We start from the raw sequence: 114,115 nt of genomic DNA, 5'->3' as shown, positions 1-114,115 counted from the left end.
CACGTGCAGCAGCCGCTGATCCAGAACATCGTCGATGTGCTCACCGGGCATGCCGAGTCGGCGATCAGCACCGGCGAGTCGGGAGCACGCACCGCCCGGGTGATCGACACGGTGCTGGCCGACCACCGCCGGCGCAACGGGATCCGCTTCGAGTGAGCGTCGTCAAGCACCGGCGCCCGGAGGCCCCGCACGCACTCCCGATGGAGGCGGCGGGGTTGGTCTGGCTGGCCGAGGCCGAATCATCCGGGGGCACCCGCATCGCCCGCGCTCGCATGGTCGGCGACGACCTGCACGTCGATCGCGTGATTGAGGCCCGACCCACACCGGAGCGGGCCGAGGCGTTGGGACGAAGCCTCGCCCACCTGCATGCCGCAGGCGCTGAGTGGCACTGCTGCCCACCGCCGGGTGCACCCGAGCCGTGGGAGGTGGGATCGTCCCGAACCCCGTTGTCAGGACAGGTTGTCGGTGACGGTGGTTGGGGTGAGGCGTGGGCGGCGACGGCGCTTCGTCCGGTGCTCGACCGCAGCCGCTCCCGATTCGGTGTTGACGACCAGCGGCTGCTCGACCATGTCATCGACCGGATGGCTGCAGGGGACTTCGACGTGCCGCAGCCTGCTCTCGTCCGTGGCCCGGTGGCTCGCCTGCACGGTGACCTGTGGGCGGGCAACGTGTTGTGGAGTGACGTCGACACCGGCGCGGTGCTGATCGACCCGCACGCCCAGGGTGGGCACGCCGAGACCGACCTGGCGATGCTCGACCTGTTCGGAGCGCCCCACCTGGAGCGGGTGTTCGCCGCCTACGACGAGGTCTCGCCGGTGGCCGAGGGGTGGCGCGAGCGGTTGCCGATGCAGCAACTGCAGCCGCTGCTCGTCCACACCCTGCTGTTCGGTGGTGGCTACGCCCGTCAGGCGGTCGCCGTGGCGCGCCGACTCGCCTGAGCCTCGGCGACCACCCAAAGCGCAGCACCCACCAGCAGCACCAGACCGTGGACGATGCGTCCGGTCGGGGGCAGGAAGAACTGGGGAAGGTAGCTGGCCAGACCCAGGCAGAACGGAACGGCGGCCCACCGCACAGACGACGAGCGCCAGTGGTCGAGCGCACTACCACCCCACCCGCGAGGCACTGCTCACGGCCCTGGCCTCGCTGGCCGAACTGGTCGGGGTGATCACGCTTGAACTGGGCGGCCACAGGACCGGCGTGGCCGACCCCGCCCTGCTCTACGACTACGTCGTCGACCGACAGGTCACCGCGCTGGGCCTGGACGAGCGCTGAGTCACCACAGCACAGCCAACAGGTAGGCGAGCAGGATCTTCACCACGGTCCCGACCGCGAACAGCGAGGTGTAGGACGACTCGATGCGCGGGTCGTCGCTCTTGCTCTGGGCGAAGGCGAGCACCGCGGGCTGGCCGATGATGCCGCTCATGATGCCAGCGGTGCGCGGCGCCGACAGTTGCAGCAGTCGTCCAGCCAGCCAGGTGAACAGACAAGCCGCCAAGGTGACAGTGCCACCCAGCGCCGCAGCCTGCAGGCCGGTGGTGGTGAGCACGGTGCGGGCGAACGCCGGACCCGAGGCCAGCCCGACGCAGGCCAGGAACAGGAACAACCCGAGTTGGCGCAGGGTGAGGTTGGCCGAGTTGGGCAGGCTCCACACCAGCGGGCCGGTGCGGACGAGTCGTCCCAGCAGCAACCCGACCAGCAGCGGACCGGCGGCCGCACCGAGGGTGAGGGTGACCACCCCGAGCGGGATCGGGACGATGCCGAGCAGCAGCCCGAGGGCCAGCCCGACGGCCAGTGTGAGGGCGTCGACCTCGCTGACCCGGCGCTCGGAGTCGCCGAAGATCGAGGCACCGACCTCGAGTCGTCCTTGCGGGAACACCGCCAGCACCCGGTCGCCGAGTTCGAGGACGAAGTCGTCGCGGGCCAGGAACTCGGTGTCGCCGCGGTAGACACGGGTGGCGCGTCCGCCGTGGCGACGGGGCAGGTCGAGGTCAGCGACGGTGCGTCCGGCCACGTCGTGGTTCGAGACGGTGAAACGGCGGTGGTCGAGGTCGGTGCGGTCGTCGGTCAACCGCTCGGACGACTCGAGTCCCAGGAACTGCAGGGCCTCACGCCCAGCCTGTTCGGCTCCGATCACCAGCACCCGGTCACCGGGCAGCAGCCGGTCGTCGTCGGTGACCACTCGCCCATGGCCGTCGCGCACCAGGTACGACATGGTCACCCGCTGCTCGCGCCAGCCGGGCACCTCGTCCACCCCGACCTCGCGCTCGACGTCAACACTCAGGGCCTGCAGCCCTCGTCCGCCCTCAGGGGCCGGGTCGCGATGGGCGGGCCAGCGGCGTGAGACCAACACGGCGAGCACGAAGATGCTCAGCGTCACCCCCACCGGGTAGCCGAGCGAGTAGCCGACCGCCGGGTCGCCCGACCCACCAGCCGCCTCGGTGGCGGCTGCGAGGGCAGCCGTTGCGGTCAGCGAGCCCGAGAAGGCACCGGCGGTCATCGGCGCGCTGAGTCCCAGCACCTGGCCACCACCGATCGCGACCCCGGCCGTGGCCACCAGCACCAGAAGGCCCGCCAGCATCGTCGGCAGTTGCCGGCGGAAGGTCGAGGCCAACTGGTAGCCGCCGGCCAGTCCGACGGTATAGACGAACAACGCCAGACCCAGGGTCTGCATCAGGCCAAGGCCTTGGCCGAGGCGTTCGTCCATCGCCCCGACCGCGAGTCCGACGAACAGGCCGCCTGCGGGGCCGAAACGGATCGGCCCGAACGGGATCGAGCCGACCAGGGTGCCCAGCGCCACCACCAGGAAGACGGTGAGCAACGGGGAGCCGGCGAGGATGTCGAGCACGGGCGTCAGGCTACGCCGTTGGCCACCTGCGGTGCTGGTCGGCGTGGTTGGATCGAGGCATGAGCAACCTCACCATCGCCCCCGACTTCCGCCTCAGCATCGCCGACGGGGGGGCCTGGCAGGAGTCCCGCGCCGAGAACGCCGTCGAAGTGGTCGTCGACGTTCCCGCGGGAACACGTTTCGAGGCGTCACTGGTGGCTCCGCTGGGCATGGGCGTGGGGTTGTGGCACCCCGACATGCGCGGCCATCGCACCCTGCCGCCGGACTGGGGCGGCCGCTTCGTCACCAGCCTGGTGCGCTCGGCACCGGTGATCGCCCTGTACGACGCCATCGGACAGGCGCTGTGGACGATCGGCTGCTCGCACCTGGTGGGTGAACTCGAGGTGCGTGGCGGGGTGAGCGAGGAACAGAAGGACGTCCGGCTGTCGCTGACCAGCCTGCCGCTGGCCGAGGCGACCACGATCACGCTGGTCGTCCACCCCGAGGCCGCTGCGCTGCCCGAGGCTGTCGAGCAGGTGATCACCCGGCTGGCCGCCAGCACCGGTGTCGAACCGCTGCCCCTGCCCGAGGCGGCGAGCGAGCCGGTGTTCTCGACCTGGTACACCTACACCCAGGACGTCAAGGACGAACTGGTCAGGCAGGACGCGCGGCTGTCGGCCGAGCTGGGGTGCCGCAGCCTGTTCATCGACGACGGTTGGCAGACCGGCGCCCACGGCCGTGGCTACGGCGGCACCGGCGACTGGGTGCCCGACACCGACAAGTTCCCCGACCTCAAGGCCACCATCGCCGCCGCGCGTGAGGCTGGGGTGGCCACGGTGCTGTGGATCGCGCCGCTGCTGCTGGGTCACTTCAGCCACGCCCACGAGCGCATGCGCCCCTACGCGCCATCGGAGCTCACCGGTCTCAACGCCCAGGTACTCGACCCGCGGCATGCCGAGGTGCGTGAGTTCGTGGCCGACACCTGCCGCCGGGTGGTGGCCGACCACGGTGCTGCCGGACTCAAGATCGACTTCCTCAACAACGCGATGGCCTACCAGGGCACCGAGTCGGCCGGCGACATCGCCGATGTCGGCGTGGCCATGCAGGCGATGCTCGCGCAGGTGCGTCAGGCCTTGTCAGAGGTGTTGGACGACGAGCCGATCATCGAGTTCCGCCAGCCGTACGTGTCGCCGGCGATCACCGCTGACGGCAACTGCCTGCGGGTGGGTGACTGCCCGGCCGACGCCTGGGTGAACCGGGTGGCCTCGATCGACCTGCGGCTGTTCGTCCGTGGTGCGGTCGTGCACTCCGACCCGCTGATGTGGGCGCCCGAGGCCGGTGCCGACGCGGTGGCGCAGCAGTTCCTGTCGACCTTCTTCTCGGTGCCGCAGGTCTCGATGCCGCTGCCGACCCTGTCGGACGAGCAGCGCGCCTCGGTCACCCACCACGTGGGGCTGTGGCGGGCATGGCGCCAGCCGGCGCTGTTCGGCGACATGAAGGTCGCCGGCGTCGAGATGGGCTACACCACCGCTTCGGCGACGCTCGACCGACGTGCCGTGGTCGCCGCGTTCCGTCCCGAGCCGCTGCTGTTGGACGACCTGGCCGCCGACGAGGTGCTGGTGCTCAATGCCCAGCCGGGTGACAGGGTGCTGCTGCGGGGCTCTGGCTGGTCGGTCGACCGGGCGCACACGCCGGACGGCTCGCCGCTCGACGTGGAGTTGCCCGGAGATGCGACCGGGCTGGTCGAGGTCGCGCTGCCGGCGTGGTCGACGATGGTGCTCCGCCGCGGCTGAGGGCGCCGCGACAATGGGCGTCAGACCCCGGCGTGTTCGCGCCGGCTGGGTTCGGGCGGTGGAACCGGCACCCACGATCGTCCGAACACGTTGCGCACCACCCGCAGGGCCCGGTCGTACACGGTGGCCTGCAGGTCGAGCCGCATCCTCACGGTGTCGTCCGACAGCGGCGGGGACGAATCCTCGACGGTGAAGCCGCACGCTTCGAGCAGGTCGCGACGGGGGGTGCGGCAGTCGTCCCCGCCGGTGGACGCCATGGCCTCGACGCAGCTGGCGTGGCCGACCACACGTGAGGCCAGCGCCTGCACCAGGTGGCGAGACAGGTCGGGGCGGTCGGGTTCGGGATGGTGCAGTCCGACGACCGCGACCGCGTCCGGGGTTCGGCTGCAACGCGACAACGGGTGCCCGGCGGGCAGCGCTCGGGCTGGGGCGACCAGCAGCCAGGCCTCGGGGTGTCCGCCCTCGCCAGTGGCAGGTCCACCGGCGGCCAACCCGCAGAATCCGAAGCACTGCTGGGCGACGCGCACCCATGGCGCAGTCGGATCGAGCGAGCAGTCGCAGACCCCTGCCAGACCCGCGACATCGGCCGGTGTCAGCAGGCGAATGCGGCGGCCGATCATGGGCACATGGTACTTCGCGGGCAATGTGCGGCAGAGTAGAAGGGTGAGTCTGCCCCAACCGCCCGCGCCCCGTCCGGAGCGGCACGACACCCGCCTCGACCGCTACGTCGAGCAGTACGCCGACCGCACCCACACCATGCAGGCCTCGGCCGTGCGTGCCCTGTTCGCAGTGGCGAACCGCCCCGAGGTGGTCTCGCTGGCCGGTGGCATGCCCAACATCACCGACCTGCCGCTCAACGTGGTCGCCGACTCACTGCAGAACCTGATCATGACCGAGGGCACCAAGGCGATGCAGTACGGCTCGGGGCAGGGCGAGCCGATGATCCGTGAGCAGATCTGCGAGGTGATGGGCCTCGAGGGCATCGTCGCCCACCCCGACGACGTGGTGGTGACCTGCGGGTCGCAGCAGGCGCTCGACCTGGTCACCCGAATCTTCTGCAATCCCGGCGACGTGGTGATCGCCGAGGCGCCCAGTTACGTCGGCGCGCTCACCACCTTCCGCAGCTACCAGGTCGAGGTCGTCCACGTCACGATGGACGACGACGGCATCCGCACCGATGCCCTCGCCCAGGCCGTCACCGCTTGTCGTGCGGCGGGGAAGAACCCGAAGTTCCTCTACACGATTCCCAACTTCTCCAACCCCTCGGGCATCAGCCAGACGGCCGATCGGCGCCGCGAGGTGCTGCAGACCTGCCTCGACCTCGACCTGCTGGTCGTCGAGGACAACCCCTACGGGCTGCTGTCGCTCGACGCCGAGCCGTTGCCCGCGCTGCGCTCGATGGAGGACGAGCAGGTGCTCTACCTGGGTTCGTTCTCGAAAACGTTCGCGCCTGGGTTCCGGATCGGCTGGGCGCTCGCCCCGCACGCGGTACGCGAGAAGCTGACCCTGGCGCAGGAGGCGGCAACGCTGTGTCCGCCGGTGTTCAGCCAGTACGCGGTCTCGTCCTACCTGCGCGACCACGACTGGCAGAACCAGATCGTCAGCTTCAAGGACATGTACCGGGCCCGGCGCGACGCCATGCTCGAGGCGCTCGAGGAGTACATGCCCGAGGGCACCACGTGGACGAACCCGGCTGGCGGCTTCTTCGTCTGGGTGACCATGCCCGAGGGTCTGGACTCGCAGTCGATGCTGCCGCGAGCGGTGACCGACCGGGTCGCCTACACCCCGGGCACCGCGTTCTACGCCGATGGGCTCGGCAGCCGCAACCTGCGCCTGTCGTTCTGCTACCCACCGCCGGACCGGATCCGCGAGGGCGTCCGGCGGTTGGCCGAGGTGATGAGGCGCGAGCTGGACCTGCACCACACCTTCGGCCTGGGCACCTCCCCTCGCCACGACGGGCTCACCAGTGGCCCGGGACCAGAAGTCAGCTGAGGAGACCACCATGTCGAGTTCTGCATCACTGCCCAAGGTGATCGTGCTGGCCGGTGGGTTGAGCCATGAGCGCGACGTGTCGCTGCGGTCGGGACGACGCGTCGCCCAGGCCCTGCGGGTGGTCGGCCACGAGGTGATCGAGAGCGACGTGTCCGCCGATGTGGTCGAGCTCTTGCGGTCGCACCCCGACGCGGTGGTCTTCCCGTTGCTGCACGGTGAGGTCGGTGAGGACGGAGCCCTGCGCGAGGTCTTCGAACTGCTCGAAGTGACGTTCGTCGGGTCGTCCGCGGCGGCCTCGCGGGTGACCTTCGACAAGTCGATCTGCACCAAGGTCGTTGCCCATGCTGGGGTCAAGACCCCTCGTCAGGTGGCACTTCCGCACGAGATCTTCCGCGAGTTGGGCGCGAAGGCGCTGGTCGAGGGCATGGGTGCGCGGCTGGGGTTCCCGATGATGGTGAAGCCGGCGCGCTCGGGCTCGGCGCTGGGGTGCACCAAGGTGGACGACTTGGCCGGGCTGCCCGCGGCGATGGTCGCGGCCTACGCCTACGGCTCGGTGGCCGTGGTCGAGGAGTTCATCGAGGGCACCGAGGTGGCCGTGGCCGTGCTCGACGTCGACGGCGAGCGCCAGGTGCTGCCTGCGGTCGAGATTCGTCCCGAGTCGGGCGTCTACGACTACGCCGCCCGCTACACCGCGGGAGCGACCCGCTTCGTGACCCCGGCCGAGTTGGACGACGAGGTGACCGCCGCCGCTGAGAGCCTGGCCGTGCAGGCGGTCGAGGCACTGGGCCTGTGCGGACTGAGCCGGGTCGACATGATCATCACCGCCGAGGGCGAGCCGGTGTTCCTCGAGGCCAACGTCGCACCGGGGATGACCGAGACCTCGTTGGTGCCGCTGGCGATGGACGCAGCTGGGCTCGACCTCGGCGAGGTGTGCTCGCGGCTGGTGCTGGAGGCCGCTGCCCGATGAGCGTGCGCTTCAAGCGTGTGGCGGTGGTCTCTGCCGGGACGATCGTCTGCCTGGCGATGATGGTGCTCGGGTTGTGGCAGATGGACGTGTTCCGCAACCAGGGAAGGCAGAGCGCCGAGGAGATCACCAAGCTTCCGCCGGTGCCCCTGGTCGAGCACCTCAACGACACTGATGCATCCACCGTCTTCGGACGACAGGTCACCCTCACCGGGTCGTTCATCCCGGACGAGCAGTTCCACGCCGGTGAGGCGTACCCCCTGCGGGTGGTGACCGCCTTCAAGCTCGACAGCGGACAGGTGGTGGCCGTCGTGCGTGGTCAGCGAGGGTTGTCGGACGAGGTGACGCCCGCGGCCTCGGGGCCGGTGACCGTGACCGGGGTACTGCTGCCGTCGGAGAACGATCGGGCCCGCGGAGGCATCCCAGCCCAGGACCTGCCAGGTGACACGATCGCGAAGATCCGCCTGGCGCACGTGGCGCAGTACTGGCCGGGACCCTTGGTGAACGGCTATGTCACCTTGTCAGAGGCTGATGCAAAGTCGCAAGGGCTACAGCCCGCCCCGGTGGTGCTGCCCGAGTTGGAGGGTCGCGCCCGCAACGGTGGGTACGCGTTGCAGTGGTGGGTGTTCGCCGCGGCGGCGCTGGCCTTCTCGATCGTGGTGGCCCGCTCGATCAAGGAGTAGTGGATTCGCCGCTTCCAGACCGTCGTCCTAGGCTGGCAGGGTGAGCCAAGACCAGATGACCATCGCCCAGGAGATCGAGCGGGACGAGGTGCCTGGCATCCGTTCTGCGCTCACCCGCTATCGGGTGATGGCCTACGTCGTGGGCGTGCTGCTGGTGGTGCTGGTCTGCGTCGGCGTGCCGATGAAGTACCTGGCCGACGACGATCGCGTGGTGACCTGGACCGGTGTGCCCCACGGTTGGCTCTACATGGCGCTGCTGATCACCGCTGTCGACCTGGGTCGGCGGGTGAAGTGGTCCTGGAAGCGGCTGTTCCTGATCGCCCTGGCGGGCACCGTGCCGTTCCTGTCGTTCGTTGCCGAGCGGTCGGCCACCAAGAACGTGCGGGCGCTACTGGGAGTCGTGGAGCGTGCTGTCGGCTCAGAGGTCGACACTCAGAACTGAGCGTTCAGCCTCACGCCAGCGGGGCATCGCCACGCCCGACACATGGCTGAGACTCTTTGTCGACTTACTTCTTTGGTAGTAGGTATATATACTTCTTAACAGTCTTACAGATGTGTCGCGTTGATGACTGCGAGGATGCGATCGAGGTCCTCGTCACCCGCGAACTCGATGGTGATCCGGCCGCGATTGCGTCCGATGGCCACCTTCACCCTGGTGTCGAAGTGGTCGCTGAGCTCGCCAGAGAGGGTCAGCGCACGCTCATTGGGCTGGCGAGGCTGCCTCGGCCTACGCACAGGCTGCTCGTCCTCACCCAGGGCCACCAGTTCCTCGGTGGAGCGCACTGAGAGACCCTCGGCAACGATGCGCTCAGCCAAGCGCTCCTGTGCCGCGGGATCCGCCACTGCGAGCAGCGCTCGTGCGTGGCCTGCCGAGAGCACGCCAGCCGCGACCCGGCGCTGCACCGCCGGTGGTAGGCGCAGCAAACGGATGGTGTTGGCGATCTGTGGCCTGGAGCGCTTGATCCGGCTCGCGAGCTGCTCCTGCGTACAGCCGAAGTCCTCGAGCAACTGCTGATACGCGGCCGCCTCTTCAAGCGGGTTCAGCTGGGCCCGATGGAGGTTCTCGAGCAGTGCGTCACGCAGCAGTACGTCGTCCCCAGTACCGCGGACGATCGCCGGAATCGTCGTCCAGCCAGCGGCCTGGGCCGCCCGCCAGCGCCGCTCGCCCATGACCAACTCGTAGCCAGAGCCCTGTTCGCGGACGACGATCGGCTGCAACAGGCCGACCTCTGCGAGCGAGTCGACAAGCTCTGACAGTGCATCCTCGTCGAAGACCTGTCGCGGTTGCTTGGGGTTGGGGACGATCTGGTCGACAGGCACCTCACGGAAGGTGGAGCCGTCCTCCAGCGCCGCACTGCCGATCGAGGCGTCGCCGCCCTCGGACGGCTCGGTGGGGCGGAACAGCTCCCCCAGACCCTTGCCGAGTCCGCTGTGCTTGGTCTTGGCGGCCATCGCTCCTCCTTGCTGTGGGGTTGTCTGGTGGCTCATCTGGCGAGGCGGCGGGCGAGTTCCTCGGCCGCTTGGCGATAGGCGAGGGCTCCGGCAGAACTCGGCTCGTAGCCCAGGACGGTGGTGCCGTAGCTCGGCGCCTCCGCGATCCGGACCGACCGGGGAATCATGGTCGGCAGGGTCTGCTCGGGGAAGTGGGTGCGTACCTCTTCGGCGACCTGTTGCGAGAGCTTCGTCCGACCGTCGTACATGGTGAGCAGCACGGTGCCCAGCTTCAGCTCGTCATTGAGACCACCCTTGACCAGGTTGATGGTGCGCATCAACTGGGTGACGCCTTCGAGGGCGTAGTACTCACACTGGATGGGGATCAGGATCTCGTCCGCCGCAACGAGCGCATTGAGCGTGAGTAGGCCCAGTGACGGTGGGCAGTCGAACAGGACGACGTCGACGTCATGCCTTGTCAAGTGCCTGTCGATGGCTCGCTTGAGCCTGTTCTCCCGTCCGGAGGCTGCGACCAGTTCGAGCTCGGCTGCAGCGAGGTCGATCGTGGCGGGCACCACCCACAGGCTCCCTGGTTCGGTCGAGGCGACCTCGACCTGGTCGATCGGGGTCTGCTCGAGCAGAACCTCATAGGTGCCTGGCGTGCCGAGTTCGTGCTCAGCACCCAGTGCTGTCGAGGCGTTGCCCTGCGGATCGCAGTCGATGACCAGGACACTCAGTCCGCCGCCTGCGAGCGCGGCAGCGAGGTTGACGACGGTGGTCGTCTTGCCGACGCCACCCTTCTGGTTCGCCACCACGATCCGCGTTGTCGCGCGCGGTGGGGGCAGTACTCTGGCCACCCTTGGCGATGTTTCACGTGAAACGTCGTCGTTGGGTTCGGGCGGGGTGTCAAACTCGTCCAGCTCATGCAGGACGCGTCGTGGGCCCTTCCTCGCGGGGATCGATGGAGAAGCCTGCGGAGATGTTTCACGTGAAACATCCTCTTGGTGGATCTGCCCACCGTCGCCAGGCACTCTCACGGCTTGCACTCCCTCGGGTTCGCTCCACACATCCCGCGCCACTCTATCGACTCCCCGTGACACAGTGGACGCATGCCTTGGCAGACCAACAGCTCGCATGTTGTGTACGAGAACGCCTGGATTCGTGTGCGTCACGACGAGGTGGCCCGGCCGGACGGATCGGACGGTGTCTACGGCGTGGTCGAGAGCCGGAACCCCGCCGTCTTCATCGTCGCCATAGACGAGGACGATCGCGTGCACCTGGTCAGGCTTGACCGCTACACCACTGGTGAGCAGTGGGAAGTGCCAGCCGGCGGCACGGACGGCGAGGACCCGCTGACGGCGGCGCAGCGTGAGTTGCGCGAGGAGACCGGCCACGTAGCCCGTGACTGGCAGCGACTGGGGGAGCTCTGGGCGTTGAACGGCGTGTGCCGTGCCAGGCACCACGTCTTCCTGGCAAGGGACCTGCATCCGGCTGAGGGGCATGAGGGGAACCAGCAGGACGAGGAGGGGATCAGCCAGACGCGTTGGGTGCCGTGGGCCGATGTGCTGCGGATGCTGCGTGAGGGAGAGATCCAGGACGGGGAGACGGTCTCGGCGCTGATGCTGGCGGCGCTGGCCCTGGACCGAGTGAGCTGACGCCTGTCAGGCCGGGCGAACCACCACGGCACTGGTGGGCTCGGCAGCGGGATGGGCACGCACCTGTCGCACCTGCGCCACCAGTCGCGCCTTCTTGAGCTCCTTGCCGGCCTTGGCGACCTCGTCCGGTGCTGACGCGCCCTTGAGCATCACCATCTGCCCTCGCGGCACGAACAGCGGCATGCACCACTCCAGCAGCTTGGTCAGGGGAGCGACAGCTCGTCCTGTCACGACGTCGAATCGATCCTTGAGTTCCTCGGCGCGGCCGCGGACCACGGTGACCCGATCGTCGAGACCGAGTTCGTCCACAGCCAGTTCCAGGAACTCCGCGCGGCGCTGCAGCGGCTCGAGCAGCACCATCTCCAGGTCGGGCCGCAGCACGGCCAGAGGGATTCCGGGCAGGCCGGCGCCTGAGCCGACGTCAACCGTCCGCGCACCGGTGGGGATCACGCTGGTCAGCGCCACCGAGTTGAGTACGTGCCTCTCCCACAGCCGACCGGCTTCGCGTGGGCCCAACAGCCCCCACTCAATTCCTCGACTCGCCAATATATCGACATAGCTCTCTATCGTCGAAGAGGCGGGGCCGAACACAGCGTCCACGACGACAGACGCCGGCGTCCCCGAGGTCAGTACCTCGGGGACGCCGGCGCTGTGCGATGTCTGGTCGTTCACTGCGGCAGGACGACGACGAACCGCTTGGGCTCGACACCCTCGGACTCGCTGGTCAATCCAGCGGCGGCCACCGCGTCGTGCACGATCTTGCGCTCGAACGGGTTCATCGGTGCCAGGCGCTCCGCCTGTCCCGACTCCTTGACCACGGTGATCGCCTGCTGGGCGAGCTCGGTGAGCTCCTTGCGGCGCTTCTCACGGTGTCCGGCGACGTCGAGCATCAGCCGGCTGCGGTGACCGGTCTCGGTCATCACGGCCAGGCGCGACAGCTCCTGCAGTGCGTCGAGCACCTCGCCGTTGCGACCGACCAGCTGGTCGGCATCGGTGACGATCGAGATGTGGGCTCGTCCGCCCTCGACGTAGGTGTCGATGTCACCGTCGAGGTCGGCGATGTCGAGCAGTTCCTCGAGGTAGTCCGCGGCGATGTCGCCCTCGGCCTCGAGGTCGTCGGCCGGACCGTCGTCGTCGACCTCGCTGGTCTCGACGTCCGCGGTCTCGACGGGGTTGTCCTCGACCGTGGCCTGCTCGGCCTGGGTCTCGTCGACGACGGGCGTGTTCTCGTCGCTCACGTGCTTCTCCTTGCGGTCAGGTCGGACGATCACGTCCGGGTGGTTCAGGGAACGGGGGGATTACTTCTTGCGTGCCGAGCGGGTCTGCCGGTTCGGCTGCTGGCGCTGGACGACCTGTCGTCCGCCGTCGCTGGTTCGGCGCACCGTCTGACGGGTGACGCCCTGGCGGGCCACCGTCGCACGCTCGACACCGTCGTCACCGATCACGGTCTTGGCCTCGGTGGGCTTGACCCGACCCAAGCGCTTCTCACGACGCTGCTGCTCGAGCTCGTCGGGATCGATGCCCTTGGCCCGCATCCGCTCCTGCCAGTCGACGTAGGCAGGGGTGTTGGGCGAGGGGTTGTTGTGGATCAGGATGTACTGCTGCACCATCGTCCACAGGTTCGAGGTGAGCCAGTAGATGAGCACACCGATCGGGATGTAGAGACCCGAGAACAGGTACATCGCCGGGAACAGGTACAGCATCATCTTCTGCTGCTGCGCCAGCGGCCCGGTCAGTGCCTCGGGCGGCATGTTCTTGCGCATCAGCTGCAACTGGGTGATGAACAGCACCACCGTCATCGCCACGGCCAGCACGATGCACAGGATCTGGGTGGCACCGAACGGATCCATCGGCAGGAACCTGGCGGCCAGCTTGGCCCCGAAGATGTCGGCGTTCTGCAGCGAGGTCATCAACTCGGGGTTGTTCTTGAAGAACGAACCGCGGGGAATGCCGCGGGAGGCACCCTCGAGCACGCGGAACAGCGCCAGGAAGATCGGCATCTGCAGCAGCAGCGGCAGGCACGAGGCGGTGGGGTTGACCCCCTCCTCCTTGTACAGCTTCATCATCTCCTGGCCGGCGCGTTCGCGGTCGTGGCCGTACTTCTCCTGGATGGCCTTGAGCTTGGGTTGCACCAACTGCATGTTGCGCGCGGAGTTGATCTGCTTGACGAACAGCGGGATCAGCGCGGTCCGGATCACCACCGTGAGGGTGATGATGGCCATCGTCCAGGCCCACCCCTCGTGGTTGAACACCGGCAGCCACAGCTTGTGGAACAGCACGACCAGGCCAGACACGACCCAGTACAGGGGCTGCATCATGGCGCTGATCAGGTCGCGCACGCTGTCCCACAGCCCCAACAGGAGCATGGTTTGGAAGACGGCTTGGCTCACAGGTCACCTCGGGAGGAGTGGGTGGTGGCCCCGATCCGCTCGCGGCGGGGTGGGGCAGTGGTGGTCTTGGTGTCGGCGGCCTGTTCGGCGGCCCAGGCCTCGGCCTCGGGGGTGCCGGGAACGGGATCGTACCCGCCCAGCGACCAGGGGTTGCAACGCACGATCCGGTGCACGGTCAGCCAGCCGCCCTTCAGGGCACCGTGGGTCTGCAGTGCCTTGAGCCCGTAGGCCGAGCAACTGGGGTGGTACTTGCAGACGTTGCCGTACAGCGGCGAGATCAGCAGCCGCCACAACCGGACGAAGCCGATCATCAGCCAGGTCACCGGGCGGAACTTCATCGCCGGGCCTCCAGTCGGGTGATTGCCCCGCGCCAGGCGCCGCGCAGGTCATCGTCCAGCCGGGACGAGCCGACGGCCGCCGGAAGGGCGCGCACCACGACGTCGTAGCCGGTGGGGTGAGCTTCCACCAGCGGACGAGCCAGGTGGCGCAGTTGGCGCTTGACTCGGTTGCGGACGACGGCTCCCCCCACGGCCTTGGACACGACAAAGCCCACCCGGGTCGGGTTGACCTCGTCGAGTGGGCTCTGGGTGGCACGCAGGTGCACGACCATGCTGGGACGAGCCACCCGCACGCCGTGGCGTGTGGTCTCGCGGAAGTCCGCAGAGGTCTTCAGCCGCGCCCTGGACGCCAGCACGGCAGTGCTCAGGCGGACAGCTCTTGGCGGCCCTTGCGGCGGCGGGCGCTCAGGATCGCGCGGCCGGCGCGGGTGCGCATGCGGGTGCGGAAGCCATGGGTACGGCTGCGACGCCGGTTGCTGGGCTGGAAGGTGCGCTTGCTCACGGTGCTCACTCCAAGGACTCTGTGCGGAATGGTGCCCACGATGGGCACACGGGGAAGTGGTCGCTCGACAGCGACTGGTCAACGATACGTGGCAGATCTGGGTGCGGGCAAACCCGGACGACCGCCCTGGCCGGTCGAGAGGACGAATCACAGCGCTGTAGTCCAGTCGACACGCCGACGACGGGCCCAGAAACGCCCACCCCACCTTGCAGGGCCACAGCGCCATTGACTACCTTGGCCCGAAGCTGTTCCCAGAATCGCCCCCAGTTCTCCACAGGTGTCGATACTGTGGACAACCCTGTGGACAACTGAGGTTCATCGGTTGACGTGACAAACCTCCTGTCGCCGATGACACCAGCGGGAAGTGGCCACGGTCAACGATAACGTCGTCGAGTGCGGGACCCCCAGCCCCGCGAAGGAGTGCACACCGTGGTCGACACACCGGTCTCGTCGTCTGGCGCTGGCGCCGGCGCGACGGTTGACCTCGACCAGGTGTGGGCAGCCATCAAGCGATCGGTCGACCAACCCACCAGGGCATGGCTCAGGAACACGAAACCCCTGACCATCCACGAGTCGACGGTCATGATCGCGGTGCCCAACGACTTCACCCGCGACCGGGTCGAGACCCGGCTGCGCGACCAACTCGAAGAGGCCCTCTCGGATCGGTTCTCGCGTCCGATGCGCCTGGCCATCACGGTCGAGCCCGACCTGGAGCTCGATCTGGAGCCCGACGAGGTCGACACCGGTGACGACGAGGTCGAGGTGACCCCCGGCATCGACACCGGCAATGGCAAGCCTGTGGACAGGGGTGTGGACAGCGCCGCATCTGCCGCAGTCAGCAGCCTGTCGGCCCTCAGCGACGAAGATCGGCTGAACCCCAAGTACACCTTCGACACCTTCGTGGTCGGCCCGTCCAACCGGTTCGCCCACGCGGCCGCCGTGGCCGTGGCCGAGATGCCGGGCAAGGCCTACAACCCGCTGCTGATCTACGGCGACTCGGGCCTGGGCAAGACCCACCTTCTGCACGCGCTGGGGCACTACGTGCGCAGCTACTACCCCCGGGTCAAGGTCAAGTACGTCAGCACCGAGCAGCTGACCAACGACTTCATCAACGCGATCTCCGACAACCGCACCCAGCAGTTCCGGCGCACCTACCGCGAGGTCGACGTGCTGTTGATCGACGACATCCAGTTCCTGGAGTCGAAGATCCAGACCCAGGAGGAGTTCTTCCACACCTTCAACACCCTGCACAACGCACAGAAGCAGATCGTGTTGACCTCCGATCGTCCGCCGAAGGCACTCGAGAACCTCGAGTCGCGTCTGCGCAGCCGCTTCGAGTGGGGCCTGCTGACCGACATCCAGCCGCCCGACCTCGAGACCCGGATCGCCATCCTCAAGAAGAAGGCGCACGCCGAGCGGTTCGAGGTTGGCGCCGAGGTGCTGGAGTTCATCGCCACCAAGATCCAGTCCAACATCCGCGAACTCGAGGGTGCGCTGGTGCGGGTGACCGCGTTCGCCAGCCTCAATCGCCAGGGCGTCGACCTCGACGTGGCCGAGTCCGTGCTCAAGGACCTGATTCCTGACGGCGGTGACGGCACGGTGACCAGCCAGCTGATCATCAACGAGACCGTGGCCTACTTCGGCATCACGGTGGACGAGTTGTGCGGCAGGTCTCGCAACCACGCCCTGGTCACCGCCCGCCAAATCGCGATGTACCTGTGCCGTGAGCTCACCGAGCTGTCGCTGCCCAAGATCGGCGAGGCCTTCGGCGGCAAGGACCACAGCACCGTGCTGCACGCGGTGCGCAAGATCCGCGAGCAATTGCCCGAGCGTCGCAGCATCTTCAACCAGGTGAGCGAGCTGACCAACCGGATCAAGCAGGCCGCCAACAGCTGAGGTCGAGTCCACGGTCCCCGTCCCAGCACAGGTTGGGTCACCGGGCGCAGGATCAAACGTGTGCTCAGTCAACAACCCTGTGCCGGGTGGTTGACAGGGAACCCGCCACCTGACCCTCGTTGTGGTGATCGTCCTCTGCGGACACGGCTGTGGACAGCTGTGGAACCTTCTCCACACCCAGCCCCCATCCCCAGACCGCGCTCGCTGTCCAAGGGTCGTCCACACCTCGTCCCCACCCGTTCTCGAACGGGATGACAAGGCTGAACGCTCGATCTCCACAGGTTCCACAGAAGTGATGACTGTGACTGGAGGACATACATCATCCAGGGGTAACAGTGGGTTCGTCCCCAGGTGTGCACGACCTCGCACACCACGCCCACCCGACCGGGCAGATGTCGGTCTGTGTCGATATGATCGAGTACCGCGCCGCGGCGCGACAGTGGTGTCGATGACCCTGGTCGAAGGGAAATCCGTGAAGATTCGCCTGGAACGTGACGTGATGGCCGAAGCGGTGGCTTGGGCTGCGCGCAGCTTGCCGACCCGGCCCTCGGCACCGATTCTCACCGGCCTGCTGATCCGTGCCGAAACCGACGGCGTCACCATGTCGAGCTTCGACTACGAGACGTCGGCCAAGATCGAGGTCAAGGCCCAGGTCTCCGAAGAGGGCGAGGCGCTGGTCTCCGGCCGCCTGCTTGCCGACATCGCGCGCTCGCTGCCCAACAAGCCCGTCGAGATCACCAGCGACGGCAACCACCTCGAGCTGGTCTGCGGGTCGGCGAGGTTCACCCTGCAGACCCTGCCGGTCGCCGAGTACCCCGCCCTGCCCGAGATGCCAGCAGCCACCGGAACGGTCGAGTCGTCCGACTTCGCCAAGGCGGTCGCCCAGGTCGTGGTGGCCGCCGGCCGAGACGAACTGCTGCCGGTCTTCACCGGTGTGCGCGTCGAACTCGAGGGCGAGACCCTGTCGCTGCTGGCCACCGACCGCTACCGGATGGCGCTCAAGGAACTGTCCTGGCGCCCCGCCGGCAGCTCAGAACAGGGCGCTGCACTCGTCCCCGCCAAGGTGCTCTCCGACACTGCCCGATCGATGACCTCCGGCGAGCACGTCACCATGAGCCTGTCGAACGCCTCGGTCGGCGACGGACTGATCGGCTTCGAGGGCGACGGCTCCGGCGGCACCCGCCAGACCACCACCCGCCTGCTCGACGGCGAGTTCCCCAAGGTGCGCCACCTGATGAACGTGCAGGCCGCGGTCAGCGTGCGCTGCGCCACCGCCGACGTGATCGCCTCGGTCAAGCGCGTCGCCCTGGTGGCCGAGCGCAACACCCCGCTGCGCATGCTGATCGGCGACGGACAGATCGCGCTCGAGGCCGCCACCGGTGACCAGGCCCAGGCCTCGGAGGCCATCGAGGCCGTGGTCGAGAACCACGCCGGCGGCGAGATGGCGATCACGGCCGCGGGCTTCAACCCGCACTACCTGTCGGATGCGTTGGGCGCCCTGGACACCCCGTTCGTCCACTTCGCGTTCACCGCGCCGGGCAAGCCCTGCCTGATCACCGGCCTGGACAGCGTCGACGGTGAACCGCTCACCGACTACCGCCACGTCATCATGCTCATGCGCCTGCCCGACACCGCCGGACGACGCTGACCCTGACGTTCCACCCCCACCCCACCCACGCCGCTACTAGGAGGCGCCATGGAACTCGGACTCGTCGGACTGGGCAAGATGGGCGGCGCCATGCGCGAGCGCCTGCGCGACCGTGACCACACCGTCGTCGGCTACGACCAGAACCAGGAGATCTCCGACGCCAAGGACCTGGCCGACATGGTCGCCCAGCTGACCGCCTCACCGAAGGTGGTGTGGGTGATGGTTCCCCAGCAGGCGGTGCAGTCGGTGATCGACGAACTCGTCCCCCTGATGGCCAGCGGCGACATCATCATCGACGGCGGCAACTCCAAGTGGACCCATGACAAGCGCCACGCCGAGCAGCTCGCCCCGCACGGTCTGGAGTTCCTCGACTGCGGCGTTTCTGGCGGCATTTGGGGTCGTGAGAACGGCTATGCCCTGATGGTGGGCGGCAAGGCCGAGGTGGTGGAGCACTGCATGCCGATCTTCACCGCGCTCAAGCCCGACGGTGAGTTCGGCTTCGTCCACGCCGGTGACCACGGCGCCGGCCACTTCGCCAAGATGGTCCACAACGGCATCGAGTACGGCATCATGCAGGCCTACGCCGAGGGTTGGGAACTGCTCGAGACCGCCGGTGAGGTGACCAACGTCCCAGAGGTCTTCCGCTCGTGGCGCGAAGGCACCGTGATCCGCTCGTGGCTGCTCGACCTGATGGTGGCCGCGCTCGACAAGGACCCGCACCTGGACGGCATCGAGGGCTACGCCGAGGACTCCGGCGAGGGGCGCTGGACGGTCAACGCCGCCGTCGACCTGGCCGTGCCGGTGCCCACCATCGCCGCATCGCTGTTCGCCCGGTTCGTCTCGCGCCAGGAAGACCAGACCGCGATGAAGATGATCGCGGCGATGCGCAACGAGTTCGGTGGCCACGGCGTGATCACCGACCCCAAGCCCTGACCGGCACGGCCGTGGCACGACCACGGGGGCGCTGATGCACGTCGAACACCTGCAGTTGCACGACTTTCGCAGCTACCCCAGTGCCGACATCGCACTGGCACCCGGCGTCAGCGTGTTCGTCGGCGCCAACGGGCAGGGCAAGACCAACCTGGTCGAGGCGGTGGAGTACCTGTCGACGTTGTCGTCGCACCGGGTCGCCCAGGACGCCCCACTCGTGCGAGCCGGCACCGAGCAGGCCATCGTCCGCGCCCGGGTCAGGGCCGGCCTGGACGACGAACGCACCCTGCTGCTGGAGTGCGAGATCAACCCCCAACGAGCCAACCGGGCCCGGATCAACCGCTCGCCACAAGCGCGGATGCGCGACCTGCTCGGGGTGCTGCGCACGGTTGTGTTCTCACCCGAAGACCTGGCGATCGTCAAGGGTGACCCCTCGGACCGGCGCCGGTTCCTCGACCAGGTGGTGGTCACCCGCTGGCCCCGGATGGCCGGGGTCAAGGCCGACTACGACCGACTGCTTCGCCAACGCAACACCCTGCTCAAGTCGTTGTCGGGCCGGCACGGTCGAGCTGTCGACCCCGACGCCGAGTCGACCCTCGACGTCTGGGACGACCAGCTCAGCCAGGTCGGCGGGGAACTGCTGCTGGCCAGGCTCGACACCCTGGCCGAGCTGATGCCACTGACCGCCACTGCCTACGCCGACATCGCGCCGCAGAACAACACCGTCACCGCCGAGTACCGCACCGCCCTCGACCTGTCGGGCGAGCTCAGCCGCGAAGAACTCACCACCCGACTGCTCGAGGGCATGCGGCACCGCCGCCGCGACGAGATCGTGCGCGGGGTGAGCTTGGTCGGCCCGCACCGCGACGAGGTGCTGCTGTCGATCGGCGACCTGCCCGCCAAGGGTTACGCCAGCCACGGCGAGTCCTGGAGCCTGGCGCTGTCGCTCAAGCTGGGGGCGTTCGGGCTGGTCAGGGCCGACGGCGTCGAGCCGGTACTGGTGCTCGACGACGTGTTCGCCGAACTCGACCAGACCCGCCGAGAACGCCTCGCCGGTGCGGTGCGTGACGCCGAGCAGGTGCTGGTGACGGCCGCCGTCGGCGCCGATGTGCCCGACCTGCTGGCCGGGCGCCGGTTCCGGGTGGTGCGCGGTGAGGTCACCGCCGAGGACGAGGACCAGCAGCCCGACCAGGGGGTGAACCAGTGAGCGACCCGGATCGTCCAGTCGACGCAGGCCCCGATGACCTCGACGCCGAGGACGCGCAGGCCCTGGCCGACCATGACCCGCAGGGCATCGACCTGGCCACCCAGATCGCCCACCAGACTGCGGCCGGCGGATCACCGAGCGGGGGAGTGAATCTGCCGCCGTCCAAGGGTGTTCGACCCCGGCGCAAGCGTCGTCCCAGTGACCCCACCACCCGCTCGGGCTCGGGTCCCGACGAACGCGACCCCCAGACCGTGGGCAGCGTGTTCGACAACCTCGTCCAGGATCGGGGCTGGACCAAGCAGCTGAGCGTGCGCACCCTGCTCGGACGCTGGGCCGACCTGGTCGGTGAGGACAACGCCAACCACACCACCCCCGAGGCCTACCAGGACGGGGTGCTCACCATTCGTGCCGACTCCACCACCTGGGCGACCTCGCTGCGCATGATCCAGACCCACCTGATCGCCAAGCTCAATGCCGAACTGGGCGACGGCACCGTCACCAAGGTGACGATCCTGGGCCCGAGCGCCCCGTCCTGGAAGCGCGGGCCCCGGTCGGTGCGCGATGGGCGAGGACCTCGCGACACCTATGGCTGAGCGGCCCCGGCTGCACTGCTCGGCCTGGCACCGCTCTGGTTAGGCTGACCCTTGATGAGCGAACTGGGGCTGTGGGCCAACCACGTGATCGCCCTGACCCGCGGCGCACTGCGGGTCTGGTGGCGGCTGTTGCCCCTGCTGCTGGGCACCTACGCGTTGGGGTGGCTGGGCTACCAGGCCTCGCTGATCGGGGCGGCGTTCATCTCCGGACGCTGGCCCTGGCTCGCCCTGGTGGTGCTGAGCCTGGGCTTCGTCAGCCTGCTCAGCGCAACGATCATCTGCCTGCGACTACTCGGGCTCGAACTGGGCATCCGCGACAACTTGCCCGAGGGGGCCGTCGAAGACGACCGTGACACCTCGATCCCGCGGCTGCTGGCGATCACCCTGCTGCCCTTCCTGGGCATGTATGCCGCCTTCGGTGAGGTGCAGAAGACCGCCAACGAGGTGATCGCCTACGAGGTGGTCACCCGGGGCATCTTCGAGACCAGCGTGATGGCCAAGCTCAGCCCGCGCACCGGACGCGAGATCGCGATCCTCGCCGGGGTGATCGTCGCGGTCTACCTGTTGCGGCGCGTGGTCGACGCCATCCACGACGCCACCGACTTCCGCCCCCTGGGCCTGCTCGCCGCCCTGATCGAGGGCTTCATGATGCTGCTGCTGATCTTTGGCGGCGTCGGGCTGCTGCGTCGTGGCTGGCTGTGGCTGATCGACCGGCGGGTGGCGCGCTGGTGGCAGACGGTGCAGGAGGGCTTCACCACGGCGGTGTCACGGATCTCGGAGATGATCCCCGACGCGCTGAGCTGGATGTGGCTTGGGCTGTGGCACAAGGTGTGGCCACTGTTCCTGTCGGCCTTGGCCGAGCCGGTGGTCTGGCTGGCGGTGGCCGCCCTGGTCTACGGCTCGCACGTGCTGAGCTTCGCCGAGATGTGGCGCAAGGGTGAGCCGCTGTCGGTGCACCTGGACGCCCAGCGCCACCTGCGCACCCGCCGCGCCGCTGCCCGCGAGCAGGCGTCGGGCAACCGCGGCCGCCAGGTCGTGCTGCGCATCCAGGAACTGTTCTTCGGTGACCTGGACGACAAGTACCTGCCCACCTTCCAGTCGCTGCGGCTGATCCTGCGCGGTGGGCTGGTCTTCCTGGGTGCCTACGTGCTGGTCTACACCGTGGTCTCGACCCTGGGACAGCTGGCCGCCAACGCGATCATGGGGCTGTTCCCGCCCCAGGACCAGGCCTTCTGGATCGCCTGGAAGCAGCTGGTCGACGTGATCTCCGAGCCGCTCGCCGAGACCCTGCGGCTGGCGGTGCTCGCGGTCGCCTTCGCCCGTGCCCTGCAGTTGTTCAAGGCCACCGCCGACCCGTCGGCGATCGGGGAGTCGAAGCTGGTCGGCACCGACATGGACTCCTACGCCCCGCTGCCGGCACCGACCGCCCCCGCGGCCGCGGCTGAGCCGGTCGCCCCAGCCGAGCAGGTGCGGCCATGAAGCGGGTGCATCCTCTGTCGGTCGCGGTGGGCGTCTTCTCACTCGTCCTCGCCGGGGCGATCGGGCAGTTCCGTGACAACGCCAGTGTCGACGACCAGATGACGTCGAGCATCGGCACGCCGGTCGAGGTCAACGAGGGCCAGCAGCTCAGCGTCGTCGGGGTTGACGGCGGCCGCTTCTACCGCGGCGACTACAACGCCCGCCGTGGCGCCACCCAGGGACGATTCGTCGCGGTCACCTTCACCGCGACCACCACCCATGACCGCGGCATCGGCCAGATGATCTGCCAGTTGCGCACCGCGACCGACAGCGAGTTGCACCCGGTCGACTTCGGACGAGTGACCTTCCCCTTCGCCGGGTTCCGCACCACCACCACCCTGCTGTGGGAGGTGCCGACCGACCAGCTCAGGGGCTTGTCGGTGCGGTGCACGGAGTCGTCGGTGCTCACCTACCGTGAGGTCGTGGTCACCACCGACCTCGGACTCACTGGCTCTGCACTGGACGAGTTCGTCACCCGTACCGCCTCGAACGAGTTGCGCTCTCGCGAGGACGAGATGACGGTGATCGAATGACCGCCGTCCCGCCGCCGGCTCGTCCCCAAGGACCCGGACCCACCCCGATGGCCGGCCCCCCGCCGGGCTGGGCGCAGGGGTCTGGGCCGGGAGGACCTGCCCAGCAAGGGCCTCTGCCTCCCGGGCCCCCACCCCGCGTGCCCGCCGAGCCCCCAGCCCCTCGCACTCCCGTCAAGCGGGTTCGTCCGTGGGTGTTCGGGGTGGTCTCGATGCTGGTGGCAGCCCTCGCAGCCGCGGCGTGGGGCACCTTCGTCACGCTGCGGATCTCGAACCGACCACCGCAGTGGCCGGTCGGCCAGGTCTGGACCAACCAGGAGCAGGGCACCACCTTCCGGGTGGTCAAGGTCGAGAACCTCGAGTCGGTCAAGGTGGGCGAGAGCACGATCGAGAAGCCACCGGCGGGCGCCGTCATTCAGCAGTGGCAGATCAAGGTGACCGGGATCGCCCAGGCCGACAAGGAACACGGCGGGGTGGTGTTCTGCAGCTTCCAGTTGATCGGCAAGGACAAGGCGTTGTGGACCAACGACGTCACCCTGGCCCCTGACGGCGCCAATCCGACCTGTGCGGCTGAGGACTATCCCGCCTCGGGCGAGGGGATCCTGATCCAGAGCTTCGTCGTGCCGAAGAACCGGCTGGACGACGTGCTGGGCATCCAACTCGACAGCTCGATGCGGATCAAGCAGCCCCCACTGCTGCGCGCGCCCTGACGGCTGAACACCGGTCGGGACGGGTCACTGACCGTCGGTGACCTCGACCGCCGGCACCTGGGTGCGCACGCCGGAGTCGCGACGCATCCAGCGCTGTCCGCCGCTCTGCACGTCGTCGGAGTCGTTCCAGACCAGGTCGTAGACGCCGACCACGGCGAGTGCCTGGGGCTTGAAGCCCTCGGGCATGTCGGCGAAGAAGGTGCACGGCAGGGCAGGCAGCCCCGGCGCGAGTTCTTCTCGGCGCAGGCCGCGATCGTCCCACTGCCCGACCTGCACGCGCTTCTCGGTGCCGACCTCGACGGTGCCGTTGTTGAACCCGCCGAGAACGACTGCGTCGGCCAGGTCGAGCAGCAGGTTGCGCCGAGAGGTGTCGTCGATGTTGCGACAGGTGCCGTAGAGCTTGATCCGGTAGCCACCGGCGCCCTTGTTGATCCAGTCGGTGTACTCCCACTCCGCGCTCTGGAAGGTCAGCTCGAACGGGCCGCTGGTGATGGTCGTGTTCCGGGGGATCGCGCGGAAGGTGACGCCGCCATCCTTGAGGCCTCCGGCGAGCCAGACCCCGAGGACGAGAGCCATCGCCACGGCCAGGGCGACCAGGAGCTTCGTGCGTCGGCTGATCGTGTCGGTCCAGTCGGGAGCGTTCCAGCTCGGGCTTGGACGACGGTCGTCCCACCAGACCTGCTGGTTGGCGGCCACCGGGGCGGGCTCGGCACGCAGCACCAACGGCTCAGCCGGCACCCGCACGGGGGTCGGCTGGGACGAGGGCGACACCTGGTTCACGTGGCCGATTCTATGGGTGGCAGGACCGCCTGTGAGCCTCTGAGCGGCCCGGAGCCAATGGGGGACCTCGCCGGAGCCGTCGCAGAGTCTCCACGAGGCCTCCCAAGGCCCACGAATGGCGATCAAGCAGAAGTTGTCCACAGGCCAGTACGCGCGCGTACGCGTGTCGCGCGCGTACTGAGGTAGACTTGGCTCGGTCCACAGCCGCCGGCCGGGGTCGCCCGCCGGCGGTCACTGTGTGGAGGACCGACGACCAAGGAGCACCAGATCCGTGAGTGAGTCCGCAGCCCACAACGACGACCTCGACCTCGACGTGGTCGACGACGACAGCGGCGACACCGAGCGCCTCGAAGGCCTGTCAGACTCCAGCGACCACTCCGTCTCGGGCGAGTACGACGCGTCGTCCATCCAGGTGCTCGAGGGTCTCGAGGCGGTGCGCAAGCGCCCGGGCATGTACATCGGGTCGACCGGTGAGCGCGGCCTGCACCACCTGGTGCGCGAGATCGTCGACAACTCCGTCGACGAGGCAATGGCCGGCTACGGCGACCGGATCGTGGTCACCCTGCTGCCCGACGGTGGTGTCTCGGTCGAGGACTTCGGACGAGGCTTCCCGGTCAAGATCCACCCCACCGAGGGCCTGCCCGCGGTCACCGTCGCCCTCACCGTGCTGCACGCCGGTGGCAAGTTCGGCTCGGGTGGATACAAGGTCTCCGGCGGCCTGCACGGTGTGGGCTCGTCGGTGGTGAACGCGCTCTCGTCCAAGCTGGTCGTCGACGTCAAACGCGACGGCTACCACTGGCAGCAGTCGTTCAGCCTGGGCGTGCCCGACCACGACCTCAAGCAACTCGAGGCCACCGACGAGACCGGCACCAAGGTCACCTTCTGGGCCTCGCCCGACATCTTCGAGACCACCGACTACAACTACGAGACGCTGGTCGCCCGCTTCCGCGAGATGGCCTTCCTCAACAAGGGTCTGGGCATCGAGATCACCGACCTGCGTCCCGGACACGTCGATGACAAGGGCGAAGCGCTGCACGACGTGTTTCGTGCCGAGCGCGGCCTGATCGACTACGTCACCTACCTCAACGGCTCGCGCGACCCGATCTCGCCGGTCATCGACCTCGAGGCCCACGCCCCCGAGCACGGCATCGGCGTCGAGGTGGCCATGCAGTGGAACAGCTCGTTCCAGAACTCGGTGCACACCTTCGCCAACGCCGTGAACACCCTTGAGGGCGGCACCCACGAAGAGGGCTTCCGGGCTGCGCTGACCAACACGGTCAACAAGTGGGGCGAGGCCTGGGGCATGATCAAGAAGCGCGAAGACCGGGTCAGCGGTGACGACATCCGTGAGGGCCTGACCGCGATCGTCTCGGTCAAGCTGACCAGCCCCCAGTTCGAGGGCCAGACCAAGACCAAGCTCGGCAACACCGAGGCCCGCTCGTTCGTCCAGCGCGTCGTCAACGACCGCCTGGGTGACTGGTTCGAGCGCAACCCGGCCGAGGGCAAGGACATCGTCCGCAAGTCACAGGCGGCCGCCCAGGCCCGGATCGCCGCCCGCAAGGCGCGCGACATGGCCCGCAACCGCAAGGGCCTGCTCGGTGGTGGCGGTCTGCCCGGCAAGCTGGCCGACTGCTCGTCCAACAACCCCGCCGAGTGCGAGGTGTTCATCGTCGAGGGTGACTCCGCCGGTGGCTCGGCCAAGGGTGGGCGCGACCCGCGCACCCAGGCGATCCTGCCGATCCGCGGCAAGATCCTCAACGTCGAGAAGGCCAGGCTCGACAAGATCCTGCAGAACAGGGAGGTCGAGGCGATCATCAACGCCCTCGGTACCGGTGTGCAGGAGGACTTCGACCTCGACAAGCTGCGCTACCACAAGATCGTGCTGATGGCCGACGCCGACGTCGACGGCTCCCACATCCGCACCCTGCTGCTGACCCTGCTGTTCCGGTTCATGCGGCCGCTGATCGAGGCCGGCCACGTCTACCTCGCCCAGCCGCCGCTGTTCCGGCTGCGCTGGTCGAACGCGCCGCACGAGTTGGCCTACAACGACCATGAGCGCGACGTGCTGCGCGCCGACGGCCTCGAGAAGGGCAAGAAGCTGCCCCAGGTCAACCCGATCCAGCGCTACAAGGGCCTGGGCGAGATGGACGCCAAGGACCTGTGGGAGACCACGATGGATCCCGAGGGACGAATCCTGCTGCAGGTCACCCTCGAGGACGCCGCGCAGGCCGACGAGATGTTCTCGATCCTGATGGGCGAGGACGTCGAGCAGCGCCGTTCGTTCATCCAGCGCAATGCCAAGGACGTCCGGTTCCTCGACATCTGAGGCCCGACCCACCCATCCAAGAACCCGTAGGCGACAAGGGAAGAACCGCCCATGACTGACACCCCTCAGGGCCCCGGAGACGTGTTCGACGAGCCCGGTCTCGACGAGCAGGCCGAGGTGGCCACCGAGAGCGTCAACGACGAGATCCAGGCACCCACCCACTGGCGGGTCGACCCGATCGACCTCAACGTCGAGATCTCGCGCAGCTACCTCGACTACGCGATGAGCGTCATCGTCGGACGAGCGCTGCCCGACGTGCGCGACGGACTCAAGCCGGTGCACCGCCGTGTGCTGTACGCGATGTACGACGGCGGGTACCGTCCCGACCGCGGCTGGAACAAGTGCGCCCGCGTCGTCGGTGAGGTGATGGGCACCTACCACCCGCACGGTGACTCCGCGATCTACGACACCCTCGTCCGGCTCGCACAGCCCTGGGTGATGCGCGCCCCGCTGGTCAACGGGCAGGGCAACTTCGGTTCGCCCGGCAACGACCCGGCCGCGGCCATGCGCTACACCGAGTGCAAGATGGCGCCGCTGGCGATGGAGATGGTGCGTGACATCGACCAGAACACGGTCGACTTCAAGCCCAACTACGACAACCGCAACATGGAGCCGGTCGTGCTGCCGGCCCGCTTCCCGAACCTGCTGGTCAACGGGTCGACCGGTATCGCGGTCGGCATGGCCACCAACATCCCCACGCACAACCTTCGCGAGGTCGCCGAGGCCGTGCAGTGGTCACTGGAGAACCCCCAGGCCAGCGAGGAGGAACTGCTCGAGGCCGCGATGGAGCGGGTGAAGGGCCCCGACTTCCCCAACGGCGCGCTGATCGTGGGCCGCCAGGGCATAGAGGACGCCTACCGCACCGGTCGCGGCTCGGTGACCATGCGCGCGGTGGTCAACATCGAGCAGGACGGGAACGGACGACAGAACCTGGTCGTCACCGAACTGCCCTACATGTGCAACCCCGACAACCTGGCGATGAAGATCGCCGACCTGGTGAACTCGGGCAAGCTCGGCGGCATCGCCGACATCCGCGACGACACCTCCAGCCGCACCGGGCAGCGACTGGTGATCGTCCTCAAGCGCGACGCCCAGCCGCGCGTGGTGCTCAACAACCTCTACAAGCACACCCAGCTGCAGGACACCTTCGGGTGCAACATGCTGGCCCTGGTCGACGACGTGCCCCGCACGCTGCGGCTCGACCAGTTCATCAGCCACTGGATCACCCACCAGCTCGAAGTGGTGCGTCGCCGGGCCGAGTTCCAGCTGAACAAGGCCGAGGAGGACGCCCACATCTACCGGGCCTACGTCAAGGCCCTCGACATGCTCGACGAGGTGATCGCCCTGATCCGTTCGTCGCGCACCCAGGAGATCGCCAACACCGGCCTGCAGGAACTGCTCGGCATCGACCAGGTGCAGGCCCGGGCCATTCTCGAGCTGCAGCTGCGCCGCTTGGCCGCGATGGAGCGCGAACGCATCATCGCCCACCTCGAGGAGCTCGAGGTGCTGATCGCCGACCTCAAGGAGATCATCGCCAGCGAGGAGCGCCAGCGCACGATCATCTCGACCGAGCTCGCCGAGATCGTCGACAAGTACGGCGACGAACGCCGCACCCAGATCGTGGCCGCCGACGGGGACATGTCCGAAGAGGACTTCATCCCCGACTTCGACATGGTGGTCACCATCACCCACGGCGGCTACGCCAAGCGCACCCGCGCCGACCAGTACCGTCTGCAACGCCGCGGTGGCAAGGGTGTTCGCGGTGCGAACCTGCGTGCCGACGACGAGGTTCAGCACCTGTTCGCCACCACCAACCACCACTGGATCCTGTTCTTCACCAACATGGGCCGGGTCTACCGCTCGAAGGTGTGGCAACTGCCCGAGGCCGGTCGTGACGCCAAGGGCGCGCACGTGGCAGGGCTGCTGACCTTCCTGCCGGACGAGAAGATCACCCAGGTGCTCGACATCCGGAGCTACGACGACGCCGAGTACCTGTTGCTGGCGACCCGCCGCGGTCTGGTCAAGAAGACCGCGCTGACCGCCTACGACTCCCCGCGCCAGGCCGGCGTCATCGCGATCAACTTCCGTGACGAGGACGACGAATTGGTCGGTGCCGAACTGTGCCGGGCCAGCGACGACGTGCTGCTGATCTCGACCAAGGGCCAGGCGATCAGGTTCGGCGCCGACGACGCCCAGCTTCGTCCGATGGGACGAGCCACCTCGGGTGTGACCGGCATGAAGTTCCGCCGGGGAGACTCGCTGCTGAGCATGTCGATCATCGCCGAGGGTGCTGCCGAGGACGACCTGTTCGTCTTCACCGTCACCGACGGTGGCTTCGCCAAGCGGACCGCGGTCAGCGAGTACCGCCAGCAGGGCCGTGGCGGTCTGGGCATCAAGGCGATGAAGCTCAACGAAGACCGCGGCTCGCTGGTCGGCGGGCTGGTCGTGGCCGAGGGCGACGAGGTGATCGCGATGAAGGCATCGGGCCAGATCACCCGCTCGGCCGTGTCTGAGGTGGCGGTCAAGGGCCGCGACACCATGGGTGTGAAGTTCGTCGGCGTCCGCGGCGACGACTCGGTGATCACCATCGCGCGCTACCCCGAGGCCGACGGTGACGGCGAACAGGCCAATGGGGACGAGGCCACTGAGGTCAACCCGGACGCCACGATCGGCGACGACAATGCGGTGACTGAGGCCGATGCGGGTACCGTTGGCGAGGACGAGTCCGTCGACGAGCAGGAGGACGCTGGTGAGTGACGACTACTGGCGCAAGCCAGCGACCACCTCGGGTGAAGCCGAGAAGCCGTCGTCGTTCGGTCGTCCCGCCCGTGGCGTGGTCGCCCATGACGACGCACCGGTCACGTCACCGAGCCGGGCCGCTGGGCCTGGTGACGACGACACCGCCACTCGTCCTGCTGTGGGCAGTGTGGCCAGCAAGGCCAAGGACGTCTTCGGTGCCGCCCGTGAGAAGGCCACCGCTGCCGCTTCGGCGGTGGGTGCGGCTGCCGCATCGGCCACCGGTGCCAACGCCGAACGCCCCAACGCCGAACGCCCCAACGCCGAACGCCACAGCACTGCGGCCACCACGCGGTCGGCGGCGACCAGCACCACGACCACCCGCACGCAGGCAGCGACCCGTCGCACCCGCAAGGCCAGGCTGCGGCTGACCCGGATCGACCCGTGGTCGGTGATGAAGACCTCGTTCCTGTTCGGCATCGCCGGCGGCATCATCCTGTTCATCTCGGTCTGGGTGCTGTGGGGCGTGATCGGTGCCTCGGGTGTGTTCGAGAGCGTCAACAAGGCCGTCAACGACCTGGTGGCCAGCCCCGGCGGTGAGCAGCGGTTCCGCCTCGAGGACTACCTGAACACCAACAAGATCCTTGGCTTCACCGCCATGATCGCCGCCGCCGACGTGGTGATCTTCACCGCCCTGGCCACGCTGTTCAGCTTCCTCTACAACCTCTCGGCCACCGTGCTCGGCGGCCTCGAGGTCACCCTCGCCGAGGACTGAGCCCAGGAGGAGTCGCCGTGCAACCATCGGTCTTCGGGTCGCCCGAAGCCATGGGGGAGGCTGCGGCAGAACTCGTCCTCGACCGCTGGACCACCGGGGCTGCTGGACGCTTCGTCCTCGGTTGCCCAGGTGGACGAAGCGCGGTGCCGGTCTATCGGGCCCTGGCCTCTCGGGCAGCCCTTGACCGACTCGACCTGAGCGGCTGGGTGATCGTGATGATGGACGAGTACGTCACCCTCGACTCCGACGGCACCCCTGGCGTCGTCGACGAACACCTGCCGCACTCGTGCCGAGGCTTCGCGCTGCGCGACATCGTCGCGGTGCTCAACGCCGACTTGCCCGACGAGCACTGCATCCGTGTCGACAACGTGGTGCTGCCCTCACCGGACGACCCGTCGGCCTACGACCGGCTGCTCACCGACCTGGGCGGGATCGACGTGTTCCTGCTGGCCAGCGGCGCCTCCGACGGCCATGTCGCGTTCAACGTGCCGGGGACGCCGCGAGACCGCCGCACCCACCTCGTCCAGTTGCCCGAGTCAACCCGCCGCGACAACCTGTCCACCTTCCCCAGCTTCGGCGGAGACCTGTCGGCGGTGCCGACGCACGGCATCACCGTCGGTGTGGCCACCATCGCCGAGCAGTCACGAGCGGCAGTGATGGTCGCCCACGGTGCCGACAAGCAGCTGGCCGTGCAACGAATCACTGCCGCCGACCACTACGACTCCGACTGGCCCGCCACCATCGTCACCGAGTGCCGCGACCCCCACTTCCTGGTCGACCAGGCCTCGTCCTCACCCCTCTGATCCCGGAAGGCATTCATGGCACGCATCAAGTTGGCCTACATCGGCGGCGGCTCGTCTCGCGCCGCAGGCACGATGCACTCCTTCATTGACCACGGTGAGGAGTTCGACGGCTCCGAGGTGGTGTTGATCGACCACCGCCCCGAGCACCTCGAACTGGTGCGCACCATCGCCCAGAAGCTGGCCGACCACGCCGGGCTCGACCTGACCATCACCACCACCACCGACCAGCGGGCCGGCCTGACCGACGTCGATGCGGTGCTGTCGAGCTTCCGCCCGGGCAACTTCGAGATGCGCCAGGCCGACGAGCAGATCCCGATGAGGCACGGGGTGATCGGCCAGGAGACCCAGGGCCCGGGAGGGTTCATGATGGCGCTGCGCTCGCTGCACGCCTTCCAGTCGATCCTGGCTGACCTCGAGGCCGTCGCCCCGAAGGCCCGAATCTTCAACTACACCAACCCGGTCAACCTCGTCTCGCAGGCGATCAGCCAATACACCGACTGGCCGATCTGGAGCATGTGCGAGGGGCCGATCACCTTCTGGCCGCCGATTCTCGAGACCGCAGGGCTCGACCCGGCCAAGGCCAAGGTGATGATGGCCGGGGTCAACCACAACTGCTGGTCGACCGAGCACACCTACGACGGACAGGATCTGATGCCGCTGCTGGCCGAGGCGGACGAGCGGCTCAAGGACGATCCCACCGTGCCGGTCTGGCAGAAGCGCATGCTGCACCTCGCCGTGGCGATGGACTCAATTCCCTCGGACTACTTCCGCTACTACTACTTCGGCGAGGAGTGGTTCCGCGAAGCCCAGGCCCAGCGCCGCACGCGCGCCGGGGTGCTGCTCGACGCGCTGCCCGGCTACTGGCAGCACTACGAAGACCAGGCCAAGGTCGAGGTGCCCGCGCTGGATCCCGACAAGTCGCGCGGCGGCATCCACGAACTCGAACTCGCGATCGACGTGATGAGCGCCTTCTACAACGACGAGCCCGCCGAACTTCCGGTGAACCTGCCCAACGTCGGTGGGGAGCTGCCCGGCTTCGACGACGACACCGTGGTCGAGGTCTGGTGCACCGTCGACGGTTCGGGTTGCACGCCGCTGCCGCAGAGAGAACTGCCGCACCAGGTGCGAGGCATCACCCAGACGTTGGCCGAGTACCAGCGGCTGGCAGCGAGCGCGGCATGGGAGGGTACCCGTCACGATGCCGTGCAGGCGTTGGCGGCACATCCATTCGTCCGCAACCTCAACGTCGCCGAGGAACTCTACGACGACCTCGCCTGGGCCAACCGTGAGTTCCTGCCGGAGCGTCTGCTGAAGTGAGCGGGGTGGTCCTGGCCGTCGACGGCGGCAACACCAAGACCGTCGCCGCCGTCGTCGATGCCGACGGACGAGTGCTGGGGCAGGGCTTCGGCGGCACCGGCGACATCTACGGACCCGATGGCGAGCAGTCCGCGGTCGTGGTGGTCAGCGACGTCATCGACCAGGCACTGACTGCGGCCGGCGTGCAGCCGGACGACCTCGATCACGCCGCATTCCACCTTGCCGGACTGGACTGGGACAGCGACCGGGAGCTCTGGGAAGCAGCCATCGGACGACGCTGGCCCGGCCTGCCCCACACCCTGCGCAACGACGGCTGCACGCTGTTGCGGGTCGCTTCGCTCGACGGGCAGGGGCTCTCGGTGGTGCTCGGCACCGGCGGGGCTCTCGCTGCGGCCGGACCTGCCGGGGAGCACGCCCTCTCGTTCTGGATCCAGCACGCCCTCGGGGCAGCCGGCCTGGTTGACGGTGTGTTCAGGGCAGCGGTGCTGGCCGAGATGGGCATGGGTCCAGCCACGGCAGCGAGCGACGTGCTGGTGAGGGTCATGGGGTACAGCAGTGTCGAGGAGGCGCTCGAGGCCAGGACCCGGCGCGGTGGCCCTTGGACGTTCAGCCGCCTGGCGGCGCTGGCCCCTCACGTGATCGCGCTGTGCGGGTCGGACGAGGTGGTCGACGGCCTGGTCGAGACGATGGCGTCGGTGGTGGCCCAGTACGCGACCCACCTGGTCGAGCGATGTGGGTTGGGCACCGGCGTGCCGGTCGCAGTGGGTGGTGGCCTGTTGAGCACCCCCAACCCCGTGCACCGCGCCGTGGTCGATCACCTGCGGGCCACGACCTGGCAGCCCACGGTGGTCACCCACCACCGACCAGCCCTGATCGGGGTGGCGCTGGACGCGCTCGCCCTGGCCGGGGTGGCGCTCGATGACGGCATAGCCGCCCGGGTAGGGGAGCAGTTGGATCGTCCCGCAGCACCGAGCGTGGAAGTCGGCCGAACGTCCGAAGGGATTTGAGCGCGGTTCCCGGCGTCCGCTACAGTTCGTTGTTGGGCCACCTGTGTGGTCGCGGGCCTATAGCTCAGACGGTTAGAGCGCTGCCCTGATAAGGCAGAGGTCACTGGTTCAAGTCCAGTTAGGCCCACTCTCTGAGGAACCCGGTTGACGACGGTCAGCCGGGTTTTCTTCGTCCCTGGTAGTGATGCCTTGAGGCTCTCGGCCACGCGACCCAGACCGACGCACGATGATGGTCCCCATGAGCGACTTCAGCCTGTTCGAGTCCCGCCAGCTGCCCGAGTGGTTCCGCCGGTCGAAGCTGGGCATCTTCATCCACTGGGGCGCCTACAGCGTGCCGGCGTGGGCCGAGCCGATCGGACCGCTGGGCGCGTTCGACCCCGAGCACTGGTTCCGGCACAACCCGTACGCCGAGTGGTACGCCAACACCATCCGGATCGAGGGATCGCCGGCCCAGGAGCACCACCGCCGAGTCTGGGGAGGGGCCCCCTACGACGAGTTGCTCGACGCCTGGGATCCGGTCGACTTCGACCCGGACGACTGGTGCGCCCTGTTCGCCGCGGCCGGCGCGTCCCACGTGGTGCCGACCACCAAGCACCACGACGGCATCCCGCTGTGGGACGCCCCCGGGACCGACACCCGCAACACCGTGCAGCGCGGACCCCGACGTGACCTGGTCGGCGACATCACCCGCGCGACCCGGGCTGCGGGTATGCGCGTGGGCCTGTACTACTCCGGTGGCCTCGACTGGCACGTCGCCGACATGGGACCACTGGAGACCGACGAGCAGGTCCACGACTCCCGCAGGCCCAAGGATGCCGCCTACCATGAGTACGCGATGGCCCACGTACGCGACCTGATGGATCGCTACGACCCCGATGTGCTGTGGAACGACATCAACTGGCCCGACGCCGGCAAGAACTTCGAACCCAACGGCCTGGGCCGGCTGTTCACCGACTTCTACGCAGCCCACCCCGACGGCCTGGTCAACGACCGCTGGGGCGACACCCACCGCGACTACTTCACCACCGAGTACGAGCAGGGCCGCGACCTCGAGAACCGGGGCACCTTCGAGCACTGCCGCGGGATCGGCTACTCGTTCGGCTACAACACCGAGGAGGACGAGTCGGTGAGCATGTCCGGCCCCGAGGTGGCCCGGCTGCTGGTCGATGTGGTCTCGCGCGGTGGACGACTGCTGCTCAACGTCGGTCCGACCGGGTCGGGCAGCATCCCCGACATCCAGCGCCGCACCCTCACCGACCTGGCCGCGTGGCAGGACGAGTTCGGCAACGTGCTCGCCGACGCCGGCCGGAGTCGGCTCGAGGTCTCGGGCGAGGGGGCGGCCTTCGTCAAGGCACTCGCCACCGCCGAGGGTGACCTGCTCGCAGTCGACACCACCGACGGCAGCGACCAGGCAGTGATCGAGGTCGACGGCACGCGCCGCACCGTGTCGTTGCCAGCCGATCGTCCCGGCCCGGTGATCATCGACGCCCGGTGATTGCCGCTCAGGCGGTCGCCAACTGACGCAGCTTGGCCTCGGACTCCTCGTCCCCTGCGGTGTAGATGAACAGCGTCTGGGTGTTGTCGTCGGTGACCGAGAAGGCCTCCCAGTCGATGGTCAGCGACCCCAGCACGGGGTGGCGGAAGTGCTTCACGCCAGCAGTGCGTCCTTGGGGCCGGGGTTGTGACCACAGGCTGCGGAACTCCGGACTGGCCGCCACCAGTTCCTGCACGAGCGCGGCGATGTCGGGGTCGCGAGGACGAGCGCTCGCCTCGAGTTGCAGCACACCGACCAGGTCGGAGGCGATCTGGCCCCACTCCACGTACAACTCCCGCGCCGCCGGCTCGGTGAGCACCCAACGCAGCAGGTTGCGGTCGTCCGCCTCGCGGGCGGGGAAGTCGGTGAGCAGTCCCCACATCGCCGGATTGCCGGTCAACACCTCCATCCGGGGACCGAGGACGAACGCCGCCTGCCCGTCGAGGTGTTCGATCATCCGCACGATCCCAGGACGCACCTGGGGTGGCTCGCTGGGAGTGTGACGCGCTGGCCGGGCCAGGTTGACCAGGTAGTCGCGCTCGGCCACGTCCAGTCGCAGCACGCGTGCGATCGCGTCCAACACGTCCTCGGACGGTGCGAGGATGATCGCGAGGAGGTGGCCCGGTGGAACTGGCGACGTTGTTGGGCTGGATCGCAGCCGTGCTGGGCTCGGTCGTCGGCATCCCGCAGGCCATCCGGATCATCCGCACCCGAGCCGTCGAGGGCATCTCGCTGCTGGCCTGGCAGAGCCTGCTGGTGACCAACATCGCCTGGGGCACCCACGGTGCCCTGATCGGCGAGGTCAACATGCTGGTGGTCAACGTCCTCGCCTTCTTCTGCACCATCACCGTGCTGTTCCTGATGGCCAGGGCCAGGGGCAAGTCGCTGGTCGCGGTCTTCGCTCCCGGGGTGCTGCTCGGCCTGGCCATGGTGGCCATCGACGTGTGGGCGGGCAGCGCAGTCTTCGGGACGATCGCCGCGATCCCCGGGGTCGGCGGGTTGCTCGGCCAGAGTGTCGCGCTGATCCGGGCGCGCAGCGTCAAGGGTGTCTCGATGCCCTTCCTCGGCCTCACCTTCGCCAACTTCGTCAGCTGGGCGGCCTGGGGGTACTTGGTGGACGACGCCGGCACCCTGATCACCAACGTGCTCACCGCTGCGGTCTCGGGATTCAACCTGCTGTGGCTGGTGGTCCGCAGGTTGCGCCGGTCGTAGCTACGCCGACTCGACCGACGTCCCGGGCTCCAGTCGTCCTCCTGCCGGGACGACCGCACCTCGTCCGACTCGGCTGTCGGCGCCGACCAGGGTGATCGCATCGTCGCTCAGCCTCGTCCCTTTGAGGGCCTCACCGACGACGGCGTTGCGGCCGACGACCGTGCCACGGTCGACGATCGCGGTGCGCACCTGCGCCCCCGACTCGACCACCACGTCGTCCAGCAACACGCTGTCGCTCACCACCGCCCCGGGCTGCACCTGCACGCCAGGACCCAGCACCGAGCGCTCGACCCGGCCCCGCACCCGTGCGCCCGGGCCGGCCATCGCGTCGACCAACGCGCCCTCGGTGCCCACCCAGGCGGGCGGGCCGGGGTGCGCCGCCCCACGCACCGGGCGGTCGGGGTGGTCGAACACGTCGATCCGGCCGGCCAGCAGGTCGCGGTGGGCCTGCAGGTAGGCGTGCGGACGACCGACGTCGCGCCAGTAGCCCTCGATCGGGTCGGCGTGGGTGCGTCCACGCTTGATCAGCGCGGGGACGAGGTGCTCGCCGAAGTCGCCCAAGCCGGTGTCGTCGGTGTCGTCGGGCTCACCCTCGGCCAGCACTGTCGCACGCAAGCGCTCGAGTTCAGAGATCAGCACCTCGGGTTGGTAGAGGAAGATCTCGGTGGCGACCACACCCGAGGTGGGCTTCTCGGGCTTGTCGTCGACACCGGTGACCAGTGAGCCCTTGCCGGTGTGCACGACCATCTTCTGGCGCGCGTCCTGCACCCCGACCTCGGCGGTGACCAGCGTGCACTCCGCCTCGCGCTCGAGGTGGCGGGCGATCACTGACGCGAGGTCGATCGAGAAGATGTGGTCGGCCGAGAGCACCACCACCACGTCGACGGCGGCGTCGCGGATGTCGTCGCGAACCCGGAACAGCGCATCGGCGTTGCCGTGGCTGAAACCCTCGTCATGGGCGGCCCCGGTGCCCTCCTCGGGCACGATCCGGCGGAAGCCGTCGACAGTGCGGTCGAGGTCCCACGGTCGTCCACCCGACAGCAGCGGGTCGAGCGAGCGCGACAGGTACTGCACGCTCACCCAGACCTGGGTCACCGGCGCTGCGGCCAGGCAGCTCATCGGGAAGTCGATCAGCGCGTGGGTGCTGGCGAACGGCAGAGCTGGTTTGGCCCGCTCACGGGTCAGCACGTCCATCCGGCTGCCCTGCCCGCCGGCCTGGACGATTGCGAGAACTCTCAGAGCCACCGGCAGCGTCAGCATTGCGCCAGCGTAGTGCTCAGCTGGTCGGGCCCACCCTTTGGCGTACGTCGCGGATTCGTTCCATCGTCCGCAGCGTGGCCAGCGTGCGCTGCTGGTCGACGCTGGCGTCGGCTCGTCCACGCACGCAGTCGACGAAGTGGGCGATGGCGTAGGTCATGGTGTCGTCGCACTTGGTGACCTCGACCGTGGTCGAGGAGTCGTCGAGCAGGGTGAGGGTGATCCGCAGGGGATCGGAGATCCGGTCGACGGTCAGGCTGCCGAGTTCGCCCTGCACCTCGCTGGGACGATCGGTGCGCGTGATCTTGGAGTGGCTGAGGTCGGCGACGAAGCCGGGATACAGGGCGAGCGCCACCCCGAGTCCCTCAGCACCAGTGGTCAGCTCGTACTCGGCGGCCGCCACCACCTGGTCGGGTTCTCCGAACAACTGCACCAGTTGCGAGACCGCATAGACGCCCAGGTCGTTGAACGAGCCGCCGGCGAGCGCGGGATCGAAGATCGCCACCTTCTCACCGGCCAGCACCTGGTCGTAGCGCGACGAGCGTTGGGTGTAGTCGAAACTCACCCGGCGCACGGGTCCAAGCTGGGGCAGCAGGCGGGCGACCTCGGCGGTGCCGGGATCATGGGCAGGACGCATCTCCTCGAGCACCACGACGCCCTGTCCGGCGGCCTGCTCGACCAGGCGCTGCCACTCGTCCGAGGTGGGGGTGGCGGGCTTCTCGACCAGCACGTGCTTGCCGGCCGCGATCACCTGTTCGGACTGTTCGACGTGCACGAGGTTGGGGCTGGCGATGTAGACGGCGTCGATCTCGGGGTCGGCCAGCAGGCCCTGCCAGTCGCTCGTGCTACGCGGGATGGCCTGCTCGCGGGCGAAGGACCTGGCTCGGTCAGTGTCGCGGGAGTAGGCGCAGACGACCTCGATGTCATCCACCTCGCGGGCGGCGGCGACGAAGCGTTCGACGATCAGGCTGGTGCCCACGGTCGCGATGCGGACGGGGACGAGGTCTGCGGGCGTGCTCGGTGTCGACATGGTCACCACTGTGTCACTGGGTCAGGCCTGCGCGCAGACCAACTCCGAGCTGGTCGGCTGCACGTCGGCGAGCCGGTAGCCCAGCCCCGGGATGGTGGCCACGACCTGCGGGCCACCGGCCCGGGCGATCTTGGCCCGAAGCCGGCTGATGTGCACCTCGACCAAGTGGTCCTCCCCGAACCAGGCTCCCCAGACGGCGGTCAGGATCTCAGGTTTGGCGAAAGGTACTCCCTGTCCGGCACGCTCACGGTGACCAACCCCAACGACTGGCAGTCGGTGCAGCTCACCTCGGCATCGGCCAGCCTGTCCGCGTCGTTGGGCGGTGAGTGCACGATCGCCACCAGCCCGCTGCCGTCGGTTCCTGCCAGCGGCTCGGTCGACGTCGCCTACACCTGCAGCTTCGACGAGGCCCCGGCACTGACCGGGACGAGCAGCGGCTCGGTGGGCTGGAACGCCACGGCGGCCAGCACCCCGACCGGATCCGCCTCCGATGATGCGGCGGTGAGCTCCACGATGACCGAGCACAACCGGACCATCACCGTGACCGACACCCCCCGAGGGCGGTGCCACGGCCACGCTCGGCACTGTCACCGTGGGTCAGACGCCGAAGACCTTCGGCTACGACGTCACCCGCAAGGCCCCCAACGGCACCTGCACGACCTACGACAACGTCGCCAGAATCGTCCAGTCCGGGCAGAGCGACGACGCGTCCATCACGATCTGCGGGGCAGCCGACCTGGCCATCAGCAAGACGGTCGAGGCCAGCTACACCCGCACCTACGAGTGGACGATCGACCGCGTGCCGCGGTCGAGCGGTGCCGACGACTGGACCACGACCCGACCCTGTCACCCGACCTGATGGCCCTGGCCGCCGACCTGGTCGAGGTGAACGCTGCCGTCTTCGACGTCGCCCACGACTTCGCCGGATGCGTGCCCCGGGGTCAACGAAGTGCTCCGTCAGCAGGGACGAGCGGCAACGTCACGCTGCCTGGACAAGAGCGAGGTGCTGTCACCGGGGCAGGCTGAGTTGATCGCTGCCGCCCGGGAGCGTTTCGGCTGGTTGTTGGACGAAGACCGCCCCTGAGGGTTGGGCTCGTGTTCGATGGTGACGTGAGCGACGACATCATCTGCCAGATCGTCCGCGGCGAGCTCGAGGCGCATGTGGTGGCCCGCACCGAGCGCGCCATCGCCTTCCTCGACCACCGTCCACTGTTCAAGGGGCACGTGCTGGTGGCGCCGATCGAGCACGCCGACACCCTGGTTGACCTGCCCGTGGGTTCGTTGGAGCCGGTGTTCGGGCTGGCCCAGCGGGTGGCGGCGGTGATGCCCGAGGCCCTCGGTGCCCAGGGCACCTTCGTGGCTGTCAACACCGTGGTGTCTCAGTCGGTGCCCCACCTGCACGTGCACGTCGTCCCCCGGACGAAGGGCGACGGTCTGCGCGGCTTCTTCTGGCCGCGGGTGCGCTACGGCGAGGGTGAGGCGGCCCAGTTCGCTGGGCTGCTGCGCGTGGCGCTGGGCTGAGCCCTAGTCTCACTGGCGTGAGCACTCCCACCTACCCCGCGCCCGGTTCTGGTCGGCTGGCGCAACGCCATCGTCACCGCGTTCGCCCTCGGTGGCGTCTCGATGGCGGCCTTCGGCTCGCGCTTGCCGAGCATTCAGGCCCACCTCGACATCACTAAGGGCACCATCGGCACGATCCTGATCGGCATGACGGTCGGGTCGCTGCTCGGCCTGGGCGCAGGTCAACTCCCCCAAGAGCGCGCCCTCGCCGATCAGCCCCAAGTCGCCGATCAGCCCGGCCTCACCGTACAGCCCGCCCTCGCCGGTGAGCGCTGACTCCCCCGCCAGCGCCAACTCGGCCCCCTCGGCCGACTCCGGCGACTGATCACCGCAACTGATCGCCCCCCTCTGACCGCTTCGGCCCTCAGCCCAGGGTCGAGGCGTAGGGGTCGAAGTCCTCGGGCAGCACCGGCACCGGATCGGTGGCGCTGGTCAGTTCGACCGTCCGGTGCTCGCGGATGGCGTCATCGATCGAAGCCATGATGTCGAGCACGTGGTAGGCGAGTCGCCCTGAGGCCAATGGCTGCCCACCGGCGCGGATGGCGCGGGCCATGTCGAGCGCGCCGACACCTCGTCCGACATCGACGCCCTGGGGCGCGATCTCGTCCCAGACCGGTTGGTCGCGCAACTTGGACGAGGCGGTGACCGCCTGGCTGATCAGCACGTTGTCGGTGAACAGGTTGTGGTCACCCAGTTGCAGGCTGGCGGTGGTGCCGTGCACCTCGAAGATGCCCTGACGCGAGACCGGGGTCTCGAAGCTGAGCAGGGTCTGGCTGACGGCGCCGCTGGCGAACTCCAACAGGGCGCTGACGTGGGTGGGGACGCCCACCGGGAAGGTCTCACCGGCCCGGTCGCCGACCAGGATGGTCCGCTGTGGGCGGGCTGGTGGGGCGACGGCCGAGACGCGGACCACCGGGCCGAAGAGCAGCACGAGTTCGGTGAGGATGTAGGGGCCGACGTCGAAGACCGGTCCACCGCCGGGGGCGAACAGGAACTCCGGCGAGGGGTGGAACAGGTCGGGCCCGGCGTACTGCAGCACAGTCTGGGCGGCCATCAGGTCACCGATCGCCCCGGACTCGATCACCCGGCGGGCGGTCTGGAAGGCCGGGCCGAGCACGGTGTCGGGGGCCACGCCGAGCAACAGGCCGGCGGCGTCTGCCTGCTCGATCAGCGCCTTGGCGCTCTCGCGCTCGATGCCGATCGGCTTCTCGGACCAGACGTGCTTGCCGGCGGTCAGAGCGGCGGACGAGACCGCGGCGTGAGCAGCGGGGATGGTGAGGTTGACCACGAGTTCGACCTCGGGCTCGGCGAGCACGTCGTCGGGGGTGCCGAACCGGGGCACGCCGTGCTGCTCGGCGCGCTGCCGGGCCCGCTCGGGGTCGAGGTCGCCGACGTGGACGACCCGGACGTCGGGGAAGCGAGTGAGGTTGTCGAGGTAGGTGTCGCTGATCATCCCGGCGCCGATGACGCCGATGCCGACAGGGCCATGGGAGAGCGGAGCAGTGGTCATGTGAAACACGCTACGAGGACGGTTTTATGTCCTTCAACGTCCTATTTGGGTCGGTTGAAGGTTTAAATGGGCAGGATTCAGACGCCTCAGCGGGGGAGGCCCGCGAGCAGTTCGTCCATGGCCTGCTGGAAGGTGACGCGCGGCTGCCAGCCCCAGGTGCGTGCCCGCTCGGCGAGCAGCTTCTGCGTGAATCCGCCTCGCTGCTCCCAGACCGGCTCGACACCGAGTGCCTCGGCGATCGGTTCGAGGTAGTCACGGATCCTGACATTGCCCGAGACGGCGTTGGCGATCGTGAGTTCGCCTTCGACCGGGCCGCGGCCAGGGTCGTCGGCCAGGGCGATCCGGCCGGTGGCCAGGTCGGCGAGCAGGGCGGCCAGGTCGTCCACGTGCACCCAGCCGAAGGTTCGGGTGGGGTCGTCGGTGCGTCCGGCGACGTCGTCGCCGCCGATCTGGGCGGGACGAAGCGTGTTCCACACCGAGGTCTCGCCAGCGCCCAGGATCGCGGTCGGGCGCACGATCACCCGGGTGAGGCCGTCGACCTCGGCCAGGGCGGCATCGGTGTCGCGCTTGGTGACGGCATAGGCATTGGCGTCGTCGTCGACCAGGGGGGAGTCCTCGTCGACGTCGCCGGTGTCGGACTCGCGGCGGTACACCCCGGTGGTCGAGGTGTGGACGAACCGCTCGACCCCGGCATCGCGGGCGGCGCTGGCCAGGGTTGCGGCCCAGCCGACAGCGGTGGCCTGCAGGTGCTCCTGGTCGTCCGACATCGGGTGCACGGTGTTCACCACCGCGGTGGCGCCCTCGCAGGCCCGGGCGGCGATGTCCGGGTCGTGGAAGTCACCGACCACCTCATCGGTGCCTCCGGGTGCCGTGCCGGGGCGGCGGACGATCGCCCGCACCCGTGCTCCGCGCTCGGTCAGGGCCGCGCAGACCCGGGAACCGACCAGGCCATTGGCACCGGTGACGACAACGAGGGGTGAGTTCATGGCTACACCCTGCCTCAGCGGACGAGCCGCGTCTCTGCGACACAGCGTCCCGTGCGACAGAGTGGAACCATGACCCCCTCGACCGTGGCTCATCCGAACATCGTCGTGCTGCTCACCGATGACCAGGGTCCGTGGTCGGTGCCCTGGCTGATGCCCGAACTGCAGATGCCCGAGTTGCAGCGCCTGCGTGACGAGGGACTCGAACTCAGCCAGGTGCACTGCGCCTCGCCGGTGTGCTCGCCAGCGCGGGCCTCGCTGATGACCGGCATGGTGCCCTCGGCCCATGGCATCCACGACTGGATCAGCCCGGACGGTCAGCAGCACCAGTTCCTCGCCGGCATCCCCACCACCGGCGAGGTGCTGGCAGGTGCCGGCTACCAGTGCATGATGAGCGGCAAGTGGCACGTCGGGTGGGCCCAGCACCCCGCGCCCGGCTTCGAGGACTGGTACGCACACCGCTTCGGCGGCAGTGAGTACGTCAACGCCCCGATCTGGCGCGATGGCGAACCTGCGGACGAGCCGCGCTACTTCACCCGCGCGGTCGCCGACGAGGCGGTCGACTTCCTCAAGGCCCGCGACCGGGAGCGTCCCTTCTACCTTTACGTCGCCACCACCGCACCGCACACGCCGTGGCTGCGGGGCCACCCTGACGACCTGACCAGCCGCTACGCCGACTGCGACTTCGAGTCGGTGCCTCGTGAACCCAGGCATGAGTGGGCCAGGCGGAGCGACTTCGACGAGTCGTTCGCCGACCCGATCCCATCGCTCGTAGGCTACGCCGCGGCCCTCACCGGGGTGGACGAGTGCCTCGGCGCCCTGCGCGCCGAACTCAAGGCGCAGGGAGTCTGGGACGACACGATCGTGGTCTTCCTCGGCGACAACGGCTTCTCCTGCGGCCACCACGGCATCTGGGGCAAGGGCAACGGCACGGTGCCGCTGAACCTGTGGGACAACTCGGTGCGCGTGCCGTGTGTGGTGCGCATGCCCGGCGGTGCCACCGGACGATCCCAGGCGCTGCTGTCGTCGGCGTCGCTGCACGCCACCCTGTGCGAGTTGGCCGGGGTCGACCTGCCCGCCACTGACCAGGTCGAGGGCTCGTTCGCCGACGTCGTGCGTGGTCAGGCTGCCGACGGTGACGAGGTGGTCGTGGTCGCCAGCGAGTACGGCGGTGCCCGGATGATCACCGACGGACGCCACGCCCTCACGCTGCGCCATGACGGTCCCGACGAGTTCTACGACCGTGCTGACGACCCCGACGAGCGCCACAACCTGATCGACGACCCTGGGAGGGCCGGCGTGCGCGACGACCTCACCGCGGCGCTGCGCGACTGGTACGCAGCCCGTGCCGACCCCGAACGTGACGCCTGGGCTCGTCCGGTCGCCGGTTACGGGCAGAACCATCCGGTCTGGGACGAGCGGGCCGCGCACGAGGGCTACGTGCAGGGGCGCTGAGACTGGGGCGCTGAGACTGGGGCGCTGAGCCCGTCGCTGGGAGCGAGGGGTGCGCGAGCGGGGAGGCGCTGTTAGGCTCACCCCGGCCAAGCTCGTCGAGCCTTGGCCGGAGGCATCGTCGCCTTCTCTCGCCCCCACCGGAGGATCCCCGATGCCCCTGTTTGTGCTGCAGGCTCCCCTCGAGATCAGCTTGAGCTCTGGCAACACGACCATCGTCGTCGTGATCGCCGCGCTGGCCGCGATCGCCGTGGCGATGTCGTTGGTCTTCCGCGCCCAGGTGCTGCGTGCCAACGACGGCACCGACAACATGCGTGCCATCGCCCGCGCCGTGCAGGAGGGCGCCTCGGCCTTCCTCGCCCGCCAGTTCCGCACCCTGGGCATCTTCGCCGTGGTCGCCTTCGTGGTGCTGCTGGTGCTGCCGATCCACGGTGACGGCAACCAGTGGGTGCTGCGTGGCGCCCGCTCGGTCGCCTTCCTGGTCGGCGGTGGCTTCTCGGCACTGATCGGCTACCTGGGCATGTGGCTGGCCGTGCGCGCCAACCTGCGCGTGGCCGCTGCCGCCCGCAGCGAGGGTCGCGACCCGGCGATGAAGATCGCCTTCCGCACCGGTGCGGCCGTGGGCATGGCCACCATCGGCCTGGGCCTGCTCGGCGCCGCGATCGTGGTGCTGGTGTTCCGCGGTGACGCCCCGGTGGTGCTCGAGGGCTTCGGCTTCGGGGCCGCCGTGGTGGCGATGTTCATGCGCGTGGGCGGCGGCATCTTCACCAAGGCTGCCGACGTCGGCGCCGACCTGGTTGGCAAGGTCGAGCAGAACATCCCCGAGGACGACCCGCGCAACGCCGCCACCATCGCCGACAACGTCGGTGACAACGTTGGCGACTGCGCCGGCATGGCTGCCGACCTGTTCGAGTCGTACGCGGTCATGCTGGTCGCCGCGCTGATCCTGGGACGAGCCGCCCTGGGCGAGCCGGGACTGGTGTTCCCGCTGATCATCCCGGCGATCGGTGTGCTCACCGCCCTGATCGGGGTCTACCTGACCAAGCCGCGCGCCGGTGAGAACGGTCTCAAGACCATCAATCGCGCCTTCTACATCTCTGCGGCGATCTCGCTGGTGCTCTCGGCGATCGCCTCGTTCACCTACCTGCCCGGGTCGTTCACCGAGTTGGGCGTCGACGACTTCGCCGGCCCCATCGACAACCCGCGACTGGTCGCCTTCGGGGCGGTCGCCATCGGCATCGCGCTGGCCGTGGTGATCCTGGCGCTGACCGCCTTCTACACCGGCACCGAGGACAAGCCGGTGCAGGACGTCGGCGCCACCTCGCTGACCGGACCGGCCACGGTGATCCTGTCGGGCATCTCGCTGGGCCTGGAGTCGGCGGTGTTCACGGCGGTGATCATCGCCTTCGCCGTGTTCGGTGCGTTCCTGCTCGGCGGTGTCGGTGTGGTCGGACTGTTCGCGATCGCCCTTGCCGGCTGTGGCCTGCTCACCACGGTCGGTGTGATCGTGGCCATGGACACCTTCGGTCCGGTCTCCGACAACGCCCAGGGCATCGCCGAGATGTCGGGCGACGTCGACGGTGAGGGTGCGCAGATCCTCACCGAGCTCGACGCGGTCGGCAACACCACCAAGGCGATCACCAAGGGCATCGCGATCGCGACCGCCGTACTGGCCGCGACCGCGCTGTTCGGGTCGTTCACCGATGCCGTGGCCACCGTGCTCAACGACCGCTACGACGCCTTCGAGCTGGCCTCGGTGGTGTTCTCGCCGGCCGTGCTGGTCGGTGTGATCATCGGTGGTTCGGTGGTGTTCCTGTTCTCGGGCCTGGCTATCCAGGCGGTGGGACGAACCGCTGGTGCCGTTGTGTTCGAGGTGCGCCGCCAGTTCCGCGAGATCGCCGGGATCATGGAGGGCACCGGTCGTCCCGAGTACGGCAAGGTCGTCGACATCTGCACCCGCGACTCGCTGCGCGAGCTGGCGACGCCGGGTCTGATGGCGATCCTCGCCCCGATCGCGGTCGGCTTCGGCCTGGGTGTGCCGGCGCTGGCCGGCTACCTCGCCGGCGCCATCGCCTGCGGCACCCTGATGGCGGTCTTCCTGGCCAACTCCGGTGGGGCCTGGGACAACGCCAAGAAGCTGGTCGAGGACGGCCACCACGGCGGCAAGGGCTCTGAGGCTCACGCCGCCACGGTGATCGGTGACACCGTCGGTGACCCGTTCAAGGACACCGCCGGCCCGGCGATCAACCCGCTGATCAAGGTGATGAACCTGGTGGCCGTGCTGATCGCCCCGGCTGCGGTGGGCATGTCGAGCCTCGGCGAGAACCCCTCGTGGCTGCGCTACGTGATCGCCCTGGCCGCGGCTGGCCTGGCCATCGGCATGGTCATCCACTCGTCCAAGCGGGGCACCGCGATCGCCGGCACCGACGAACGCTTCCCCGGACTGGACGGTCGTCCCGGCAACCCCGAGTGGGACGCCGAGCACGGCACCCACGATCGCACCGGCGCGCTCGAGGAGTTGGAGCTCGAGCACGAGGACTACGAGCGGCGTCACCACCACCACTGACCGGCCACGTCGGCTCCGCTCGTCCACCCACCCCTTCCCACGCACGAAAGCGAGTTCCCGCACCAACGTGGGTGCGGGACCTCGATTTTCGTGCGGGAGAAAGGTGTCGGAGGGGCGCCGATGGCCCTCAACTGGACCGGGCAGGTCGGGCCTGGCTGAACACCAATCGTGGACGAGCGCTTGTTCTTTGAGCTGTGTACTGGGACCCTGTCGCGGTGTGCCACGTGCCGGTGTAGGTGAAGGCACTGTCGTCGAGGGTCGTGGTGGCGGCCGATGCCGCCCGCGGGCTGAACCCCAGCCCGGTCAGCGCGAGCAGCAGGCCGAGCAGGAGAGCAAGCGTCCGAGGACGCCGCAAGGGAATCGTGCTTGAGTCCTTTCGATCATGCCGCGCATCCCCACTGCGGAGTGGGAACGTATACCGCCCCAACGCGGTGGCCCGGGCGTTGGTGACCCGCAGTTGCGCCGCGGTGGCCATGTTGGTGCCCGAGGAAGCTGCGCGGCCGCTGACCGACGACTACTTCGTCTGGGCCTTCGTCGGGGCGAGCGCCTCGCTCACCCGGCGTGGGCTGCAGGTCGTGCTGACCACCGGTGACGTACCGGGGGAGCTGTGGCCGAGCTTCATCACCGGAGGGCACGCCGACGGAGTGATCGTGGCCTCGCACCATGGGCACGACCTGGGCCGGGCGATGCTGGCGCAGCCGCGTCCGGCGGTGTTCGTCGGTGTTCGTCGGTGATCCGGGACTGCCGGGGCTGGCGTACGTCGATTGGTGACCTCTGACGACTCGCCGGTGGCGCAGAGCCGAGGTTGGACCAGTGTCACCAACCCGGTCGAGGAGTTGGCCTCTCGGGCTGTGGCTTGCTGCTCGATCGGGCTGCCGATCCGAGCGGATCACACACGGTCGAGAGCGCGCTGGTGGTGCGCCAGTCGGCGTGAGTCGCCGTCTGGCCCGCCTCACAGGATCCAGTGGGCGTGGCCGTCGGCCTGGTAGGCGGGTCGTCCGTCGATCGCGACCACGAACGCCCCCTTGCGCAGCTCGGCGCGCTGCTGGTCGGTCAGCGCCTCGTCCACCGGCGGGACGATCTGCGCACCCTCGTAGCTGACCCAACTGCAGGCTCCAGAGGCAGAGAGTTCCAGCAGACGCCGGCTGAGTGAGTGCCGATCGTCGCCGGACAGGTAGGCCTGCACGGCGGCGTGGAAGACCACCGGGTGCAGGTCGCGGGGGATCAGCGCCAGGGCCTCGTCCACGACACCGGGATGGGTGATGTCTCGGGGCAGCACGAGCACCGGATCGCGCCGGGCTACCTCGATCGCGGCGTCCAACCGGGCCAGCCGATGGGTCTGCCCCGGCCACACCAACAGCCGCAACCACTCGACGACCTCAGGGTCGCGAACGTCCAGCGGGTTGAGGTCGAGTCCGACCCGCCACTCGATCGGCGGCAGCGCGTCGGGCAGGCCGACCGAGGGGTCCTTGACGGTGACGTCGAGCTCACCCACGGGATCGGTCGAGGTGACCTCGGCGAGCAGGTCGCCGTCGCGGGACACGTAGCGGTGGGTCCAGGCCTGTGGATGGAGCAGCAGCCCGGCCGATGCTCCCAGCTCGACCAGGGCCAACGGTTTTCCACAGGCCTTGTGGATGGTGTGGACGGCAGGCAGCAGCACCGCCAGCCGGGCGGCCTCGTTGGTCTGGGTGTGCCGGGTGGCGGTGAGGGCACGCACCTCGTCCCAGCGGGTGTGCAACACCTCGCGCAGGCGGGCGTACTCGTCAGGGCGTGCGGTGGCCTGGTCGGTGTCGACCAACCCCGGCGACACTGCCCTGGCCACGGTGAACACCAGGTTGGGCTGGCGTTCGCGCAGCGGCAGGGTGCCGATCAGGCCGGCGGTCTCGGGGTCGCCAGCAACGCCTTGGGCCCACGCGGTGTAGACCGCCGAGTGCTGCGGTGTCTCGTTGGCTGCGAACCGGCGGTAGCGCTCGGCGACGTCGGTGGTGTGGGCGGGCTCCATCGGGTCAGGCTAGGCCAGTCTCGATGTGGACATCCGTCCGCCTCGTGTCCACAGGGCCGGAGTCTCGTCCACAGCCGGCTGTGGACACGACGATGACGAGCGCGAGCTCAGTCCTCGACCTCGACGATCGGGGCCTCGGGGGCGTTCTTCTTGACCGAGTCGATGCCGTTGAGCGCCGACTTCTTCGACTCGTAGCCCTGGCTGGTGGCGATGACCTGCCCGTTGGTGGCCTTGAGGCGGAAGCGGTACTTGCCCGCGCTGTCGGTGTGGAGCTCGAACTTGCCTGCCATGCGACTGCTCCTGTTCAGGGCCGAACCCCACTGTTCGGCCTCGGTGTGAGCCCAAAGGGTGGGACGAGCGGCGTCAGCCGAAGTCAGCTGGTCATCAGGAAGCCTCGGGCACAGGGGACTGACAATTCGCTGGGGACTGTGGACGAATCACCTGCGGAACTGAGTTGTCCACAGATCGGAAAACCCCGCTGGATGGTGACCTTCTGACGAACTACTTTCGCTCCCATGTCTCCAGCGCCGACCCCGCCACCAGGCAGTGCGATCGCTCCGGCCACCGGGCCGTTGCGGGCGCGCCGTTCGCCGCGCCTGGTCGCGGTCGGTGTGTTGCTGGCGGCGCTGGGAGGGCTCGGTGTGGGTACGGCCTGGAGCCAGTCGACCGAGTCGAACTCCGTCGTGGTGATGGTGCGCGACGTGGCGCGAGGCGAGGTGATCGAGGCGGGCGACCTGGCCTCGTCCACCATCGGGCAGGCACCTGGGGTGAAGACCATCCCCGCCAGCCAGATCAATGACCTGGTCGGCAAGCAGGCCCTGACCGACCTGCCCGCTGGTTCCTTGGTCGGACCGGGATCGGCTGGGCAGCCGGAGTCAGAGGATGCTGCGGTGGTCGGCTTGCGGTTGGGTGCCGGACGCCTGCCCCAAGAGGCCATGCCTGCCGGCACTCGCGTGCTGCTGGTGCCGGTCGCCTCGGGCAAGGCCGGCGCCAGTGGGGACGAGCCGGCGGGAGAGCCGATCGAGGCTGTCGTGGTCACCGCCCCCAGCGAACTCCAGGACGGAACGAGTTGGGTGGTCGACGTCCAGGTCGACGAGGGTGATGCGGTACGCGTCGCCCAGCTCGCAGCGGCCGACCAGTTGGTGCTGCTCAAGAGGCCGAGGTCGTGAGATGGGGCTGCTCGTCCTCGCCTCTGCCACCGGGTCACCCGGTGTCACCACCACCGCCCTGGGCCTGACCCTGCACTGGCCACGAGACGTGCTGCTGGTCGATGCCGACCGGGTGCCGTCGCAGGCGCTCGAAGCCGGCTACCTCAGCCAGATCCCCACCGCGGGACGAGGGCTGATGGCCCTTGCGCAGGCCCATCGTGAGCGCCGCGACCTCGCCCAGGCGGCGTGGGAGCTGGCAGTTCCCCTCCCGGCCTCGGCTGCTCCCCAGCGCCGGTACCTCGCAGGATTCACCCACCCGGCTGGGGGCAGACCTCTTCACGCCGATCTGGGCGCCGATGGCGGCCGCACTGCACAAGCTCGGGGCGCCGGGGATCGACGTGATCGTCGACGCAGGACGCATCGGATCCGGCCTGCCGTCGCCCCTGCTTGAGCATGCCGACACCGTGCTGGTCGTGACCCGCAGCTCGCTGCGCGCCTTGGCCGCGCTGCGTCTGCACCTGCCGGGCCTGCTCGACGCACTCGATCTCGCCGCTCCCCAGGCCCGGAGCGGCATGGCGGTGATCGGTGAGGGTCAGCCCTACCAGTCGGCCGAGATCACCAGCCACTTCGGCGTCCCTGCGCTGGCCGTACTGCCTGACGAGCCCAGGCATGCGGCAGTGCTCAGTGACGCTGCACCTGCGCCACGCCGCTTCGACAGTGGGTCGTGGGCCAAGGCGCTGCGCTCGTCCGCCTTGAGGCTGTCGACCATGGTGGGGACCAGGGCACGCTCCGACGTCGCTGTGCCCGCGGGGGTCGGACGATGAACCAACCCACCCTGAGCACACGCGAGGCACTGGCGGTGGCGCTACGGCGCCTGGAGTCCGACGATGCGGTGGTGGCGCCGGTCAGGCATCGAGCGGCCTTCGGGGCGCCTTCGGCCCTCACCCCGCCGCGCGCACCCGAACGCCATGCGGCCGCCCAGCGACGTCTGGTCGACTGGGGTGAGGTCGTCGAACTGCGGCGCAGAGCCTCGGACGAGATCAGCCGCAGCATCTCCGACTGGGAGTCCGAGGCGCGCCGGCGGATGCCCGAGGACGACCGCCGGGTGCTGGGACGATCGGTCGTCCGCCAGGTGGTGCGACGTCGAGCCGAAGAACTCGTCGCGGCGGGTCAGACCCTGTGGGATGCCGACGACGAGCACCTGCACACCCGCGCGGTGATGGACGCGATCTTCGGGTTCGGGCGCCTGCAGCCCCTGTTCGAGATCGCGGACGCCGAGAACATCGAGGTGCACGGCTGGGACTCGGTCGTCGCGCAGTCCGGTGACGGACGTCGCGTCGCCCTCGAGCCTGTCGCCGACTCCGACGAGGAACTGGTCGAGGCCATTCGTTTCCTCGGCGAGACCGCAACTCCGCCTCGTCCCTTCGATGACGCCCACCCGATGATGACCATCGCGGTTGGTGACCGGTTCCGGCTGCACGCCATCGGTTTCGGGTTGAGCTACCGACCCTCGTTGGTCGTGCGGCAGCACCTGTTGACCGAGGTGTCACTGGCCGACCTGGCTTCTGGCGGCATGATGCCTGAGCACCTGGCGCGGTTCCTGTTCCAGTCGGTGCTGGCGAAGAAGTCCATCGTCGTCTCCGGCGATCAGGCGGCGGTGGGTGAACAACTATTGACAACGGATCGCTCCGTGATGGCGACGCAACCCCTACCCTGTTCGCATGAACAAGCCTGCTGAACAAGCAGTTGCCGGCCGCCCCAGTGACGCTCCACCGCACTAATCCTCAGCCGCTGACTGCTTGAGCGCCATAAGCTCCAACGTCGCCGCACCGTCGACCCCAAGCGACTTCGCCATAGCATCAGTAAGGGAGGAGTACGCCACCACGTAGTCCCGGAACAGCTGCTCGTACTTCTCGGACTCTTCGGACAACTTCGCCTGGCTGCGCTCGAAAGCGGTCTTGCGTGCCCACGCGTTCGCCTCTGTCTGGTTTGGGAAGCGGCCAGGTTCCCGCATGACCTCCCGCAAGACCTCCGTCGATATCGCCCTTTCCATGTCCTGCGTGTACTTTGTCAGCTTTCGGTGGGCCTTCGTGGCGACCGCATATGCCCGGGCTACGTCGCCGTCAGTGAGCCGAAGCATGGCCAAAGTCCGGGTGTGGGCCCCGCGATCAGCAGGCTTGTAGGTGTCACCCAGTTGGTCTAGGGCGGCCTGATAGTGGACCCTTGCCGAAGCCAAGAATGCTTGCCGCTGCTGGACGTCGCGGTCAGCTGCTGCTCGACGATCGGCCATTCGCCCACCGATGTATTGCCCGAGGCCACTAGCCAGCACGACGAAGACTCCCGTTAGGACAATGGTCCACAGCTGAGCGGCAGGCATAGCGACACTCTAGAGGGTGCTCCACCCCGCCTACTCCCCCGCCCGGTCCACCCGAACACCCCCCTGATGGTCCCCCGGGGGACTGCGCCCACCCCCAGATGGTCCACCCGATTGTGGGGTGGATGGGTGGCGCCCTACATGCAACCCCTGGCGCGGGAGCTGCTGGCGCGGGGGTCGGTCCAGCCCAGCGGCAGCGTGCCACCCGACCCCTTCGAGGACGTCGCGGACCGCCTGGAGAACCTGGCGCGGGCGGGCTACCACTTCAACGCCATTACCGGGTTGTGGGAGCGGGAGGCCGTCTACTAACTGGGCAGCCAGTAGCCGGGGTTGGGGCTTGCGGGGGTGGTGCCATGGAGTTGTCCGGGTCACGGTGGCCCGGCGCAACTGGAAGGGAAACAGGACCATGACCACCACGATTACGCCGGAGCTTGCGGCGTTCAGGGCTGAACACATAGCCAAGAACGGGAACACCAGCCGGTGGCCTAGCGTGCCGGGACCGGACGACCCCTACCGCGCCATAGCAGTTGCGGACGCCGCCAGCGAAGCGTTCAGCGGGAACCACATCGAGAAGACCTTCATCATCCACGACGGTGCCGGGAAGCCCCACCTGATGTTCGACAACCTGACGGAAGATGACGTACGCCACGCCAGGGGCGATTCGAGGCGTCCCGTAGGCGTGCTACTGCGCTTCCGGTGGGCACTCTTTGAGGCGGTGTGCGACTTCGTGGCCGCCGTGGAGGACAGCGGCCTCGAGGTGGAAGAAGGTCGGGCCGTGCAGCACCCGAGCGCACCCTGGCATGAACGCAGGATGCAGTGGATGTGGGGGCTGGTGGATGACCTTAGGACCTTCACCGACCAAGAGCTGGCGCTGCTGGCGGAGGCCGCCCCCCACGCCATCGGCGGTGACCACTTCGAATGGGACGACTTTGCCGAGTGCGACGCCGCCGTCGGGGACGACGAGAAGATCGGCGTCATGTCCATCGCAGACCGAGTCGGTCGACGCTGGTATCTCGGCCGAGGACGATCGCGTGGTCGCCCTGGCAGCCCTTGGCGTCAGCGGCGCCATGGCAGCGCTCGTCGCGGGGGCATGGGTCACGCGGCGTCGCCGGCAACTGGACCAACGACCCCTGGGGCGACAACTCCTTCACCCAGATGCGAGTTCCAGCCACTTCGCGCAGGCGATCTGCCACATCGCTGACCGACCTGCGCGTCGTGCGCTGCCGGAAGTCGACACCGCACCGACCACCGTCCTGGTCGGTGAGGACTCCGACGGACGATCCGTCCTTCTCGACCTGGCAGGCGCCGGGGTCACGACCATCGAGGGGGACGAGGCCGCCGACCTCATGGGGGCGATGGTCACCTCCTTGGCCTGCGCGGACTGGGCGGCTGGAACGAACGTGACCGTGGTCGGTGCCGACCTGGCATGGGTGACCAGCTTCGACCACCCCGGCTTCGTCCATGTCGACCAACTCGACGAGGCCCTCGAGGGCTGGATGCGGTCCGGGGCCGAGCGTCGGAGGGTGGGCGGCGACCTTGACGTCGACGCCGTGCCCGAGGTGCTCGTCGTGACAGATTCCCCGAGCGCGGCCCAACGAGCCCGGCTGCTCGAGGCCCTCGCGCCGGGCATGGGCCTCGTGCTGCCCGCCTGGAAGGGCAGTGAGCGCTCCCCCGAGGTGGGGGAGCGGGTTTCGGCCACTGTCGCTGAGGCCCATCTGAAGCGCGGCGACACCAGGTTCGTCCCCTTCCTGATCGGTGAGCCCGCCCGACGAGCACTCGTCGACCTGAATCGCGTGGTCACTGGGGATGACACCACCCATGCCCCGTGGTGGTCGACGGACGAGCCTCCCGATGGCATCCCGACGATCCACAACCGACCAACCATCACCGCACGAGAGGAGGACGAGATGCCCGAGCTGCTGACCGGCACCGAGCACCCCGTCCTGCTCGTGCTCGGCACGGTCGAACTACTCGGGACCCGCGGTGAATCGCCCAGCAAGGCTGCCAAGCAGTGCGCCGAGTACTGCGCCTGGATCCTGCAGCACCCCGGACGCACCGCGCCGGCGATGGGGCAGGCGCTGCTGGTGGCCGAGGGCACCCGACGCTCGAACATGAGTCGACTGCGCACGTGGTTGGGTGCGTCGTCCGAGGGGGAGCCCTACCTGCCCGACGCCTACACGGGCCGGATCGCTCTCGACGCCCGGGTCACCAGCGACTGGGAGCACCTGCAGGCCAGGATCGCTGCAGGGGTCAACCTCACGCCGAGCCAAGGCCTGGTCGAGGCACTGGAGCTGGTGAGAGGCGAGCCCTTCGCCGACGCAGCACCCGGCCAGTGGCACTGGGCCGACACCTGGCGAAGCGACATGGTGTCGACGATTCGCGACATTGCCCTCGTCCTGGCCGAACGTTCGGTGCAGGCCGGTGACGCCGAGACCGCTCGCTGGGCGCTCAAGCGAGGTTTGGTCGCTGCCAGCGATGACGAGTTGCTGATCAGTGCTCTGGTGAGTGTCGAGGCCAGTGTCGGCAACCGGACAGAGGTCGACCGCTGGGCAGTGGTGCTCACCCGCCGCGTTCGCGAGACCGGCATCGACCTCTTGCCCGAGACCGTGATCGCGTTGCAGCGCGCCATCGAGGGACGAGCCAGGACACGTCGTGTTTGAGCCGTGCATCCCAATATGGGATGCAGACCGGTATGCTGGACGTGTGACCACCCAGATCGCCGTCCGACTGCCCGACGAGGTGGTTCGCTTCCTCGACCAGTTCGTGGCCAGCGGTCGCGCCCCTAGCCGCGCGGCCATCGTGTCGTCGGCACTCGAGCGCGAGATGCGGCGGCAGGCCGCTCTGCGCGATGCCGAGATCCTCGCCACCTCGGCAACTGCGGACGATCTCGACGACCTGGTGGCCTGGACCGTCGGTCACCTGTCGCCGGACGACTGACGTGCGCGAGATCTGCTTGGCCCGCTTGGACAAGACGCGGCCAGTGCTCGTCCTCACCCGCGAGGGAGCGCGCGGCGCGATGAACAAGGTGACCGTCGCCCCCATCACCAGCGCGGTCAAAGGCCTCTCCAGCGAGGTCGCCGTCGGCCCGGCCAACGGCCTCGACCACGACTGCGTCATCTCCCTCGACAACGTGACCACGGTCCCCAACAGCCTGCTCGGACGCACCGTGGGCCACCTGACCGAACAGCAGGAGAGATTGCTCGCCAGGGCGGTGGTGCTCGCCTTCGACCTGGAGATCCCGCTCATGGACGATGCCTGAGCCACTCCTCGCCCCGAGCCCTGGCCGGTCAGCGACTCGGCGACACTGATGCCCCGGCGCTGAGTCGCGCCACGTGGCGTTGGTGCTCAGCCCTGCTTCGTTCAGCCTTGGCGATCCACGACAGCAGTTGCCGCCGCATCTGCGGCGCGGAGTCGCGGAAGGCCGCCACCCACACCGGGTGGCGGCCGCGGGCAGCCTCGTCCAACTCGGCCCCCCGCGCGCGCGCCCGTCCAATGGATGAGGTCACCCTGGCCAGGTCGGTCTGGGCTGCGGCCAGCGTGGTGCCCTTGGGTCTGGGCAGGTCCACTTGCGCGGCGGCGACCCTGGCCGGAAGCGTGCAGCCGACCGTGGGATCGAACATTCCGACCTTCGCGGCCTCGGCCTGTCTCTGGGCTGCCACGACCTGGCCGTGGAACTTGGCGTTCGGTCGGAACAGCACCGCCACGGCCAGCCCCCGGCGGGCCATCTCGACGTTGAGCAGACGACCGTCGAGGTACACCCCGGCCAGTGTTCGGCCGTAGCGGTCACGGCGCTCGAGGTCGTACTCCAGCATCACCTGACTGCCCTTGGGCAGCATCTGCCGCAGCGCCGTGGTGGCCTGCGGGCCCAGGCAGTCGGCCGGCTCGTTGGGTCGGGTCTCAGGGGAGTCGATGTTGAGCAGACGCACCGTGGTCTCCGTGCCGGCGATGTCAGCGATGATCGTGTCGCCGTCGATCACGAACTCCACGGTGGCGGCGACCTGGCGTGCAGTCTCAGTCGCCGGCGCCGACGGGGTCTGGGTCGGTCCCGATCGGCGTGCGGTGGAGGGGGAAGACGTTCCCGCGGGAACGGTTCGGTCGGTCGCACCTGCCCCCGGATCGTCCTCGGCACGCCAGCCGCGCACGACCAGGGTGACCACCACGGCCATGACGACCAGGAGCAACAGCCCCTTGGCCCACTGGCCCATCGTCCACCCCCCCCGTCGCGACCACGGCGCAGTCAGAATACGGCTCGGTCAGGTGGGGGAGGTGCGCGGCAACGGTGCTCTGCCCGTGGGCCGAAACAGACAGCGGTGCGTCACCGCATGTTTCTGGGTTGGTGTCGCCGCCGGCGAACTCAGCCGTGCAGGTAGTTGCTGAGGTGGTCGCGCTCGTTGGTGAGTTCGTCCAGCCGGTTCTTGACCACGTCGCCGATCGAGACGATCCCGACCAGCCGGCCTTCCTCGACCACCGGCAGGTGGCGGAACCGCTTGTTGGTCATGGTCTCGGCCAGCGACTGGATCTCGTCGGCCAGGCAGCAGCTGACCACTTCGGTGGTCATCAGCGCCGACACCGGGGTGTCGTTGGCGGCACCGTCGCGCAGGTGCCGCACGACGTCACGCTCGGAGGCGATGCCCACCACCTGGTCGTCTTCGATGATCACCACCGCCCCGACCTGGTTGTCGGCGAGCGTGGCCAGCAGTTCGGCAACCGGCGCGGACGAGGGCAGGGTCAGCACCGCTGAACCCTTCTTGGCGAGGATGTCTTGGACGCGCATGCCTCATCGAACCATCGAGCCACGCCGAACGGAAGACCCCGCGCACACCGGGGGAGTCGGGTCAGGCGGCCTCGTCGGCAGGCACCAGCCCGGTACCGGCGTTGAATCCGGCATCACCCTGGCGTCTCGAGCCGTGCCAGAACGAGGCGGCCAGCAGCAGGTAGCCCACCCCGAGCCCGACGAACACCGGCACCGACAACCCGGTCGGCGGCAGCAGCCAGATCGCCGCCACCGCGGCCACCACGATCGCCCCGTTGAACACCATGTCGTAGAGCACGAACACCCGCCCCTTGTGGGCATCGGCCACGTGGGCCTGGCAGACCGTGTCGATGCAGATCTTCAGCGCCTGCGCGAACAAGCCGAGTGCGAAGCCCGAGGCCACCAAGGTCGGACGGGTGAACATCGCTCCCGGGATCGCCTGCACCAACCCCGAGGCCACCAGCAGCACCAGCACCGTGCGACGCAGCCCGATCGCGTGCCCCAGTGGCGGCACCAGTGCCGCCGACAGGACGAACCCGACGCCCATCGCGCCTGCCCACAGCCCCATGTCGGCCATCGCCGCGTTGACCCGGTGCACCTCGTGAAAGTGGTTGCGGTAGCCCAGGATCACCCCGACCATCATCACGCCGAACAGGAACCGCTGCGCGGTGATCACCAGCAGACCCAACCGGGCCGCCCCCTGCTCGCCGAGGTGGCGACAGGTGTCGGCCAAGTCTGGCCACACCTGCCTCAGGCTGGGCGCAGCCAGCCCGCGCTCGGGCCCCAGGTCGTGCTTGCGGAACAGGAAGCCCAGGCTCACCGACACCGCGAACAGCGTCGCCGACACCACGAACACGATCGCGTCGGCGTGGTGGGCCGGCATGAACCGTGGCGACAACAGCAGCCTCAGCCCGCCAGCGATCAGCCCGCCGACCATCACCCCCGACGGCCCGATCACCGGCATGATCGAACTCGCGGTCAGGTAGTCGCGCGGGGTCACCGTGTGCGGCAGCGCCGCGGTCAACCCGGCCAGCAGAAAGCGGTTGAGGCTCATGGCCACCAGCAACAGCCCGAACATCGCCGACTGCACCGGCGCCGAGCGGTCGCCAGACCACACCAGCACCGCCAGCGACAGTGCGATCAGCCCACGGATGCCGTCGGTCACCACGATCGCCCGCTGCCGCGACCACCGGTCGAGCACCACCGAGGCGAACGGACCCAGCACCGAGAACGGCAGCAGGGTGATCGCCAGCACCGTGGCGATGGCGATCGCGTTGGGCTGGCTCTGCGGGCTGAACAGCACATAGCTGGCCATGCCGACCTGCAGTGTGCCGTCCGAGACCTGGGTGGCGATCCGCACGCCGAGCAACTTGCGGAACTGGCGATGGCGCCACAGCCGCTTCAGGCTCCGCCAGATCTCCACGAACCGCCTCTTCGTCCCTGCCGTCGGCACGGGCGGCCGGGCTCGTCCAGCGTAGCGGGCGAAGCGTCGCCCCCACCGGCGAGCGCGGCGGGCATGGTGTGTAATCGGGGGCGTGCCACAGACGTCACCGCAGCTCACCAGCATCTCCGAGGTCGCCGCTGCCGCCGGGATCGCCGCCGACCACGTCGAACCGTACGGACGACACGTCGCCAAGATCGACCTGGCCGCCCGTGACGTCGACCACCCCCACCTGGGCAGGCACTACGTGGTGGTCACCGCGATCACCCCCACCCCGCTCGGCGAGGGCAAGACCACCACTGCGGTCGGCCTGGCCCAGGGGTTGGCCCGGCTGGGGCATCGTCCGATGCTGGCGCTGCGCCAGCCGTCGATGGGCCCCACCTTCGGCATCAAGGGTGGCGCCTCGGGGGCCGGACGCTCCCAGATCATTCCGATGGAGACCCTCGACCTGCACCTGACCGGCGACCTGCACGCGATCACCTCGGCCCACAACCTGCTCGCGGCGATGATCGACAACCACCTGCACCACGGCAACGAACTCGGCATCGACCCGCAGACCATCTCGTGGCCTCGGGTCGTCGACCTCAACGACAGGGCGCTGCGCCACGTGGTGGTCGGGCTGGGTCCCAAGACCGACGGGGTGCCCCGCCAGAGCGGGTTCGACATCACCGCGGCCAGCGAGGTCGGCGTGGTGCTCAGCCTGGCCACCTCGCTGCGAGACCTGCGGGCCCGGCTCGGACGCATCGTCGTCGGCTACACCTGGGGCGGCGACCCGGTCACCGCCGACGACCTCAAGGCCGCCGGTGCGATGACGGTGATCCTGCGAGAGGCGATCAAGCCCACCCTGATGCAGACCACCGAACACACCCCGGTGCTGGTGCACACCGGACCCTTCGGCAACATCGCCACCGGCAACTCGTCGATCATCGCCGACCAGGTGGGCATGGCCTGCTCGGACTACCTGGTGACCGAGGCCGGCTTCGGTGCCGACATGGGCCTGGAGCGCCTGGTCAACCTCAAGTGCCAGATCTCGGGCTACCGCCCCGCCGCCGCCGTCGTGGTCGCCACCGTGCGCGCGCTCAAGCTGCACTCGGGCCACCACCGGGTGGTCGCCGGCAAGGGACTGCCGCCCGAGATGCTCGAGGAGCGACCGGACGAGGTGCGTGCCGGCGCGGTCAACCTGATCAAGCACGTGCAGATCGTGCAGGGCTTCGGCATCACCCCGGTGGTCGCGATCAACGTCTTCCCCACCGACCACCGCAGCGAGCTGGACGAGGTGCGCGCCGTCGCCGCCGAACTCGGCGTGGCCTGCGCGGAGTCGACCCACGTCGTCGACGGCGGTGAGGGAGCCCTCGAACTCGCCCGGGCCGTGGTCGAGGCCTGCGAGCAGCCGGGCGAGGTACGCACCAGCTATGAGTGGGTCGAGTCGCTCGAGCACAAGCTGACCGCCGTCGCCACGCGGGTGTACGGGGCTGACGGCATCGACCTGTCGCCCCAGGCCCGGCGCGACCTGGCCCACATGGCCGACCTGGGCCACGGCGACCTGCCGGTGGTGATCGCCAAGACCCACCTGTCGCTGTCGGCCGACCCGACCCGCAAGGGCGCTCCCACCGGGTGGCGCCTGCCGGTGCGTGAGGTGCGCCTGGCGGCCGGGGCCGGCTATGTCTACGCGATCTGCGGTGACATGCAGACCATGCCCGGCCTGGGACGCCACCCGGCGGCCGAGAACATCGACATCGACGACGAGGGCAACATCGTCGGGCTGTTCTGAGCCGAGCTGGGTTCTGGCTGGGCCCACTTGTGGGTGGGACGAGACGCCTCGTCCTAGTCTTGCGCCATGAGCCAGAACGCCGAGGACGCCCGCCGCCGTCTCGAGTTGAGCCAGTCGCACGCTCGCGGTGAGACCGCGGCGGCGCAGAAGTTGGTGGACGACTTCGTCCGCGAGATGACCGAGCGCGGCATTCCCACCGAGCGGCTCAGGGCGCGCCTGTTCTCGGGCCAGGAGGTCAAGACCGACAAGCGCGGCTGGTACATCCGCAAGAACAAGTCGCTGGCCATCGGTGAGGACGGCAACTACTACCCGCTGGTCGTGCCCGGCTCGTTGATGGACCGGCTGCGGGGCGTGCGGCTGCAGGCGGCTCCGCCGCCGTTGGTGGTCAACCGAGGCGGACGAGACGGCGAGTCCGGTGACCTCGCGGAGTTCCTGGCCAAGCGGCTCGCGGAGGGCTGAGCGGGGTCTCGGCACGCTCGCTTGCCGATCGTCAGTCGACCAGCCAGGAGTGAGAGGGCCCAGAAATGCACCAAGGGGCTACTGGTCACCCCCAGCAGCCCCCCGGGCGTCTGATGATCCGCGATCAGCGGTCCAACACTGGATCACGCCGGTCTTGCAGGATGGTGTTAGTGTGCGCCTTTTCTCAGGTTCTCGTCAAGCGGCCACACAAATCCGCACATTCCTGGTGGCGACTCGCCCTTGACGGCATGGATTGCCCCGGCGCCCTCATGACACAAATCCTGAGAGACACCGGGGCGATCCTGCGACACCGTGGGTGTGGGACAGGCCCTCAGTCGATGGCCAGGGCCTCGGTCGGTGTGGCCATGGCTGCGCGGCGTCCCGGCAGGATCGAGGCGATGGCCGCAGCCACCACGGCGATCCCGACCAGCACCAGGGTGCGCTGCCAGTCGATCGCGAAGTTGATGCCCCGATCGATGTCGGCCTCCTTGAACACCGCGCTGATGCCGAGCCAGGCGAAGTAGGCGCCGGCGATCACGCCGACCACCACACCAACCAGGGCGAGGGTGATCGCCTCGATCAGCAGCATCAGGCGCAGCTTGACCCGTGGCATCCCCAGGGCCCGCAGCAGCGCGGATTCGCGGGTGCGTTCGATCACCGACAGACCCAGCGTGTTCGCCACACCCACCAGGGCGATGGCCACCGCGACCCCGAGCAGTGCCGAGGTGATCGCCAACATGATGTTGAGGATCTGGGTGATCAGGTAGGCCTCGAACGCTCCGCCGCCGATCATCAGGTTCGGGTACTCGGCAGACAACTGGCTGAGCTGGCGCTGGGTGTTGGCGAAGTTCTCGCGGTCGACCAGGTCGAACCAGTACTGGGCCGGCTGCGGGTCCTTGACCAGCCTGCGCAGGGTCGCGTCGTTGACCACCATGCCGTCGCCGGCCGCGGGAGAGGCCTGCAGCTTGAGGGTGATCATCTCGCCGTTGACCCCGGGCAGTGTCTCGGTCGACTGGATCTCGGCCATGTTGGCGCTGACCAGCGCGACGTCGTCGGGAATGCTGTCGGGCGCCATCGGAGCGACGTCCTTGACCTGCGGGTTCAGCGCGACGATCACGCGTCCGTCGTTGGTCGCCCCACCCTGCAGCAGGGCCTTGGCCCTGACGTTGGGCAGCGAGTCGATCTTGGCGATGACCTCCTTGGGCAGCGCCACCGACTCCTCGTCCGGGCCGCCCATCGCGTACAGCCCGACGACCACGTCGACCGGCATGTCCTCCTCGATCTGCGACAGGGCCGTCTCGCGCACCGTGGCAGCCCCGACCTGCAGGGTGATGATCAGGCCGATGGCGAGCATCAGCGCCACCGCCGTCGCCGCGGCCCGCTGCGGGTTGCGGGCGGCGTTCATCGTGGCCAGGCGTGACGTCGGACCGGTGAGCCCGACCAGCTTGCCCCAGCCCTTGATCAGCAGCGCGACGTACAGCGGCGCCGCGCCGAGCACCGCGAAGGTGATCAGGAACGCCGACCCCAGGGCCATCAAGACCGAGTTCTTCTCGCTGGTCAGCGCCAGCACCGACAAGCCGATGCCCAGCACCAGCAACACGGTGCAGATGATCGCGCGCACCTTCGAGACCCGCTTCTGTGAGTCGGCCGACAACACCGGACGCAGGGCCTCCAGGGGTGCGACCCGCGAGGTGCGCCAGATCGGGACGAGCGCGGCCAGCAGCGTGATCAGCACGCCGACGCCGATCTCGACCAGCAGGTCACGCCACGGGAAGGCCAGGCCCCAGTGCAGCGAGCCGGTCACCCACGAGCCGAGGGCGGCGATCGCGTAGCCCAGGGCGACACCCAGCAGCGAGCCGAGCAGTCCGAGGACGATCGCCTCACCGATGAACCGCTTGCGCACCTGTGAGGTGCTGGCGCCGACCGCGCGCAGCAGGCCGATCTGGCGGCGCCGCTGGGCGATCAGGATGGTGAAGGTGTTGGCGATGATGATCATGCCGACCAGCAGCGCGATGCCGGCGAACACCATCAGCGCGTACTTGAGCGCGTCGACGCCCATCGTCAGCTCCTTGAGCTGGTCCTGCATGGCGGCCTCGGTGGTCTCGACGCGGAACGCAGACTCACCGGTGTTGGCATCCTTGCTGGTCAGTTCCGACAGTGAGCTGACCACCGCGTCGGGGGTGGTGCCGTCGGCCACCTTGATCAAGTAGGTGTTGGCCGGGGCCTTCCCGTCCTCACCAGAGCTCATCATCGTGATCAGCTCGGGGGAGATGTAGCCGTTCTGGATGAGCCGCGAGGGCGGGTCGTCGGTCAGGCCCGAGACCTTCATCTTCTGTTCGCCGAGCGAGACCTCGCCGCCGACGGCGACGTCGAGCTTCTTGGCCAGGTCACGCGGCAGGGCGATCTCGTCGGTGCCCTGCGGCCACGCCCCCTCGACGACCTTCGACCAACGGAAGGTCTCACTGGGAGTGCCGTAGAGCTGCAGGTAGAGGGTGGTGTCACCCTTCTCGACCGGGCCGAAGGTCGTCCAACTCGCTTCGGCGGCGGCCACACCGGGCTTGGACTTGATCAGCTCGATGACCTGGGCGTCGGTACGGTCCTGGGTCTGGCGCTGGACGAGCACGTCGGCGCCGGCATACTGCCGGTTCAGCTGCTTGGCCAGGCCCCCCTTCTCGGTCTCGAGGAAGACCGAGACCGCGGCCATGAAGCCGACCGAGATCGCGATGGCGATCAGGGTGGCGACGATGCGTCCCGGGTGGTGACGCACCTCGCGAATGGCGTCGGAGAACATCAGCGCTCCAACCGGGCCAGGGCGGCGTTGACCGAGTCAGCGGTGGGCTGTGGCACGTCGTCCACGATGCGCCCGTCGAGCAGGATCAGGGCGCGGTCGGCGTAGGCGGCGGCCTTGGCGTCGTGGGTGACCATGATGATCGACTGGCCCAGGTCGCGCACGGTGCGCTGCATGTACTCCAGCAGCTGGGTGCCGGTCTTGGAGTCCAGCGCACCGGTGGGCTCGTCGGCGAAGATCACGTCAGGACGGGTGATCATCGCGCGGGCGATCGCCACACGCTGCTGCTGACCACCCGACAGCTCCGAGGGCCGGTGGGTGAGCCGGTCGGTCAGGCCGAGCGACTCGGTCAGCTGACGGAAAAAGCCCTCGTCCGGCTTGCGACCGGCCAGGTCGAGCGGCAACAGGATGTTCTGCCGTGCGGTGAGGGTGGGCAGCAGGTTGAACGCCTGGAACACGAAACCGACGTTGTCGCGGCGCACCTTGGTGAGCTGGGAGTCGTTGAGGGCGTTGAGCTCCTTGCCGCCGAGGAAGACGCGCCCGGCGGTGATCCGGTCGAGCCCGGCCAGGCAGTGCATCAGCGTCGACTTGCCCGAGCCCGAGGGGCCCATGATGGCGGTGAACGACCCGCGGGCGAAGGCCACGCTGACCTGGTCGAGGGCGACCACGTTGTTGGTCTTCGACCCGTAGACCTTGACCAGGTCGATGGCCTGGGCCACCACCTCGGGGGCCTGTTGGGGCTGGGGCATGGCGCTCACGGCGTGCCTTTCGTTGTCTGGGGACGAGCTCGGCGCTCGCCGGGGTCGAGCCTAGGGTCGCCCAGTGGCAGCCGCCCACCCTTTCTGGGGGGAATCAGCCACAAGTCGCACCCTCGGCGACCAACCATGGCCGTTGGTGTGACCCGCAGGTCTGACCGGTCACCCCTCAGGTCAGCAGCGCGGTGACCAGCAGCAGCACCGGGATCGAGCCCACGGTGGCGACCAGGGCGGCGTCGCGGGCGACCGCCATGCCCCGCTGGTAGCGCAGCGCGAACACGTAGGCGTTCTGGGCGGTGGGCAGTGCTGCGAGCACGGTGACCACCAACAGGTCCTTGCCGCTCAGCCCGAAGGCGAACCGGCCCAGGGCCCAGGCGATCACCGGCATGGCCAACAACTTCAGTGAGACGGCCAGCAGCACGTCGCGTCGTCCACTGCCGGGAACCAACGGACGCTGCCCGTGCAGTGACATGCCGAAGGCGATCAGCACCAACGGCACCGAGGCATTGCCGATCAGCCGGAAGGGCTCGACCACGAAGGCCGGCACCGGGACGGAGAAGACCGAGATCAGCACCCCGAGCAGGGTGGCGACCATCACCGGGTTCTTCAGCGGTTGGGTCACCGAGCGGACGAGGCTCCGCTCACCCTGGATGGTGAGGATGTCGAGGGGGTCATCACGAAGAAGACCAGCCTGCTGAGACCCTCCTCGATGTCGCCGCGGACCAGCCCGAACAGCTTGGTGAGGTAGCCGGCGGCGATCATCACGCCGATCACCAGGAAGCCTTGGAGCACACCGCTCACGGCGGGGTCCCTTCCTTCAAGGGTGGTGCGGGTGTGTCACGAGCAACGGCGGCGACACCCTGGTGGGCGCCGCCGCCGTCGTCGGTCAGGTCATGACGTCGTCAGCTGGACGATGTCGACGTCACTCGGCCTTGGTCAGGGGATCCCAGCCCTCGGGCAGCGGATCGACCTGCGGGGGAACCGAGGTGATCTCGACGGTCCTGTTCTCGGCGATCGACTCCTCGACGGCCAGCATGATGTCGAGCACGTGGTAGGCGAGCTCGCCCTGCAGGCGCGGGGCCTGGCCCTTGCTGACAGCGCGGTAGATCTCGACCACACCGATGCCGCGGCCGTTGCCGGCCGCTTCGGCCATGACGCCGTCGTCGGCCTTGCCACCGGCGTGGCGGGTGGTCGGGCCGTCGAACATGTTGGGGTCTGGGGCGACGACGGTGCCGTCACTGCCCTGGAACTCCAGGATGCCCATGCGCACTTGGCCGGAGTCGAAGGAGTACATGCACATCGACGAGGCACCGTTGGCGTGCTTGAGCAGCACGTTGGTGGTGGTCGGCACGGTGACGTCGAAGTCGGTGCCCTCCTTGGGTCCCGACATGACGGTGCGCTTGTCGCGGGCCTTGCCGCCGGCGGCGGTCACCGAGACGACCGGGCCGAGAGCCAGCACCAGCGAGGTGAAGTAGTACGGGCCGATGTCGAGGGTCGGGCCGGCGCCGGTCTGGAACAAGAAGGCGGGGTCCGGATGCCACAGGTCGGGACCGGGCTGCTGCATGATCGCCACACCGGCCATCGGGCGCCCGGCTGAACCGTCGGCGAAGGCGCGCAGGGCGGACTGGATGCCGGGGCCGAGCACCGTGTCAGGGGCGCAGCAGACCCACACGCCGCGCTCCTTGGCCTCGTCCAGCAGGGCCTTGGCCTTCTCGCGGTTGAGGCCGAGCGGCTTCTCGCTCCAGACGTGCTTGCCGGCGCGGATCGCCAGGGTCGACACGTCGATGTGCACCTCGGGCGGGGTGATGTTGACCACGAGGTCGACCTCGGGGATGTTGATGACGGTGTTCTCCGGGCCCCAGACCGGCACACCGAACTTCTCAGCCTGCGCCTGTGCGCGCTCGGGGATGAGGTCGTCGATCGCGACGACTTCGACGTCGGGGTAGCTGGTGAGGTTGGTGAGGTACTGCGTCGAGATGTTGCCGGCCCCGACGATGCCGATCTTCCAGGTCATCAGTGACTCCTTCTCGCCGATGCCCGGGCAGCCTCGGCGCGCCCCCTCAGCCTATCGTCGCGGTTCGGTGACCACGAGGGCGGGGCGACATCGTGGTCACCACGCCCGGATCGTCGGTCAGCGCTTGACCAGCCCGGTCTCGTAGGCGAGCAGCACCAGCCCCACCCGGTCGCGGCACTGCAGCTTGCTGAGCAGGCGCCCGATGTGGGTCTTGACGGTGCCCTCGGCCATGTAGAGGGTCGAGCCGATCTCGGCATTGGTCGCCCCGTGGGCGATCTCGACCAGCACCTCACGTTCGCGCTCGGTGAGCACGTCGAGCCGGTTGTCGCGGTGTCCCGGAGCCGAGGGCAGGGTGGGGACGACGTGCTCGAGCAGTCGGCGGGTGGCCGACGGGGCGACCACGGCCTCACCGGCGGCGACGTTGCGGATGGCGCTGAGCAGTTCGGTGGGGCGCGCGTCCTTGAGCAGGAAGCCGGAGGCCCCGGCCTTGAGGGCGGCGAAGACGTACTCGTCCAGGTCGAAGGTGGTCAGCACCAGCACCTTGGTGGTCAGCGGCGACGAGGCAATCCGCCGGGTGGCCTCGACCCCGTCCATCACCGGCATCCGGATGTCCATCAGCACGACGTCGACCTCGGCGCGGCGCAGCACCTCGAGCGCCTCGACCCCGTTGTTGGCCTCGGCGACCACAGCCATGTCGTCCTCGGCCTCGATCAACATCCGGAAACCACTGCGCACCAACGCCTGGTCGTCGGCGAGCAGCACACGGATCTGGTCGGTCATCGAGGGCCTCCTGGGATGGTCGGAACGTTGGGCGGCGCGGGTGTCTGGAACGGCGGTGCCGGGTGCGAGTTCGCGGGCGATGACCCGGCCGGTGGCATCGGCAGCAGGGCCCGCACCAGGAATCCGCCGGTGCTCCTGGGTCGGGCGAGCAGTTGCCCACCCATCGCCGCGACGCGTTCGGCCATGCCCTGCAGACCGTGGCCGGCGCCGTCGTCGGACGAGGCGGCACCCACCCCGTCGTCGGCGACCTCGACCACGATCATGTCGGGAAGGTAGCTCACGGTGACCTGGCACCTGGCCTCGGGTCCGGCGTGCTTGAGGAAGTTGGTGACGCCCTCCTGGGCGATCCGGTAGGCGGTCAGGCCGACGGTCTGGGGCACCGACGGCACCGCACCGCGGACGACCAGCGCGACCCGGTCACCCGACCGCTCCACCATCTCGGGGATGTCGTCCAGTCCCGGGGTGGGTCGGTAGTCGGGAGCGGCCGGGTCCTCCCCGCGCAGCACGCCGACAATCCTGCGCATCTCGGCCAGGGCGTCTCGTCCGGTCTCGGCGATCGTGCCCAAAACCTCGGCCGCGTGCTCGGGGCGCTTGGCGGCCAGCGCTCGTCCGCCCTCGGCCTGGACGATCATCACCGACAGCGAGTGGGCGACGATGTCGTGCAACTCGCGCGCGATCTGCGAGCGGGCTCGCACCTCGGCGAACCGGGCAGCCGCCTCGCGCTCGGCGAGTTCGGCCTGGTGGCGCTGCACACGGGCCTGGGCGCGCTGGTCGGTGATCAGCGCTGACTCGCGGATGCGTCGTCCGATCGCGTACGGGGTGACCACCATGCCGCCGCAGACCACCGCGGCCAGCACGTAGAAGGTGAGCGTCGCGGTGAAGTCGGTGTAGGGGCTCATCATCCCGGCGACCCACGACAGCGGTCCGAGCACGGCGGCAGCCGCCCCGAGCAGCAGCACCAGCCGCGAGCGTCGTCCGTCGACCCAGCGGGCGTAGCTGTAGACCGCGACCGGGATCACCACCACCGAGGTGGTCGGGACGTTGAGCAGGAACAGTTGCAGGATGCCGCCGGCGGTGACCAGGGCGAGCATCAGCAGCGGGTTTCGACGCCGCCACAGCAGGCCGGCCCACATCAGCAGGCCGGTGACCAGCGCAGCCGCCATCCGGGGAGAACTGCTGCCCAGCAGGAAGTAGGGCAGCAGCGCCATCAGCCCGACCACCACCACGGCGATGCCGTTCACCAGGAATGCCCGGCGTTCCTGGTCGGCAGTTTCGGGCAGTGTCGTGGACATCGGACCAAGCCTAGGCGTCGCCACCGGGTGGCAGCGTCGTACTGCGGGATGCTCCTGGGGCGGGGCCGGTCATGCCACGGGATGGCTTTGGTCGCTTTTGTGTGACGATTCGCGATGCGGTCGGGTGCTGCGGGCCGCGGGGTGCCTATCGTGCTGATGGGTCGATCGGTTGCCGGTCGGGAGAGGAACTGTGCGTCCATGGCGGGCGAGGGCGGGGCGGTGAGCTGGGCCTACCGTGCCACCGCGCAGGCGATGGCCAACGGCACCGCCGACACCACCTGGGTGCATCACATGATCGACTTCATCGACGCCCGGATCGACCTCGCCGACCAGCGGTTGATGGTGGTGCTCGCGTTGCGACTGGGCGGGGGCGACCTGTTGCCGCAGGCGCTGCGTGATGAGATCGACCGGTGCCTGGTCGGGTTCCGCCACGGCATGGACGACGTCAGCACCGACTCGATGTGCACCTGGACCGAGAACCACCAGGCGATGTTCGCCGTGGGGGAGTTCCTGTCTGGCCAACTGCTGCCCGACAAGGTGTTCTCGCACACCGGGTTCAGTGGTGCCCAGCACCGCGAGCGCGGACGCACCCGGCTGCTGTGGTGGCTGGAGGACCGCTTCCGCCATGGCTTCTCGGAGTGGCTGAGCGGCACCTTCTACGAACTCGACATCGCGGCGCTGACGCTGCTGGTCGAACACAGCCAGGACGACGACCTGACCACCCGGGCGTCGATGGTGCTCGACCTGATGCTGCTCGACATGGCCCTGCACCGGTTCGAGGGCAGGTTCGTGGCCTGCGAGGGACGCGCCTATCGCAAGCCGAAGATGGAGCCGGTGCGCTCGGAACTCAACGGCATCCTCGCGGCCGCGTTCGGTGCCCCGCCGAGGTTCGACCCGCAGACCATGACCAGCATCTTCGTCGGCCGGTCGCGCTATCAGGTGCCCCGCGTGCTGGACGAGATCGCCCGTGCCGACGGCGCTCACCTGATCAGGACGAGCCATGGCCGCGACCCGGGTGAGGCCGTGGAGGGCTCACGGATGCGGCACCGTGACCGCGACGGTGACGAGGCCCGAGACGACGTGCTGCGGGCGGCGTGGGGGATGCAGGCCTTCACCACGCCCGAGACCGTCGGCGTCACCCTCGACGGCATGCGACGGCTGGGGTTGGCCAGCAACCGCTACCTGGCCCAACTGGGTCCCTTCCTGCGGCTGTCACCGCGGATGGCCAGGGCCACCCTGCGTGCGCTCAACCCGATCACCACTGGGTTGGTGCTGCCACGGGCCAACATCGTCACCCACCGCACGCCTCGGCACGTGCTCTCGAGCACCCAGCACTTCCAGCCCGGCGAGTTCGGTGACCAGCAGAGTCTGTGGATGGCGTCGCTGCCGAACGACATCAGGGTGTTCGGCACCCACCCCGGCGCCTCGACCCTGGGATCGGAGGTGCGCTCGGCCACCCCCTCGGCCTGGGTGGGCAACGGGATCAACCCCGACATCGGCCAGGTCGACAACGTGCTGCTGGTGCTGCACGACCTGCGGCTGCGCCGCGGCTACCTCGAGGGACGCCGCCACGAACTGTCACACCTGTACTTCCCGTTCGTGAAGTTCGACGAGTCGACCCTCACCGAACGGATGGTGGCCGCCCGCAAGGGCGACTCGTTCATCGGCGTGGTGGCACTGAACCCGATCGAGATGTCGAGTGAGGACGAACTGCTGCAGCGCGGCACCCTGACCGGTTGGGCGGTGGTGCTCAGTGACCGCGGCGAGTACTCGTCCCTGTCGGAGTTCACCACCATGCTCAAGGCGGCAACTCTCGACATGCGGCGCACCAGCCTGGTCTTCGACGCGGTGCTCGGGCTGGGCGATCGTCCCCGGGCTCCGCACCGGATCGAACTGCGCTGGAAGCAGGGCCTCCGGGTCGACGGGGTGGGCCGCAACGCCTCGTTCGGACGCTACGACTGCGCCTGGGTGCAGGCCCCGCGGGGCGCGTCGACGATCACCGTCACCGGTCGGGACTCGTCGCTGCGACTCAACTGGACGACCGGTACCCGTAGCCAGGAGTGATCCGATGACCCACGCCACCGACCCCACCGCCCACCGGTTGATCCCCGTGGTCGTCCTGGACGACGCCGCGCTGGCGAGGCCACTGGCCGAGCAGTTGCTGGCCGACGGGATCGGGGTGGCCGAGGTCACCCTGCGGACGCCGGCGGCGCTGGACTCGATCAGGGCGATGGCCGAGGTCGACGGACTGCTGGTGGGTGCCGGCACCGTGCTGTCGGCCGACCAGGTCGACCAGGCGGTCGATGCGGGCGCGCAGTTCGTGGTGAGCCCGGGGCTGCACCGAGGTGTGGTGGAGCGGGCCGCTGAGCGTGGCGTGGTCGTGGTGCCCGGTGCGGTGACGCCGACCGAGGTGATGACGGCACTGGAGTGGGGCATCACCACGCTGAAGTTCTTCCCTGCCTCGACCTACGGCGGCCCGGCGGCGCTGAGGGCACTGTCGGCGGTGTTCGGCACCGTGCGCTGGGTGCCGACCGGTGGCATCGGCCCGCACAACGTGGACGAGTACCTCGCCCTGCCTTCAGTGGTCGCCGTCGGCGGATCGTGGATGGTCACCACGGCGCTGGAGCGCCTGTCGGAGGCCGGCCGGTGACGCGGGTGCTGGTGCTGCGGGCCGGTGACGACGTCGCCGTCGCCCTCGAGGCGCTGGCGGCCGGTGACGTGGTCGAGGCCGATGGCCGGTCGGTCGAGGTCACCGGGCAGGTGCCCGCGGGGCACAAGGTCGCGTTGGTGCAGCGCCGGGTTGGCGACCCGGTGCGCAAGTACTCCCAGGTGATCGGGGTCGCCACGGCCGACATCGCTGCCGGCGAGCACGTGCACACCCACAACCTGGCGTTCGTCCCGGTGGCGCGTGGGGACGTGGATCGAGTAGCCCGCGAGGAACGAGCGGGAGTGTCGAGATCACGGGCGGACGTGTCGAGATCTGGAAACCCCGACCGCCTGCCCCGCACCTTCCTGGGCTACCGGCGTCCAGACGGACGAGCCGCCACCCGCAACTACATCGGCATCGTCACCAGCGTGAACTGCGCGGCCTCGGTGGCCCAGATGGTCGAGCGCCACTTCACCGGGCGACTCGACGACCACCCGAACGTCGACGGCGTGGTGGCGCTGACCCACGACTCGGGGTGTGGGCTGGTGGCGGGGTCGGACGGTGCCCGGCTGTTCGAGCGGACCCTGGTCGGCACCGCGACCCACCCCAACTTCGCTGCCCTGGTCGTGGTCGGGTTGGGCTGCGAGATGCTGCTGGCCGGTGAGTTGTTCGCCCAGTTGTCGTCGACCGCCAGCCAGGTGCTGGTGATCCAGGACGAGGGTGGGGTGAGCGCAACGGTGGCGGCGGCGGTCGCCGAGGTCGAGCGGCTGCTTCCCGAGGTCGGTGCCGTCGAGCGCGAGCCGATCGGAGTCGACGAACTCGTGCTGTCGGTGAAGTGCGGCGGCTCGGACGGCTACTCCGGCATCACCGCCAATCCTGCGCTCGGGCACACGGCCGACCTGCTGGTGGGGATGGGCGGGCGGGTCGTGATCGGCGAGACCCCCGAGGTGTACGGGGCCGAGCACCTGCTCACCGAGCGCGCGGTCTCGTCCGAGGTCGCCGACAAGTTGGACGAGCGGATCGCCTGGTGGCGCGACTACACCGCGGTCCACGGCGGCTCGCTCGACAACAACCCCTCCCCGGGCAACAAGGACGGCGGCATCACCACGATCGTCGAGAAGTCACTCGGTGCCGTCGCCAAGGCCGGGTCGTCACCGCTGGCTGACGTGGTGGGCTACGCCGAGCCGATCGTCGCCGACGGGCTGACCTTCATGGACACACCTGGCTACGACCCGGTCAGCGTCACCGGGATGATCGCCGGCGGCGCCAACGTCGTGGTGTTCACCACAGGACGAGGCTCGATGTTCGGCTCTCGTCCAGCGCCCTGCATCAAGGTGGCGACCAACTCGGCGATGTACGCCAGGTTGGCCGGCGACATGGACTTCGACGCCGGGGTGGTGCTCGACGGGGTCAGCATCGAGCAGGTCGGCGAGCAGTTGTTCCGCGAGGTGGTCGAGGTGGCCTCGGGACGAGCCACCGCCTCGGAGCGGTTGGGCATCGGTGCCGACGAGTTCATCCCCTGGCACCTGGGCGCGGTGGTCTGAGCGGGCCGCGCGATCACAGTTTCGGCGATTGCCGCGACAGCGCGGCAGTTCCGGAAACCCTGATCGGCCGGTTGGTGGATATCGCTGGGTCCACCCAGCAATCCCCAACAACACCGATCACCTCCGTCGGCGGGCGACGCGGGCTACTCGCTGGTCGGCACCTCGCCGCGGATCTCGACGCCGGCGAGCACTGCAGCGGCCTCGGTGAGGCTGGGGACGAGCTTCTCCCCGAACCCCAGGGCCGAGGCGACACCGAGGGCCACCACAGTCCCGTTGCCGACCGGTGTCGGCACCCGGTGCTGGCCGGCCATCCGGGTGTAGTAGCGCACGTCCTTGAGGGCGTTGTCGAGCTGGAAGTTCATCGTGGTGTAGTCACCGTTGATGGTGGCGCCCATGGTGCGCACCGCCGGGCAGTTCATGCCTCCGGCGGTGATCACCTCGTACAGCGCTGCCAGGTTGACGCCGACCTTCGCTCCCACCCCGAGTCCCTCGGCGACCGCCGAGGTGATGGTCTGGTACATGAAGTTGTTGATCAGCTTGATCGCGTGCGCCGACCCGGTCGGCCCGGCATGGATGATCCGTGCCGCGAAGGTCTCGAGCACCGGACGAACCTCCTCCAGCAGTTCGTCGGTGGCGCCGACGATCACGTTCAGTCGACCGGCCTCGGCCTCGGCCGGTCCCATGGTGAGCGGGGCGTCCACGAAGCGAACCCCCTTGGTCTCACAGCGTCGGACGAGGGCCGCGGTCATCGACGGTTCGCTGGTGGAGCTGTCGACGATCACGAGGTTCTCGCGCGGGTCGGTGAGCAAAGCGTCGACCACCTCGGCGACGTCGTCGGCGCCGGTGACGCAGACCACCACCACGTCGCAGGATCGTCCCAGCTCGGCGGTGTCGACCACGGTGGTGCCCGCGGCCAGCAGGTCGTCCACCCTGTCGTTGGGCGCCCGCAGGCTGATCGCCAGCTCGAACCCCTTCTCGACGATGTTCCTGGCCATGCCGTGCCCCATCAGGCCGGTGGCCCCGACGAATCCCACTCGAGTCATGGCGCCACTGTACGGTCGGTCACCGGCGAGGGCGTTGGCCTGGGCGACCAGGTCGGACGGTCCGGGAGCGGTGTCGGTGACCAGCGCCACTTCGACGATGTGGAACCCCATGGGTGAAGCCTCGTGGTCGCGACGACCACCCTGCAACGCATTTCGTGCCGCGGACGAGGTGCGGCACGCCACAATGGGCCCCATGACGATCAATGTGCTTGCCATCTTCCACGCCCTGCCCGAGCACCGGGACGAGCTGAAGCGCCGCCTCGAGGTGATGGCCGAGGCCACCCACCAGGAGGAGGGCTGCCTGCTCTACGCGTTGCAGGAGGGTGCCGAAGACCCCAACGTCCTCGGCTTCGTCGAGAAGTGGGCCAGTGAAGAGGCACTGGCCAAGCACCTGCAGGCCCCCCACGTGCGCGAGGGTGGCGAGGAGCGTCAGGCGATGATGTCGCAGCCGGGTGTGGTGATCAAGACCTACAACGCCGCCGAGGGTGAGTGGCCGGCCGCACTCTGAAACAACGTCAGGGAACACCGCGAGGGGGAGCGCACCGAGCGACGAGGGCGGCCACGTAGGCTGGCTGGCATGAAGAAGCCGCTGCTGATCCTGGCCGTCCTCGGAGCCGTGCTCGCTGTCGTTGGTGCACGCCAGAAGGTCGCCGAGGCCGAGCGCGAGGCAGCGCTGTGGGCCGAGGCGACCGACCCGGTCACCTGAGCGACGCGTCGACCACACTCACTGCCGAGCGGTCGCGCGGCGGGTGCCCCACAGCGCCATGGCGATGAACACCGCCAACCAGACCGCGACGTTGGCCAGCAGCATCCACACTGAGTCGTGGGTCCGCTTGTCGCCGTCCATCACCCATCCCTCGGTCATCGGATAGCTCACCAACCCGACGCAGCCGGACAGCGGGGTGAAGTGGGCGATCTTGAGCATCGTCGCGCTCAGCGGCATGAACATGTTGCCGAAGAAGGCGAAGAACACCAGCAGGCCCGAGGCCACGCTGGCGGCGGTCTCGCTGCGCAGCAGCAGGGCAAAGCCCAACCCGTAGACCGCGAACAGGCCCGATCCGAGCACGGCGATCACGAAGCACAGTGCCCAGATCGTTGAGCAGCATCGTGATCCGGTCGCCCTGCACCTCGACGTCGTGGACGCCGGGCAGCGCGCTGAGCTGGCGGGCGGCCGCGTCTGGGTCGGCGAACGTGGCTGCCACCGTTCGTCCGCCGGTGGTGTTGCGCACCTCCTCGGTGGGTCCGTCGGACGGCTTTGACCGTGCCGCGCGGTGTGCGGAACTGCTTGTGCAGTTCGGTGATCTGCAGGCTCGGCGCCGATGTGTCTGCCATGGGCGCATACTCAACCCCAAGGGGTGCACCTCAGGCGTCGCCGGCCGCTGGACCGGCCGAGTGGGGGATGGGTCAGTGGCCCAACAGTCAGTAGCCCAACATCTGCTTGCGCCTGGGGATCCAGGCAATCGCGTCACGCACCCCGTCGGCCTCGGTGAACTGGGCCTTCCAGCCCAGCAGGTCGGCCGCCCTGGTGCTGACGGTGTAGGCGCCGGCGACGTCACCGGGACGAGCCGGACCCTCCTCGACCTGGAGCGGTTCGCCGGTGGCCTCCTGGAGGGCGTCGGCCAACTCCTTGACCGTCACCCCGTTGCCGGTGCCGATGTTGATCACCTGGTAGGGATCGTCCTCGGTCACCTCGTCGAACTTCTCCAAGGCAGCGACGTGGGCCTCGGCGAGGTCCCAGATGTGGATGTAGTCGCGGATGCCCGAGCCGTCGCGGGTCGGCCAGTCGACGCCGGTGACGGTGAATGGCCGCTTCTCGAGCCAGGCGTCGATCATCTTGCCCAGCACGTGGCTGGGGTGCTCGATCTGCTGGCCGGAGCGCAGCTTCGGGTCTGACCCGATCGGGTTGAAGTAGCGCAGGCTGATCGCGTGCAGGTCGCTCGCCCGAGCCGCGTCGCGCAGGATGAACTCCATCATGAACTTCGTGGTGGCATAGGGCGACTGCGGGTCGAGGGCAGAGTCCTCGGTGACCTGGAAGTTCTCGTCGGTGGCATAGATCGAGGCGGACGAGCTGAACAGCACCCGGTTGACCGCGTGCTCGGCGAGGATGCCGAGCAGGTCGATGGTCTTGCCGACGTTGTTCTCGTAGTAGGCCAGTGGCTGCTCGACCGACTCGGGGACGACGATCTTGGCGGCACAGTGCACCACGGCGTCGACCTGCTGGGCCGCGACCAGCCTCAGCCACAGTTCCGGGTCGGCGAAGTCGCCCTCGTACAGCGGACGCTCGCCGACGAACTCGCGTCGTCCGGCCGAGAAGTCGTCGACGATGACGACCTTGTGCCCGGCGTCCTCACACGCCGAGGCGATGGTGCTGCCGATGTAGCCGGCTCCGCCGGTGATCACGATGCGCATGGAACTCAGCCTAGTGACGCACAATCGAGCCATGGCCCCCGAACTGACAGCTGTGCAGGCAGACATCACCACCGCCGAGGTCGACGCGATCGTCAACGCCGCGAACTCCGCGATGCGCGGTGGCGGGGGTGTCGACGGAGCCATCCACCGAGCCGGGCAGACCGACCTCTTGTTTCGTTGTGTCAGATCACGTCTGTGATGTCGTTGGCGTCTTCGATGAGTTGGGCTTGTCCGGTCTTGATCAGGTGGTGGGTGCCGGTGCTGCGGCAGTTGGTGAGTGGGCCGGGCACCGCTGCGAGGGGTCGGTTCATGGTGTCGGCGTGATCGGCCAGGATCAGTGCCCCGCTTCGGGCGGCGGCTTCGACGATCACGACCCCTCGGCACAGCGCGGCTGCCAGTTCTGCTCGAGCGGCCATCCCTGCCCGGGTGGGTGCAGCATGGGGCGCTGTGGAACTGACCAGCATTCCTTGGTGGTGGAGGACTTGCTCGAACAGGTCTTGGTGGGCTCGTGGGTAGGCGACGTCGACGCCGCCACTGAGCACCAGCAGCACCCTGCCTCCCACTGCCAGCGCGGCACGGACCGCGGCCGTGTCGATCCCGAAGCTTCCCCCGTTGCTGATCACGTGTCCGGCCTGGGCCAGCCCGGCCGCCAGCTCGCCGGCGACGTGGTCGCCGCAACTGCTCGATGCTCTGCTACCGGTCACCACCACCGCCTCAGCGGCCATGGCGGCGAGGTCACCTCCCGCGGACTTGACCCACAGCTGGCTGGGAGGTGCTGTCATGTCGGCCAGCAGCTCGGCTGGCCACTCCCCCACCCCGGGCTCGATCTGGCGCACCTGTGCGGGTGCGGTGTAGTGGTGATGGCGGGGGCAGTCGCGCCCGCCGGTGGCTGCCTCGCAGCTGGTGCTGTCGTATGGTCGCACATGCCTTTTGCTTGGGGGAAGGGTTAAGGGGCTCATCCCAAACCACGGTGTAGTCGCGGTCTGAATCCGCCGGTCTCGAGGAGGGATCTGGCGACGTAGTTGGTGAGGTTCCGGAAGCCGAGGGCGCTGCCGCGGAGGTGTTCCCGCCGGCCATTCAGGGCTTCGGTGGGGCCATTCGAGGTGCCCGGCCGGTCGAAGTAGGCCAGCACGTCAGCGGCCCGCTTCTTCAGCGTGCGGCCCAGCACGGCGAGCTCGGTCAACGCGGCGGGGACACCGCTGCTGAGGGCGGCGATGACGGCCTGCATGCGGGCCTTCCCTTCAGCGGGCTTGGGTTCGCGATAGGCAGCGATCATCCGTTGGTAGACCGCCCAGGTAGCTTCGACTTCGACGTGCTCATCGCCGGCGAACAAGGCTTCCAGCCGGGCCTTCTGCCTGGTGGTGAGCAGATCCAGGCCGGTGTGCAAGGTGCGACGGGCCCGGTAGAGCGGATCATCAGCACGGCCTCGGTGGCCGTGCAGGGTCTGTTGGACCCGACGCCGGCACTCGTCGAGGGCATCGCCGGCCAACCTGACTGCGTGAAACGGATCCAGGACGGTGACCGCGTCAGGGAGTTCCTCGGTGGTGGCTGTCTTGAACCCGGTGAAACCATCCATGGCCACGACCTCGACCCCGTCCCGCCACACCTTGGGTCGGGTGGCGAGCCACGTCTTGAACGCCTGCTTGGAACGGCCCTCCACCATGTCGAGCAGACGCGCGGGACCAGTATCATCCCTAACGGGAGTAAGGTTGGTTGTGACAGCTTAGTTTGGCCCCGTTGTGACGGCCTGATCTGGCCCCGCGTGCGACTTGCCGGGGTGTTGACGGTCTGAACTGGCCCCACCCCTTCACGCTGGTCCCCATCACTGGGAACCAGTCGCGAGGGCAAGGGAGCCGAGATGGGGTCACGAGTGCAGCTGTTTGCCGACATCCGCCACGACGCGCGAGTCGATGGTCTGTCCATCCGCGAGCTCGCGCGCAAGCACGGGGTGCACCGCCGCACCGTCCGCCAGGCACTCGCCTCGGCCGAACCACCACCCCGCAAGACCCCGGTCCGCACGGCACCGCGCCTGGACCCGTACAAGGCGGCGATCGACGAAATGCTGCGCTATGACCTGACCGCGCCGCGCAAGCAGCGTCACACTGCGACCAGGATCCTGGCCCGGCTACGCGACGAGCACGGCGCCACGGACCTGTCCTATTCCACGGTGCGGGACTACGTGCGGGTCCGGCGCGCGCAGATCGATCTGGAGGCCGGGCGGCGGGTGGAGGCGATGGTGCCGCAGGACCACGCCCCCGGCGCGGAGGCGGAGGTCGACTTCGGTGAGGTGTATGTGATCCTGGACGGCGTCAAGACCAAGTGCCACATGTTCGTCTACCGTCTGTCGCACTCGGGCAAGGCGATCCACCGCGTCTACCCGACCGGTGGGCAGGAGGCCTTCCTCGAGGGCCACATCGAGGCCTTCCACGCCCTGGGCGGCATCCCGACCCGCCACATCCGCTACGACAACCTCACGTCCGCGGTCGTGCAGGTAATCCATGGCGGTGACCGGCTCCGCGAGGAGAACGAACGCTGGGTGCTGTTTCGTTCCCACTACGGTTTCGACGCGTTCTACTGCCAGCCCGGCATCGACGGCGCCCATGAGAAGGGCGGTGTCGAGGGCGAGGTCGGCTGGTTCCGCCGCAACCACCTCACCCCGATGCCCGAGGTCGCCAGCCTGGACGAACTCAACGACCAGATCCGTGTCTGGGAAGTCGACGACAACACCCGCCGGATCGCCGGCCATGCGAACACGATCGGGCAGGACTACCGCGCCGAACTGCCCCACCTGGCTCCGTTGCCGGCCGATGACTTCGACCCCGGCTTGATCCTCCATCCCCGGGTCGACCGCTCCGCCCTGATCACTGTCCGCATGGTCAAGTACTCCGTTCCGGCGCACCTGATCGGGCAACGTGTCCGTGTGTCGTTGCGGGCCTCGTGCGTGGTCGTGTTCGAGGGCCGCAGCGTCGTCGCGACCCACCCACGCCTCGGCACCCGTGGCGTGACCCGGGTCGAGCTGGACCACTACCTCGAGGTCCTGCGGCACAAGCCCGGTGCGTTCCCCGGCTCCACCGCCCTCGCTCAAGCCAGAGCCGCGGGGGCGTTCACCGCCGCGCACGACGCGTTCTGGGCTGCCGCCCGCAAGACCAGCGGCGACGTCGCGGGCACCCAGGAGTTGATCGACGTGCTCCTGCTCCACCGATCCCTCCCCGCCGAGGCGGTGATCGCCGGCATCACTAGCGCCCTGTCCGTTGGTGCGATCAGCCCCGACGTCGTCGCCGTCGAAGCCCGCCGCCACGCCACCACCCACACACCCGCCCCAGTCAGCCCGACCAGGCGGGGGACGGTCGTGAACCTGCCACCACGACGCCCCACCGACCCACACCAGGTCATCGCGCACCTGCCCGAGGACACCCGACCCCTGCCCACTGTCACTGCCTACGACGAACTCCTCCGCCGCCGCCACACGGCCACCGATCCCGCCCCGGCCCCCGCAGAGGTCCACCACCACACCCAGACAGGAACCCCATGACCACGAACACCAGCAGCTCCCGTCCGGGCGGTCTTCGCCGCCGTCACAGCCTCACCGAACAAGCCGCCCAGGCCGCGATCGACCAGGCCTGCCGCCGCCTACGACTGCCCACCATCCGGTCCGTCGTCGATGAGGCGATCACCACCGCCACCAAGGAACAACTCACCTACCAGGGCTTCCTCGCCGAGCTGCTCCTGGCCGAGGTCGACGACCGTGACCGCCGCTCCACCCTGCGCCGTATCAAGAGCGCCGGATTCCCCCGCGAGAAGTGGCTCGCCGACTTCGACTTCACCGCGAACCCGAACATCAACCCCGCCACCATCAACGAGCTCGCCACCGGCGACTGGATCCGCCGCGGCGACCCGCTGTGCCTGATCGGGGACTCCGGCACCGGCAAGTCCCACCTGCTCATCGCTCTCGGCACCGCCGCCGCAGAGCAGGGCTACCGCGTCCGCTACACCCTCGCAACCCGCCTGGTGAACGAGCTCGTCGAGGCCGCTGACGAGAAGCAACTCACCAAGACCATCAACCGCTACGGAAGAGTGGATCTCCTGGTCATTGACGAACTGGGATACATGGAGCTCGACCGGCGAGGCGCCGAACTGCTGTTCCAGGTCCTCACCGAACGCGAAGAGAAGAACGCCATCGCGATCGCGTCCAACCAGTCCTTCTCCGCCTGGACCGACACCTTCACCGACCCACGACTGTGCGCAGCGATCGTCGACCGCCTCACCTACAACGCCACCATCATCGAAACCGGAACCAACTCCTACCGACTCGCCCACACCCGAGCACGCCACCAGACCCCCTCCACAGGCGCGTGACATTCCTAAACTGCCGATGAGCGCGCGTCCTTGGGGGGAGGCACAGGGGCCTCATCCTTGGTAGAGCCAGATCCAGTTGCCATCTGGATCGGTGACTGCACTCGCTCGGGGCATCCCGTCGGCGTCCGTGATGGGTACTGTTTCGGTCGCCCCGGCTAAGAGAGCCTGGTGGTGGATGGTGTCGAGGTCTGGGACGAGCAGGCCGAGGGTGCTGCGGCCGGGGCAGTCGAAGTCGGTGTCGTCAACCAGTAGAAGCAGAAAGAAACCTGGCTGGCCGTAATCACCAAACAGGTAGCCGTCGTAGTCGGCGTCTTCGGTGTGCCGGATCACCTGTTGTGCCAGGCCGAAGGCGTCCTCGTAGAAGCGTCGTGCTCTCTCTTTGTTGGCTACCCGGATTTTCAGCTGGACCGGGACAACGGTGGTGAGGATGGTGGGCACAGGTACTCCTTTGGACGCGTAGACACTGCACTGAGCGATCTGCTGATCGAGATGGTGGCGGGTGCGAACAAGGCGTTCGACATGCGACTCGAGCAACGTCCGCGCCCGGTCTGAGGAGGGTGCCGCGAGTATGTCCCGAACGTCGGGGAGTGGGACGTCGAGCCAGCGCAGATCAGCGATGAGCCTTGCTGCCGTAAGCAGACTAGTGGAATAGCGGCGGTAGCCGGTCTTGGGATCGACTTCGGTGGGCTTTAGCAGTCCCAACGCGTCATAGTGGCGCAGGGCGTGAACGCTGAGCCCCGCGCGCTTGGCGAACGGCCCGACATTGAGAAGATCATCACTCACAACTCCAGAGTCGTGCTTCGGGTTGCCCGAGAGTCAACCCCCGGGACGCGAGCATGGCCACTGGCGCACGCTCTTGCCGCGTTGGGCTACTGCTCCAACGTTCGCTGTCCCAACGACATCTGGAGACGCACCAGGTAGCCGTCGGGGTCCTGCACGAGGAACTGGCGAACGCCCGCCTCCTCGCTCAGGCTGATGCGGTACCACTTCTCTTCCGGTTCCATGAACAGCGGCCAGCCCGCCTCACGGAGCTGCCTGAGTTGCACGGCAACATCAGGCACGGAGATCTGGAAGTTGATCCCGCGTCCCAAGGGCGGGTCGAAGGGTGCCGTCTGCCACGTCCTGCCGATGTCGGCTTGGTCGAGCATGAGGTGGGCACTGCCTAGACGGTATGGGTGACCTCGATTCGGGGTGAGAGCTCTGGCAGGCCGGGGCCTCGCCGCGCAACGATTCGTGGGTTGCCGGACAGGGTGGGCCTGTCTGGCCTTTCCGACATACGTGGGAGGCCCCGGTTGTTTACTGAGCGTACGAGTGTTGGTCTGGATGTGCATGCCCGCTCCGTGGTGGCGCATGCGATGGACGTCCAGACCGGAGAAATCTTCAAAGCCAGACTCTGCCCCGACCCTGTGGAAGTGACCGGCTGGATCAAGACCCTGCCCGGCCCGGCCGCGGCGATCTACGAGGCCGGACCGACCGGTTACGGTCTGGCCCGAACCCTGCTGGCCAACGACATCCGAACGGTGGTCGCCGCGCCGTCCAAGCTCCAGAGGCCAGCCGGATCGAGGGTGAAGACCGATGCGATCGATGCTGAACATCTCTCGATGCTGCTCCGGTTGGACGCCTACTCGGCGGTCACTGTTCCCGATGAGCTCACCGAGGCTGCCCGTGACCTCGTTCGGGCTCGGGAGGACTGCCGTAGTGACTTGATGCGTGCCAGGCATCGGTTGTCGAAGCTGCTGCTGCGGCATGGGATCGTCTACTCGGGCGGTCAGGCCTGGAGCAACGCGCATGACGCCTGGCTCAAGCGCCAGCGCTTCGACTCGCCCTTGGTCCAGGCCGCCTTCGATGAGGCCTACGACAGTGTGGTCACGATCACGGCGCGCCGTGATCGTCTCGACGACCGCATCGCCGCGATGGCTGCCGACAGTCCGTGGACCGACACCGTTCATCGGCTGGGCTGTCTGCGGGGGATCTCGACGCTGACGGGGTTCGGGTTGGCGGTCGAGATCGGCGACTGGGCCAGGTTCACCGGGAACTCCATCGGATCTTTCGTCGGCCTCGTCCCGTCGGAGAACTCGTCGGGGCAGTCCCGCTCACTTGGCCCGATCACCAAGACCGGCAACGGACATGCCCGGCGTCTGTTGGTCGAGGCCGCCTGGCACCACCAACACCGCTACGTCTCGGGCAAGACGATCCGTGACCGTTGGGACCTCGCCAGCCCCGCCGCCCGGGCCCGCGGGGATCTGGGCAACCGCCGGTTGAACCACCGCTGGAACCAGTTCAAGAAGCGCAAGAAGGCCAACAACGTCGCCAACGCCGCGATCGCCCGCGAACTCGCCGGGTGGTGCTGGTCGCTGGCCGTCCTCGAGGAATAGTCCCTTCGAGGACCACGAACTTGGCCTGGAGACCGGCCGGTCACGAGGTGACGCAGCGACCGGAACGACCCGCGATACACCTATGAGCAGCCACCCTCACCGGCGGCGACGCTCGATCCTAGACACGCGTGACGTTCCGAGCCGAAAGCACCGTCCTGCGGTAACCAACCCGCGAATATCAGACTGACATCGCCTGTCAACGACGGTCGAATTGGGGACCGTTTCCGGCGGCTGAAAAGGGAGGGGACTGCTGCACGAGGAGGTGACATTCGATCTGTGGGGCCGAGAGGTCCTGCTGGAAGGATGTTGACCATGCCCAGACCCCATCCGAAGGAGTTCCGTGACGACGTGGTCGCGGTGGCCCGTCGTGGCGAGGCTCCGATTGCCCAGATCGCCAAGGACTTCGGGATCAGTGAGTCGTGTCTGCGGAACTGGCTGCAGCGCGCTGATGTCGAGGACGGCCACCGGCCCGGTGTGACCAGCGCGGAGTCGGCCGAGCTGCGGGAGTTGAAGCGCCGTAGCCGGCTGCTGGAGCAGGAGAACGAGATCCTGCGCCGCGCGGTGGCGTATTTGTCGCAGGCCAACTTGCCGGAAAAAGATGTGCCCGCTCGTGAAGGAGCTCGCTGCTGACCAGATCCCCGTCACGGTGAGTGGCGGGTCCTCAAGCTCGCCCGCCAGCCCTACTACCGCTGGCTCGCCCGTCCGGTCACTGCCAGGGAACTCGATGAGGCGCTTCTGGCGAACGCGTTGTTCGACGCCCACCACGATGATCCGGAGTTCGGCTACCGGCTGCTGGCCGATGAGGTCCGTGCAGCCGGCCACACCGGCTGCGACCGGCGGGTGTGGCGGATCTGTGCGGCCAACCGGTGGTGGAGCGTGTTCGGCAAGAAGCGCAGCACGAACGGGAAGAAGCCGGGCCCGCCCGTCCACGACGACCACGTGCGGCGCGACTTCACCTCCGTAGCGCCGAACCAGTTGTGGCTGACCGACATCACCGAGCACCGCACCGGCCAGGGCAAGCTGTACCTGTGCGCGGTCAAGGACGTGTACTCCAACCGGATCGTCGGCTACTCCATCAGTGACCGGATGAAGTCCCGGATCGCGGTCGACGCCCTCGCCATGGCGGTGGCCCGCCGCGGCAAAGTGACCGGCTGCATCGTGCACAGCGATCGGGGCAGTCAATTCCGGTCCAGGAAGTACCTGGCCGCCCTGCGTCGTCACGACCTGACCGGCTCGATGGGCCAGGTCGCCTCCGCCGGCGACAACGCCGCCATGGAATCCTTCTTCGCCCTGCTCCAGAACAACGTCCTCGACCGACACCGCTGGCACACCCGCCACGACCTCCGCATCGCGATCGTGACCTGGATCGAACGGACCTACCACCGCCGCCGACGACAAGCCCGCCCGGGACGTTTGACCCCCATCGAGTTCGAGACCATCATGACCACACCGGCAGACCAAGCCGCCTAACCCAACCTGTCACCAAGACGTGCAGCAGTCCCGGTTGCCCTCGACGCCGCCGTGGTCGAGCGGATCGAGACCCGACTCGGGCGCTGATCGACCCCTCCCTGCCCCGGTGCGGTGATGGCGGCAAAGCTTGGCAACCCCTGACCGGCAACGCCGTGCCTGCCTAGGGTTGCAGGTCAGACCACCTTGGGAGGGCCATACATGTGGACGCGCACCGGTTTCGCTGACGAGATCGCTGACGACCTGGCCGAGCAGATCGCACTGCTCACCGAACTGGGCGTCAAGTACGTCGAGTTCCGCAGTGCCTGGGGCATCAACGTGCTCAAGCTCGACGACGAGCAGCTGGCCCGGGCCAAGCAGATGCTCGACGAGGCCGGTATCAAGGTCAGCTCGGTCGGTTCGCCGATCGGCAAGATCTTCGTCACCGACGACTTCGAGCCCCACCTGGCCGACATGGACCGCGCCCTGCACGTCGCGCAGTACCTCGGCGCCCCCAACATTCGCATCTTCAGCTTCTTCATCCCCGAGGGTGACGACCCCGACCAGCACCGCGACGAGGTGCTGCGCCGCATGCGCGCCCTGGTCGACCGGGCCGCGGGCGCCGACGTCGTCCTGCTGCACGAGAACGAGAAGGACATCTACGGCGACGTGCCCAGCCGGGTCAAGGGGCTCGCCGACGCACTGGCCTGCGACCACTTCAAGCTGATCATCGACCCCGCCAACTACGTGCAGTGCGACGCTCGTCCGTTCGACGAGGCCTGGCCGCTGCTGCGCGACCGGATCGCCTACGTGCACGTCAAGGATGCGGTCGCCGGCACCCCGACCATCGTCCCCGCCGGTGACGGCGACGGACAGTGGCGCGAACTCATCGCTGCGCTCAAGGAGTCCGGCTACGACGGCTTCTTCTCCATCGAGCCGCACCTGGCCGACTACACCGCCTTCGGGGCGATGACCGGACCGACGCTGTGGGCCAAGGCCCACGACGCACTGGTCGGGTTGTTCGACGAGGTCGGCGTCGAGTACGCCTGAGTGGGGGACGAGATGACACGCGTGGCCCTGGTCGGCGTCGGCGACGTCTCGGTCGTCCACCTGACCGCGATCGAGGCGATCCAGGACGCCGAACTCGTCGGCCTGGTCGAGACCGACCACGAGCGCGCCGAAGCCGCGGCCGCCCACGGTGTGGCGGTCTATGGCGACCACAACCAGATGTATGCCGACCTCGCTCCCGATGTCGTCCATGTCACCACCCCGCACCACCAGCACGCACCGGTCGCGGTCGACCTGCTCGACGCCGGGGCGAACGTGATCCTCGAGAAGCCGCTGGCCCACTCCCGTGCCGGTGCCGATGCGATCATCGAGGCCGCACGCCGGGCCACCGGCAAGGTCGGCATCTGCTTCCAGAACCGCTACAACGCCACCGCCCAGGAACTCAAGCGGGTGCTCGACCAGGGCGAGCTGGGCACCATCCAGGGGGCGTGGGCCAATGTGGTCTGGACCCGCACCATGCCCTACTACCAGGCCCGTCCGTGGCGGGCGACCTGGGACGGCAGCGGCGGCGGCGTGCTGATCAACCAGGCCATCCACACCCTCGACCTCGTCCAGTGGCTGCTGGGTGGGGTCGAGGACGTGCGTGGCCACGCCGCCCAGACCAAGTTCGACGGCCAGATCGAGGTCGAGGACACCGCCACCGCCTGGATCACCCATCCGTCGGGAGCACAGACCACCTTCTTCGCCACCTTGAACTCCGCCGTCCACCGCCCGGTCGAGATCGAGATCTGGGGCGAGCTGGGCAGCGCACGGCTGTTCGAGGGCCTGACCGTCACCGACTTCGACTCCGGCCGCTCGAGCTACACCCCTGAACGGCTCGTGCCCTCCACCGGCCGCGCCTACTGGGGTTACTCCCACGAACTGCTGATCCGTGACTTCTACGACCGGTTGGACGACGACCAGCCGTTCTGGATCTCACCCGACGAGGCCGACATCACCCTGCAGATCCTGGCCGCCATCTACCGCGACACCGGCCCCGAACGCCCCCTGACGGTTCCACAGGCGGGGGAGAACCCCCTGCACCCCCCGACTACGCCCACTGCCACCTCATCCCACCAGGAGTGACCATGAACGACACCACCACCCCCAGCCCCGTCCGCCTGGGCATCATCGGACTCGGCGCCGAGGGAGGGATGTACGCCAGGTTCCTCCAGGAGGACAAGGTGCCCGGCATGGTGCTCGGCGCCATCTGCGACATCGACGAGTCCAAGCGTGAGGCCGCCGAGGGCTTCGGTGCCCCCTTCCACACCGACTACATCGCCATGCTCGACTCCGGCCAGGTCGACGCCATCGTCACCACCGTGCCGCACTACCTGCACCCCGAGATGGGCATCGCCGCGCTCGACCGCAACATCCATGCGCTGCTCGAGAAGCCGGTCGGCGTCTACACCAAGCAGGCCCGCGAGGTGATCGACCACGCTGCCACCAAGCCCGAGCTGGTCTTCGGGGTGTTCTTCAACCAGCGCACCAACCCGCTCTACAAGGACATCAAGGCCCTGCTCGACTCCGGTGAGCTGGGCGCGCTTCGCCACACCTCGTGGATCATCACCACCTGGTGGCGTCCGCAGGGCTATTACGACCAGTCGGCGTGGCGTGCGACCTGGGGCGGCGAGGGCGGCGGCGTCCTGGTCAACCAGGCTCCCCACCAGCTCGACCTGTGGCAGTGGATCTGCGGCGTGCCCAAGAGCGTGTTCGCCAAGTGCGCCTTCGGTTTCAAGCGCGACATCGTCGTCGAGGACGAGGTGAACGCCCTGGTCGACTTCGGCGACGGCGCCACCGGCACCTTCATCACCTGCACCCACGACATCGCCGGCACCGACCGCCTCGAGATCCTGTGTGACAAGGGCAAGATCGTCGTCGACGGGTCGAAGAGCGTGACCATCACCAAGCTCAAGGCCAGCGAGCAGGAGCTCAGCAAGCAGCTCACCATGCAGCAGGTGTCGCAGATCTTCCGTGGCGAGCTCGACTCCAAGGAGTACTTCGACACCGAGACCAAGGACTACGGCTCGGTCTGGGGCATGCAGCACATCGAGGTGCTGCGCAACTTCGCCGCAGCCGTGCACGGTGAGGAGCAGTTGCTCGCCCCCGGCGGCGACGGCATCCACGGCGTGCGGCTGGCCAACGCGATCCACCTGTCGGCCTGGACCGGCGAAGAGGTCTCGATCGAGAACTTCGACGAGCCCCGCTACCTGCACGAGCTGAACAAGCGGATCACCGACGAGGGCGGCGACTGGCCCTCGCGCAGCTGACCCAGCCACCTCGCTTGTCGAGTGGCGAGCGAAGCGAGCGTGTCGAGACCACCACCACCCCACTTCTCACCCAAGGAGACACCATGGCCACCATCGGTTCGATGATGATGATGTTCAAGACCCAGGTCGCCGAGCAGGGGCTCTACCCGGTGCTCGAGCAGATCAGGGCACTCGGCTACGACGCCGTCGAGTACTCCCAGATGCCCACCGACGAAGAGCACATCGCCCAACTCGAGCGCGGCGTCAACGAACTCGGCCTCCAGGTCGGGGCGCTGTCGGTCGTCCTCAAGGGCCAGGGCAACGGCATCTCGATCGCCGACGAGTACGACTGGCTGCTCGAGGTCTGCCGCCGGCTGGGGACGAAGTTCGTCCGCATCGGCATGATGCCCTTCGACGCGATGGCCACCAAGGAGCGCTGCGAGGCGTGGGCCACCGAGTGCGAGCAGGCTGCCCAGAAGCTCAAGGCCGACGGCATCCAGTTGTGCTACCACAACCACCACGTCGACCTGGCCCAGTTCGACGGCGAGCGGATCTTCGACATCGTCCGCCGGGTCGCCCCGACGGTGCACTTCGAGGTCGACCTGCACTGGGTGCAGCGCGGTGGCATGAACCCGATCGACATGCTCAAGGCCTATGAGGGCGTCTGCGACCTGATCCACCTCAAGGACTACCGGGTCAGGACGCTGCCCCCGGACGCCCTGGAGATGCTGGCCGACCCCGAGCGCCGCGGCGAGTTCATGAAGGCGTTCCAGGCCGACACCATCCAGTACGCCGAGGTCGGTCAGGGCAACATGAACTGGCCGGCGATCCTGCCGGTGGCCGAGCAGACCGGCGCGAGCTTCCTGTTCGTCGAGCAGGACGACGTCTACGGTCGCGACCCGTTCGACTGCATCCGTGAGTCGAGGGAGTACCTGCGCTCGATCGGTTGGTGAGCCATGTCGCGCGTCGACGACCTGCTCGACCAGATGACAGTGGCCGAGAAGCTGGCCCAGCTGGGCAGCTTCTGGGTGCAGGACCTGCATCGTGACGGCGCGACGGTGGCGCCACTGTCGGACGAGCGTGCCGCGAACCCCGCAGGATTCGACGACGCGGTCGCCCACGGGCTGGGTCAACTGACCCGCACCTGGGGCACCTCGCCGTTGACCGTGGCCGAGGGGCTGGCCGCCATGCGTGAACGTCAGCGGGTGGTGGTCGAGTCGTCACGCTTCGGTGTGCCGGCGATCGCCCACGAGGAGTGCCTCACCGGGTTCACCGCGTACGGGGCCACCGTCTACCCGACCGCCCTGGCCTGGGGTGCCACCTTCGACCCCGACCTGGTCGAGCAGATGGCTGCTGCGATCGGCGACGACATGGCCTCGGTGGGGGTGCACCAGGCCCTGTCGCCGGTGCTCGACGTCGTCCACGACTACCGGTGGGGACGAGTCGAGGAGACCATCGGCGAGGACCCTCACCTGGTCGCAACCATCGGCACCGCCTACGTGAAGGGCCTCGAGGGTGCCGGCATCATCGCCACGCTCAAGCACTTCGCCGGCTACTCGGCCTCGGTCGCCGCCCTCAACCACGGGCCGGTGCGGATGGGCCGGCGCCACCTGCTGCAGGTGGTGCTCGAACCGTTCGAGATGGCGGTGAGGCTCGGCGGGGCGCGGTCGGTGATGAACTCCTACACCGATGTCGACGGGGTGCCGTGCGCCGCAGACCCTTGGCTGCTCACCGAGGTGCTGCGCGACCAGTGGGGCTTCGAGGGCACGGTGGTGTCGGACTACTTCGCCATCAACTTCCTGCGCGAGTTCCACCACGTCGCTGAGACCAAGGCCGATGCGGCAGTGCTGGCTCTGCAGGCCGGCCTCGACGTCGAACTGCCGCACACCGACACCCTGACCGAACTGGGCGAGGCGATCGAGTCGGGACGCGTGCAGGCCGATGTGCTCGATGTCGCCGTGCGCCGGGTGCTGCAGCACAAGCACGACCTGGGACTGCTCGAACCCGGCTGGCAGCCGCGGCTGGACGACGAGACCTCGATCGACCTCGACTCGGCGCGCAACCGCGACATCGCCCGCCGGCTGGCCGACGAGTCGATCGTCCTGCTGGCCAACGACGAGACCCTGCCGCTGGCCCCAGGGGTGCGCCTGGCCGCGGTCGGGCCGGTGATCGACGACCCGCTCACCATGCTCGGCTGCTACTCCTTTCCCAACCACGTGCTCAAGCACCACCCGGGTGGGCCCGCCGGCATCGAGATCGGGTCGATCCTCGACGCGTTGCGGGCAGAGTTCGGTGAGGTCACCCATGCCCGAGGCTGCGAGATCGAGGACGACGACCTGTCCGGTGTCGACGAGGCGGTGGCTGTGGCCCGCGAGGCCGACGTGGTCGTCGTCGGTGTCGGTGACATCGCCGGCCTGTTCGGGGCGGGTAGCTCGGGTGAGGGCAACGACGTCGCCGACCTGCGACTGCCAGGTGGCCAGCAGGTGCTGGTCGAGAGGCTGCTCGACACCGGTGTGCCGGTGGTGCTGCTGGTGGTGTCCGGACGCCCCTACGCCCTGGGTGACCTGGCGCCGCGCTGCGCGGCCGTCGTCCAAGCCTTCTGCCCCGGGGAAGAGGGTGCCCAGGCGATCGCCGGGGTGCGGTCGGGGCGCGTGAACCCGTCCGGCCGGCTGCCGGTGGGCGTGCCCAGAGTGCCAGGCGCCCAGCCCTGGACCTACCTCGCTCCACCGCTGGGACGTCGGCAGGGCGGCCTGACCAGCCTCGATCCCGAGATGCTGTACCCCTTCGGCCACGGCCTGTCGTACACGACCTTCGCGCTGTCAGACCTGCAGACCTCGTCCGAGGTGATCGACCCCGATGGCCAGCTGGAGGTGTCGGTCACCGTGGCCAACACCGGCGACCGCGACGGCACCCACGTCGTCCAGCTCTACCTGCGTGACGAGGTGGCTCAGGTCACGACGCCGGTCAAGCGACTGATCGGCTACGCGCGGGTCGACCTGGCCGCTGGGCAGGCCAGACGGGTCACCTTCAGCGTGCACGCCGACCGCACCAGCCTGGTCGCCCGTGACCTGCGCCGGGTGGTCGAACCCGGATGGCTCACGCTCTGGGCCGGCTCGTCGTCGATGGACGAGGCACTGAGCGCCCGGTTCCGGATCGAGGGAGATCTGCGGGTGGTCGAGGGCGAGCGAGTCATGGTCACCCCAGTCAGCGTCGAGGAGGCGTGATGGCAGAGCAGCAACCGTTCGCCGACCTTCTCGGGGTCCGCGTGCACGACGGCGAGGTGCGGGTCACCGTGACCGAGCAGCACCTCAACACCGCCGGCACCGTGCACGGTGGACTGATCGTCACCTTGGTCGACATGGCGATGGGCCGTACCGTGCGCGAACAGTTGGACGACGACCAGGGTGCGGCGACGCTGCAGTTGTCGCTGACCTACCTCAACCCGGCCAAGGTCGGTGACGAACTGGTCGCCCGCGCCGAGGTCGGCAAGAAGGGCGCCACGGTCGTGTTGCTCTCGGCCGAGGTGGTCACCGCCGACGGTGACGACATCGCCGAGGCGGTGGGCACCTTCACCGTCACCACCAGCGACTGAGCCTCACTCGGTCCAGCCGCGGACGGTCGCCTGGCGCTGCTGCCACTGGTCGACCCCGGGACTCTGGGGTTCCAGAGGGTCACGAAGTCGAGCAATTCGTCACAGCGCTCGAGCATCGCCTGCTGCCGGTGGGCCCACGGTGGGGTCGCGCCGTAGCCCTCGAACAGGGCCGGCAGGGCATCGACCTCGTCCGCGTGGTGCATGCGGACGATGAACTCACACCAAGCCAGGTCGGCGATCGGCTCACCGACCCGGCTGAACTCCCAGTCGAGGGCGGCGACCACCTCGAAGTGGTCGTCGAACAGCAGGTTGTTCGGTCCGAAGTCGCCGTGCCGGAGGATCTGGCCGGTGGCTGTGGCCTGACCGGTCAGTGCAGGGTCGAACAGACGCGGGTCGAGGGTCTGCAGGTGGCGGAGCGCTCGTCCACAACTGTGCAGCACTTCGGCGGCGTGGCCCTCGTCGATCAGGTCCTGCCCGTGCCGGCCGTCGACGAAGCCGACCTCGAGCCAGCCGTCGCCTTCGTCCAGCAGCGGAGGCACCGGGAACAGACCCTGCAGGGCGGTGAGCGCCCGCGTCTCGGCTGCCTGCCGTTTGGCTGCGTCGGGGCCCTGGTAGGTCTTGCGGACGGCTCGTCCGAGCTGGTCGGTACGGTTGGTGTAGCCATGCTTCACCCGCCCAGACTGCCAGTCGGGGCGGGCGCCTGAGGGCCTCAGAAGGTCAGCATCGCCTTGATGGCTCGACGCTCGTCCATCGCCCGGTAGGCCTCGTCGGCCTGCTCGATCGGCAGGACGAGGTCGAACACCTTGCCGGGATCGATCTGGCGGGCGAAGATCCGCTCAATCAGGTCGGGCAGGTAGGTGCGCACCGGGGCCGGGCCGCCGTGGATGTGCACGTGCGACATGAAGAACTCCCCACCGGGGATGTTCACGTCGTGCAGCACCCCGACGAAGCCGACGTGCCCGCCGCGACGGGTTGCGCGGATCGCCTGCATCATCGACTCCTGGGTACCGACCGCCTCGAGCGCGCTGTGCACCCCCAGGCCGTCGGTGAGTTCCTTGATCTTCGCCACGCCCTCGTCACCGCGCTCGGCGACGATGTCGGTGGCGCCGAACTCCCGGGCCAGGGCCTGCCGGTCGGCGTGGCGGCTCATCGCGATGATCCGCTCGGCGCCGAGTTCCTTGGCGGCGAGCACACCGAGCAGGCCGACCGCACCGTCACCGATGACCGCGACGGTCTTGCCGGGGCCGACCTCGGCGGCCTTGGCGGCGAACCAGCCGGTGCCCAGCACGTCGGAGGCAGCCAGCAGCGACGGAATCAGGTCGTCGTCCGGCGTGCCGGGGGTGGCCACCAGGGTGCCGTCGGCCAGTGGCACCCGCAGGTACTCGGCCTGGCAACCCTCGGCACCCATCGGACGCCGGTCGAGGCAGCCGGTGGAGTAGCCGGAGCGGCAGATCTCGCAGGTGCCGTCGGAGGCGAAGAACGAGCCGACCACGAAATCGCCGGGCTTGACGGTGGTGACCGCGTCGCCGACCTCTTCGACGACGCCGACGTACTCGTGGCCCATCGGGGTGGGCCGGGTCACCTCGTCCGCTCCTCGATAGGGCCACAGGTCTGAGCCGCAGACGCAGGTGGCGGCGAGCTTGAGGATGGCGTCGGTGGGTTCGATGATGCGGGGACGATCACGCTCTTCGGTGCGGACGTCGCGGGGGCCGTGCATGACGACTGCGCGCATGGTGGTTCCTCTCGGTTGATGTCGGGGACGGAGAAGTCAGGGCGGGATCAGCTCCCGCGCAGCGAGGGTCGCTCGTCGGGTTGGGGACGAGCCACCAGGTACAGGGCGACGAAGGACAGCCCGGCGAGGACGAGGATGATGACGGCCATCGGCACGGCGGTCTGGTCACCGCCGAGGCCAGCGATCGGGGCGATGACACCAGCCATCACCCACTGCATGAATCCCAGCACGGCTGAGCCGGTGCCGGGGTGTTCGGGCACCTGGTCAGAGGCGAGTGCGCCGGCGTTGGGTCCGACGAAGCCCTGTGAACTCATCAGCACCAGGAAGGCCACCAGCGCCACCCACAGCGGGGTGTCGAACCAGAGCGCACCGATCAGCATCATCAGGCCGGCGACCACGTTGCCGGCCAGACCCAGCGCGATCACGTGTCGGGTCGGGACGATGCCGGCCAGCCTGGCGGCGACCAGGGTGAGCAGGGCCAGACCCACGGCGTTGAAGGCGAAGTCGACCGAGTAGAGCATCGGCGACAGGCCGTTCATCGACTGCAGGATGTAGGCCGAGGTGGCCACGTAGGCGAAGGTTGCACCCATCGAGAAGCCGGTGATCAGCAGGTAGGCGACGTAGTTGCGGTTCGACAGCACGCGTCCGGTGGCGCCGAGCAGTTGGCCCAGTCCGCCGCTGTGCCGCTTCTCGGGTGGCAGCGACTCGGGGATGGCGATGGCCACCGCAGCCACCATCGCCGCTGACATCGCGGTGAGCACCCAGAACGAGACCCGCCAGTCGGTGACCAGCAGGATCAGACCGCCCATCAGTGGGCCGACCACCGGGGCGACGCCGCCGACCCCCGAGACCAGGTTGAGGCTCCTGACCAGGTCGGCGCCTGCGGCCAGGTCGACGATCACCGCACGGGCGATCACCATCGCCCACCCACCACTGAGCCCCTGCAGGAAGCGGGCCGCCATCATCGTCCAGATCTCGGGGGCGAACGCGCAGGCCACCGAGGCCAGCGTCAGCACCACCAGGGCGATGATCAGGTGCTGGCGGCGACCGCGGGCGTCCGAGATCGGCCCACCCACCAACTGGCCCAACGCCATGCCGACGAAGAAGGTGGTCAGGGTCAACTGCACCTGGGTGGGGTCGGCGCCGAGGTCACGGGTGACCAGCGGGAACGCCGGAACGTACATGTCGGTGGCCAGCGGCGCGATGGCGGTGACCAGCACCACCGTGGCCAGCACGGCCTTGGTGATGTGCACGGTGGTTGCTGGGGCCATGCGTCCAGTCTGGTGGTCTGCGGCAAGCTGGGGAACACCTTGTCGAGAGGTGTACCAGCAGGGCATCCCTCAGCGGTGGCGCGGCACGTACGGTGGTGGGCATGGACAACCGGGACGAGGTGCGCGAGTTCCTCACCAGCAGGCGGGCGAAGCTCAGCCCCCGCGACGTCGGCCTGCCCGACGTGGGCCAGCGGCGGGTGCCCGGGCTGCGCCGCGGCGAGGTGGCAACGCTGGCCGGGGTCAGCATCGAGTACTACTCCAAGCTCGAGCGCGGCGCTCTGGCCGGGGTGAGCGTGACCATCCTCGACGCGCTGGCCAAGGCGCTGCAGCTGAACGCGGCCGAGCGCGAACACCTGTTCCACCTGGCCCAGGCCGCCGACGGGACCAGTGGCCTGTTGCGTCCGCGTCGGCGTCGGCGCACCTGGACGCCGCACCCGAGTCTGCAGTGGGTGCTCGACACGATCACTGGCGGACCGGCGCTGGTGCGCAACGGGCGGATGGACCTGCTGGCCACCAACCAACTGGGTCGGGCGATGCACTCCTCGCTGTACGAGCGCACCGGCTCGTCCACACCGAACTTCGCCCGCTACACCTTCCTGGACGAGGACGCGCAGCGGTTCTACCCGGACTGGGCGACAGCTGCTGACACCTGCGTGTCGATCCTGCGGGCCGAGGCCGGGCGCGACCCCCACGACCGGGAACTGCACGACCTGGTCGGCGAGCTGAGCACGTTGAGCACCGAGTTCGCCCGCCGCTGGGGCGCGCATGACGTGCGCTACTGCGGCACCGGCACCAAGCGCTACCACCACGACGCCGTGGGCGAGTTGGAGTTGGCCTACGAGAGCGTCGACATGCTGTCGGAGCCGGGGTTGACGCTGACCATCTATGCCGCCGAGCCGGGCTCGGTGACCGCCGAGCGGCTGGGACTGTTGGCGTCCTGGGCGGCCGAGCCTGTCGGGTTCCCTGTCTGATCGAGTCGCCACTCGACCGGCACCCTCAGCCCGCGACGGGCACCTTGATCAGCGACGGGCATGGCACGCAGTGAGCCTCGGGAACCATCGTGGCCTTCGCCGCACCAGAGTGGCTGTCGTGGTCTCGGGACACCCCTTCGTCGCCTCTCGACCAGCCTGGGGCACGGTCAGACGGGCTTGGTGAGCGCGTTCAGCAGGAACGTCAGTTGCGGGGCGAGCTCCCTGGTGTTCGGGGGGTTGCCGGCGACCACGGCGTCGAGGGTCAAGTGGGTGTAGGCGGCCTCCAGGAACTCCAGGGCCTGCTCGGGCGCCCCCCGGAAGCGCAGCCCGACATCGGCCAGCACCTCGACCAGCATCTTGCCGACCGCTGTGCGCACCAAGCTGGTGCTCTCGGCCACCGCGGCCCGCAACTCGCTCGACCGTGCCGACTCCAGGCGCAGGTCGGCCAGCGTGAGCACCCACTCCGGCGACGAGGGCTGCAAGCTGACGAACAGTTCGGCCGCCTCTTCGATCACCTGGCTGACGTCGGTGGCCGATGAGCGTCGTGCAGCCGTGATCGCGGTCTGGATGTGGCTCGAGACCTGTTCGATCTGGCCTGCCACCATGGCCCTGATCAGGTCGTCCATCGACTCGAAGTTGGAGTAGAACGCACCCCGGGTGAAGCCGGCCTCGTCGCAGATCTGCTCGACAGTGGCGCCGCGGATCCCCTCACGGGCGAAGACGGTGACCGCAGCCTGAGTCAGGCGTGCTCGGGTCGCTGCCCGGCGTGCCGTCACCGCCCGCTCGGCCTGCTCCTGCGGCATCTCGCGTCCCCCTGTGGGTGAACGATAGTGCACCCACGCCCAACTTGAATGCACTGCTGTATCGGATACACAATCGTATCGAGTGGTGCCGGACGTCAACTCGGGCCCCCTGTCCTGCACCGAATCGCCGAACAGCACCAGGAGCCAGCCGCATGTCGACGTACCTGTACGAACTGGGGGCGTGGTGCTACGCCCACGGCAAGCGCGTCCTCGTGCTGTGGCTGGTGGCCCTGGCTGTGTTCGGCGGCATCGCCCTGGCCGTCGCCAAGCCCTACGACGACAACTTCTCGATCCCCGGCGCTGCCTCGCAGGATGCGCTGGTCAAGCTGCGTGCCACCTTCCCCGAGGCGGCCGCGACGACCGCCACCGCCGTGGTCGTCCTGCCCGAGGGCATGACCACCGACGACCCGGAAGCGCGCGCAGCGATCGAGCGGGTCGTCCAGCGCTACGACGAGGCACCCGGCATCGACACCGTGATGTCGCCGTTCAACGAGATGGTCACCGGCCTGGTCAGCACCGACAAGCGGTCAGCGATCCTGCAGTTGCAGCTCGAGGGCGACATCAACACCGTCACCGATGCCGACCGCGAGGGTTGGCAGCAGCTCACGGTCCAGCTGCGTTCAGAGCTGCCCGAGGGCAGCAAGCTCAGCCTGGGCGGTGAGATCTTCTCGATCGAGGTGCCCCACTTGTCGTGGATCGAGGCCATCGGCGTGCTGATCGCGCTGGTCGTCCTCGTGGTCACCCTCGGCTCATTGGTCGCCGCCGGGCTGCCGCTGCTCACCGCCCTGCTCGGCGTCGGGTTCGGCATGGTGGTGATCACCGCCGCCACCGCGCTGACGTCGGTCAACTCGACGACCCCGATGCTGGCGGTGATGCTCGGCCTGGCCGTCGGCATCGACTACGCCCTGTTCATCCTGTCGCGCCACCGCGATCAGTTGGCCCACGGAGTGCCCACCCAGGAGTCGGCTGCCCGCGCGGTTGCCACCGCCGGTTCGGCCGTGGTGTTCGCCGGCCTGACCGTGATCATCGCCCTGGTCGGCCTGGCCATCGGCGGCATCCCCTTCCTGACCACCATGGGCCTGTACGCCGCGGTCGCGGTCGCCTTCGCCGTCGCCATCGCGCTCACCCTGCTGCCCGGGCTGATGGGCCTGGTCGGCGACCGGATGATCCCCAAGGGACGAGCCGCCGCCACCGCCACTGCCGGCCCCCAGGGTGGCGGCATCTTCGGCTGGTGGGTGCGCACCACGACCCGCTACCCGGTCGCCACGATCATCGCCGTCGTCGTCGGCCTCGGCGCCCTGAGCATCCCGGCCAAGGACCTGTGGCTCTCGCTGCCCAACCCCGGCCAGCACCCGGTCAGCCAACCCGACCGCCAGACCTACGACCTGGTCAGCGAGCACTTCGGTCCCGGCCACAACGGGCCGCTGATCGTCACCGTCGACCTGCTGCCCACCACCGATCCGCTCGGCGTGATGCAGGCGATCAAGGCCGACGTCGAGAAGCTGCCCGGCGTCGACTCCGTGCCGATCGCCACCCCCAACCGCAATGCCGACACCGGCTTCGTCCAGGTCGTGCCCACCACTGGCCCGGACGACCCCGCCACCACCGACCTGGTCAAGCTGCTGCGCGAGCAGGAGGACCACTGGCGAAGCTCCCAGGGCGTCGAGACCGCTGTCACCGGATCGACCGCCATCCAGATCGACATCTCCGACCGGCTCTGGAAGGCGCTGCTGCCGTTCGGGTTGTTCGTCGTCGGCCTGAGCGTGGTGCTGCTGACCATGGTGTTCCGCTCGATCTGGGTGCCGATCAAGGCCACCGTCGGCTATGCGCTCAGCGTCGGCGGGGCGTTCGGCGCCACCCAGTTGGTGTTCAACGAGGGCTGGTTCGGCTGGCTGGTCAACGCAGACCAGCCCGGCGCCATCATCAGCTTCCTACCAATCATCGTGATGGGCATCCTGTTCGGCCTGGCCATGGACTACGAGGTCTTCCTGGTCACCCGGATCCGCGAGGAACACATCCACGGCCGATCAGCGATGGACGCCATCCGCACCGGCTTCATCGCCTCGGGCAAGGTGGTCACCGCCGCCGCCGTCATCATGTTCTCGGTCTTCGCGTTCTTCGTGCCCGAGGGCATGGGACCGATCAAGACCATCGGCTTCGCGCTCGCCTTGGGTGTGCTGCTCGACGCCTTTTTGGTGCGGATGACCTTCGTGCCGGCCGTGCTCGCCCTGCTCGGTGAGCGGGCCTGGTGGCTGCCGGCCTGGCTCGACCGGATCCTGCCCAGCTTCGACGTCGAGGGTGAGGCGCTGACCCACCAATTGTCGCTCGCTGACTGGCCCAGCGCCGGCGACAGCTCGGTACTGCACGTCGAGGGCCTGACCGCCGGTGACCTGTTCGCCCCTGTCGACGCCCGTCTGTTGCCCGGCCAGGTCGGTCTGGTCACCGGCGCTCCCGAGCTGCGTTCGGCCGTTCTGCTCGCGCTGGCCGGCCGGTTGCGTGCCGATGGCGGACGAGGCCGCGTCGCCGGTCATCTGCTGCCCGAGCAGGCCGGCAAGGCCCGCCGTGCCGTGCGCTGGGTCGACGCCAGCATGCCCGGGGCCCTCGACCGGCTGGAGCGCACCGACGAACGCACGCGGCTGGTCGTCCTCGACCACGTCGACTCACTGCCACTGGCCGATGACCGCGCTCGCGTGCACGACTTCATCGAGCGCGCCCGCCAGCAGGACCACTACGGCGTCGTCCTCGGTGCCTCGGACGAGGGGGAGTGGCCGGTCGACGGAGTCATCGTGGCCCGCCCGGTCGCCTCGGATGCCGACCCGAGCCACCCTGCCCTTCCCGACGAAAACGACATCCCCACCCACCCCTCAGCCCGCAGGATCGACCGCGAGCTGGTGCAGGAAGGAACCCCGTCATGACGCCTCGAAGCCAGCAGAACGCCACGCTTCGCCGTGCGAGCCTGCGCAATCCCTGGGTGGCCATCGGGCTGCTGCTCGTGCCGCTGCTGATCGCCGGGGCCTTCCTGGCCGGCAGTTGGGGCCAGGGCTCGCGAATGGGCAAGGTGCAGGCCGCCATCGTCAACCAGGACGAGATGGTCACCGTCAACGGCCAGGCCGTGCCGATGGGACGGCAGCTCGCGGTCGCGCTCGCCGAGCGCGAGGACGACAACATCTCCTGGGTGCTCACCGACGCTCCCGGCGGGGCCAAGGGCCTGGAGTCCGGTGAGTACGCGGCCGTGGTCACCATCCCCAAGAACTTCTCCAAGGCCGCCACCAGCTACGGCGGCGCTGCCGACCAGGCCGAGCAGGCCACCATCCAGGTGCAGACCAGTCCGTCGGCTGCTGTCGCCGACGCGGCCCTGGCCCGCCAGATCGCCCAGCTCGCCACCCAGGAACTGAGTGGCATGCTGACCCAGACCTACCTCGAGAACGTCTACATCGGCTTCAACCAGTCGGGCGAGCAGTTCACCACGCTGGCGACCGCTGCCAACCAGTTGGCCAGCGGCGCCTCGGAGCTCGCCACCGGAGCCGGCACCGCTAGCGAGGGCACCGCCGAACTCGGACAGGGCCTCAAGGCGCTCGGTGCGGGAGCGGCGCAGTTCAAGCAGGGCACGCCGCAGCTGCTCGAGGGCGCTGACGCGCTGATCGGCAGCGAGGCCGAGCTCACCTCGGGCGGCACCCAGCTGGCCGCCGGCGGGGTCGGTCTGGCCACCGGGGCCAACCAGCTCGCCAGTGGGCAGCAGCAGTTGGCCACTGGCGCGTCCGAGCTGGCCAGTGGAGTCAAGGAGTACACCGACGGCACCGCCCAGGTGATCGGTGGACTCAGCGGCCTCAACAGCGGCATCCAGACGCTCAACACCCAGGTGCAGGCCGGCAGCGACCTCACCGAACTCGAGACCCAGCTGGCCCAGCTGAAGACCGGGTCGTCCGGCGTGGCCACCGGCAGCACCGGTGTCGCCAACGGCATCAAGTCGAGCACCGCCGGGGCCACCAGCCTGGCCAACGGTGCCAACGGCATCGCGACCGGTGTGACCGGCCTCTCGCAGGGAGCGACCGCGCTGCAGACCGGGCTGCAGACCTACCAGGCAACCTTGGGCCGACTCGCGCAGGGCTCGCCGCCGCCGCTGTCGCCGGTGCCCGGCGCCAACGAGGTCGAGCAGGGCTGCCTGGCGCAGGGGCAGCCGGCGGAGTTGTGCACCCAGCTGCGCGCCGTCTACGTCCAGGGCTTCAACGGTGGCGCCAGCCACGGCTGGAAGGCCGGGTTGGGTGCCGCCGAGCAGGGCCTGACCGGCGCAGGTGACCCGTCGAAGTCGCTGATCAACGCCGCTGGTGGGCTCGCCACCGGCGCCCAGCGGCTGTCGTCCAGCACGCAGGAGTGGGCGACCGGGGCCCAGCAGTGGGGCACCGGGGTCACCCGGCTCTCTGCAGCGGCCGACCAGGTCGCCACCGGCGCCACCCAGCTCGACGCTGGCGTCGGACAGTTGCAGACCGAGCTGCCTGCCGAGCTGAAGGCCCAGCAGGAGCAGCTGGCCGCGGGCGTGCAGAAGCTGGCCACCGGCTCGCAGACGCTGACCACCAGGTCGACGCCACTGCTTGCGGGCGGAACCAAGCTCGCGACCGGCGCGACCGAGCTGGCCCAAGGCCTCAACCAGGCCTCGACCGGAGCGTCGGAGCTGGCCAGCGGGGTGTCGCAGTACACCAGCGGTGTCAGCAGTTACGCCGCCGGCGTCAACCAGTACGCCACCGGGGTGACCCAGTTCGCCCAGGGCACCAAGACCTACGCCATGGGTGGGGTCGAGCTCGCCGACGGCATGATCCGGATCGCGGACGAGTCGCCCGCGCTGGTGCAGGGCATCAGCCAACTCTCCACCGGGGCGAGCAAGCTCGCCGAGGGAACGCAAGCCTTCGCCAAGGGCATAGAGGAGGGCGCTGACAAGGTGCCGAGCTACTCCTCGTCCGAGCGGCAGAAGCTCAGCCAGGTGGTCGCCAAGCCGGTGCAGGCACCCGAGAAGGGTGTGATCGGCTCGGCGATGGTGCCGTTGGCGCTGCTGGTCATGGTGCTGGGCAGCTGGCTCGGTGCGATGGCGCTGCACCTGGTGGTGCGACCGGTGCCGCGCGAGGTGCTCGGTTCGAGTGCCCCGACCTGGCAGCTGGCAGCCCGCACGCTGTTGCCCTCGTTCGGGCTGGCGACCGTCTGGGCGGCCCTGCTCACCCTGATCGGCGGACTGGCGATGGACGTCTCGGTGGGCACCGGGTTCGCGCTGTTCGCGGTGATGGTGGTCATCACGCTGGCGTTCGTGACCGTCAACCATGCCCTGGCTGCCTGGCTGCCCGGTGCGGGACGACTGCTCGCCGTGGTCTGGGCCGCTGCCGCGGTCGCGGTCGGGACGACGGCTGCCGTGCCGGGGCTGTTCGAGACGGTGCACGCGATGGGTCCGCTGAAGCCGGCGCTGGACGCGCTGCGAGCCGTGGTGGTCGACACCTCACCGGTGTCGGGGGTGACCGTGCTGATGGCCTGGTTCGTGGCCGCTCTGGTCGCCAGCGTGCTGGCCTTCGGACGAGCCCGGCAGTTGAGCGTCAAGCAGTACCGCAAGGCACTCGCCACAGCTGCCTGAGTTCGACCAAGGTCGATGCCCGGGACGAGCCAGGTGCAACGTGGGTCCACTCATGGTCGTACCGGGGTCTGGTCAGGGCTTCACGCACTGGTGCCGGGTCCCGGTCGGCTGATCGGATGGGCTCATGACCACTGTCGCCAGCCATTCTGTCGCCCACCACAGTGTCGACCACGCTGACCGGCTCGAGGCACTGCCCGAGCGGGGTCCCTGGATGGCCGGTCTGGGTGCGCTGCTGTTGACCTGTGTGCCGGCGGTCGACCTCGCGATCGAGTCGACCATGACGTTCTGGGGCCTGCAGGGCGTCGATGCCGACCCGGCGTCGGCGCTCGTGCTGGGTCTGCTGTCGCTGGTGCTGCTGCTGGCGCCGGTGCTGGTCGGTGTGGCGGTGCGGCGCCGGTCGATGGTGGTGGCACTGCTGGCCACCGGTGCGATCCTGGTGGCGATGGTCGCCTCGTCGTTGTTCGCCTTCGCCTGAGTCCGGCACGTGCGCCCGCGACCGGCGGACCAGCGCTCATCCCACTCAGGTCACGTCGATGAACCCGCGCGCGCCGCGCTCGGCGTCGACGAAGGAGTGGTTGACGAAGGTGTAGCGGCCGGGCTCGCGGAAGACCATCTCGACGAACCCGCCCTGGGCCGGTCCCAACTGCAGCGCCTGCGCTCCGGTGCCGGTGGCCTCGGCGTCGTCCAGCAGGTGGGCCCCCTCCTTCCAGACCGTGTCGAACTGGCTGCCGACCACGTGGAAGCTGATGCCCCGGCTCGGACCGGCAGCCAACAGCCAGATCCGTACCCGCTGCCCGACCCGCGCAGTCAACGGCGCGTGCACGTACTGGTTGGCGTGGCCGTTGAACACCACGAAGTCGGGCTGCTCGTCCACGATCTTGGGCAGGCTCACCGGGTGCGGTGAGGTGCCCGGTGCCAGGTGCAACTCCGACTGCACCAGCACGTACTCGACATCGGCCGGACCCACGCCTTCGGGCACCGCGACCAGCGCCCCGTACATGCCGGCGGACAGGTGCGCACTCATCGGGGCGGTCGAGCAGTGGTAGAGCCAGATGCCGGCCCTGCGCACCTCGAAGCGGTAGTCGAGCTTCTCGCCGGGGTTGATCGTGCGCATCACCTCGTCGGGTGAGACGTCGCCGGCGTGGAAGTCGATGGAGTGGCCCATCGAGCCCTGGTTGTCGAGCACCACCTGCACCCGGTCGCCGCGCCGCACCCGGATCAGCGGCCCCATCACCTGGTCGTTGTAGACCATCGCCGCCATCGTCACCCCGGGCGCCACCTCGAGCGCAGGTTCGGTGACGGTCAGGGTGAGGTCGTGCGTGCGGGTGCCCGGTAGTTGGGGCAGCCGGGCGTCGCGGGTGGCGAAGTCGAGTCCCGGTGGTTGGGTGAGGTCGGCGGTGACCCGCTCGAGGTCGGACGACGTACCGCTGCCACTGTCGCGGTGGGACGAGGACTCGTCGGTGACGATCTGCAACTCCATGCCCATCGCCCGGTGCTGGCCCACCGAGCACCAGGCCACGGTCGGCGCGCTGATCGGGTCGGTGGTGAAGCTGCCGGTGGCACCGGGGGCCAGTCGTCCGGTGGTCAATGAGCCGAGCACGAGGTCGTGCACCTCGGCGTCGTCGTTGCGCAGGGTGAAGGCGATCCGGTCGCCGGGGGAGACCACCACCTGGTCGGGGTGGTAGCGCATGCCGCGGGCGGCGACCTCGACGGCGACGGTTCGTCCGCTGGCGGCCACGCTCGGACGAGAACCCAGCAGGGGTGGCGCCACCACCGCCGTGGCCGCCAGTGCGATCCCGGCGGCGGCCTCGAGCAGGTCGCGTCGTCCCAGGTCGGCAACCGGGGTCTCGGTGACCGGTTCGCGCTCGACGGCCGGCCGGCGCTCGTCCGTGCCGTCGCGTGCGGCCAGGGCACGGCTGGTGCGCACGTGGCTGGCGATCATGTGCACCGTGGCCGGCAGCGATGCGGCCAGGGCGAGCACGACCAGAACTTGCGAGACCGTGGTCGCCAGCGGGTCGGTGCTGGCCAGCCAGCCGATCAGCGCCCCGTTGAGCACGACGGTGCGCAGCGCCCCGAACCGCTGCATCGCCACGCTCGACGCGCGGACCACGACCGGCCCGCCACCCATCACGGTCGGCATCAGGTAGCTCATCGCTGCCAGCAGCAACTGCAGCAGGAAGCCCACCACCAGGGCAGGCGTCAGCGGCTGCAACTCGACGGTCTGCAGCGGGCTGTTCCATCGGCTCGCCACAACGGCGATCGCCAGCGCGTCCAGCACGACCAGCCAGCCGAACGCCGCAGCAAGCCCGTAGCCGGGCAGGTCGCGCGGAGGTTTGCGGACCGCGCAGGCCACCAGCGGGACGGCGATCACCACCAGTCCGAGCAGGTGGATCGCCAGACCTGCGGCTGCCAGCGGTCGCAGACCGATCAGGGCGCCGGCCACGGTCACCAGCACCCCAGCCAGCAGCAGGACGAGGCTGCGCTGCCCGGCCCTGTCCTGGCCGGGCACCATCTGGGTGCGAAGAACCGTCGGCCACAGCGTGATCAGGGTGGCCACCGCGGTCAGCCCGACGAACCCGAGCAGGTTCGCGGCCAGGTGGGCCAGCAGCAGTCGTCCCGCCCAGGGGTCGCCGACCGGGAAGGCCATCGTGGCCCCGAGCCCTGCGCCGACCACCAGCAGCAGCGCGGCCACCGCGTAGAACTTCACCACCACCCGGAACCGGCTGGGCAGGGCGCGGCGCAACTGGCGGACGATGTCGACCGCGTACCAGACCAACGCTGCGGCGACGCCGGTCGCCCCGACCATGGTCAGCCATGGCCAGCCGCCGACCATGCCGACCATGGTGGCCACCACACCCGCGTTGAGCAGCGCGATCCGGCGCACCTGCCAGGTACGCGACGAGGCGTCCAGCGGCACCTTGAGCAGGGCCTCAGTGAAGTGCTGGCCCCAGATCAGGATCGAGTTGGTGACCACACCGAGGGTGGCCATGTGCACCAGCAGCCAGCGCAGGTCGACGACCAGACTGACCAGGGCTGCCACCACCAGGGCAGCCATCCAGACCACGACCGGGCGTGAGGCACGGCGGTGCCACGCCGAGCGGTCCTGGACCGCGGCGCCGGGTTGACCGGTGGGTGCGGCTGGTCCTGGGGTGAGGGTCATCGTGGGCCAGTCTAGGTGGCCGGCCGCCGTGGTCGCGAGGTCCACCCGTGGGGGTGCCCTGCGCTGGTCGACGGGCCAACCTTCGGGGTGTGTCGACCTCGAGACGACCGTGGCGCGGGCCGGGTCGTCCTAGCGTGGCAGCTACCCACCCCCGGTGCACGAAGGAGCATCCATGGCTGACGACAAGGGACTCGAACACCTGTTCCACGACACCCTGCGCGACATCTACTACGCAGAACGCAACATCCTCAAGACCCTGCCCAAGCTCGAGCAGGCGGCCTCGTCCGATGAGCTGAAGGCGGCGTTCCGCAAGCACCTGAAGGAGACCGAGGGCCAGGTCACCCGGCTCGACAAGGTCTTCGGACTGATCGACCGCAAGCCGATGTCGAAGAAGTGCGATGCCATCGACGGCATCATCAAGGAGGGCGACGGCCTGATCGAGGACTACGAGGGCACCACCGCGCTCGACGCCGGTCTGATCTCGTCGGCCCAGGCGGTCGAGCACTACGAGATCACCCGCTACGGCACCCTGCGGCGCTGGGCCAAGATGCTGGGCATCAACGACGGCTACGACCTGCTCACCGAGACCCTCGAGCAGGAGGTCGCCACCGACGAGGCCCTCACCAAGCTGGCCGACATCGAGGCCAATGCCAAGGCCGCCGAGGTCAAGAAGCGCAGCTGACGCTCACCGACAACACAGTTCCAGGGTCTGCCGCGATGACGCGACAGACCCTGGAACGTGTGGGGTCGAACCCGGCTCAGCTGCCGGCGCCGACCATCGCCTGGTCGGTCTCGAGCAGCGTCTTGAGGCTCGACAGCACCCACGGCCAGCCGCCGCCACCCTGGTCGGCATCGCCCATGCCCTCGACGCTGAGCGCCGAGTTGGGGCGCCAGTGCAATCGTGGGTGAGCACCACGCGGGTGAGCGGACCGTTGAACTCGGTGAGTTCCCAGGTGAGCGTGGTGGGTTCGTTGGTCCACGCCGCCACCCAGGTGTGGACGAGGCGGTGCGGACGATCGACCTCGATCACCTGGCCGGTGACAGCGACGTCACCCATGCCCATCTCGCGCATCTCCTCGGTGGTGTCGCTGCGGTACTCACCGCCGGGCACGAGGTCATAGGTGACCGCACCGCCGTAGCCGTAGCGGTCGGAGAACTCGGGGGTGGTGATGGCGTCGAACACCTTCTCGGCGCTCGCCTGGATGTAGATGCTGAAGACCTGCACCTCGGGGGCCTTGCGTTCGTTCATTGTTCTTCCTCCAGTTGGTTCTTGAGGGCGACGAGCGCCGTGATGTGGGGGTCTGTGTACTTGTCGATCCAGCGGTCGTGAATCAACCTGATCGGCACGGGATTGAGGAAGTGCAGGCGCTCCCGTCCCAGCTTGCGGGTGGTGACCAACCCGGCCTCCTCGAGCAGCTTCACGTGCTTGGCCACCCCGAAACGGGTCATCTCGGTGGTGGCACTGACCACGGTCAGTAACTCGCCGAGCGTGCGGCCGTCACGCTCGAAGAGGGCGTCCAGGATCGTCCGCCGAGTGGGATCGGCGAGCGCCTTGAACACCAGGTCTTCCTGCATGCCTCGACGATAGGTGACCAAAAGGTCACCTGTCAAGAGGTTGAGCAATGTGCTCTGCGGCGCCCACGCCCGTTGAGGCACACTCTGGCGCGCGAAGCACACGCAATTGCCTGTGCTTCACGCACCACCCTGTGCTTCAACGAAAGGATGGACCCATGACCTCTGCGCTGCCGGACGTGACCACCCCACACCCCCGCTTCGACCGTTCCGCGGCCTGGCGTGCCGACCGGTTCGGCATGTTCATCCACTGGGGCGCCTACGCAGTCCCGGCCCGAGGCGAGTGGGTGCGCTCGATCGAGCGGATCACCTTCGAGGACTACGAGCCCGAGATCGAGGCCTTCGTGCCCACCGAGGTCGACTTCGACGCCTGGGCCCACCTGGCTTGGAACGCCGGCATGCGCTACGCGGTGATGACCGCCAAGCACCACGACGGCTACTGCCTGTTCGACTCGGCGCTGACCGACTACACCACCGTCAAGCGCGGCCCCAAGCGCGACCTGGTCGCCGGGTTCATCGACGCCTTCCGCCGCCGCGGACTCAAGGTCGGCCTCTACTTCTCGGTGATCGACTGGGCCCACCCCGACTTCCCGCACTTCGGCGACCGCCAGCACCCGATGCGCGACAACGAGGCCTTTCGCGACCACCAGCCCGACATGGAGGCCTACCGGGCCTACCTGCACGGCCAGGTGCGCGAGATCTGCAGCAACTACGGCCAACTCGACGTGCTCTGGTTCGACTTCTCCTACGACGAGATGACCGGTGAGGCCTGGGCGGCCAGCGACCTGATTGCCATGGTGCGCGAACTTCAGCCCACCGCGATCATCGACAACCGGCTCGAGACCTCCGGGTCGGGGCACGGTTCGCTGACCACGGACGATCCGCTGCCCTGGGCCGGCGACTTCGTCTCACCCGAGCAGGTGGTGCCCGCGCGCGGCATCGTCGACCCGTCCGGACGACCGGTGCCGTGGGAGGCCTGCATCACGCTCAACAACAACTGGGGCTACGCAGTCGACGACCACGAGTGGAAGTCGTCGAAGTCGGTGGTGCGCAAGTTGGTCGAGTGCGTGGCCAAGAACGGCAACATGCTGCTCAATGTCGGACCGGATGCCGAAGGCGTCATCCCCGAGGGTTCGCAGACCGTGCTCCGCGAGGTCGGCGAGTGGATGGCCGTGCACGCCGAATCGATCCGCGGCTGCGGTGCAGCCGGCATCGACAAGCCCGAATGGGGCTGGTACACCCGCAACGGCAACACCGTCTACGCCCACGTCTTCGACCAGCCGTGGGGGCCGCTGGCGCTGACCGGCATCCCCAAGGAACGGGTCGTTTCGGTGCGCAACCTGACCACGGGTGGCGAACTCGAGGTGTCGAGTGCTTGGTCGGTGTCGGCCTACCCCGACATCACCTTCGTGCAACTCGGCTCGTCCGACGTCGGCACCTTCGCCCTGCCCGACGACACCGACACGGTGGTCGAGATCACGCTCTCCTGATTCCGCCTGACAGGTCGGGCCGGCGACCCTCGCATGTGAGCGTGTTCACACTGCTCACGCGCTTTCTCAGGTCGCGATGGGTGGTCGGTCTGGTGATGGCCGTCTGCGCTACCGCCGCGACGTCGGCCTGCCCACCGCCCAGGGCACCTGCGGCGACAGTGATCGTCCGGTCGCCTACAGAGTGGTGCTGACCAACCCCGACGCCGAGGGCCCGGTGCCGTTCGAGTTCAGCGAGACCTCGGTGATGATTGCCCAGCGGCAGCCCGACTCTGCCGGCCTGGCGCCCACCGATGCCACCCTCGTGGTCTGGAAGACCTACCTACAGGCGGGACTGGTGAGCACTTGGGCGTCCTGCGTTGCGCCGCCTCGGCCTGCGTGGTCGGCTTGGTGTGACCCCCTCGCCGGGGCCATTCGAGCAGACTGGAGAAGGACCCCCATGCCTCGTGAGTTCGCCGTCATCGGCTGCGGTTCGCGCGCCAACATCGGACTGAACATTCCCCGCATCGACCCCGACGCGAAGGTGACCGTGGCCGTCGACCCCTACGACGACGGCCAGGCCCGCGCCCGTGAACTGTTCGGTGACGAGGTCAGGCTCTACACCGACGTCGACCAGATGCTCGCCGCCGAGACCGACCTGGCCGGCGCGCTGATCACCTCACCCGACTGCGAGCACGCCGAGCAGGCCGAGAAGACCCTGCGGGCCGGCATTCCCACCTACCTCGAGAAGCCGATGGCGATCCACACCGAGGACGCCGACCGGCTGCTCGCGGTGGCCGCCGAGACCGGCACCAGGCTGTTCGTCGGCCACAACATGCGTTTCATGGGTGTGGTCTCGATCATGAAGAAGCTGATCGACGAGGGGGCGATCGGGCCGGTGCGCGCGATCTGGTGCCGCCACTTCGTCGGCTTCGGCGCTGACGCCTACTTCCGCGACTGGCACGTCGAGCGCCGCTACGGCAACACCCTGCTGCTGCAGAAGGGTGCCCACGACATCGACGTCATCCACTACCTGGCCGGCGCCTACACCGAGCGCGTGCAGGCCTTCGGCGCGCTCGCCGTCTTCGGCGACACCCCCGACAAGCTGCCCTCGAAGGGACTGCGTTACAGCGACGACCGCTTCCCGATGAACAAGGGCATGGCACCCGAGATCACCGGCCTCAACGCCGAGCTGGACATGGAAGACCTGGCCCAGGTGAACATGGTGCTCGAGGGCGGCATCCTGGCCAGCTACCAGCAGTGCCACTTCACGCCGGACTACTGGCGCAACTACACCGTGATCGGTGACCTCGGACGCCTCGAGAACTTCGGTGACGGCGAGGGTGGCGTTGTCAAGGTGTGGAACCAGCGGGTCAACATGGCCTATGAGGCCGACCGCGAGATCGCCATCACCGGCGACTACGGAGGCCACACCGACGCCGACCTGCTGATCATGACCGAGTTCCTGGCCTACGCCGCTGGCGAGATCGACCAGACCCGGGTGCAGAGCGTGGCTGCCCGCAACGCCGTCGCCACGGCGGTCGCCGCGGCTGAGTCGATGCGCAACGGCGGCGTACCGATCGACGTGCCCAAGCCCTAGGGCGTGTTGGTAAACGGATTTGGGGCGCCTCGCCGTCAGGCTTGAGTCATGGTCGCGAGACGAGAGATCACCGACGAGCAGTGGGCGGTCCTGGAGTCGTTGTTTCCGTCGCCGAAGGGTCGGGGACGGCCCCCGATGGACATGCGGTTGACGGTCGAGGGGATCGCGTGGCGGTTCCGCACCGGGGCGCCGTGGCGCGATGTCCCGGAGCGGTTCGGGAACTTGAACTCGATCTATCAGCGGTTCTCCGAGTGGTCCGCGGACGGCACCTGGGCCACGCTGCTCGCGACAGTCCAGACTCGGGCGGCTGCCAGGGACGAGGTGGAGTGGACGGTCTCGGTGGACTCCACGATCACGCGTGTACACCAGCATGGTGCGACGCTCCCGCGCCACACAGGGGGCTGGGTCGAACTACAAGAAATCCCTTCGTTCGCAGTGCAGATCCCGAGCCGCCTGATCACGCGATCGGTCGTTCGCGGGGCGGTGTGACCTGCAAGATCCACCTCGCCGCCGACGGCGCCGGCAGGCCGTTGGGTCTGCTGCTGACCAGCGGGAACGCCGCGGACACCACCTACTTCACCGAGATCCTCGACACCATCAGCGTCCGCGACGGGCGCCCGGGGCGACCACGCTGTCGGCCCGACCGGGTACTGGCCGACAAGGCCTACACCTCCGCTGCGAACCGGACGTTCCTCACCGCCCGCGGCATCAAGGTCACCATCCCCGAACGCGAGGACCAGAAGGCCGGCCGCGCTCGCCGCGGGTCCAGGGGTGGCAGGCCCCGCGGCTTCGACGCAGCCGCCTACCGAGGCCGCAACGTCGTCGAGCGCTGCTTCAACAAACTCAAACAGTGGCGCGGCATCGCAACCCGCTACGACAAGACCGCCCGCGCCTACCTCGCCGGACTCACCCTCGCCGCAACCCTCATCTGGACCCGATGACAGCCTTTACCAACACGCCCTAGGGGAGGGCTGGTACCTTCGGGCGGATCTACCCGCCGCGTCCGTGGGGAACGTGACGCCGCCGCTGGAACCGAGCCTCGACCGGAAGCGGCGGATCGCGGGTCAGGCCGCTCTCGGTGGGTCGGTCGCCGGGTTCGCGGGGCTGTTGGCGCTCGGCGTCTTCGCCGGCAGCCGGCCACCGATGGCCGACCGGCGCTTCGCCGGCCTCGCTCCCGGCGTCGTGGCGCGGCGGGGCGCCCTGGACACGGAAGCACGGCGTGACGACGTCATCCCGGTGCGGTTCTCGCCGCCCGAGCTGACGCCTGCCGAGGCCGGGGCCCTCCTGGAGAAGAAGTACCGCCCCACCCAACTCGCAGCAACGCTGGTCGAGTTGGCGGTGGCCGGCTCGGTGCGGGTCACGACCGATCCGCTCACGGTCGTGCGGACGGGGCAGGAGCCGCCTTCCCGCACCCTGGCCCACAAGGTCTACCAACAGGCGACGAAGCCCGGCTCGGGGCGGAGGGCCGCCGCGCTCTCGGACAACCGGCTCCGAGGCATGGCGAAGGCGGCCCAGGACGCCGCGGCCAAGACCCTCAGGGACACCGACTACGTCGTCGGCCCCGCCGTCGAGCGCCGAGCCCGGACCGAGCGAGCCGGCCTCCTGCTGCTGGTGGTGCTCGGCGTGGGGGTGGCGCTGGGCGTCGTGACCGCGATCTGGTCCTCGGTGGGCTGGGGGTCGTCGGTCATCGCGATCTGGTTCTTCGGGCTGGCCGGGTTGCTGATCGGGCTCGCCGTCGGCGTCGGTCGGAGAAAGGGCCCGGCGCTCAACGCCACCGGCACCGCTCTGCGTGACCAGACGATCGGGTTCCGGGAGTACATCGCGACGGCCGAGGCCGACCAGCTCGACTTCGAAGCGGACGCGGACATCTTCCGACGCTACCTGCCGTGGGCGGTGCTGTTTGGGCTGACCCGGCGCTGGACGCGCGTGTGTCAGCAACTCGCGGACGCGGGCCGGATCCCGCCGCTCGACGTGACCTTCTGGGGCGACGGGATGACCGCTGCCGACCTCGTCCGGGGCATCGGACGCCTGGACAGCTCCGTGGGCCGGGCCAGCTTCGCCAACACCGCCTCCAGCGCGGGCGGGACGTTCTTCTCCGGCGGCGGTTCCGGAGGATCGTCCGGCTTCAGCGGGGGCAGCTCGGGCGGCGGCGGGGGCGGGGGCACGAGCGCCGGCAGTTGGTAGCCGACCGGCGCGGGCGGCTCAGGCCGCGTCGTCCCCCGGCTGCGGTTCGCGCTCGGCCAGCTCCGCGCGCAGCAGCGGACCCGGTTCGATGACGATCGCGTCCGATCCCGTCTTGACCCCCGCGTCCGCGAACGCCTGCAGGACCGTCGAGATGACTGCGTTGCGCGCCTCCAGCGTTTCGAGTTGGAGGGAGCCGCTCCAGAACCGGAGCTCGAGCGTCACGGTGGCCGCCCCGACCTTCGTCAGCAGCGCCTGCGGGGCGGGCTCGGGCAGGACGCTGGGGAGGGCCTCCATCGCCCGCACCGCGACGACGCGGGCCTGTTCCAGGTCGGTGGTCTCGTCCAGCCCCACCTCGACGCTGGTGCGGACCTGCTCATAGCCCGTCTGCACCGTCACGATCTCGCTGTGCAGGACGGTGTTGGGGACCACCACGAGCCGGCCGTCGAAGGTGCGGACCACCGTCGAGGACAGCCCGATCGAGGTGACCTGCCCGCGGATGTCGCCCACGGCGATCTGGTCGTCGACCCGGAAGCGGTCGCGCCCGAGCAGGACGAGACCGGCGAACATGTTGCCCAGGACCGTCTGGAAGGCGATGCCGGCCGCGATCGAGACGATCGTGACGCCGCCCAGGATGTCAACGGGCTTGACGCTCGGGAAGACCAGCGTGAGCGCGGCGCTGAACGCGATGAACAGGATGGTCCATTGCGCCACCCTGCTGAAGACGCGGGCGGAACTGCGTCCGCGTCCACGCCAGAGCAGCAGCCGCTCGGCGCCGAGCCGCACGAGGTACGCGGCGACCGCCCCCGCCGCGAAGACCTGGAGGGCGAGCAGGGCTCCGGCCCAGGTGATGGTGCGCGGCATCAGGCCCTCCGTCCAGCGTGGACGGCCGCGAGATGTCGGTCGAGGCAGTCGATGTGCTCGGGGCGGGCCACGCGCTTCAGGTCGGTCAGGATCTCGACCAGGCGGGCGTTCACCTGGGGAGCGCCCGCCCCGTAGTGGACGATCTCGGTGAAGGACAGGTCGAGGAGGTCCGCGATGCGCTGGGGTCGCCACACCACCCGGACGCGGTCCTCGTCGTCGCGCAGGTAGGGGGAGGGTTCGGGCCGCCGCAGCAGCGGCCGAAGCAGCCGCTGCAACTCGTCGAGGCTCTGGACAGCCGTCGTCGGGTCGTTGATGCCCGGCGACAGCGCCCGGGTGGCGATGTCGACGAGCTGCTGGAAGCCGTACCCGGGGTCGAAGTCGAGGACCCGCTCGGTCTCGAGGATCACCGCCTCCTCCATCTTGTCGGCGACCTCGGAATCCATCCCGAACAGCCGGGCCAGGGGCTGGCCTTCGGTGCGCTGGTCTCCGTGCCGGACGAGAAGTTCCACGACGCCGTCCTGCTCGGCGGCCACCTCGACCAGCCGCGCGTAGTTGACCGCGGCCACGCGTCCGTGTCGTTCGGCGCAGGACACGACCCCGGACGGCGGCCCGAGACGTGGCTCCGGCGGCGGCGCCGCGGGGATCTCGGGCAGATAGAGGCGGTCGACGGTCCTGGCCGTCGCGTCCCCCACCCGCGAGATGACTCGGCTCACCTGGATCGAGGTGGTGATGTAGTGGATGAAGGCGAGGAAGAGGGCGACGCTCGCCACGACCAAGAAGAACGCCAAGGACACCGACACCTGCGGCACGAACGGATCCTCGTCGGACCCCCTCACCGACCGGAGGACGGTGAGGCTGTAGACGAAGGACGCGGTGAACACGCCGAGGGTGAACTGCGAGACCCGGTTACGGAGGAACGAGCCGAGGAGCCGCGGGGTGAACTGGCTCGAGGCGAGCTGGAGCACGACCATCGTGATCGAGAACACCAGGCCGGTCACCGAGATCATCGCGCCGGCGATGGAGCTCAGCACCGTCCGGGCACCGTCGGGGCCGCCCTGAAACACGTAGGGCAGGGCGGCGGCCAGCCGCTCGTCCAACAGGGGGAGCACGAGAGCCACCACGAAGCTGGTCGCGACCACCGCGAGCGGCACCGCCCAGAACGGGGTCCACAGCCGGATCCACCAGCTGCGGGCGGGCGGGGAGAGCTCTTTGGCGGTCAGCTCGGCGGTGTCCACCGCGCCATTGTTGCAGCGTGACCCGCCCGGCAAGCCAATTCAGGCCGGCGTCCGCCTCATCGAACTTCCGCCCCGGCCTCGTCCACGTCCGGTTCCAGGACCAGGTCGCCCCGACGGATGGCCAAGAGCAGTTCGCCCACGCGAACCAGACGGGGGAGTGTGATGATGACCAGCCCGCCCAGGGCGTTGGCGGGGATGACCCAGGCGAACCAGGCCAGCCAATCCGCGTACGTGGCCTCCCAGCCGGCGTGGAGGGCTGCGAAGACGATGATCGAGTTGAGCGCGCCGTGCAGCATCCCCAGGCCGACGACGAGCAGCCCGCTGATGAGCGCCAGCACCATGCCTGCGAGGTCGTTGTCGGTCCCCTGCTGCATGCGGGTCACCAGCGTGATCGTCGATCCGGCGAGGACGGCCAGGGCGAGCGCCTCGGGCCACGGCCGCTCGGCCAGGTAGCCCTGGGCGGTCGCGATGAACAGGGCGTGGTAGCGGGGGAACGCGGCCACCAGCAGCCACGTGAACAGCCACCCGCCAGCGAGGTTGGTCACGAGCGTGACGAACCACAGCCTGACCAACTGCACGATCGTGCCCTGCCCGGCCACGATCGCGTTGATGGGCAGCAGGAAGTCCTCGGTGAACAGCTCGCTGTGCGCCATCTTGAGCGCGATGAGCCCCACCCCGAAGGCGAGCCCTGCCAGGATCTGGGAGCCGGTGGCGTCCTTGACCAGCACCATCGCCATGATGCCGAGACCGACGTCGACGCCGCCGAAGAAGCCGGTGACGATCAGGGCCCGCCACGTCCGGTTCAGGCGTTCCGCACCGGTGAGCGCGGTGTGGCGTGCCTCCGCGACGAGGGCGTCCTCTGCCGGAGCCCCGGAGGCGCCGTCGGCGGCGAGGTGGATCTTGCAGGTCACA

Annotated in this window: 107 protein-coding genes, 1 tRNA gene and 8 pseudogenes (1 of these 116 cut by a window edge); 67 read left to right on the top strand and 49 right to left on the bottom strand. The window is 68.8% G+C overall.

Features of this window, described 5'->3' with window-relative positions; all coding sequences use genetic code 11:
• On the top strand, positions 1–156 hold the 3' portion of the coding sequence (locus IE660_RS06425) for a Gfo/Idh/MocA family protein (protein ID WP_203567514.1). The gene continues 972 nt to the left of window position 1, outside the view; the window shows 156 of its 1,128 coding nt (coding positions 973–1,128); the start codon falls outside the window, past its left edge; the stop codon is at positions 154–156.
• Positions 153–938: a fructosamine kinase family protein gene (locus IE660_RS06420; protein WP_328701876.1), complete on the top strand. Its 786-nt coding sequence runs from the start codon at positions 153–155 to the stop codon at positions 936–938. Before IE660_RS06425 ends, IE660_RS06420 begins: the two co-directional genes overlap by 4 nt.
• Here IE660_RS06420 and IE660_RS06415 read toward each other — a convergent pair.
• Positions 905–1,072, bottom strand: a complete 168-nt coding sequence (locus IE660_RS06415) for a hypothetical protein (RefSeq protein WP_203567513.1) — start codon at positions 1,070–1,072, stop codon at positions 905–907. The genes IE660_RS06420 and IE660_RS06415 overlap by 34 nt on opposite strands.
• A gap of 201 nt (positions 1,073–1,273) precedes the next feature.
• Positions 1,274–2,845 carry an aspartate:alanine exchanger family transporter gene (locus IE660_RS06410; protein ID WP_203567512.1) on the bottom strand — a complete coding sequence of 524 codons (1,572 nt, stop codon included), beginning with the start codon at positions 2,843–2,845 and terminating at the stop codon, positions 1,274–1,276.
• A gap of 59 nt (positions 2,846–2,904) precedes the next feature.
• On the opposite strand from IE660_RS06410, the gene IE660_RS06405 reads away from it, so the two are divergent.
• On the top strand, positions 2,905–4,617 hold the full coding sequence (locus IE660_RS06405) for a glycoside hydrolase family 36 protein (protein WP_203567511.1): 1,713 nt from the start codon (positions 2,905–2,907) through the stop codon (positions 4,615–4,617).
• 20 nt (positions 4,618–4,637) lie between these two features.
• Here IE660_RS06405 and IE660_RS06400 read toward each other — a convergent pair whose 3' ends face one another.
• Entirely contained in the window at positions 4,638–5,237 is a 600-nt protein-coding gene (locus tag IE660_RS06400) for a hypothetical protein (RefSeq protein WP_203567510.1), read from the bottom strand.
• 43 nt (positions 5,238–5,280) lie between these two features.
• Here IE660_RS06400 and IE660_RS06395 point away from each other — a divergent pair, with 43 nt between their 5' ends.
• From IE660_RS06395 to IE660_RS06380, 4 genes and pseudogenes are all read left to right on the top strand, one after another.
• A complete protein-coding gene (locus IE660_RS06395) occupies positions 5,281–6,609 on the top strand; it encodes an aminotransferase-like domain-containing protein (protein ID WP_328701875.1) in 1,329 nt (442 codons plus the stop codon).
• 10 nt (positions 6,610–6,619) lie between these two features.
• Positions 6,620–7,576: a D-alanine--D-alanine ligase family protein gene (locus tag IE660_RS06390; RefSeq protein ID WP_203567508.1), complete on the top strand. Its 957-nt coding sequence runs from the start codon at positions 6,620–6,622 to the stop codon at positions 7,574–7,576.
• The gene (locus IE660_RS06385; RefSeq protein WP_203567507.1) at positions 7,573–8,256 is read left to right on the top strand and encodes an SURF1 family protein; all 684 of its coding nucleotides are present in this window, start codon (positions 7,573–7,575) and stop codon (positions 8,254–8,256) included. The genes IE660_RS06390 and IE660_RS06385 overlap by 4 nt, the downstream gene beginning before the upstream one ends.
• A 73-nt stretch (positions 8,257–8,329) precedes the next feature.
• Positions 8,330–8,698: pseudogene (locus IE660_RS06380) on the top strand (DUF3817 domain-containing protein); the annotation flags it as partial.
• Positions 8,699–8,802: 104 nt separating this feature from the next.
• Here IE660_RS06380 and IE660_RS06375 read toward each other — a convergent pair.
• Positions 8,803–9,708, bottom strand: coding sequence for a ParB/RepB/Spo0J family partition protein (locus tag IE660_RS06375; protein ID WP_203567506.1), 906 nt, complete (start codon positions 9,706–9,708; stop codon positions 8,803–8,805).
• Between the two features lie 32 nt (positions 9,709–9,740).
• Positions 9,741–10,718 (bottom strand): ParA family protein, encoded by a 978-nt coding sequence (locus tag IE660_RS06370; protein ID WP_407929005.1) that lies wholly within the window; start codon positions 10,716–10,718, stop codon positions 9,741–9,743.
• Positions 10,719–10,796: 78 nt separating this feature from the next.
• On the opposite strand from IE660_RS06370, the gene IE660_RS06365 reads away from it, so the two are divergent.
• Positions 10,797–11,342 carry an NUDIX domain-containing protein gene (locus IE660_RS06365; protein ID WP_203567505.1) on the top strand — a complete coding sequence of 182 codons (546 nt, stop codon included), beginning with the start codon at positions 10,797–10,799 and terminating at the stop codon, positions 11,340–11,342.
• Between the two features lie 6 nt (positions 11,343–11,348).
• Here IE660_RS06365 and rsmG read toward each other — a convergent pair whose 3' ends face one another.
• The 6 genes and pseudogenes from rsmG to rpmH all read right to left on the bottom strand — a co-directional run bounded on the left by rsmG (position 11,349) and on the right by rpmH (position 14,572).
• A complete protein-coding gene (gene rsmG, locus IE660_RS06360) occupies positions 11,349–11,972 on the bottom strand; it encodes a 16S rRNA (guanine(527)-N(7))-methyltransferase RsmG (protein WP_203567844.1) in 624 nt (207 codons plus the stop codon).
• A gap of 38 nt (positions 11,973–12,010) precedes the next feature.
• Positions 12,011–12,580, bottom strand: coding sequence for a Jag family protein (locus IE660_RS06355; RefSeq protein ID WP_328701873.1), 570 nt, complete (start codon positions 12,578–12,580; stop codon positions 12,011–12,013).
• 60 nt (positions 12,581–12,640) lie between these two features.
• Entirely contained in the window at positions 12,641–13,708 is a 1,068-nt protein-coding gene (yidC, locus tag IE660_RS06350) for a membrane protein insertase YidC (protein WP_203567843.1), read from the bottom strand.
• A 116-nt stretch (positions 13,709–13,824) separates the two neighbouring features.
• A pseudogene (gene yidD, locus IE660_RS06345) lies at positions 13,825–14,106 on the bottom strand (membrane protein insertion efficiency factor YidD); the annotation flags it as partial.
• Positions 14,067–14,426, bottom strand: coding sequence for a ribonuclease P protein component (gene rnpA / locus IE660_RS06340; protein WP_203567502.1), 360 nt, complete (start codon positions 14,424–14,426; stop codon positions 14,067–14,069). The gene rnpA and the pseudogene yidD, both read right to left, overlap by 40 nt.
• Before the next feature lie 8 nt (positions 14,427–14,434).
• A complete protein-coding gene (gene rpmH / locus IE660_RS06335; protein WP_203567842.1) occupies positions 14,435–14,572 on the bottom strand; it encodes a 50S ribosomal protein L34 in 138 nt (45 codons plus the stop codon).
• Positions 14,573–14,965: 393 nt separating this feature from the next.
• Between rpmH and dnaA the strand changes: the two genes are divergently transcribed.
• The 8 genes from dnaA to IE660_RS06295 all read left to right on the top strand — a co-directional run bounded on the left by dnaA (position 14,966) and on the right by IE660_RS06295 (position 23,604).
• Complete coding sequence (gene dnaA / locus IE660_RS06330) at positions 14,966–16,468, top strand: chromosomal replication initiator protein DnaA (RefSeq protein ID WP_407929000.1); 1,503 nt, start codon at positions 14,966–14,968, stop codon at positions 16,466–16,468.
• Between the two features lie 472 nt (positions 16,469–16,940).
• Positions 16,941–18,116 carry a DNA polymerase III subunit beta gene (dnaN, locus tag IE660_RS06325; RefSeq protein ID WP_203567501.1) on the top strand — a complete coding sequence of 392 codons (1,176 nt, stop codon included), beginning with the start codon at positions 16,941–16,943 and terminating at the stop codon, positions 18,114–18,116.
• Positions 18,117–18,164: 48 nt separating this feature from the next.
• Positions 18,165–19,049 carry a phosphogluconate dehydrogenase (NAD(+)-dependent, decarboxylating) gene (gene gnd / locus IE660_RS06320; protein WP_203567500.1) on the top strand — a complete coding sequence of 295 codons (885 nt, stop codon included), beginning with the start codon at positions 18,165–18,167 and terminating at the stop codon, positions 19,047–19,049.
• Positions 19,050–19,083: 34 nt separating this feature from the next.
• On the top strand, positions 19,084–20,253 hold the full coding sequence (gene recF, locus IE660_RS06315) for a DNA replication/repair protein RecF (protein WP_203567499.1): 1,170 nt from the start codon (positions 19,084–19,086) through the stop codon (positions 20,251–20,253).
• Entirely contained in the window at positions 20,250–20,846 is a 597-nt protein-coding gene (locus IE660_RS06310) for a DUF721 domain-containing protein (protein WP_203567498.1), read from the top strand. The genes recF and IE660_RS06310 overlap by 4 nt, the downstream gene beginning before the upstream one ends.
• Before the next feature lie 54 nt (positions 20,847–20,900).
• Complete coding sequence (locus IE660_RS06305; protein ID WP_203567497.1) at positions 20,901–22,325, top strand: hypothetical protein; 1,425 nt, start codon at positions 20,901–20,903, stop codon at positions 22,323–22,325.
• Positions 22,322–22,897 (top strand): hypothetical protein, encoded by a 576-nt coding sequence (locus tag IE660_RS06300; RefSeq protein ID WP_203567496.1) that lies wholly within the window; start codon positions 22,322–22,324, stop codon positions 22,895–22,897. The genes IE660_RS06305 and IE660_RS06300 overlap by 4 nt, the downstream gene beginning before the upstream one ends.
• A gap of 137 nt (positions 22,898–23,034) precedes the next feature.
• Complete coding sequence (locus tag IE660_RS06295; RefSeq protein ID WP_203567495.1) at positions 23,035–23,604, top strand: hypothetical protein; 570 nt, start codon at positions 23,035–23,037, stop codon at positions 23,602–23,604.
• Positions 23,605–23,628: 24 nt separating this feature from the next.
• On the opposite strand, the gene IE660_RS06290 is transcribed toward IE660_RS06295, so the two are convergent.
• Positions 23,629–24,384 carry a hypothetical protein gene (locus IE660_RS06290; protein WP_203567494.1) on the bottom strand — a complete coding sequence of 252 codons (756 nt, stop codon included), beginning with the start codon at positions 24,382–24,384 and terminating at the stop codon, positions 23,629–23,631.
• A 313-nt stretch (positions 24,385–24,697) separates the two neighbouring features.
• On the opposite strand from IE660_RS06290, the gene gyrB reads away from it, so the two are divergent.
• From gyrB to IE660_RS06250, 8 genes are all read left to right on the top strand, one after another.
• Positions 24,698–26,710 carry a DNA topoisomerase (ATP-hydrolyzing) subunit B gene (gene gyrB / locus IE660_RS06285; protein WP_407929004.1) on the top strand — a complete coding sequence of 671 codons (2,013 nt, stop codon included), beginning with the start codon at positions 24,698–24,700 and terminating at the stop codon, positions 26,708–26,710.
• 51 nt (positions 26,711–26,761) lie between these two features.
• Positions 26,762–29,467, top strand: coding sequence for a DNA gyrase subunit A (gyrA, locus tag IE660_RS06280; protein ID WP_203567493.1), 2,706 nt, complete (start codon positions 26,762–26,764; stop codon positions 29,465–29,467).
• A 76-nt stretch (positions 29,468–29,543) separates the two neighbouring features.
• Positions 29,544–30,221, top strand: a complete 678-nt coding sequence (locus tag IE660_RS16150; protein WP_407929003.1) for a DUF3566 domain-containing protein — start codon at positions 29,544–29,546, stop codon at positions 30,219–30,221.
• Positions 30,222–30,238: 17 nt separating this feature from the next.
• Positions 30,239–31,024 carry a 6-phosphogluconolactonase gene (locus IE660_RS06270; protein WP_203567491.1) on the top strand — a complete coding sequence of 262 codons (786 nt, stop codon included), beginning with the start codon at positions 30,239–30,241 and terminating at the stop codon, positions 31,022–31,024.
• A gap of 15 nt (positions 31,025–31,039) precedes the next feature.
• Positions 31,040–32,341: a family 4 glycosyl hydrolase gene (locus tag IE660_RS06265; RefSeq protein ID WP_203567490.1), complete on the top strand. Its 1,302-nt coding sequence runs from the start codon at positions 31,040–31,042 to the stop codon at positions 32,339–32,341.
• A complete protein-coding gene (locus tag IE660_RS06260) occupies positions 32,338–33,348 on the top strand; it encodes a BadF/BadG/BcrA/BcrD ATPase family protein (RefSeq protein ID WP_203567489.1) in 1,011 nt (336 codons plus the stop codon). Before IE660_RS06265 ends, IE660_RS06260 begins: the two co-directional genes overlap by 4 nt.
• 53 nt (positions 33,349–33,401) lie before the next feature.
• Positions 33,402–33,475: transfer RNA gene (locus IE660_RS06255), tRNA-Ile, on the top strand.
• Positions 33,476–33,586: 111 nt separating this feature from the next.
• Complete coding sequence (locus IE660_RS06250) at positions 33,587–34,843, top strand: alpha-L-fucosidase (RefSeq protein ID WP_235997122.1); 1,257 nt, start codon at positions 33,587–33,589, stop codon at positions 34,841–34,843.
• Between the two features lie 7 nt (positions 34,844–34,850).
• Here the strand turns inward: IE660_RS06250 and IE660_RS06245 are convergent, their stop codons facing one another.
• Positions 34,851–35,465, bottom strand: a complete 615-nt coding sequence (locus IE660_RS06245; RefSeq protein WP_203567487.1) for an MmyB family transcriptional regulator — start codon at positions 35,463–35,465, stop codon at positions 34,851–34,853.
• A gap of 41 nt (positions 35,466–35,506) precedes the next feature.
• Between IE660_RS06245 and IE660_RS06240 the strand changes: the two genes are divergently transcribed.
• Entirely contained in the window at positions 35,507–36,094 is a 588-nt protein-coding gene (locus tag IE660_RS06240; RefSeq protein WP_203567486.1) for a SemiSWEET family sugar transporter, read from the top strand.
• Here the strand turns inward: IE660_RS06240 and IE660_RS06235 are convergent, their stop codons facing one another.
• The 4 genes from IE660_RS06235 to IE660_RS15785 all read right to left on the bottom strand — a co-directional run bounded on the left by IE660_RS06235 (position 36,095) and on the right by IE660_RS15785 (position 38,932).
• On the bottom strand, positions 36,095–37,354 hold the full coding sequence (locus tag IE660_RS06235; protein WP_203567485.1) for a glucose-1-phosphate adenylyltransferase family protein: 1,260 nt from the start codon (positions 37,352–37,354) through the stop codon (positions 36,095–36,097).
• A gap of 16 nt (positions 37,355–37,370) precedes the next feature.
• Positions 37,371–38,381 (bottom strand): Gfo/Idh/MocA family protein, encoded by a 1,011-nt coding sequence (locus IE660_RS06230; protein WP_203567484.1) that lies wholly within the window; start codon positions 38,379–38,381, stop codon positions 37,371–37,373.
• Positions 38,382–38,402: 21 nt separating this feature from the next.
• Entirely contained in the window at positions 38,403–38,654 is a 252-nt protein-coding gene (locus IE660_RS15790) for a winged helix-turn-helix domain-containing protein (RefSeq protein ID WP_268882815.1), read from the bottom strand.
• A 113-nt stretch (positions 38,655–38,767) separates the two neighbouring features.
• Positions 38,768–38,932 carry a hypothetical protein gene (locus tag IE660_RS15785; RefSeq protein WP_235997271.1) on the bottom strand — a complete coding sequence of 55 codons (165 nt, stop codon included), beginning with the start codon at positions 38,930–38,932 and terminating at the stop codon, positions 38,768–38,770.
• A gap of 41 nt (positions 38,933–38,973) precedes the next feature.
• Between IE660_RS15785 and IE660_RS06220 the strand changes: the two genes are divergently transcribed.
• From IE660_RS06220 to IE660_RS06210, 4 genes are all read left to right on the top strand, one after another.
• Entirely contained in the window at positions 38,974–39,240 is a 267-nt protein-coding gene (locus tag IE660_RS06220; RefSeq protein ID WP_203567482.1) for a hypothetical protein, read from the top strand.
• 90 nt (positions 39,241–39,330) lie between these two features.
• Positions 39,331–39,465, top strand: a complete 135-nt coding sequence (locus tag IE660_RS16145) for a hypothetical protein (RefSeq protein ID WP_268882713.1) — start codon at positions 39,331–39,333, stop codon at positions 39,463–39,465.
• 26 nt (positions 39,466–39,491) lie between these two features.
• Positions 39,492–39,902 (top strand): HIT family protein, encoded by a 411-nt coding sequence (locus tag IE660_RS06215; RefSeq protein WP_203567481.1) that lies wholly within the window; start codon positions 39,492–39,494, stop codon positions 39,900–39,902.
• 102 nt (positions 39,903–40,004) lie between these two features.
• A complete protein-coding gene (locus tag IE660_RS06210; protein ID WP_203567480.1) occupies positions 40,005–40,217 on the top strand; it encodes a hypothetical protein in 213 nt (70 codons plus the stop codon).
• Positions 40,218–40,305: 88 nt separating this feature from the next.
• Here the strand turns inward: IE660_RS06210 and IE660_RS06205 are convergent, their stop codons facing one another.
• Complete coding sequence (locus IE660_RS06205) at positions 40,306–41,451, bottom strand: Gfo/Idh/MocA family protein (protein WP_203567479.1); 1,146 nt, start codon at positions 41,449–41,451, stop codon at positions 40,306–40,308.
• A gap of 86 nt (positions 41,452–41,537) precedes the next feature.
• A complete protein-coding gene (locus tag IE660_RS06200; RefSeq protein ID WP_203567478.1) occupies positions 41,538–42,437 on the bottom strand; it encodes an NAD-dependent epimerase/dehydratase family protein in 900 nt (299 codons plus the stop codon).
• A 69-nt stretch (positions 42,438–42,506) separates the two neighbouring features.
• Between IE660_RS06200 and IE660_RS06195 the strand changes: the two genes are divergently transcribed.
• The 3 genes from IE660_RS06195 to IE660_RS06185 all read left to right on the top strand — a co-directional run bounded on the left by IE660_RS06195 (position 42,507) and on the right by IE660_RS06185 (position 47,186).
• A complete protein-coding gene (locus tag IE660_RS06195; RefSeq protein WP_203567477.1) occupies positions 42,507–43,889 on the top strand; it encodes a sulfatase-like hydrolase/transferase in 1,383 nt (460 codons plus the stop codon).
• Positions 43,890–44,040: 151 nt separating this feature from the next.
• A complete protein-coding gene (locus IE660_RS06190) occupies positions 44,041–46,452 on the top strand; it encodes a sodium-translocating pyrophosphatase (RefSeq protein WP_203567476.1) in 2,412 nt (803 codons plus the stop codon).
• 431 nt (positions 46,453–46,883) lie between these two features.
• Positions 46,884–47,186, top strand: coding sequence for a LacI family DNA-binding transcriptional regulator (locus IE660_RS06185; protein WP_203567475.1), 303 nt, complete (start codon positions 46,884–46,886; stop codon positions 47,184–47,186).
• A gap of 218 nt (positions 47,187–47,404) precedes the next feature.
• Here IE660_RS06185 and IE660_RS06180 read toward each other — a convergent pair whose 3' ends face one another.
• Positions 47,405–48,454, bottom strand: a complete 1,050-nt coding sequence (locus IE660_RS06180; RefSeq protein ID WP_203567474.1) for a DUF2332 domain-containing protein — start codon at positions 48,452–48,454, stop codon at positions 47,405–47,407.
• A 107-nt stretch (positions 48,455–48,561) separates the two neighbouring features.
• The gene (locus IE660_RS06175) at positions 48,562–48,744 is read right to left on the bottom strand and encodes a YegP family protein (RefSeq protein WP_203567473.1); all 183 of its coding nucleotides are present in this window, start codon (positions 48,742–48,744) and stop codon (positions 48,562–48,564) included.
• Between the two features lie 225 nt (positions 48,745–48,969).
• Between IE660_RS06175 and IE660_RS06170 the strand changes: the two genes are divergently transcribed.
• The 4 genes from IE660_RS06170 to IE660_RS06155 are packed head-to-tail and all read left to right on the top strand — an operon-like array spanning position 48,970 to position 51,340.
• Entirely contained in the window at positions 48,970–49,623 is a 654-nt protein-coding gene (locus tag IE660_RS06170; protein WP_203567472.1) for an SAF domain-containing protein, read from the top strand.
• A gap of 1 nt (position 49,624) precedes the next feature.
• Complete coding sequence (locus IE660_RS06165) at positions 49,625–50,053, top strand: hypothetical protein (RefSeq protein WP_203567471.1); 429 nt, start codon at positions 49,625–49,627, stop codon at positions 50,051–50,053.
• Entirely contained in the window at positions 50,001–50,426 is a 426-nt protein-coding gene (locus IE660_RS06160) for a hypothetical protein (protein ID WP_203567470.1), read from the top strand. The genes IE660_RS06165 and IE660_RS06160 overlap by 53 nt, the downstream gene beginning before the upstream one ends.
• On the top strand, positions 50,423–51,340 hold the full coding sequence (locus tag IE660_RS06155) for a hypothetical protein (RefSeq protein WP_203567469.1): 918 nt from the start codon (positions 50,423–50,425) through the stop codon (positions 51,338–51,340). Before IE660_RS06160 ends, IE660_RS06155 begins: the two co-directional genes overlap by 4 nt.
• Before the next feature lie 39 nt (positions 51,341–51,379).
• Here the strand turns inward: IE660_RS06155 and IE660_RS06150 are convergent, their stop codons facing one another.
• A complete protein-coding gene (locus IE660_RS06150) occupies positions 51,380–51,979 on the bottom strand; it encodes a hypothetical protein (RefSeq protein WP_203567468.1) in 600 nt (199 codons plus the stop codon).
• Positions 51,980–52,105: 126 nt separating this feature from the next.
• Here IE660_RS06150 and IE660_RS06145 point away from each other — a divergent pair, with 126 nt between their 5' ends.
• From IE660_RS06145 to IE660_RS15775, 4 genes are all read left to right on the top strand, one after another.
• On the top strand, positions 52,106–52,285 hold the full coding sequence (locus tag IE660_RS06145) for a hypothetical protein (RefSeq protein ID WP_203567467.1): 180 nt from the start codon (positions 52,106–52,108) through the stop codon (positions 52,283–52,285).
• A 758-nt stretch (positions 52,286–53,043) separates the two neighbouring features.
• Positions 53,044–54,636 carry a hypothetical protein gene (locus IE660_RS15780; protein WP_235997121.1) on the top strand — a complete coding sequence of 531 codons (1,593 nt, stop codon included), beginning with the start codon at positions 53,044–53,046 and terminating at the stop codon, positions 54,634–54,636.
• Between the two features lie 43 nt (positions 54,637–54,679).
• Positions 54,680–54,913, top strand: a complete 234-nt coding sequence (locus tag IE660_RS06130; RefSeq protein WP_203567465.1) for a ribbon-helix-helix domain-containing protein — start codon at positions 54,680–54,682, stop codon at positions 54,911–54,913.
• 1 nt (position 54,914) lies between these two features.
• Positions 54,915–55,235, top strand: coding sequence for a type II toxin-antitoxin system PemK/MazF family toxin (locus IE660_RS15775; protein ID WP_203567464.1), 321 nt, complete (start codon positions 54,915–54,917; stop codon positions 55,233–55,235).
• 28 nt (positions 55,236–55,263) lie between these two features.
• On the opposite strand, the gene IE660_RS06120 is transcribed toward IE660_RS15775, so the two are convergent.
• The 3 genes from IE660_RS06120 to IE660_RS06110 all read right to left on the bottom strand — a co-directional run bounded on the left by IE660_RS06120 (position 55,264) and on the right by IE660_RS06110 (position 58,152).
• Positions 55,264–56,181: a thermonuclease family protein gene (locus tag IE660_RS06120; protein ID WP_203567463.1), complete on the bottom strand. Its 918-nt coding sequence runs from the start codon at positions 56,179–56,181 to the stop codon at positions 55,264–55,266.
• A gap of 149 nt (positions 56,182–56,330) precedes the next feature.
• Entirely contained in the window at positions 56,331–56,750 is a 420-nt protein-coding gene (locus IE660_RS06115; RefSeq protein ID WP_203567462.1) for a CBS domain-containing protein, read from the bottom strand.
• A gap of 61 nt (positions 56,751–56,811) precedes the next feature.
• Positions 56,812–58,152, bottom strand: a complete 1,341-nt coding sequence (locus tag IE660_RS06110) for an MFS transporter (protein ID WP_328701871.1) — start codon at positions 58,150–58,152, stop codon at positions 56,812–56,814.
• Between the two features lie 112 nt (positions 58,153–58,264).
• Between IE660_RS06110 and IE660_RS06105 the strand changes: the two genes are divergently transcribed.
• Both IE660_RS06105 and IE660_RS06100 read left to right on the top strand, forming a co-directional pair.
• A complete protein-coding gene (locus IE660_RS06105; protein ID WP_328701870.1) occupies positions 58,265–59,941 on the top strand; it encodes a formate--tetrahydrofolate ligase in 1,677 nt (558 codons plus the stop codon).
• 66 nt (positions 59,942–60,007) lie between these two features.
• Positions 60,008–60,400: a hypothetical protein gene (locus tag IE660_RS06100; RefSeq protein WP_203567461.1), complete on the top strand. Its 393-nt coding sequence runs from the start codon at positions 60,008–60,010 to the stop codon at positions 60,398–60,400.
• Between the two features lie 331 nt (positions 60,401–60,731).
• Here IE660_RS06100 and IE660_RS06095 read toward each other — a convergent pair whose 3' ends face one another.
• From IE660_RS06095 to IE660_RS16575, 7 genes and pseudogenes are all read right to left on the bottom strand, one after another.
• Positions 60,732–63,191 (bottom strand): ABC transporter permease, encoded by a 2,460-nt coding sequence (locus IE660_RS06095; RefSeq protein ID WP_203567460.1) that lies wholly within the window; start codon positions 63,189–63,191, stop codon positions 60,732–60,734.
• Positions 63,191–63,904: pseudogene (locus IE660_RS06090) on the bottom strand (ABC transporter ATP-binding protein); the annotation flags it as partial. The gene IE660_RS06095 and the pseudogene IE660_RS06090, both read right to left, overlap by 1 nt.
• A 208-nt stretch (positions 63,905–64,112) precedes the next feature.
• Complete coding sequence (locus tag IE660_RS06085; protein ID WP_203567458.1) at positions 64,113–64,565, bottom strand: AEC family transporter; 453 nt, start codon at positions 64,563–64,565, stop codon at positions 64,113–64,115.
• Positions 64,562–64,744 carry a hypothetical protein gene (locus IE660_RS06080; protein WP_203567457.1) on the bottom strand — a complete coding sequence of 61 codons (183 nt, stop codon included), beginning with the start codon at positions 64,742–64,744 and terminating at the stop codon, positions 64,562–64,564. The genes IE660_RS06085 and IE660_RS06080 overlap by 4 nt, the downstream gene beginning before the upstream one ends.
• A gap of 121 nt (positions 64,745–64,865) precedes the next feature.
• Positions 64,866–65,957 (bottom strand): Gfo/Idh/MocA family protein, encoded by a 1,092-nt coding sequence (locus tag IE660_RS06075; protein WP_203567456.1) that lies wholly within the window; start codon positions 65,955–65,957, stop codon positions 64,866–64,868.
• A gap of 117 nt (positions 65,958–66,074) precedes the next feature.
• Positions 66,075–66,737 (bottom strand): response regulator, encoded by a 663-nt coding sequence (locus IE660_RS06070; RefSeq protein WP_203567455.1) that lies wholly within the window; start codon positions 66,735–66,737, stop codon positions 66,075–66,077.
• A 95-nt stretch (positions 66,738–66,832) separates the two neighbouring features.
• Positions 66,833–67,984: pseudogene (locus IE660_RS16575) on the bottom strand (sensor histidine kinase); the annotation flags it as partial.
• Between the two features lie 264 nt (positions 67,985–68,248).
• Between IE660_RS16575 and IE660_RS06060 the strand changes: the two are divergent.
• From IE660_RS06060 to IE660_RS06050, 3 genes are read left to right on the top strand one after another with little or no spacing between them, the layout of a single operon-like run.
• Positions 68,249–70,093, top strand: a complete 1,845-nt coding sequence (locus IE660_RS06060) for a hypothetical protein (protein ID WP_203567453.1) — start codon at positions 68,249–68,251, stop codon at positions 70,091–70,093.
• Between the two features lie 4 nt (positions 70,094–70,097).
• Positions 70,098–70,679 carry a bifunctional 4-hydroxy-2-oxoglutarate aldolase/2-dehydro-3-deoxy-phosphogluconate aldolase gene (gene eda / locus IE660_RS06055; RefSeq protein WP_203567452.1) on the top strand — a complete coding sequence of 194 codons (582 nt, stop codon included), beginning with the start codon at positions 70,098–70,100 and terminating at the stop codon, positions 70,677–70,679.
• Complete coding sequence (locus IE660_RS06050) at positions 70,676–72,220, top strand: UxaA family hydrolase (protein WP_203567451.1); 1,545 nt, start codon at positions 70,676–70,678, stop codon at positions 72,218–72,220. Before eda ends, IE660_RS06050 begins: the two co-directional genes overlap by 4 nt.
• 143 nt (positions 72,221–72,363) lie before the next feature.
• On the opposite strand, the gene IE660_RS06045 is transcribed toward IE660_RS06050, so the two are convergent.
• Entirely contained in the window at positions 72,364–73,374 is a 1,011-nt protein-coding gene (locus tag IE660_RS06045) for an NAD(P)-dependent oxidoreductase (protein ID WP_235997120.1), read from the bottom strand.
• An 82-nt stretch (positions 73,375–73,456) separates the two neighbouring features.
• Between IE660_RS06045 and IE660_RS06040 the strand changes: the two genes are divergently transcribed.
• Together IE660_RS06040 and IE660_RS15770 are read left to right on the top strand one after the other, a co-directional pair.
• Positions 73,457–73,771, top strand: coding sequence for a putative quinol monooxygenase (locus tag IE660_RS06040; RefSeq protein ID WP_203567450.1), 315 nt, complete (start codon positions 73,457–73,459; stop codon positions 73,769–73,771).
• A 69-nt stretch (positions 73,772–73,840) separates the two neighbouring features.
• Positions 73,841–73,969, top strand: coding sequence for a DLW-39 family protein (locus IE660_RS15770; RefSeq protein WP_235997119.1), 129 nt, complete (start codon positions 73,841–73,843; stop codon positions 73,967–73,969).
• 18 nt (positions 73,970–73,987) lie between these two features.
• Here IE660_RS15770 and IE660_RS06035 read toward each other — a convergent pair whose 3' ends face one another.
• Positions 73,988–74,338 carry a hypothetical protein gene (locus IE660_RS06035; protein WP_203567449.1) on the bottom strand — a complete coding sequence of 117 codons (351 nt, stop codon included), beginning with the start codon at positions 74,336–74,338 and terminating at the stop codon, positions 73,988–73,990.
• Between the two features lie 344 nt (positions 74,339–74,682).
• The gene (galE, locus tag IE660_RS06030; protein WP_203567448.1) at positions 74,683–75,672 is read right to left on the bottom strand and encodes a UDP-glucose 4-epimerase GalE; all 990 of its coding nucleotides are present in this window, start codon (positions 75,670–75,672) and stop codon (positions 74,683–74,685) included.
• 31 nt (positions 75,673–75,703) lie between these two features.
• Here galE and IE660_RS06025 point away from each other — a divergent pair, with 31 nt between their 5' ends.
• Positions 75,704–75,871: a macro domain-containing protein gene (locus IE660_RS06025; RefSeq protein WP_203567447.1), complete on the top strand. Its 168-nt coding sequence runs from the start codon at positions 75,704–75,706 to the stop codon at positions 75,869–75,871.
• On the opposite strand, the gene IE660_RS06020 is transcribed toward IE660_RS06025, so the two are convergent.
• On the bottom strand, positions 75,855–76,595 hold the full coding sequence (locus IE660_RS06020; protein WP_203567446.1) for a DNA-processing protein DprA: 741 nt from the start codon (positions 76,593–76,595) through the stop codon (positions 75,855–75,857). The two genes, IE660_RS06025 and IE660_RS06020, sit on opposite strands and share 17 nt — an antisense overlap.
• A gap of 32 nt (positions 76,596–76,627) precedes the next feature.
• Positions 76,628–77,392 (bottom strand): annotated as a pseudogene (locus tag IE660_RS06015) (ISL3 family transposase); the annotation flags it as partial.
• 138 nt (positions 77,393–77,530) lie between these two features.
• Between IE660_RS06015 and istA the strand changes: the two are divergent.
• Positions 77,531–79,204, top strand: a complete 1,674-nt coding sequence (gene istA / locus IE660_RS06010; protein ID WP_203567445.1) for an IS21 family transposase — start codon at positions 77,531–77,533, stop codon at positions 79,202–79,204.
• Positions 79,201–80,028, top strand: a complete 828-nt coding sequence (istB, locus tag IE660_RS06005) for an IS21-like element helper ATPase IstB (protein WP_203567444.1) — start codon at positions 79,201–79,203, stop codon at positions 80,026–80,028. The genes istA and istB overlap by 4 nt, the downstream gene beginning before the upstream one ends.
• 51 nt (positions 80,029–80,079) lie before the next feature.
• Here istB and IE660_RS06000 read toward each other — a convergent pair whose 3' ends face one another.
• Both IE660_RS06000 and IE660_RS05995 read right to left on the bottom strand, forming a co-directional pair.
• A complete protein-coding gene (locus IE660_RS06000; RefSeq protein WP_203567443.1) occupies positions 80,080–80,811 on the bottom strand; it encodes a MerR family transcriptional regulator in 732 nt (243 codons plus the stop codon).
• Between the two features lie 86 nt (positions 80,812–80,897).
• Positions 80,898–81,176, bottom strand: a complete 279-nt coding sequence (locus IE660_RS05995) for a VOC family protein (RefSeq protein WP_203567442.1) — start codon at positions 81,174–81,176, stop codon at positions 80,898–80,900.
• A 27-nt stretch (positions 81,177–81,203) separates the two neighbouring features.
• Here IE660_RS05995 and IE660_RS05990 point away from each other — a divergent pair, with 27 nt between their 5' ends.
• The 8 genes and pseudogenes from IE660_RS05990 (at position 81,204) to IE660_RS15765 (ending at position 90,737) form a co-directional block, all read left to right on the top strand.
• Positions 81,204–82,403, top strand: a complete 1,200-nt coding sequence (locus IE660_RS05990) for an IS110 family RNA-guided transposase (protein ID WP_456237013.1) — start codon at positions 81,204–81,206, stop codon at positions 82,401–82,403.
• Positions 82,404–82,715: 312 nt separating this feature from the next.
• Positions 82,716–83,873 (top strand): annotated as a pseudogene (locus IE660_RS05985) (IS3 family transposase).
• Between the two features lie 198 nt (positions 83,874–84,071).
• Entirely contained in the window at positions 84,072–84,899 is an 828-nt protein-coding gene (locus IE660_RS05980) for a sugar phosphate isomerase/epimerase family protein (RefSeq protein WP_203567440.1), read from the top strand.
• A gap of 12 nt (positions 84,900–84,911) precedes the next feature.
• On the top strand, positions 84,912–85,982 hold the full coding sequence (locus tag IE660_RS05975; protein ID WP_203567439.1) for a Gfo/Idh/MocA family protein: 1,071 nt from the start codon (positions 84,912–84,914) through the stop codon (positions 85,980–85,982).
• 2 nt (positions 85,983–85,984) lie between these two features.
• Positions 85,985–87,166, top strand: a complete 1,182-nt coding sequence (locus IE660_RS05970; protein WP_203567438.1) for a Gfo/Idh/MocA family protein — start codon at positions 85,985–85,987, stop codon at positions 87,164–87,166.
• Positions 87,167–87,249: 83 nt separating this feature from the next.
• Positions 87,250–88,098, top strand: coding sequence for a sugar phosphate isomerase/epimerase family protein (locus tag IE660_RS05965; RefSeq protein ID WP_203567437.1), 849 nt, complete (start codon positions 87,250–87,252; stop codon positions 88,096–88,098).
• Between the two features lie 3 nt (positions 88,099–88,101).
• Positions 88,102–90,369, top strand: coding sequence for a glycoside hydrolase family 3 N-terminal domain-containing protein (locus IE660_RS05960; RefSeq protein WP_203567436.1), 2,268 nt, complete (start codon positions 88,102–88,104; stop codon positions 90,367–90,369).
• Complete coding sequence (locus IE660_RS15765; protein WP_235997118.1) at positions 90,369–90,737, top strand: PaaI family thioesterase; 369 nt, start codon at positions 90,369–90,371, stop codon at positions 90,735–90,737. The genes IE660_RS05960 and IE660_RS15765 overlap by 1 nt, the downstream gene beginning before the upstream one ends.
• 149 nt (positions 90,738–90,886) lie before the next feature.
• Here the strand turns inward: IE660_RS15765 and IE660_RS16370 are convergent.
• The 3 genes and pseudogenes from IE660_RS16370 to IE660_RS05945 form a co-directional block, all read right to left on the bottom strand.
• A pseudogene (locus IE660_RS16370) lies at positions 90,887–91,408 on the bottom strand (phosphotransferase); the annotation flags it as partial.
• Positions 91,409–91,446: 38 nt separating this feature from the next.
• Complete coding sequence (locus IE660_RS05950) at positions 91,447–92,469, bottom strand: zinc-dependent alcohol dehydrogenase family protein (protein ID WP_203567434.1); 1,023 nt, start codon at positions 92,467–92,469, stop codon at positions 91,447–91,449.
• Between the two features lie 47 nt (positions 92,470–92,516).
• On the bottom strand, positions 92,517–93,740 hold the full coding sequence (locus IE660_RS05945) for a multidrug effflux MFS transporter (protein WP_203567433.1): 1,224 nt from the start codon (positions 93,738–93,740) through the stop codon (positions 92,517–92,519).
• Between the two features lie 101 nt (positions 93,741–93,841).
• On the opposite strand from IE660_RS05945, the gene IE660_RS05940 reads away from it, so the two are divergent.
• Complete coding sequence (locus tag IE660_RS05940; RefSeq protein ID WP_203567432.1) at positions 93,842–94,711, top strand: helix-turn-helix domain-containing protein; 870 nt, start codon at positions 93,842–93,844, stop codon at positions 94,709–94,711.
• Positions 94,712–94,878: 167 nt separating this feature from the next.
• On the opposite strand, the gene IE660_RS05935 is transcribed toward IE660_RS05940, so the two are convergent.
• Positions 94,879–95,514, bottom strand: a complete 636-nt coding sequence (locus IE660_RS05935; RefSeq protein ID WP_203567431.1) for a TetR/AcrR family transcriptional regulator — start codon at positions 95,512–95,514, stop codon at positions 94,879–94,881.
• A gap of 152 nt (positions 95,515–95,666) precedes the next feature.
• On the opposite strand from IE660_RS05935, the gene IE660_RS05930 reads away from it, so the two are divergent.
• The 3 genes from IE660_RS05930 (at position 95,667) to IE660_RS05920 (ending at position 101,600) form a co-directional block, all read left to right on the top strand.
• On the top strand, positions 95,667–98,429 hold the full coding sequence (locus IE660_RS05930) for an MMPL family transporter (RefSeq protein WP_203567430.1): 2,763 nt from the start codon (positions 95,667–95,669) through the stop codon (positions 98,427–98,429).
• Positions 98,426–101,125, top strand: coding sequence for a YhgE/Pip domain-containing protein (locus IE660_RS05925; RefSeq protein ID WP_203567429.1), 2,700 nt, complete (start codon positions 98,426–98,428; stop codon positions 101,123–101,125). The genes IE660_RS05930 and IE660_RS05925 overlap by 4 nt, the downstream gene beginning before the upstream one ends.
• A gap of 124 nt (positions 101,126–101,249) precedes the next feature.
• On the top strand, positions 101,250–101,600 hold the full coding sequence (locus tag IE660_RS05920; RefSeq protein ID WP_203567428.1) for a hypothetical protein: 351 nt from the start codon (positions 101,250–101,252) through the stop codon (positions 101,598–101,600).
• 45 nt (positions 101,601–101,645) lie between these two features.
• Here IE660_RS05920 and IE660_RS05915 read toward each other — a convergent pair whose 3' ends face one another.
• Positions 101,646–104,285, bottom strand: a complete 2,640-nt coding sequence (locus tag IE660_RS05915) for a multicopper oxidase domain-containing protein (RefSeq protein ID WP_203567427.1) — start codon at positions 104,283–104,285, stop codon at positions 101,646–101,648.
• A gap of 172 nt (positions 104,286–104,457) precedes the next feature.
• Here IE660_RS05915 and IE660_RS05910 point away from each other — a divergent pair, with 172 nt between their 5' ends.
• Positions 104,458–104,967 carry a YciE/YciF ferroxidase family protein gene (locus IE660_RS05910; protein ID WP_203567426.1) on the top strand — a complete coding sequence of 170 codons (510 nt, stop codon included), beginning with the start codon at positions 104,458–104,460 and terminating at the stop codon, positions 104,965–104,967.
• Positions 104,968–104,970: 3 nt separating this feature from the next.
• Here the strand turns inward: IE660_RS05910 and IE660_RS05905 are convergent, their stop codons facing one another.
• Both IE660_RS05905 and IE660_RS05900 read right to left on the bottom strand, forming a co-directional pair.
• Positions 104,971–105,534 (bottom strand): SRPBCC domain-containing protein, encoded by a 564-nt coding sequence (locus tag IE660_RS05905; RefSeq protein WP_203567425.1) that lies wholly within the window; start codon positions 105,532–105,534, stop codon positions 104,971–104,973.
• Positions 105,531–105,860, bottom strand: coding sequence for an ArsR/SmtB family transcription factor (locus IE660_RS05900; protein ID WP_235997117.1), 330 nt, complete (start codon positions 105,858–105,860; stop codon positions 105,531–105,533). The genes IE660_RS05905 and IE660_RS05900 overlap by 4 nt, the downstream gene beginning before the upstream one ends.
• A 155-nt stretch (positions 105,861–106,015) precedes the next feature.
• On the opposite strand from IE660_RS05900, the gene IE660_RS05895 reads away from it, so the two are divergent.
• The 4 genes and pseudogenes from IE660_RS05895 (at position 106,016) to IE660_RS05880 (ending at position 111,107) form a co-directional block, all read left to right on the top strand.
• Positions 106,016–107,347, top strand: coding sequence for an alpha-L-fucosidase (locus IE660_RS05895; RefSeq protein ID WP_203567424.1), 1,332 nt, complete (start codon positions 106,016–106,018; stop codon positions 107,345–107,347).
• Positions 107,348–107,423: 76 nt separating this feature from the next.
• Positions 107,424–108,923, top strand: a complete 1,500-nt coding sequence (locus IE660_RS05890) for a Gfo/Idh/MocA family protein (protein WP_203567423.1) — start codon at positions 107,424–107,426, stop codon at positions 108,921–108,923.
• A 48-nt stretch (positions 108,924–108,971) separates the two neighbouring features.
• Positions 108,972–109,864: pseudogene (locus tag IE660_RS05885) on the top strand (IS5 family transposase).
• Positions 109,865–109,937: 73 nt separating this feature from the next.
• Positions 109,938–111,107, top strand: a complete 1,170-nt coding sequence (locus IE660_RS05880; RefSeq protein ID WP_203567422.1) for a DUF2207 family protein — start codon at positions 109,938–109,940, stop codon at positions 111,105–111,107.
• A gap of 18 nt (positions 111,108–111,125) precedes the next feature.
• Here the strand turns inward: IE660_RS05880 and IE660_RS05875 are convergent, their stop codons facing one another.
• The 3 genes from IE660_RS05875 to IE660_RS05865 form a co-directional block, all read right to left on the bottom strand.
• Positions 111,126–111,968 (bottom strand): mechanosensitive ion channel family protein, encoded by an 843-nt coding sequence (locus IE660_RS05875; protein ID WP_203567421.1) that lies wholly within the window; start codon positions 111,966–111,968, stop codon positions 111,126–111,128.
• Positions 111,968–113,203, bottom strand: a complete 1,236-nt coding sequence (locus IE660_RS05870; RefSeq protein WP_203567420.1) for a DUF2254 domain-containing protein — start codon at positions 113,201–113,203, stop codon at positions 111,968–111,970. The genes IE660_RS05875 and IE660_RS05870 overlap by 1 nt, the downstream gene beginning before the upstream one ends.
• 56 nt (positions 113,204–113,259) lie before the next feature.
• Positions 113,260–114,115: formate/nitrite transporter family protein (locus tag IE660_RS05865; protein WP_203567419.1), on the bottom strand; the 856-nt coding region annotated here is incomplete at its 5' end.

This window comes from Aestuariimicrobium ganziense (assembly GCF_015352975.1).
Lineage (GTDB): Bacteria > Actinomycetota > Actinomycetes > Propionibacteriales > Propionibacteriaceae > Aestuariimicrobium > Aestuariimicrobium ganziense.
The sequence above is the reverse complement of the archived record's forward strand: the minus strand, read 5'-3'. Positions and strand labels throughout refer to the sequence as shown.

Excerpts from the sequence above, each read along its gene's own strand:
- IE660_RS06405 (WP_203567511.1), top strand. The coding sequence starts at position 2,905 with ATGAGCAACCTCACCATCGCCCCCGACTTCCGCCTCAGCATCGCCGAC.
- IE660_RS06400 (WP_203567510.1), bottom strand. The coding sequence starts at position 5,237 with ATGATCGGCCGCCGCATTCGCCTGCTGACACCGGCCGATGTCGCGGGT.
- IE660_RS06390 (WP_203567508.1), top strand. The coding sequence starts at position 6,620 with ATGTCGAGTTCTGCATCACTGCCCAAGGTGATCGTGCTGGCCGGTGGG.
- IE660_RS06385 (WP_203567507.1), top strand. The coding sequence starts at position 7,573 with ATGAGCGTGCGCTTCAAGCGTGTGGCGGTGGTCTCTGCCGGGACGATC.
- IE660_RS06375 (WP_203567506.1), bottom strand. The coding sequence starts at position 9,708 with ATGGCCGCCAAGACCAAGCACAGCGGACTCGGCAAGGGTCTGGGGGAG.
- IE660_RS06365 (WP_203567505.1), top strand. The coding sequence starts at position 10,797 with ATGCCTTGGCAGACCAACAGCTCGCATGTTGTGTACGAGAACGCCTGG.
- yidC (WP_203567843.1), bottom strand. The coding sequence starts at position 13,708 with ATGCTCCTGTTGGGGCTGTGGGACAGCGTGCGCGACCTGATCAGCGCC.
- gnd (WP_203567500.1), top strand. The coding sequence starts at position 18,165 with ATGGAACTCGGACTCGTCGGACTGGGCAAGATGGGCGGCGCCATGCGC.
- recF (WP_203567499.1), top strand. The coding sequence starts at position 19,084 with ATGCACGTCGAACACCTGCAGTTGCACGACTTTCGCAGCTACCCCAGT.
- IE660_RS06305 (WP_203567497.1), top strand. The coding sequence starts at position 20,901 with ATGAGCGAACTGGGGCTGTGGGCCAACCACGTGATCGCCCTGACCCGC.
- IE660_RS06300 (WP_203567496.1), top strand. The coding sequence starts at position 22,322 with ATGAAGCGGGTGCATCCTCTGTCGGTCGCGGTGGGCGTCTTCTCACTC.
- gyrA (WP_203567493.1), top strand. The coding sequence starts at position 26,762 with ATGACTGACACCCCTCAGGGCCCCGGAGACGTGTTCGACGAGCCCGGT.
- IE660_RS06265 (WP_203567490.1), top strand. The coding sequence starts at position 31,040 with ATGGCACGCATCAAGTTGGCCTACATCGGCGGCGGCTCGTCTCGCGCC.
- IE660_RS06250 (WP_235997122.1), top strand. The coding sequence starts at position 33,587 with ATGAGCGACTTCAGCCTGTTCGAGTCCCGCCAGCTGCCCGAGTGGTTC.
- IE660_RS06235 (WP_203567485.1), bottom strand. The coding sequence starts at position 37,354 with ATGCTGACGCTGCCGGTGGCTCTGAGAGTTCTCGCAATCGTCCAGGCC.
- IE660_RS06230 (WP_203567484.1), bottom strand. The coding sequence starts at position 38,381 with ATGTCGACACCGAGCACGCCCGCAGACCTCGTCCCCGTCCGCATCGCG.
- IE660_RS06210 (WP_203567480.1), top strand. The coding sequence starts at position 40,005 with ATGGCGGCCTTCGGCTCGCGCTTGCCGAGCATTCAGGCCCACCTCGAC.
- IE660_RS06205 (WP_203567479.1), bottom strand. The coding sequence starts at position 41,451 with ATGACCACTGCTCCGCTCTCCCATGGCCCTGTCGGCATCGGCGTCATC.
- IE660_RS06200 (WP_203567478.1), bottom strand. The coding sequence starts at position 42,437 with ATGAACTCACCCCTCGTTGTCGTCACCGGTGCCAATGGCCTGGTCGGT.
- IE660_RS06195 (WP_203567477.1), top strand. The coding sequence starts at position 42,507 with ATGACCCCCTCGACCGTGGCTCATCCGAACATCGTCGTGCTGCTCACC.
- IE660_RS06190 (WP_203567476.1), top strand. The coding sequence starts at position 44,041 with ATGCCCCTGTTTGTGCTGCAGGCTCCCCTCGAGATCAGCTTGAGCTCT.
- IE660_RS06180 (WP_203567474.1), bottom strand. The coding sequence starts at position 48,454 with ATGGAGCCCGCCCACACCACCGACGTCGCCGAGCGCTACCGCCGGTTC.
- IE660_RS06175 (WP_203567473.1), bottom strand. The coding sequence starts at position 48,744 with ATGGCAGGCAAGTTCGAGCTCCACACCGACAGCGCGGGCAAGTACCGC.
- IE660_RS06170 (WP_203567472.1), top strand. The coding sequence starts at position 48,970 with ATGTCTCCAGCGCCGACCCCGCCACCAGGCAGTGCGATCGCTCCGGCC.
- IE660_RS06165 (WP_203567471.1), top strand. The coding sequence starts at position 49,625 with ATGGGGCTGCTCGTCCTCGCCTCTGCCACCGGGTCACCCGGTGTCACC.
- IE660_RS06155 (WP_203567469.1), top strand. The coding sequence starts at position 50,423 with ATGAACCAACCCACCCTGAGCACACGCGAGGCACTGGCGGTGGCGCTA.
- IE660_RS06150 (WP_203567468.1), bottom strand. The coding sequence starts at position 51,979 with ATGCCTGCCGCTCAGCTGTGGACCATTGTCCTAACGGGAGTCTTCGTC.
- IE660_RS15780 (WP_235997121.1), top strand. The coding sequence starts at position 53,044 with ATGGCAGCGCTCGTCGCGGGGGCATGGGTCACGCGGCGTCGCCGGCAA.
- IE660_RS06120 (WP_203567463.1), bottom strand. The coding sequence starts at position 56,181 with ATGGGCCAGTGGGCCAAGGGGCTGTTGCTCCTGGTCGTCATGGCCGTG.
- IE660_RS06115 (WP_203567462.1), bottom strand. The coding sequence starts at position 56,750 with ATGCGCGTCCAAGACATCCTCGCCAAGAAGGGTTCAGCGGTGCTGACC.
- IE660_RS06100 (WP_203567461.1), top strand. The coding sequence starts at position 60,008 with ATGAGCCAGAACGCCGAGGACGCCCGCCGCCGTCTCGAGTTGAGCCAG.
- IE660_RS06095 (WP_203567460.1), bottom strand. The coding sequence starts at position 63,191 with ATGTTCTCCGACGCCATTCGCGAGGTGCGTCACCACCCGGGACGCATC.
- IE660_RS06075 (WP_203567456.1), bottom strand. The coding sequence starts at position 65,957 with ATGACCTGGAAGATCGGCATCGTCGGGGCCGGCAACATCTCGACGCAG.
- IE660_RS06070 (WP_203567455.1), bottom strand. The coding sequence starts at position 66,737 with ATGACCGACCAGATCCGTGTGCTGCTCGCCGACGACCAGGCGTTGGTG.
- eda (WP_203567452.1), top strand. The coding sequence starts at position 70,098 with ATGACCCACGCCACCGACCCCACCGCCCACCGGTTGATCCCCGTGGTC.
- IE660_RS06045 (WP_235997120.1), bottom strand. The coding sequence starts at position 73,374 with ATGGGGTTCCACATCGTCGAAGTGGCGCTGGTCACCGACACCGCTCCC.
- IE660_RS06040 (WP_203567450.1), top strand. The coding sequence starts at position 73,457 with ATGACGATCAATGTGCTTGCCATCTTCCACGCCCTGCCCGAGCACCGG.
- IE660_RS15770 (WP_235997119.1), top strand. The coding sequence starts at position 73,841 with ATGAAGAAGCCGCTGCTGATCCTGGCCGTCCTCGGAGCCGTGCTCGCT.
- galE (WP_203567448.1), bottom strand. The coding sequence starts at position 75,672 with ATGCGCATCGTGATCACCGGCGGAGCCGGCTACATCGGCAGCACCATC.
- IE660_RS06025 (WP_203567447.1), top strand. The coding sequence starts at position 75,704 with ATGGCCCCCGAACTGACAGCTGTGCAGGCAGACATCACCACCGCCGAG.
- istA (WP_203567445.1), top strand. The coding sequence starts at position 77,531 with ATGGGGTCACGAGTGCAGCTGTTTGCCGACATCCGCCACGACGCGCGA.
- istB (WP_203567444.1), top strand. The coding sequence starts at position 79,201 with ATGACCACGAACACCAGCAGCTCCCGTCCGGGCGGTCTTCGCCGCCGT.
- IE660_RS05995 (WP_203567442.1), bottom strand. The coding sequence starts at position 81,176 with ATGCTCGACCAAGCCGACATCGGCAGGACGTGGCAGACGGCACCCTTC.
- IE660_RS05980 (WP_203567440.1), top strand. The coding sequence starts at position 84,072 with ATGTGGACGCGCACCGGTTTCGCTGACGAGATCGCTGACGACCTGGCC.
- IE660_RS05975 (WP_203567439.1), top strand. The coding sequence starts at position 84,912 with ATGACACGCGTGGCCCTGGTCGGCGTCGGCGACGTCTCGGTCGTCCAC.
- IE660_RS05970 (WP_203567438.1), top strand. The coding sequence starts at position 85,985 with ATGAACGACACCACCACCCCCAGCCCCGTCCGCCTGGGCATCATCGGA.
- IE660_RS05965 (WP_203567437.1), top strand. The coding sequence starts at position 87,250 with ATGGCCACCATCGGTTCGATGATGATGATGTTCAAGACCCAGGTCGCC.
- IE660_RS05960 (WP_203567436.1), top strand. The coding sequence starts at position 88,102 with ATGTCGCGCGTCGACGACCTGCTCGACCAGATGACAGTGGCCGAGAAG.
- IE660_RS15765 (WP_235997118.1), top strand. The coding sequence starts at position 90,369 with ATGGCAGAGCAGCAACCGTTCGCCGACCTTCTCGGGGTCCGCGTGCAC.
- IE660_RS05950 (WP_203567434.1), bottom strand. The coding sequence starts at position 92,469 with ATGCGCGCAGTCGTCATGCACGGCCCCCGCGACGTCCGCACCGAAGAG.
- IE660_RS05945 (WP_203567433.1), bottom strand. The coding sequence starts at position 93,740 with ATGGCCCCAGCAACCACCGTGCACATCACCAAGGCCGTGCTGGCCACG.
- IE660_RS05940 (WP_203567432.1), top strand. The coding sequence starts at position 93,842 with ATGGACAACCGGGACGAGGTGCGCGAGTTCCTCACCAGCAGGCGGGCG.
- IE660_RS05935 (WP_203567431.1), bottom strand. The coding sequence starts at position 95,514 with ATGCCGCAGGAGCAGGCCGAGCGGGCGGTGACGGCACGCCGGGCAGCG.
- IE660_RS05930 (WP_203567430.1), top strand. The coding sequence starts at position 95,667 with ATGTCGACGTACCTGTACGAACTGGGGGCGTGGTGCTACGCCCACGGC.
- IE660_RS05925 (WP_203567429.1), top strand. The coding sequence starts at position 98,426 with ATGACGCCTCGAAGCCAGCAGAACGCCACGCTTCGCCGTGCGAGCCTG.
- IE660_RS05920 (WP_203567428.1), top strand. The coding sequence starts at position 101,250 with ATGACCACTGTCGCCAGCCATTCTGTCGCCCACCACAGTGTCGACCAC.
- IE660_RS05915 (WP_203567427.1), bottom strand. The coding sequence starts at position 104,285 with ATGACCCTCACCCCAGGACCAGCCGCACCCACCGGTCAACCCGGCGCC.
- IE660_RS05910 (WP_203567426.1), top strand. The coding sequence starts at position 104,458 with ATGGCTGACGACAAGGGACTCGAACACCTGTTCCACGACACCCTGCGC.
- IE660_RS05905 (WP_203567425.1), bottom strand. The coding sequence starts at position 105,534 with ATGAACGAACGCAAGGCCCCCGAGGTGCAGGTCTTCAGCATCTACATC.
- IE660_RS05900 (WP_235997117.1), bottom strand. The coding sequence starts at position 105,860 with ATGCAGGAAGACCTGGTGTTCAAGGCGCTCGCCGATCCCACTCGGCGG.
- IE660_RS05895 (WP_203567424.1), top strand. The coding sequence starts at position 106,016 with ATGACCTCTGCGCTGCCGGACGTGACCACCCCACACCCCCGCTTCGAC.
- IE660_RS05890 (WP_203567423.1), top strand. The coding sequence starts at position 107,424 with ATGGGTGGTCGGTCTGGTGATGGCCGTCTGCGCTACCGCCGCGACGTC.
- IE660_RS05875 (WP_203567421.1), bottom strand. The coding sequence starts at position 111,968 with ATGCCGCGCACCATCACCTGGGCCGGAGCCCTGCTCGCCCTCCAGGTC.